Source organism: Actinoplanes sp. NPDC051494 (genome assembly GCF_044454705.1).
In the GTDB taxonomy this organism is placed as follows: Bacteria; Actinomycetota; Actinomycetes; order Mycobacteriales; family Micromonosporaceae; genus Actinoplanes.
This window is the reverse complement of record NZ_JBITDZ010000010.1, coordinates 57,672-170,419: the sequence shown is the minus strand read 5'-3', so window position 1 is coordinate 170,419 and position 112,748 is coordinate 57,672. Positions and strand designations below refer to the sequence as shown.

At 71.0% G+C, this 112,748-nt stretch carries 105 protein-coding genes and 1 tRNA gene (2 of these 106 cut by a window edge); 54 read left to right on the top strand and 52 right to left on the bottom strand.

Annotation, left to right across the window (positions count from 1 at the left end; genetic code table 11):
• Window positions 1-439 carry the 3' end of an LD-carboxypeptidase gene (locus tag ACIA6A_RS30220; protein WP_396101331.1) on the top strand. The gene continues 581 nt to the left of window position 1, outside the view, so the window shows 439 of its 1,020 coding nt (coding positions 582-1,020); the start codon falls outside the window, past its left edge; the stop codon is at window positions 437-439.
• 46 nt (window positions 440-485) lie between these two features.
• On the opposite strand, the gene ACIA6A_RS30215 is transcribed toward ACIA6A_RS30220, so the two are convergent.
• Entirely contained in the window at window positions 486-1,532 is a 1,047-nt protein-coding gene (locus tag ACIA6A_RS30215) for a glycosyltransferase (protein WP_396101330.1), read from the bottom strand.
• An 82-nt stretch (window positions 1,533-1,614) separates the two neighbouring features.
• On the opposite strand from ACIA6A_RS30215, the gene ACIA6A_RS30210 reads away from it, so the two are divergent.
• On the top strand, window positions 1,615-3,570 hold the full coding sequence (locus ACIA6A_RS30210; protein ID WP_396101329.1) for a ricin-type beta-trefoil lectin domain protein: 1,956 nt from the start codon (window positions 1,615-1,617) through the stop codon (window positions 3,568-3,570).
• On the opposite strand, the gene ACIA6A_RS30205 is transcribed toward ACIA6A_RS30210, so the two are convergent.
• Window positions 3,554-5,578, bottom strand: coding sequence for a prolyl oligopeptidase family serine peptidase (locus tag ACIA6A_RS30205; protein ID WP_396101328.1), 2,025 nt, complete (start codon window positions 5,576-5,578; stop codon window positions 3,554-3,556). The genes ACIA6A_RS30210 and ACIA6A_RS30205 overlap by 17 nt on opposite strands.
• A 19-nt stretch (window positions 5,579-5,597) precedes the next feature.
• Window positions 5,598-5,729: a hypothetical protein gene (locus ACIA6A_RS30200; protein WP_396101327.1), complete on the bottom strand. Its 132-nt coding sequence runs from the start codon at window positions 5,727-5,729 to the stop codon at window positions 5,598-5,600.
• A 104-nt stretch (window positions 5,730-5,833) separates the two neighbouring features.
• Here ACIA6A_RS30200 and ACIA6A_RS30195 point away from each other — a divergent pair, with 104 nt between their 5' ends.
• Window positions 5,834-6,844, top strand: coding sequence for an alpha/beta hydrolase (locus ACIA6A_RS30195; RefSeq protein WP_396101326.1), 1,011 nt, complete (start codon window positions 5,834-5,836; stop codon window positions 6,842-6,844).
• 37 nt (window positions 6,845-6,881) lie between these two features.
• Here ACIA6A_RS30195 and ACIA6A_RS30190 read toward each other — a convergent pair whose 3' ends face one another.
• Entirely contained in the window at window positions 6,882-7,472 is a 591-nt protein-coding gene (locus tag ACIA6A_RS30190; RefSeq protein WP_396101325.1) for a DUF308 domain-containing protein, read from the bottom strand.
• A 129-nt stretch (window positions 7,473-7,601) separates the two neighbouring features.
• On the opposite strand from ACIA6A_RS30190, the gene ACIA6A_RS30185 reads away from it, so the two are divergent.
• A complete protein-coding gene (locus ACIA6A_RS30185) occupies window positions 7,602-8,759 on the top strand; it encodes a sensor histidine kinase (protein WP_396101323.1) in 1,158 nt (385 codons plus the stop codon).
• Entirely contained in the window at window positions 8,756-9,415 is a 660-nt protein-coding gene (locus ACIA6A_RS30180) for a response regulator (protein WP_396101322.1), read from the top strand. Before ACIA6A_RS30185 ends, ACIA6A_RS30180 begins: the two co-directional genes overlap by 4 nt.
• A gap of 19 nt (window positions 9,416-9,434) precedes the next feature.
• Here the strand turns inward: ACIA6A_RS30180 and ACIA6A_RS30175 are convergent, their stop codons facing one another.
• Complete coding sequence (locus ACIA6A_RS30175) at window positions 9,435-9,779, bottom strand: EthD domain-containing protein (RefSeq protein WP_396101321.1); 345 nt, start codon at window positions 9,777-9,779, stop codon at window positions 9,435-9,437.
• Between the two features lie 187 nt (window positions 9,780-9,966).
• Between ACIA6A_RS30175 and ACIA6A_RS30170 the strand changes: the two genes are divergently transcribed.
• Window positions 9,967-10,860, top strand: a complete 894-nt coding sequence (locus ACIA6A_RS30170; protein ID WP_396101320.1) for a helix-turn-helix transcriptional regulator — start codon at window positions 9,967-9,969, stop codon at window positions 10,858-10,860.
• A gap of 152 nt (window positions 10,861-11,012) precedes the next feature.
• Here the strand turns inward: ACIA6A_RS30170 and ACIA6A_RS30165 are convergent.
• A tRNA-Val gene (locus ACIA6A_RS30165) sits at window positions 11,013-11,084 on the bottom strand.
• 60 nt (window positions 11,085-11,144) lie between these two features.
• Window positions 11,145-11,561, bottom strand: coding sequence for a TIGR02611 family protein (locus tag ACIA6A_RS30160; protein WP_396101319.1), 417 nt, complete (start codon window positions 11,559-11,561; stop codon window positions 11,145-11,147).
• Between the two features lie 318 nt (window positions 11,562-11,879).
• Here ACIA6A_RS30160 and ACIA6A_RS30155 point away from each other — a divergent pair, with 318 nt between their 5' ends.
• From ACIA6A_RS30155 to ACIA6A_RS30145, 3 genes are all read left to right on the top strand, one after another.
• Window positions 11,880-12,311, top strand: a complete 432-nt coding sequence (locus ACIA6A_RS30155; RefSeq protein ID WP_396101318.1) for an SsgA family sporulation/cell division regulator — start codon at window positions 11,880-11,882, stop codon at window positions 12,309-12,311.
• 186 nt (window positions 12,312-12,497) lie between these two features.
• Complete coding sequence (locus ACIA6A_RS30150; RefSeq protein WP_396101317.1) at window positions 12,498-13,445, top strand: helix-turn-helix domain-containing protein; 948 nt, start codon at window positions 12,498-12,500, stop codon at window positions 13,443-13,445.
• Window positions 13,446-13,547: 102 nt separating this feature from the next.
• On the top strand, window positions 13,548-14,003 hold the full coding sequence (locus ACIA6A_RS30145; protein ID WP_396101316.1) for an RrF2 family transcriptional regulator: 456 nt from the start codon (window positions 13,548-13,550) through the stop codon (window positions 14,001-14,003).
• A 48-nt stretch (window positions 14,004-14,051) separates the two neighbouring features.
• On the opposite strand, the gene ACIA6A_RS30140 is transcribed toward ACIA6A_RS30145, so the two are convergent.
• Window positions 14,052-14,708 (bottom strand): nucleotidyltransferase domain-containing protein, encoded by a 657-nt coding sequence (locus ACIA6A_RS30140; RefSeq protein ID WP_396101315.1) that lies wholly within the window; start codon window positions 14,706-14,708, stop codon window positions 14,052-14,054.
• An 86-nt stretch (window positions 14,709-14,794) separates the two neighbouring features.
• On the opposite strand from ACIA6A_RS30140, the gene ACIA6A_RS30135 reads away from it, so the two are divergent.
• A complete protein-coding gene (locus ACIA6A_RS30135) occupies window positions 14,795-14,974 on the top strand; it encodes a DUF4236 domain-containing protein (RefSeq protein ID WP_396101314.1) in 180 nt (59 codons plus the stop codon).
• Here ACIA6A_RS30135 and ACIA6A_RS30130 read toward each other — a convergent pair.
• A complete protein-coding gene (locus tag ACIA6A_RS30130; protein ID WP_396101313.1) occupies window positions 14,969-15,796 on the bottom strand; it encodes a hypothetical protein in 828 nt (275 codons plus the stop codon). The genes ACIA6A_RS30135 and ACIA6A_RS30130 overlap by 6 nt on opposite strands.
• A 111-nt stretch (window positions 15,797-15,907) precedes the next feature.
• On the opposite strand from ACIA6A_RS30130, the gene ACIA6A_RS30125 reads away from it, so the two are divergent.
• The 3 genes from ACIA6A_RS30125 to ACIA6A_RS30115 all read left to right on the top strand — a co-directional run bounded on the left by ACIA6A_RS30125 (window position 15,908) and on the right by ACIA6A_RS30115 (window position 21,017).
• Entirely contained in the window at window positions 15,908-18,454 is a 2,547-nt protein-coding gene (locus ACIA6A_RS30125) for a hypothetical protein (protein WP_396101312.1), read from the top strand.
• 96 nt (window positions 18,455-18,550) lie between these two features.
• Complete coding sequence (locus ACIA6A_RS30120; protein ID WP_396101311.1) at window positions 18,551-20,164, top strand: GGDEF domain-containing protein; 1,614 nt, start codon at window positions 18,551-18,553, stop codon at window positions 20,162-20,164.
• Between the two features lie 28 nt (window positions 20,165-20,192).
• Entirely contained in the window at window positions 20,193-21,017 is an 825-nt protein-coding gene (locus ACIA6A_RS30115) for an alpha/beta fold hydrolase (protein ID WP_396101310.1), read from the top strand.
• Here ACIA6A_RS30115 and ACIA6A_RS30110 read toward each other — a convergent pair.
• The 5 genes from ACIA6A_RS30110 to ACIA6A_RS30090 are packed head-to-tail and all read right to left on the bottom strand — an operon-like array spanning window position 20,961 to window position 26,230.
• Window positions 20,961-21,764 carry an SDR family oxidoreductase gene (locus tag ACIA6A_RS30110; RefSeq protein ID WP_396101309.1) on the bottom strand — a complete coding sequence of 268 codons (804 nt, stop codon included), beginning with the start codon at window positions 21,762-21,764 and terminating at the stop codon, window positions 20,961-20,963. The genes ACIA6A_RS30115 and ACIA6A_RS30110 overlap by 57 nt on opposite strands.
• A gap of 20 nt (window positions 21,765-21,784) precedes the next feature.
• Entirely contained in the window at window positions 21,785-22,576 is a 792-nt protein-coding gene (locus ACIA6A_RS30105) for an endonuclease/exonuclease/phosphatase family protein (RefSeq protein ID WP_396101308.1), read from the bottom strand.
• Window positions 22,573-24,090 (bottom strand): phosphatase PAP2 family protein, encoded by a 1,518-nt coding sequence (locus tag ACIA6A_RS30100; RefSeq protein ID WP_396101307.1) that lies wholly within the window; start codon window positions 24,088-24,090, stop codon window positions 22,573-22,575. The genes ACIA6A_RS30105 and ACIA6A_RS30100 overlap by 4 nt, the downstream gene beginning before the upstream one ends.
• Window positions 24,091-24,122: 32 nt before the next feature.
• Entirely contained in the window at window positions 24,123-25,262 is a 1,140-nt protein-coding gene (locus ACIA6A_RS30095) for a YihY/virulence factor BrkB family protein (RefSeq protein WP_396101306.1), read from the bottom strand.
• Complete coding sequence (locus tag ACIA6A_RS30090) at window positions 25,259-26,230, bottom strand: diacylglycerol/lipid kinase family protein (RefSeq protein ID WP_396101304.1); 972 nt, start codon at window positions 26,228-26,230, stop codon at window positions 25,259-25,261. The genes ACIA6A_RS30095 and ACIA6A_RS30090 overlap by 4 nt, the downstream gene beginning before the upstream one ends.
• 82 nt (window positions 26,231-26,312) lie before the next feature.
• Between ACIA6A_RS30090 and ACIA6A_RS30085 the strand changes: the two genes are divergently transcribed.
• Window positions 26,313-27,089, top strand: coding sequence for an MBL fold metallo-hydrolase (locus ACIA6A_RS30085; protein WP_396101303.1), 777 nt, complete (start codon window positions 26,313-26,315; stop codon window positions 27,087-27,089).
• Window positions 27,086-27,655, top strand: coding sequence for a DedA family protein (locus tag ACIA6A_RS30080; RefSeq protein WP_396101302.1), 570 nt, complete (start codon window positions 27,086-27,088; stop codon window positions 27,653-27,655). Before ACIA6A_RS30085 ends, ACIA6A_RS30080 begins: the two co-directional genes overlap by 4 nt.
• On the opposite strand, the gene ACIA6A_RS30075 is transcribed toward ACIA6A_RS30080, so the two are convergent.
• A complete protein-coding gene (locus ACIA6A_RS30075) occupies window positions 27,652-28,557 on the bottom strand; it encodes a serine hydrolase (protein WP_396101301.1) in 906 nt (301 codons plus the stop codon). The two genes, ACIA6A_RS30080 and ACIA6A_RS30075, sit on opposite strands and share 4 nt — an antisense overlap.
• Before the next feature lie 131 nt (window positions 28,558-28,688).
• Between ACIA6A_RS30075 and ACIA6A_RS30070 the strand changes: the two genes are divergently transcribed.
• From ACIA6A_RS30070 to bla, 3 genes are read left to right on the top strand one after another with little or no spacing between them, the layout of a single operon-like run.
• Window positions 28,689-29,654 (top strand): hypothetical protein, encoded by a 966-nt coding sequence (locus ACIA6A_RS30070; RefSeq protein ID WP_396101300.1) that lies wholly within the window; start codon window positions 28,689-28,691, stop codon window positions 29,652-29,654.
• A gap of 36 nt (window positions 29,655-29,690) precedes the next feature.
• Complete coding sequence (locus ACIA6A_RS30065) at window positions 29,691-31,097, top strand: hypothetical protein (RefSeq protein WP_396101299.1); 1,407 nt, start codon at window positions 29,691-29,693, stop codon at window positions 31,095-31,097.
• A gap of 51 nt (window positions 31,098-31,148) precedes the next feature.
• Window positions 31,149-32,027: a class A beta-lactamase gene (bla, locus tag ACIA6A_RS30060; protein ID WP_396101298.1), complete on the top strand. Its 879-nt coding sequence runs from the start codon at window positions 31,149-31,151 to the stop codon at window positions 32,025-32,027.
• Window positions 32,028-32,178: 151 nt separating this feature from the next.
• Here bla and ACIA6A_RS30055 read toward each other — a convergent pair whose 3' ends face one another.
• The 4 genes from ACIA6A_RS30055 to ACIA6A_RS30040 all read right to left on the bottom strand — a co-directional run bounded on the left by ACIA6A_RS30055 (window position 32,179) and on the right by ACIA6A_RS30040 (window position 37,475).
• Window positions 32,179-33,228: a S1 family peptidase gene (locus ACIA6A_RS30055; protein ID WP_396101297.1), complete on the bottom strand. Its 1,050-nt coding sequence runs from the start codon at window positions 33,226-33,228 to the stop codon at window positions 32,179-32,181.
• Between the two features lie 184 nt (window positions 33,229-33,412).
• Window positions 33,413-34,684 (bottom strand): FAD/NAD(P)-binding protein, encoded by a 1,272-nt coding sequence (locus ACIA6A_RS30050; RefSeq protein WP_396101296.1) that lies wholly within the window; start codon window positions 34,682-34,684, stop codon window positions 33,413-33,415.
• A gap of 340 nt (window positions 34,685-35,024) precedes the next feature.
• Window positions 35,025-36,584 (bottom strand): DHA2 family efflux MFS transporter permease subunit, encoded by a 1,560-nt coding sequence (locus ACIA6A_RS30045; RefSeq protein ID WP_396101295.1) that lies wholly within the window; start codon window positions 36,582-36,584, stop codon window positions 35,025-35,027.
• A 336-nt stretch (window positions 36,585-36,920) separates the two neighbouring features.
• Window positions 36,921-37,475, bottom strand: coding sequence for a winged helix-turn-helix domain-containing protein (locus tag ACIA6A_RS30040; RefSeq protein WP_396101294.1), 555 nt, complete (start codon window positions 37,473-37,475; stop codon window positions 36,921-36,923).
• 710 nt (window positions 37,476-38,185) lie between these two features.
• Here ACIA6A_RS30040 and ACIA6A_RS30035 point away from each other — a divergent pair.
• Window positions 38,186-38,686, top strand: coding sequence for a flavin reductase family protein (locus ACIA6A_RS30035; protein WP_396101293.1), 501 nt, complete (start codon window positions 38,186-38,188; stop codon window positions 38,684-38,686).
• Window positions 38,687-38,700: 14 nt separating this feature from the next.
• Window positions 38,701-39,156: an NADPH-dependent FMN reductase gene (locus ACIA6A_RS30030; protein ID WP_396101292.1), complete on the top strand. Its 456-nt coding sequence runs from the start codon at window positions 38,701-38,703 to the stop codon at window positions 39,154-39,156.
• A 228-nt stretch (window positions 39,157-39,384) separates the two neighbouring features.
• On the opposite strand, the gene ACIA6A_RS30025 is transcribed toward ACIA6A_RS30030, so the two are convergent.
• Entirely contained in the window at window positions 39,385-40,455 is a 1,071-nt protein-coding gene (locus tag ACIA6A_RS30025) for an HNH endonuclease (protein ID WP_396101291.1), read from the bottom strand.
• A 217-nt stretch (window positions 40,456-40,672) separates the two neighbouring features.
• On the opposite strand from ACIA6A_RS30025, the gene ACIA6A_RS30020 reads away from it, so the two are divergent.
• Entirely contained in the window at window positions 40,673-41,089 is a 417-nt protein-coding gene (locus tag ACIA6A_RS30020; RefSeq protein WP_396101290.1) for a hypothetical protein, read from the top strand.
• Here ACIA6A_RS30020 and ACIA6A_RS30015 read toward each other — a convergent pair whose 3' ends face one another.
• On the bottom strand, window positions 41,090-41,941 hold the full coding sequence (locus ACIA6A_RS30015) for an SDR family NAD(P)-dependent oxidoreductase (protein ID WP_396101289.1): 852 nt from the start codon (window positions 41,939-41,941) through the stop codon (window positions 41,090-41,092). It abuts the gene before it with no gap.
• Between the two features lie 63 nt (window positions 41,942-42,004).
• Between ACIA6A_RS30015 and ACIA6A_RS30010 the strand changes: the two genes are divergently transcribed.
• Window positions 42,005-42,127 (top strand): ribosomal protein bL36, encoded by a 123-nt coding sequence (locus ACIA6A_RS30010; RefSeq protein ID WP_015624451.1) that lies wholly within the window; start codon window positions 42,005-42,007, stop codon window positions 42,125-42,127.
• A gap of 82 nt (window positions 42,128-42,209) precedes the next feature.
• Window positions 42,210-43,046: an alpha/beta fold hydrolase gene (locus tag ACIA6A_RS30005; protein WP_396101288.1), complete on the top strand. Its 837-nt coding sequence runs from the start codon at window positions 42,210-42,212 to the stop codon at window positions 43,044-43,046.
• On the opposite strand, the gene ACIA6A_RS30000 is transcribed toward ACIA6A_RS30005, so the two are convergent.
• Both ACIA6A_RS30000 and lanKC read right to left on the bottom strand, forming a co-directional pair.
• The gene (locus tag ACIA6A_RS30000; RefSeq protein WP_396101287.1) at window positions 43,043-43,168 is read right to left on the bottom strand and encodes a SapB/AmfS family lanthipeptide; all 126 of its coding nucleotides are present in this window, start codon (window positions 43,166-43,168) and stop codon (window positions 43,043-43,045) included. The genes ACIA6A_RS30005 and ACIA6A_RS30000 overlap by 4 nt on opposite strands.
• On the bottom strand, window positions 43,135-45,570 hold the full coding sequence (lanKC, locus tag ACIA6A_RS29995) for a class III lanthionine synthetase LanKC (protein ID WP_396101286.1): 2,436 nt from the start codon (window positions 45,568-45,570) through the stop codon (window positions 43,135-43,137). Before lanKC ends, ACIA6A_RS30000 begins: the two co-directional genes overlap by 34 nt.
• A gap of 92 nt (window positions 45,571-45,662) precedes the next feature.
• Here lanKC and ACIA6A_RS29990 point away from each other — a divergent pair, with 92 nt between their 5' ends.
• Window positions 45,663-47,063: a hypothetical protein gene (locus tag ACIA6A_RS29990; protein ID WP_396101285.1), complete on the top strand. Its 1,401-nt coding sequence runs from the start codon at window positions 45,663-45,665 to the stop codon at window positions 47,061-47,063.
• 7 nt (window positions 47,064-47,070) lie between these two features.
• Here ACIA6A_RS29990 and ACIA6A_RS29985 read toward each other — a convergent pair whose 3' ends face one another.
• The gene (locus ACIA6A_RS29985; protein ID WP_396101284.1) at window positions 47,071-47,949 is read right to left on the bottom strand and encodes a pyridoxal-phosphate dependent enzyme; all 879 of its coding nucleotides are present in this window, start codon (window positions 47,947-47,949) and stop codon (window positions 47,071-47,073) included.
• Between the two features lie 24 nt (window positions 47,950-47,973).
• Between ACIA6A_RS29985 and ACIA6A_RS29980 the strand changes: the two genes are divergently transcribed.
• Window positions 47,974-48,648, top strand: coding sequence for an HAD family hydrolase (locus ACIA6A_RS29980; protein WP_396101282.1), 675 nt, complete (start codon window positions 47,974-47,976; stop codon window positions 48,646-48,648).
• Here ACIA6A_RS29980 and ACIA6A_RS29975 read toward each other — a convergent pair.
• The 4 genes from ACIA6A_RS29975 to ACIA6A_RS29960 form a co-directional block, all read right to left on the bottom strand.
• Complete coding sequence (locus ACIA6A_RS29975; protein WP_396101281.1) at window positions 48,629-49,708, bottom strand: serine hydrolase domain-containing protein; 1,080 nt, start codon at window positions 49,706-49,708, stop codon at window positions 48,629-48,631. The two genes, ACIA6A_RS29980 and ACIA6A_RS29975, sit on opposite strands and share 20 nt — an antisense overlap.
• On the bottom strand, window positions 49,705-50,628 hold the full coding sequence (locus ACIA6A_RS29970; protein WP_396101280.1) for a GlxA family transcriptional regulator: 924 nt from the start codon (window positions 50,626-50,628) through the stop codon (window positions 49,705-49,707). The genes ACIA6A_RS29975 and ACIA6A_RS29970 overlap by 4 nt, the downstream gene beginning before the upstream one ends.
• Window positions 50,625-51,209 carry a cysteine hydrolase family protein gene (locus ACIA6A_RS29965; RefSeq protein WP_396101279.1) on the bottom strand — a complete coding sequence of 195 codons (585 nt, stop codon included), beginning with the start codon at window positions 51,207-51,209 and terminating at the stop codon, window positions 50,625-50,627. The genes ACIA6A_RS29970 and ACIA6A_RS29965 overlap by 4 nt, the downstream gene beginning before the upstream one ends.
• 120 nt (window positions 51,210-51,329) lie before the next feature.
• A complete protein-coding gene (locus ACIA6A_RS29960) occupies window positions 51,330-53,093 on the bottom strand; it encodes an alpha/beta hydrolase (RefSeq protein ID WP_396101278.1) in 1,764 nt (587 codons plus the stop codon).
• A 318-nt stretch (window positions 53,094-53,411) separates the two neighbouring features.
• On the opposite strand from ACIA6A_RS29960, the gene ACIA6A_RS29955 reads away from it, so the two are divergent.
• On the top strand, window positions 53,412-54,152 hold the full coding sequence (locus tag ACIA6A_RS29955) for an SAM-dependent methyltransferase (RefSeq protein WP_396101277.1): 741 nt from the start codon (window positions 53,412-53,414) through the stop codon (window positions 54,150-54,152).
• A gap of 5 nt (window positions 54,153-54,157) precedes the next feature.
• On the opposite strand, the gene ACIA6A_RS29950 is transcribed toward ACIA6A_RS29955, so the two are convergent.
• The 3 genes from ACIA6A_RS29950 to ACIA6A_RS29940 are packed head-to-tail and all read right to left on the bottom strand — an operon-like array spanning window position 54,158 to window position 56,330.
• The gene (locus ACIA6A_RS29950; RefSeq protein ID WP_396101276.1) at window positions 54,158-55,090 is read right to left on the bottom strand and encodes a sugar kinase; all 933 of its coding nucleotides are present in this window, start codon (window positions 55,088-55,090) and stop codon (window positions 54,158-54,160) included.
• Window positions 55,087-55,707 (bottom strand): bifunctional 4-hydroxy-2-oxoglutarate aldolase/2-dehydro-3-deoxy-phosphogluconate aldolase, encoded by a 621-nt coding sequence (locus tag ACIA6A_RS29945; RefSeq protein WP_396101275.1) that lies wholly within the window; start codon window positions 55,705-55,707, stop codon window positions 55,087-55,089. The genes ACIA6A_RS29950 and ACIA6A_RS29945 overlap by 4 nt, the downstream gene beginning before the upstream one ends.
• Window positions 55,708-55,766: 59 nt before the next feature.
• Window positions 55,767-56,330, bottom strand: coding sequence for a hypothetical protein (locus ACIA6A_RS29940; protein WP_396101273.1), 564 nt, complete (start codon window positions 56,328-56,330; stop codon window positions 55,767-55,769).
• A gap of 39 nt (window positions 56,331-56,369) precedes the next feature.
• Between ACIA6A_RS29940 and ACIA6A_RS29935 the strand changes: the two genes are divergently transcribed.
• A complete protein-coding gene (locus ACIA6A_RS29935) occupies window positions 56,370-56,966 on the top strand; it encodes an NTP transferase domain-containing protein (protein ID WP_396101272.1) in 597 nt (198 codons plus the stop codon).
• A 33-nt stretch (window positions 56,967-56,999) separates the two neighbouring features.
• Entirely contained in the window at window positions 57,000-57,902 is a 903-nt protein-coding gene (locus ACIA6A_RS29930; RefSeq protein WP_396101271.1) for an NADP-dependent oxidoreductase, read from the top strand.
• Window positions 57,903-57,908: 6 nt separating this feature from the next.
• Here ACIA6A_RS29930 and ACIA6A_RS29925 read toward each other — a convergent pair whose 3' ends face one another.
• Complete coding sequence (locus tag ACIA6A_RS29925) at window positions 57,909-60,131, bottom strand: putative bifunctional diguanylate cyclase/phosphodiesterase (protein ID WP_396101270.1); 2,223 nt, start codon at window positions 60,129-60,131, stop codon at window positions 57,909-57,911.
• A 127-nt stretch (window positions 60,132-60,258) separates the two neighbouring features.
• Between ACIA6A_RS29925 and ACIA6A_RS29920 the strand changes: the two genes are divergently transcribed.
• Window positions 60,259-60,624 (top strand): VOC family protein, encoded by a 366-nt coding sequence (locus tag ACIA6A_RS29920; RefSeq protein ID WP_396101269.1) that lies wholly within the window; start codon window positions 60,259-60,261, stop codon window positions 60,622-60,624.
• A 110-nt stretch (window positions 60,625-60,734) separates the two neighbouring features.
• Complete coding sequence (locus ACIA6A_RS29915) at window positions 60,735-61,412, top strand: hypothetical protein (protein ID WP_396101268.1); 678 nt, start codon at window positions 60,735-60,737, stop codon at window positions 61,410-61,412.
• On the opposite strand, the gene ACIA6A_RS29910 is transcribed toward ACIA6A_RS29915, so the two are convergent.
• Window positions 61,409-61,690 (bottom strand): transcriptional regulator, encoded by a 282-nt coding sequence (locus tag ACIA6A_RS29910; RefSeq protein WP_396101267.1) that lies wholly within the window; start codon window positions 61,688-61,690, stop codon window positions 61,409-61,411. The genes ACIA6A_RS29915 and ACIA6A_RS29910 overlap by 4 nt on opposite strands.
• 308 nt (window positions 61,691-61,998) lie before the next feature.
• On the opposite strand from ACIA6A_RS29910, the gene ACIA6A_RS29905 reads away from it, so the two are divergent.
• Together ACIA6A_RS29905 and ACIA6A_RS29900 are read left to right on the top strand one after the other, a co-directional pair.
• Window positions 61,999-62,280, top strand: coding sequence for a hypothetical protein (locus ACIA6A_RS29905; RefSeq protein WP_396101265.1), 282 nt, complete (start codon window positions 61,999-62,001; stop codon window positions 62,278-62,280).
• Between the two features lie 7 nt (window positions 62,281-62,287).
• Window positions 62,288-62,737, top strand: coding sequence for a hypothetical protein (locus ACIA6A_RS29900; protein ID WP_396101264.1), 450 nt, complete (start codon window positions 62,288-62,290; stop codon window positions 62,735-62,737).
• On the opposite strand, the gene ACIA6A_RS29895 is transcribed toward ACIA6A_RS29900, so the two are convergent.
• Window positions 62,709-63,182 (bottom strand): TspO/MBR family protein, encoded by a 474-nt coding sequence (locus tag ACIA6A_RS29895; protein ID WP_396101263.1) that lies wholly within the window; start codon window positions 63,180-63,182, stop codon window positions 62,709-62,711. The genes ACIA6A_RS29900 and ACIA6A_RS29895 overlap by 29 nt on opposite strands.
• Window positions 63,183-63,294: 112 nt before the next feature.
• Here ACIA6A_RS29895 and ACIA6A_RS29890 point away from each other — a divergent pair, with 112 nt between their 5' ends.
• Window positions 63,295-63,441, top strand: coding sequence for a hypothetical protein (locus ACIA6A_RS29890; protein WP_396101261.1), 147 nt, complete (start codon window positions 63,295-63,297; stop codon window positions 63,439-63,441).
• Here the strand turns inward: ACIA6A_RS29890 and ACIA6A_RS29885 are convergent.
• Complete coding sequence (locus ACIA6A_RS29885; RefSeq protein WP_396101260.1) at window positions 63,431-65,131, bottom strand: alpha-glucosidase; 1,701 nt, start codon at window positions 65,129-65,131, stop codon at window positions 63,431-63,433. The genes ACIA6A_RS29890 and ACIA6A_RS29885 overlap by 11 nt on opposite strands.
• A 61-nt stretch (window positions 65,132-65,192) precedes the next feature.
• Between ACIA6A_RS29885 and ACIA6A_RS29880 the strand changes: the two genes are divergently transcribed.
• The 4 genes from ACIA6A_RS29880 (at window position 65,193) to ACIA6A_RS29865 (ending at window position 70,077) form a co-directional block, all read left to right on the top strand.
• Complete coding sequence (locus tag ACIA6A_RS29880; RefSeq protein WP_396101258.1) at window positions 65,193-66,194, top strand: glycosyltransferase family 4 protein; 1,002 nt, start codon at window positions 65,193-65,195, stop codon at window positions 66,192-66,194.
• A gap of 123 nt (window positions 66,195-66,317) precedes the next feature.
• Window positions 66,318-67,469, top strand: coding sequence for a glycosyltransferase (locus ACIA6A_RS29875; RefSeq protein WP_396101257.1), 1,152 nt, complete (start codon window positions 66,318-66,320; stop codon window positions 67,467-67,469).
• Window positions 67,466-68,575 carry a glycosyltransferase gene (locus tag ACIA6A_RS29870; protein WP_396101256.1) on the top strand — a complete coding sequence of 370 codons (1,110 nt, stop codon included), beginning with the start codon at window positions 67,466-67,468 and terminating at the stop codon, window positions 68,573-68,575. The genes ACIA6A_RS29875 and ACIA6A_RS29870 overlap by 4 nt, the downstream gene beginning before the upstream one ends.
• An 86-nt stretch (window positions 68,576-68,661) precedes the next feature.
• Window positions 68,662-70,077, top strand: a complete 1,416-nt coding sequence (locus ACIA6A_RS29865) for a glycoside hydrolase family 130 protein (protein WP_396101255.1) — start codon at window positions 68,662-68,664, stop codon at window positions 70,075-70,077.
• An 85-nt stretch (window positions 70,078-70,162) separates the two neighbouring features.
• Here ACIA6A_RS29865 and ACIA6A_RS29860 read toward each other — a convergent pair whose 3' ends face one another.
• Window positions 70,163-70,810 (bottom strand): response regulator, encoded by a 648-nt coding sequence (locus ACIA6A_RS29860; RefSeq protein ID WP_396101254.1) that lies wholly within the window; start codon window positions 70,808-70,810, stop codon window positions 70,163-70,165.
• A 30-nt stretch (window positions 70,811-70,840) separates the two neighbouring features.
• Between ACIA6A_RS29860 and ACIA6A_RS29855 the strand changes: the two genes are divergently transcribed.
• Window positions 70,841-71,959 (top strand): lactonase family protein, encoded by a 1,119-nt coding sequence (locus ACIA6A_RS29855; RefSeq protein WP_396101253.1) that lies wholly within the window; start codon window positions 70,841-70,843, stop codon window positions 71,957-71,959.
• A 35-nt stretch (window positions 71,960-71,994) separates the two neighbouring features.
• On the opposite strand, the gene ACIA6A_RS29850 is transcribed toward ACIA6A_RS29855, so the two are convergent.
• Entirely contained in the window at window positions 71,995-73,188 is a 1,194-nt protein-coding gene (locus tag ACIA6A_RS29850) for a sensor histidine kinase (protein WP_396101252.1), read from the bottom strand.
• 132 nt (window positions 73,189-73,320) lie between these two features.
• Here ACIA6A_RS29850 and ACIA6A_RS29845 point away from each other — a divergent pair, with 132 nt between their 5' ends.
• Window positions 73,321-73,992, top strand: coding sequence for a hypothetical protein (locus ACIA6A_RS29845; protein WP_396101251.1), 672 nt, complete (start codon window positions 73,321-73,323; stop codon window positions 73,990-73,992).
• Window positions 73,993-74,003: 11 nt separating this feature from the next.
• On the opposite strand, the gene ACIA6A_RS29840 is transcribed toward ACIA6A_RS29845, so the two are convergent.
• Window positions 74,004-74,825, bottom strand: coding sequence for a methyltransferase domain-containing protein (locus tag ACIA6A_RS29840; RefSeq protein ID WP_396101250.1), 822 nt, complete (start codon window positions 74,823-74,825; stop codon window positions 74,004-74,006).
• Between the two features lie 188 nt (window positions 74,826-75,013).
• Here ACIA6A_RS29840 and ACIA6A_RS29835 point away from each other — a divergent pair, with 188 nt between their 5' ends.
• Together ACIA6A_RS29835 and ACIA6A_RS29830 are read left to right on the top strand one after the other, a co-directional pair.
• Entirely contained in the window at window positions 75,014-77,236 is a 2,223-nt protein-coding gene (locus tag ACIA6A_RS29835; RefSeq protein WP_396101249.1) for a putative bifunctional diguanylate cyclase/phosphodiesterase, read from the top strand.
• A gap of 215 nt (window positions 77,237-77,451) precedes the next feature.
• Window positions 77,452-78,477: a Gfo/Idh/MocA family oxidoreductase gene (locus tag ACIA6A_RS29830; RefSeq protein WP_396101248.1), complete on the top strand. Its 1,026-nt coding sequence runs from the start codon at window positions 77,452-77,454 to the stop codon at window positions 78,475-78,477.
• Between the two features lie 137 nt (window positions 78,478-78,614).
• On the opposite strand, the gene ACIA6A_RS29825 is transcribed toward ACIA6A_RS29830, so the two are convergent.
• The 7 genes from ACIA6A_RS29825 to ACIA6A_RS29795 are packed head-to-tail and all read right to left on the bottom strand — an operon-like array spanning window position 78,615 to window position 83,804.
• Window positions 78,615-79,487 (bottom strand): serine hydrolase domain-containing protein, encoded by an 873-nt coding sequence (locus tag ACIA6A_RS29825; protein WP_396101247.1) that lies wholly within the window; start codon window positions 79,485-79,487, stop codon window positions 78,615-78,617.
• Complete coding sequence (locus ACIA6A_RS29820) at window positions 79,484-80,308, bottom strand: SDR family oxidoreductase (protein ID WP_396101246.1); 825 nt, start codon at window positions 80,306-80,308, stop codon at window positions 79,484-79,486. The genes ACIA6A_RS29825 and ACIA6A_RS29820 overlap by 4 nt, the downstream gene beginning before the upstream one ends.
• Window positions 80,305-81,363 carry an amidohydrolase family protein gene (locus ACIA6A_RS29815; protein ID WP_396101245.1) on the bottom strand — a complete coding sequence of 353 codons (1,059 nt, stop codon included), beginning with the start codon at window positions 81,361-81,363 and terminating at the stop codon, window positions 80,305-80,307. Before ACIA6A_RS29815 ends, ACIA6A_RS29820 begins: the two co-directional genes overlap by 4 nt.
• Window positions 81,360-82,583 carry a kynureninase gene (gene kynU, locus ACIA6A_RS29810; protein WP_396101244.1) on the bottom strand — a complete coding sequence of 408 codons (1,224 nt, stop codon included), beginning with the start codon at window positions 82,581-82,583 and terminating at the stop codon, window positions 81,360-81,362. The genes ACIA6A_RS29815 and kynU overlap by 4 nt, the downstream gene beginning before the upstream one ends.
• A gap of 4 nt (window positions 82,584-82,587) precedes the next feature.
• Window positions 82,588-82,998 (bottom strand): YchJ family protein, encoded by a 411-nt coding sequence (locus ACIA6A_RS29805; RefSeq protein ID WP_396101243.1) that lies wholly within the window; start codon window positions 82,996-82,998, stop codon window positions 82,588-82,590.
• 4 nt (window positions 82,999-83,002) lie between these two features.
• Complete coding sequence (locus ACIA6A_RS29800; RefSeq protein ID WP_396101242.1) at window positions 83,003-83,365, bottom strand: MerR family transcriptional regulator; 363 nt, start codon at window positions 83,363-83,365, stop codon at window positions 83,003-83,005.
• Between the two features lie 4 nt (window positions 83,366-83,369).
• Window positions 83,370-83,804, bottom strand: coding sequence for a methyl-accepting chemotaxis protein (locus tag ACIA6A_RS29795; protein WP_396101241.1), 435 nt, complete (start codon window positions 83,802-83,804; stop codon window positions 83,370-83,372).
• Between the two features lie 95 nt (window positions 83,805-83,899).
• Between ACIA6A_RS29795 and ACIA6A_RS29790 the strand changes: the two genes are divergently transcribed.
• The 7 genes from ACIA6A_RS29790 to ACIA6A_RS29760 all read left to right on the top strand — a co-directional run bounded on the left by ACIA6A_RS29790 (window position 83,900) and on the right by ACIA6A_RS29760 (window position 96,160).
• Window positions 83,900-84,907: a LacI family DNA-binding transcriptional regulator gene (locus ACIA6A_RS29790; RefSeq protein ID WP_396101239.1), complete on the top strand. Its 1,008-nt coding sequence runs from the start codon at window positions 83,900-83,902 to the stop codon at window positions 84,905-84,907.
• Between the two features lie 167 nt (window positions 84,908-85,074).
• Window positions 85,075-86,433 carry an ABC transporter substrate-binding protein gene (locus ACIA6A_RS29785; protein WP_396101238.1) on the top strand — a complete coding sequence of 453 codons (1,359 nt, stop codon included), beginning with the start codon at window positions 85,075-85,077 and terminating at the stop codon, window positions 86,431-86,433.
• Entirely contained in the window at window positions 86,430-87,350 is a 921-nt protein-coding gene (locus ACIA6A_RS29780) for a carbohydrate ABC transporter permease (RefSeq protein ID WP_396101237.1), read from the top strand. The genes ACIA6A_RS29785 and ACIA6A_RS29780 overlap by 4 nt, the downstream gene beginning before the upstream one ends.
• Window positions 87,351-87,360: 10 nt before the next feature.
• Window positions 87,361-88,323, top strand: coding sequence for a carbohydrate ABC transporter permease (locus ACIA6A_RS29775; protein ID WP_396101235.1), 963 nt, complete (start codon window positions 87,361-87,363; stop codon window positions 88,321-88,323).
• 16 nt (window positions 88,324-88,339) lie between these two features.
• Window positions 88,340-89,905: an alpha-amylase family glycosyl hydrolase gene (locus ACIA6A_RS29770; RefSeq protein ID WP_396101234.1), complete on the top strand. Its 1,566-nt coding sequence runs from the start codon at window positions 88,340-88,342 to the stop codon at window positions 89,903-89,905.
• Between the two features lie 11 nt (window positions 89,906-89,916).
• The gene (locus ACIA6A_RS29765) at window positions 89,917-92,244 is read left to right on the top strand and encodes a discoidin domain-containing protein (RefSeq protein ID WP_396101232.1); all 2,328 of its coding nucleotides are present in this window, start codon (window positions 89,917-89,919) and stop codon (window positions 92,242-92,244) included.
• Between the two features lie 118 nt (window positions 92,245-92,362).
• Window positions 92,363-96,160, top strand: a complete 3,798-nt coding sequence (locus tag ACIA6A_RS29760) for a discoidin domain-containing protein (protein WP_396101231.1) — start codon at window positions 92,363-92,365, stop codon at window positions 96,158-96,160.
• A gap of 32 nt (window positions 96,161-96,192) precedes the next feature.
• On the opposite strand, the gene ACIA6A_RS29755 is transcribed toward ACIA6A_RS29760, so the two are convergent.
• From ACIA6A_RS29755 to ACIA6A_RS29735, 5 genes are all read right to left on the bottom strand, one after another.
• Window positions 96,193-96,441 carry a hypothetical protein gene (locus ACIA6A_RS29755; protein WP_396101230.1) on the bottom strand — a complete coding sequence of 83 codons (249 nt, stop codon included), beginning with the start codon at window positions 96,439-96,441 and terminating at the stop codon, window positions 96,193-96,195.
• 3 nt (window positions 96,442-96,444) lie between these two features.
• Window positions 96,445-96,690, bottom strand: coding sequence for a hypothetical protein (locus ACIA6A_RS29750; RefSeq protein WP_396101229.1), 246 nt, complete (start codon window positions 96,688-96,690; stop codon window positions 96,445-96,447).
• 119 nt (window positions 96,691-96,809) lie between these two features.
• Window positions 96,810-98,978 carry a SulP family inorganic anion transporter gene (locus tag ACIA6A_RS29745; protein WP_396101228.1) on the bottom strand — a complete coding sequence of 723 codons (2,169 nt, stop codon included), beginning with the start codon at window positions 98,976-98,978 and terminating at the stop codon, window positions 96,810-96,812.
• A 170-nt stretch (window positions 98,979-99,148) separates the two neighbouring features.
• Entirely contained in the window at window positions 99,149-100,693 is a 1,545-nt protein-coding gene (locus ACIA6A_RS29740) for an amidohydrolase family protein (RefSeq protein ID WP_396101227.1), read from the bottom strand.
• Window positions 100,690-101,418 carry a DUF2993 domain-containing protein gene (locus ACIA6A_RS29735; RefSeq protein ID WP_396101226.1) on the bottom strand — a complete coding sequence of 243 codons (729 nt, stop codon included), beginning with the start codon at window positions 101,416-101,418 and terminating at the stop codon, window positions 100,690-100,692. Before ACIA6A_RS29735 ends, ACIA6A_RS29740 begins: the two co-directional genes overlap by 4 nt.
• A gap of 186 nt (window positions 101,419-101,604) precedes the next feature.
• Here ACIA6A_RS29735 and ACIA6A_RS29730 point away from each other — a divergent pair, with 186 nt between their 5' ends.
• From ACIA6A_RS29730 to ACIA6A_RS29720, 3 genes are read left to right on the top strand one after another with little or no spacing between them, the layout of a single operon-like run.
• The gene (locus tag ACIA6A_RS29730; protein ID WP_396101225.1) at window positions 101,605-104,190 is read left to right on the top strand and encodes a glutamate--cysteine ligase; all 2,586 of its coding nucleotides are present in this window, start codon (window positions 101,605-101,607) and stop codon (window positions 104,188-104,190) included.
• A gap of 55 nt (window positions 104,191-104,245) precedes the next feature.
• Entirely contained in the window at window positions 104,246-106,021 is a 1,776-nt protein-coding gene (locus ACIA6A_RS29725; protein ID WP_396101224.1) for an N-acetylglutaminylglutamine amidotransferase, read from the top strand.
• Between the two features lie 12 nt (window positions 106,022-106,033).
• Window positions 106,034-107,827, top strand: coding sequence for a S9 family peptidase (locus ACIA6A_RS29720; RefSeq protein ID WP_396101223.1), 1,794 nt, complete (start codon window positions 106,034-106,036; stop codon window positions 107,825-107,827).
• Here ACIA6A_RS29720 and ACIA6A_RS29715 read toward each other — a convergent pair.
• Entirely contained in the window at window positions 107,777-109,426 is a 1,650-nt protein-coding gene (locus ACIA6A_RS29715; protein ID WP_396101222.1) for a CocE/NonD family hydrolase, read from the bottom strand. The two genes, ACIA6A_RS29720 and ACIA6A_RS29715, sit on opposite strands and share 51 nt — an antisense overlap.
• 113 nt (window positions 109,427-109,539) lie before the next feature.
• Between ACIA6A_RS29715 and ACIA6A_RS29710 the strand changes: the two genes are divergently transcribed.
• From ACIA6A_RS29710 to ACIA6A_RS29700, 3 genes are read left to right on the top strand one after another with little or no spacing between them, the layout of a single operon-like run.
• A complete protein-coding gene (locus ACIA6A_RS29710; RefSeq protein WP_396101221.1) occupies window positions 109,540-110,862 on the top strand; it encodes a nitrate/nitrite transporter in 1,323 nt (440 codons plus the stop codon).
• A 51-nt stretch (window positions 110,863-110,913) separates the two neighbouring features.
• Complete coding sequence (locus ACIA6A_RS29705; protein ID WP_396101220.1) at window positions 110,914-111,777, top strand: hypothetical protein; 864 nt, start codon at window positions 110,914-110,916, stop codon at window positions 111,775-111,777.
• Between the two features lie 27 nt (window positions 111,778-111,804).
• Window positions 111,805-112,308, top strand: coding sequence for a DUF664 domain-containing protein (locus tag ACIA6A_RS29700; protein WP_396101219.1), 504 nt, complete (start codon window positions 111,805-111,807; stop codon window positions 112,306-112,308).
• Between the two features lie 68 nt (window positions 112,309-112,376).
• Here ACIA6A_RS29700 and ACIA6A_RS29695 read toward each other — a convergent pair whose 3' ends face one another.
• On the bottom strand, window positions 112,377-112,748 hold the 3' end of the coding sequence (locus ACIA6A_RS29695) for an epoxide hydrolase family protein (RefSeq protein WP_396101218.1). Its footprint extends 705 nt past the window's final position; 372 of the gene's 1,077 nt are visible here — the last part of the coding sequence; its start codon lies beyond the right edge, outside the window; the stop codon is at window positions 112,377-112,379.

Sequence of the window (112,748 nt, the reverse complement as noted above, 5' to 3'; positions counted from 1 at the left end):
CCCCGACCCGGCCGAGCCCAGCGCCACGGTCGTGGTGCCGGGCCGCGCGACCGGCACCCTGCTCGGCGGCAACCTCACCATGCTGCAGACCAGCATCGGCACCGCGGACCTGCCCGCCCTGCGCGGCGCGATCCTGCTGTTCGAGGACACCGACGAGTCGCCGTACAGCTACGACCGGATGCTGACCCAGCTGCGCCGCTCCGGCGCACTCGACCAGATCTCGGGCATCGCCATCGGCCAGTTCACCAACGCCCCGGTCAGCGCCGGCCAGTGGACCGCCGCCGAGGCGGTGCTGGACCGCGTCGGCGACCTCGGCGTCCCGGTCCTCGGCGGCCTGCGCGTCGGCCACGGCAACGGCCAGCTCACCGTCCCACTGGGGAGCATGGCCACCATCGACACCACCACCGCCACCCTGACCGTCGAGGCCGGGGTGAGCTAGGAGGCTGTCGGAGTCCGACCCTTACGCGGTCCGACCTGCGGCGGCATCACCGGCCGGAGGCGGGGGTGAGGACGCGCAGCCTGTCGATCAGGGTGCGGAGTTCGCGCAGCGCGGCCGGGTCCCGGCGGCGGCCGGTGGTGTCGATGATCTCGGTGACCCCGGACAGGAGGGCGGCGGCCTCGTGCGGGTCGCCGAGCTGGGCCAGGGCCTGGGCCGCCAGCCAGTCGCAGTATGCCCGGGGTGCTCCGGCGTCGCGGAGCTGGGCGACCAGGACCAGGCAGATCTTGTCGTAGCCGGACGCCAGCACGATGCGGGCCAGGGCGTCCGTGGCGTGCAGCCATTCCCGCGTACCCGGGAAAAGGTCTCGCAGCGTCTCGAAGGTGTCGACCGCCTGCTGGTGGCGGTCGGCCGCCGCGTAGTCCCGGCCGAGCGCGAGCAGCGTCCGGGCGATCTGCCTGCGGTCGGCGTCGCGGCCCTGGGCGGCCAGGTCGTCGACGGTGCGCTGGGCCAGCGCGAGGTTGCGCTCGGCCCGGCGAATCCGGTCCGGGTAGGTGGCGTGGCCGAGGTGACGCAGGCGCAGCGCGGTGACCGGGACCGGGGTGCGTTCCGGGGCCGAGCCGTCCGGGCGGATCAGGCGTTCGTGCACCCGGCCGGACCAGGACAGCCGGTCGGGGCGATAGAGGCGGGTCTCCAGCTGACGGTACGAACCCGAGTGGTGGGCGTCGTCGACCTCGACCGTCAGGGCGTCGGTGGTGGCCTCGGCCAGCACCCGGCGCAACGCTCGCGGGTCGGCGGTGACCCGGTGGTCGGCGTCGACGGCCAGCACCCAGGTCGCCGGCACCCAGGTCGCCGGCACCCAGGTCGCCGGGTGCTCGCGCTGGGCCTCGTTGCGGGCGGCCGCGAAATCGTCGGACCATCCGCCGCGGGTGACCCCCGCTCCGTACCGGGCGGCGATCTCCGGGGTGTCGTCGGTGGAGCCGGTGTCGTGGACGTGGATCTCGTCGACCACGAACGCGAGCGACTCCAGGCAGGCCGGGAGGAGCTCGGCCTCGTCACGGACGATGATCGAGGCGGCGAGCAGCGGACAGCTCATGTCTTCCCGATCGACCGGCCGGGGTGGGCCCTGAGCCGTAACACATTTGACATGATCTATGTGATCGCTAACACTCGTCTCCATGCTTGGTCGTCTGCTCCTCACCGCGGCGTTGATCATCGGCACCAGCACCAGCACCGGCACCGGCACCGGCACCGGGGAAACGCCGGAACCGATGGCGGTGGCTTCGCACCAGATCCCGGTCACGCCACCGCCGATGGGGTGGGCGTCGTGGAACACGTTCGCCGCGCGGATCGACCACACCGTGATCAAGCAGCAGGCGGACGCCCTGGTGTCGTCCGGGATGGCCGCCGCCGGGTACACCTACGTCAACATCGACGAGGGCTGGTGGCAGGGCACCCGGGACAGTTCCGGGAACATCACCGTGGACACCGCGGAGTGGCCCGGCGGGATGAAAGCGATCGCGGACTACCTGCACAGCCGGGGACTCAAGGCGGGCATCTACACCGACGCCGGGCGTGACGGCTGCGGCTACTACTTCCCGACCGGGCGGCCCGCCGCACCGGGTAGCGGCAGCGAGGGGCACTACGAGCAGGACTTCCTGGCGTTCGCCCGGTGGGGCTTCGACTTCGTCAAGGTCGACTGGTGCGGCGGGGACGCCGAAGGGCTGACCGCCGAGACGCAGTACCGCCAGATCAGCGCCGCGATCGACAGTGCGGCCGTGCAGACCGGGCGGCGGCTGGTGCTGTCCATCTGCGACTGGGGCAAGCAGGAGCCGTGGAACTGGGGTCCCGGCGTCGGTGCCATGTGGCGGACCAGCACCGACATCATCTTCTTCGGTGAGAAGGCCTCGATGGGCCGGGTGCTGACCGCACTGGACCGTAGCCAGAACCCGGTCGCGCAGCACACCGGTTACTACAACGACCCGGACATGATGACCGTCGGGATGCCCGACTTCACTGCCGCTCAGAACCGTACCCATATGGCACTGTGGGCGGTTTCCGGCGCTCCGATGCTGGCCGGCAACAACCTCGCCACGATGAGTGCCGGCACCGCGGCGATCCTGACGAACCGTGAGGTCATCGCGATCGACCAGGACGCCCGCGGGCTGCCCGGGACCAAGGTCGCCGAGGACACCGCCGGGCTGCAGGTGTACGGCAAGGTGCTCAGTGGCAGCGGGCGGCGGGCGGTCGCGCTGCTCAACCGGACCACGGCGAGCGCGACCATGACCGTACGGTGGAACGACCTCGGGCTGACCGGCAGCGCGACCGTCCGCAACGTCTGGGCGGCGGCCGATGCCGGCACCGTCGCCGGTTCCTACCGCGTGACCGTGCCGGCGAACGAGGCTGTCCTGCTCACCGTGACCGGCACCGAGGCGGCCGGCGTCACCTACCAGCCGGAGAGCGGCACCCGGTTCAGCGCAATCGCGTCGGAGGGCGGCGGGCTCTCGGTCGCCGAGATCGAATACACCAACGGCGGCAGCACCGCGCGGACCGCCACGCTGGCCGTGCCCGGATCCGCATCGACCGTGGTCGCCTTCCCGCCCACCGGGTCGGCGACCACGCCGGGGACCGTCTCGGTCGTCGTCTCCCTCGCCACCGGAAACACCAACACCCTGACCTTCGGCGCTGGGGCACCGGATCTCAGGGCCATCGAGGTACGCCCGTTCGGCGCGCCGTCCACCGCCGTACGGATCACCGGTGCGGCGTCGGGCCGGTGCCTCGACGTCAACGGCAACTCCCCGGCCAACGGCACCGCGGTCGTGCTGTGGGACTGCAACGGCCAGGCCAACCAGCAGTGGACCCCGACCGCCGCGCAGGAGCTGCGGGTCTTCGGGTCCCGGTGTCTCGACGCCTACAACAACGGCACGGTCAACGGCACCGTCGTGACCATCTGGGACTGCAACGGCCAGACCAACCAGCGATGGGTACGCAACGCGAACGGCACGATCACCGGCGTCCAGTCGGGACTCTGCCTGGACGCCTCCGGGGCGGGCACCGGCAACGGCACCCCGATCATCCTCTGGACGTGTGGCACCGCCGCGAACCAGCGGTGGACCGTCACCCCAGCAGCGTAGGGCGCTTCCACTCGCCGCCGTTGACGTGGTGGTCGAGGAACGCGAGCACCGTCTCGTACCAGATCTTGGCGTTGCCGGGTTTGAGGATCCAGTGGTTCTCGTCCGGGAAGTAGAGGAACTTGTGCGTGCTCGTCCCGTCCTGCGCCTTGGCGCGTGACAGCAGGTCCCACCAGAGGCGCAGGGCCTCGCCGATCGGCACCCGGTAGTCCTTGTCGCCGTGGATGACCAGCAGCGGGGTGGTGATGTCGTCGGCGAACCGGTGCGGGGAGTGCCGCCGCGTCATCTCCTCGGTCATCTCCCGGGTCCAGTAGTACGACGCGTCGGTGGTCGTGCTCATCTGGTCGAGCGCCCACAGCGAGGCGTGCGTGACGATCGCCGCGAACCGGTCGGTGTGCCCGGCGATCCAGTTGGCCATGTAACCGCCGAACGATCCGCCCATGGCGGCGACCCGGGCGGCGTCGATGTCCGGCCGCTGGAGCGCGGCGTCGGTGATGGCCATCAGATCGGTGTACGGGGCGTCGCCCCACGCGCCCCAGCCCCGCCGGATGAACTCGATGCCGTAGCCGGTGGACAGCGCCGGGTCGGGCAGCAGCACCGCGTAGCCGTGCGCGACCGCGATCCACGGGTTCCACCGCCAGGACCAGGCGTTCCAGGAGTGCAGCGGGCCGCCGTGGATCCACAGCAGCAGCGGGGCCGGGCCGCCCTGCTCGGGCAGCGCGAGCCAGGCGCGCAGCTCGGTGCCGTCCGCCGCGGTCGTGGTGACCTCCGCCAGCCGCCCCGGCACCGGTACGACCTCGGCGGGGCCGGGCAGCGCCAGCACCGTGCCGGACCCGTCGAGCGGCACCCGGACCGGTACGGGCGGGCTGTCGACGGCCGCGCGTAGGGCATAGGCCCAGCGCCCGTCCGGGGAGACCCGGAGGTCGGTGTACGCGCCGTCGTCGGGCGTGAGCCTCACCGGCTGCCCGGTCGCGGCGTCCACCCGCCAGAGCGGGGAGCGGCCACCGTCGTCGGCGACCACGATCAGCGCGGCACCGTCGGGCGTCCAGCGGGCGGAGTGCGGCCAGCGGTCCCACTGCCCGGTCAGCGCCTCGACCGGGCCACCGGCGAGCGGGAGCACGCCCAGCCAGGAGTCACCGGGTTCGAACGGCGAGGAGCGCCGGCGGACCACGACCGCCACGCGTGTGCCGTCGGGTGACAGCCGCGGTGACCCGTACAGATGATCGGGGTCGTCGGCCAGGACCCGGCGCCCGCCGGTCTCCACGTCGATGGCGACCAGGGTGTCGCGCTGCGAGGCGCCGGGCTCGGCCACCGTCCAGACCGCGACCACCGTACGGCCGTCGGGGCTGATGTCCCAGCTGCCCTCGACGTCGATCGCCGCACCGATGTGACCGGTGAGGTCGCGCAGCTCGAGCCGCTGGTCACCGGCCGGGACGACGCCGGTGAGCAGCCGGGCCCGGTCCGGCCCGAGATCGTGGTCCCAGTAGCGGACCGGGTATTCCTCGTGCAGGATCGCGGAGACGCCCGCCTTCTTGCGGCTCTCACGGAGCTCCTGGTCGGCGTCCGGCCCGGTGGACGACGGCATCATCGCACTGCCGGCCACCAGCGTGCCCGACCCGCTCACCACGACACCGCGCACCCCGCCCGGCGGGGCGGCCACCACCCGGGCGTCGCCACCGCCGGCGGGCTGGAGCCACAGCGCCGCCTTGGCGTCCTCGCCGGGCTCACCGCCCGGCTCCGGCCGCGCCGAGGTGAACAGCAGGTCCCCGGCAGGGGTGAAAGCCGCGGCGGACTCCCCCTGGTCGCTGCGGGTCAGCCGGCGGGCCGGGCGCTCACCGGCCGGGTCGACCTCCCACAGCGCCGAGGTGTACTTCGTCTTCTTCTGATCGAGCGTCGACACGCCCACCACGAGCCGGGCGCCGTCCGGCGACAGCCACAGCCCACCGACCCGGGGCAGGCCGGCAAAGACGTCTAGATCCGCGTAGGGACCCGAGCTCTGGTCATCGATCACTATGCCTTTCTACACCCGATCAGCCCCCGATGGGCTGTGCGCGATCGGTCACGGTGATGCCCCGGGCGAAGTCGGTGACCTGGTCGTCGTCGAGTCCCACCGACGCCGGGACGCTCACCAGGACTTTGTCGCCGCCGGCGGCCGGGAACATCCTCCGGGAGGTGCGACAGGCCCTGCAGGGACACCGAGATCTGGCCCGGATCCGTTGCATGCGTTGTTCATCGATCGGTAATGATCGATGGGGACACTGCCGGCATGCGTGTTCTCGCCTCGGTCCTGGCCGGTCTGCTCGCCGGCATCACCCTCGTGACACCGGCCTCGGCGTCACCCCACCAGCGATGCACCGACCACACCGTCGACGTACGGCTGAGCGACCCCGGCCCGGCCGTCCACCACCTGTGGGGACGATTGTGCTGGCGGGGCACCACACCCCCGGCGACGGTGCAGCTGCTCGTGCCCGGCGGCACGTACGACCACCACTACTGGGACCTGAGCCCGCGCTACTCCTACGTCGCGGCGGCCACCTCGGCCGGCTTCGCCACGTTCAGCGTCGACCGGGTGGGCTCCGGCACCAGCAGCCACCCGCCGTCCGGCATCATGAGCAACCACGCCGAGGCGGTGGCCCTGCACGACGTGGTCACCGCCCTGCGGTCCGGGACCCTCGGGCGCTTCCGGTCGGTGATCTGGGTCGGCCACTCGCTGGGCTCGATCATCGGGGCGTTCGAGATCAGCCGGTACCACGACGTGGACGCGTTCATCGCCACCGGCATGCTGCACGAGATCAACACCGACTACTTCGCCGAGACCGCCGGCTCGGTCCAGCCGGCCAACCAGGACCCCGCGTTCGCCGGCCTCGGTCTCGACGACGGCTACACCACGACCAGACCGGGGGTACGGAGCCAGTTCTACGCCCCGGGAACGGTGACCCCCGGCGTCCTCGCGGCCGAGGAGCGTACCAAGTCGTTCCAGCCGGCCCTGGACTTCGCCGAGGTGGCCGCACTGCTCACCCCGGCCGCACCGGAGCTGTCGGCGACCCGGGACATCGGGGTGCCGGTCCTCGTCGTGGGCGGGCAGGACGACCGGACCTACTGCGGCCCCGGCTTCGCCGACTGCACGAACTCGGCCACCGTGCTCGCCCACGAGGCGCCCTATTACCAGCACGTGCGGGTGGTGGTCGTGCCCCGTACGGGACACTCACTGGGCCTGTCGACAACCGCCGGGTACACGTACCGAAAAATGCTTGCCTGGTCCCGGGCCCCGCGGTGATCCGCTTGATCGTGGTGGGTCCACGCTGAGTTCTGACCTACGCGCGGGCCGCGCGGAACAACCGGTAGGCGGAGACCAGGTACAGGATCGCGCCGCCGACCGCGTAACCGTTCACGCCGCCGAGCGAGATCTCCGGCTCGGACGCCGCCGTCACGAAGGTGAGGCCGATGACCGCGGAGAGGCCGCCGCTGATGATCATCGCCCACTGCCCGCGCTGGCCCCGGCGCCGGCGGGCCACCGCCAGGCTGAGCTGGATCAGGCCGGTCAGCAGGGCCCAGGCCCCGAACACACGCAGGACCGAGGCGGGTCCGTCGAGAGCCGCGACGACCACGGCGAGGGTCGTGACGGTGCTGATGACGGCGTTGACCAGCTGGGTCCGGGCCACGCCGGGGATTCCCGAGGCCCGCTGGGTACGAGCGTCGACCAGTGACGCGACGACGTCGACGACCGGGTAGAGGATCAGCAGCACGACAGCGAACCCGGGCAGGCCGGAGTCGGGGCCGAGGGTGCCAGCCGAGGAGAGGGCGACGGCGAGCAGGCCCGCCCAGACCAGCGCGATGAGCGCACGGACGAGATACAGCCGGCCGGTGGCGGCGGCGATGGAGGTGGCGGTCGGTACGGTCGACATGGCCTGTCCTTACGAGTGCTTTCGAGTGCTTCTTGAGTGCGGAACGCTCCGAGTCTGGGAGTTCCGGGGACGGCGCGCGTACTTCGTTCGAAGTACGTTCCGGGATCATTTCTGGACGAGAGTCGAACCATGGTCACGGCACCTCTGTGGATACGCCGGCCGAAGGTGCTGCACCTGGCGGCCTACTCCTTCGCCGCACTGTCGTTCGCCGGCCAGGTCGTGGCCCTGCTCGTGCGGGGATCGGACCGGGCCACGGCGCTGTCCGTACTCCTGGCCGGCGCGGGTGTCGTCCTGTCCTGGTGGCGGCCCTGGGCGGGGCTGGTCGTCACCGGCGCGGCGTCCTTCGCCGTCACCGCCGTGGGCCAGGACCCGCTGTCGGTCTGGATGATGGCCGTCTTCGTGCTGTTCTCCCTCACCTTCCGGGGCGGGCACCCGGTGGCCGCGACCCTGGTCGTGGCCGCGTTCTTCCTCGGCACCTTCATGACGGTCGGCGGATTCCGGGGCGGCGCGACGGTCGGTACGGCGGCACTCTTCTTCGCCATCGGCGGCGGCGCGACCGGCTTCGCGCTGCGCGTCCACCGGGACCACTGGTCGATGCTCGAGGAACGGGCCGAGACCGCCGTCGCCATGCGCGAGATCGAGGCGACCCGGCGCGTGGCCGAGGAACGGCTCCGCATCGCCCGGGACCTGCACGACGTCATCGGTCACCAGGTCGCGCTGCTGAGCATGCACCTGGGCACGGCGGAGATCGGGCTTCCGGACACCGCCGCGGCGTCCCGCGACGCTCTGGTCGCGGCGAGAGCGAGCGCCCGTACCGTGATCGTGGAGTCGCAGCGCATCCTGGTGCTCCTGCGCCGCGGCAACGACCCGCCCGGGGCGGAGGCGCTGCGGCCGGTCCCGGCGCTGAGCGGCCTGGAGTCGCTGATCGCCTCGTTCGCCAGCATCGGGCTCGACGTACGGACCGACCTGGCCCTGCCCGCCGGCCCGGTGGAACCCAGCGTCGGCATGACGATCTACCGGGTGGTCCAGGAAGCTCTGACGAACGCCTACCGGCATGGTGAGGGGACGGCGACCGTGGACATCGGCGAGGCCGGCGGCCGGATCCACGTCACCGTGGAGAACGACATCGCCCCCGGACGCCGGGCCCCCGGGACGGGTGGCGGCCTCGGCCTGGTGGGGATGCGGGAGCGCGTCTCCTCGTCCAACGGCCGGATGACCGCCGGCGCCGAGGACGGCCGTTTCCGGGTCCGCGCCGAGTTCAGCCCCCGAGGAGAGGTCCTGCGATGACCACGATCCTGATCGTCGACGACCAGGCGGACATCCGGGCCGGCATCCGGGCGATGCTCCGGCTCGACCCGGACCTGGTCGTCGCCGGTGAACTCTCCGACGGGCTCCAGGTCCTGCCGTTCCTGCGGGAAAATCAGGTCGACGTGGTCCTGATGGACATCCGGATGCCCGGCATCGACGGGGTCGAGGCCACCCGCCGCATCCGTACCGAACACCCACCCGAGAAGCTGCGGGTGATCGTGCTCACGACGTTCGACCAGGACGAGATCGTCCTCGCCGCGCTGCGAAACGGCGCGAACGGCTTCCTGAGCAAGACCGTGAGCCCCGCCGAACTCGTCGCCGGCATCATCGAGGTGGTCGGCGGTGGCGGCACCCTCTCGGCCGCCGCGACGGCCGCGCTCATCGGCCACATGACCGACAGCCCACCCCCGGTGGTCGACAAGGAGCTGCTGAGCCGCTTCCGCGCCCTGACCCCCCGGGAGCGGGAGGTGGTCGTCCTGGTCGCGAGCGGCATGACCAACGAGGAGATCGCGGCCCGCATGTCGGTGTCCCCGTTCACCGTCAAGACCCACGCGGTCCGGGCCATGACCAAGGTGGGCGCCCGGGACCGGGCCCAACTGGTCTCGTTCACCTTCCGCGCCGGTCTCTACCCGTGAGGACGGTCCGATCCCGGCATCAGTTCCGATCGATCACGATGTCTTCCTCGCAGACCATCTGCTGGACCGAGGTGAGGTCGATGAAATTCTCGTGGTCCGGGTCGACGAGCTTCAGGAAGTTGTCGCTGGAGAAGAAGGCTTCGAGGGCTGCCATGTCGTCGAACCACGTCTCCACGATCGAGTCGAACTCCGAGCCGGGATCCCGGGGCGCCTGCACCGGATAGGACACGACGAACCGGCGGAGGTATTGCGCCGCCTCCGGGATCGACATCAGCAGCGGCCGGTGCTTGTTCCGCTGGTAGTCGACGAATTCGTCATGGGTCATGTGCTTGGCACGTCTGAGCGCGAGAATCATCTTGATCATGGTTCGGGTCCTTCGCGGGTTTCGGGATGGGCGCTTCTGGTGAGGCGTGCGGGCGCGGCAGGGTGAGATGTCGGGGACCGGCCAGATGCTTCGTGCGCGGTCAACGGTGCCGGGCTCCCCCGCAAGTGCCCAGAGTCCCTCGCTGCTGGTGGCCGGACCACCAGCCTCGACCTGGCCGGTCCGTGAGATGGTGATCGGCATGGCAAGCGTGCGATCGCGCGAACTCGGCGCCTACCTGCGCGCGCGGCGCGACCGCCTCTCGCCGGAGGACGTGGGCCGGCCCGGCGGTGGCGGCAGGCGACGGGTCAAAGGACTGCGCCGGGAGGAGGTGGCGGTCCTGGCGAACGTCGGTAGCACCTGGTACACGTGGCTGGAGCAGGGGCGCGACGTCCAGCCGAGCCTCGAGGTCCTCCTCGGTATCGCCGATGCCTTGCGGCTGTCGAGGGACGAGCGACGTCATCTGTTGTTGCTCGGCGGACATCCCGGCGCCGAACAGGTGCCTGCCTACGAGAAGGCCGACGGCCTGATGCAGGGGCTGCTGGACCAGCTCGCTCCGTATCCGGCGGTCGTGCTGACACCCTGGTTCGGGTCGGTGGCCTACAACGCGCCGTTCCGATTCATGATCGACGACCTTGAGTCGATACCCGAGACGGACCGCAACTGCGCGTACCTCAATTTCACCCATCCCGACTGGATCGCCGGGCATGCCGACCACGAGCAGGAGTGCGCCGCGATCGTGGCCGCCCTCCGTGCGGGCCAAGGCGAGTCGGTGACCGATCCCGCCTGGAAACCCCTGCTGGCTCGGCTGCGGGCCGATTCACCGCTGTTCGCGCGTCTCTGGGGTCAGGCGGACGTGGTCACCGACTCCCAGAAAGCCAAGCGCATCCTGTCCCGGCACGTCGGCAGGCTGGCTCTACGCCCGATCACGATGCTGCTCCAGGAGAATCCGCACACCCGGGTAGTCGTCTACCAGCCCGACGACCACATCACCCGGGAACGGCTGGAAGAACTCACCCGGCGGATCACCGCCGGCCACCTCGACGGGCCGGCAAAGGTGCAACGCCTGCGGTCGGTGTCCTGAATCCGCCTCTCGACCACTGCCAGGAGCTCTCCGGCCCCTGGACAGGCGCACGGCCGGCTCCGCGGCGAGGCTCCCCCGGTGCTCCCTGAACAAACGAATAGCCTGCCACCCTGATCAGGGTGGCAGGCTATTCGTGCAGAACAAACACTATGTGGGCGATACTGGGATCGAACCAGTGACCTCTCCGGTGTGAGCGGAGCGCTCTCCCGCTGAGCTAATCGCCCTCAACGGCAGAGCGAACTTTACCGGATGCCTGCCGCCCAGCGCGAATCAGGGTCGGCGCGTCAGGAACGGGTGATGAAATCCCAGATCACCACGGCCAGGTCGATGTCCATGGTGAGCTTCACCGAGAGCCAGACCACAGCGCTGATGAAGACGAAGCCGGCCAGGCCGATGAGGGCCCGCAGCGGCAGCGGCTGCTTCAGCACCCATTGGGTCCAGGCCTGGACGTTGCGGCGGGTGAAGTGGAGCAGCTGTTTGGCCCATGCGAACTCGACCGCCCAGATGGCCAGGCCGAGGATCACGATCGCCCAGCCGGGGCCGGGGAGCGGGATGAGCACGATGCCGACGGCCACGACGATGGCGCCGAGCAGGCCGACGCCGATCTTGAGGGCCATGCGGCCGGTCGGGTTGGCTCGGATGCGGTCGAGGACGCCCAGCGGTCGGGGGTCCGATTCGGTCACCGGGTCGGATTGGGGCATCTCGTTCACTTTCACGTGCAAAGTCTCGGGGCTCGCGCTCATTTCATCCCCCAGTGTTCCTCGCCCCCGTCACTACCCGGGAGGAATGGACGTTACCGGAGTGAGTCAACTGCTGAACCACCCGACACCGGGCGGGACCAAGGACCTGGGCAGAACAGGACAAGATACCGTTTATCGGCTCGTCCCGGGAGCTTATCGGAACCGTCTTCCCACTCATGGGTGAGATCAGCGTATGGCGGAGCGTAATGACAGGGATCACCTGAGTATGGGAAACGCGGGGTTCACCAGCCTCGCAGCGGTGCCGGGGGGAGTTCGTCCATGAGTACCATCCGTCCAACGACCGTCGAGGTCGAAACCTCGCTGCGGCTCGTAGCGCCTGATGCCACGGCTCTGCCCGTGCGTGCCAGCCTGCGCTACGACCCAGCCGACCCGTACGCAGTCCATGTGTTGTTCCACGCAGAATCAGCCGGTGGGGAAGCCGTGAGCTGGTCCTTCGCAAGGGAACTCCTCGTGACCGGGCTCGATGAGCCCGCGGGCATCGGAGATGTCCGGGCCTGGCCGTGGGACCCGGCCAGGGGCGACTTCATTGCCCTGGCGCTGTCGTCACCCGACGGCAACGCCTTGTTCGAAGTGCCGCGAAGCGTTCTGGTCCGGTTCCTGCGGCGCACCTATGTGGTGGTGCCGCGGGGCCGGGAGTCCGATCATCTGGACGTGGACGCCGCCGTCAACCGGCTACTGGCCGGGCGATAGCAAGAAACGGATTTATGGGGCGACCCGTGTGGATACTGCCGATCCACGCGGGTCGCCTTTTTCGTACGAAAGAGAAGTCGCTTTTGTCCGTTTAATACATTGGTTTCCGCTACGTCTTCGGGATATCCACTGACCTCGGCACTCCGCACGTGCATCCCTGGTCACGGCCCGATACGGTCGGCCTCGATGGTCACCTCCGTTCAGCGCCCCACCGGGTCCGCCCCCGCCCCGCAATGGGCCGGCGTGGGCACTTGCACGCTGTCCGACACGGATCTTGCCGCCGAGAGTCTCGGACCGCGCAGGCTCCCCTACCACCTGCTCGCGCTGACCACCGCCGGCCACGGCACGGTGGAGATCGACTTCGAGCCGCAGCAGTGCCGCCCCGGGACCCTGCTCTGGATCCGGCCGGGTCAGGCCGTCCGGTTCGGCGTCGAGCCCGGCCTCGACGCGACGCTGGTCACCTGGCATCGCGACGTGCTGGCACCGTTCGCCGAGGGCACCGGCGTCCCCGTCGACGACCTGCCCGGGCCCACCCGCTGGCAGCTGGCCGGCGAGGACGAGGACGCGGTCATCACCGAGGTCGCGCAGCTCGGCGTCGACTGCGGGCGGCACCGCTCCGGCGAGCTCGCCGCCGGCCTGCTGCGCCACCAGCTCGCGGTGCTGCTGCTCCGGATCGCCCTGCTGGCCCCGGCACCGCAGCCGGCGACCTCGAACTCGGAGATCCGCACCTTCCTGCGGTTCCGCCGCGACCTGGAGAACGGCCACGGCCGCAGCCGCCGGGTCGAGGACTACGCGGCGGCGATCGGCTGCTCGGTGCGGACCCTCACCCGGGCCAGCCTGGCGATCACCGGGCGGACGGCGAAACAGGTCGTCGACGACCGGGTCGCGCTCGAGGCCCGGCGCCTGCTCGCGTGCACGGACCTGTCGGTGGCCGAGATCGGCCGGCGCCTCGGGTTCGGCGAACCGACGAACTTCGGCCGGTTCTTCCACCGCGAGGCCGGCCAGAGCCCCGGGATGTTCCGGGCCGGCTCCGGAGCGGCGATGCCCGCGCAGGTGGCGGACGACGTCGCGGACATCGGCGCCCGCATCCCGGCCCAGCGCCTGTCCCCCGCCGAGCACCCCTCGGCACCCTGAAGAGGTACGCAGCGATGACTCGTTCACTCTCGGTGATGCCCGAATTCCCATAAATCCTGGGGTGCGCGAGGCAGGTGAGCATGGACGGGGCATGATGGAGGGGTGCAGATCTCCGCGCGCGGCGACTACGCGGTCAGGGCGGCGCTGAGCTTGGCGAACGCCTACCCGGCCCTGATGTCCGCCCAGGCCATCGCCCAGGACCAGAACATGCCCCGGAAGTTCCTCGAGGCGGTTCTGGCTGATCTGCGTCGCGCCGGGGTGGTTCGAGCCCAGCGCGGGGCGGAAGGCGGCTACACCCTGTCACAGCCCCCACGCGACGTGACGATCGGTCAGATCCTGCGCGCGGTCGACGGCCCGCTCGCCGGGGTCCGCGGCCTGCGCCCGGAGGAGACCCAGTATTCCGGCGCGGCGGAGAACCTCCCCAACCTGTGGGTGGCGGTCCGTTCGGCGGTGCGCGAGGTCGTCGACGAGGTCAGCCTGGCCGAGCTGATCAGCGGCCGGATGCCCGCCCACGTGCGCAAGCTGACCACCCGCCCGGACGCCTGGCAGCCCCGCTGAAGCACGGCCCCCGCTGAAGCACGGCCCGCACGCTCAGAGTGGCCTCTGCTACGCGCGGTATCCCTCGAAGAGCGGGCCACCTCCGCGGGTCAGGACGTCCGCGGCGAACGCGGCCGGGTCATCGCGGGCGGCGAGCCAGTCGGCGGCCAGCCGCGGGTCGAGTTCCCGTAGGTCGCGCAGCAGCCACTTGCCGTGGCTGACCCAGCCCCCGGCGAACGCCAGCGCCGCCCGGGCCGCGTCGGTCCACAAAGCCGCCGCGATCACCGCGCGCTCACCCGGGTCCGTGGCGTGGGCATGGTCGTCGAGTAGATCGGTCAGGCCGTAGCGGAGCCGGTCACGTTCGGCACCGGTCAGCGGGGGTGGCCCCTCAGCGAGCGCCCGCCGGCACCGTACAGCCAGCTCACCGGGGTCGCCGGCCAGCGGCACACCGGTCGCGATCATCCGGTGGGTGCTGGGCTTGCGGGCGGCCAGCTCGCGTTCGAGGAAGACCGCGAGCCGCTGCGGGGTGTGCACGAACAGCTCCACCGGCCAGCCCCGGAACCGCAGGCTCTCGCGGAATCCCGGACCGTCCTCGCGCATCACCACGATGTCCAGGTCGGACCCGGCGGTCCGGTGCGGGCCCAGCACGCTGCCGGTGAGGATCGCCCACGTGGCGTCCGGGAAACGCTCGGCGACGAGGTCGCGGGCATCGGTCAAGGGGTCCATGAGCACCTCTGAGCTGGCAACGTTTCAGGAGATCGGTGATCGGGAATCTGTGAGGCAACCACCGACTCCACGGAAGGACTGCCGCGATGGGCATCATGTACCGGCAACGGAAGAAGTTCGGGCCGCTGATCCTGAACTTCACGCAGCAGGGTCTGTCGTCCTGGACGATCAAGATCGGCCGGTGGTCCTGGAACTCCAAGGCCAAGGCGCACCGCGTCGACCTGCCCGGCCCCCTGTCCTGGAAGCAGGACAAGGGCCGCTCATAACGTGATGACGACGTCTCCCCCGAGACGACCGTCCTCTGGACGCCGGGTCACCGACCCGGCGTCCAGCAGCGTATGCAGCACCTGACTCGCGTCCGCCGCCCGGTAGACGGTCTCGGTGAGCGTGTAACCGCGTAGCTCGGCGACGGTTGCCGAACCCACCTCGGTCAGGTGCGCGAGCAGGTCACGGCGCAACGGTTCCGGGTCCGGGTCGAGGCCGAGGCCGGACGCCCACACCAGATCCTTGAACGCTTCCAGGCTCTTGCCGAGCGTCGTCGCGTACACTATGGTCTGCTCCGGGCCCGCGATCTCGACGGCCGTGACCAGCGGGAACCCGGCCTCGTGCAGCGAGGCCCGGAAATCCTCGACCGACGACCCGGCCGGCAGGACGACCAGCGCCTCAGCCGGCTTCCCGGCCGCCAGGGCCTTCATCGTGGCCAGGGCCGGCGGTCCACTCGCGGCACTCGCGTCCAGAAAACCCAGCAGCGGTACGCGCACAGCACCGGCCGCCTTCACCGCGACCCCCAGCCGCTCCTCGGTCCCACCACCGATCGCGTGCACGGTGAGCCCCGCCGCGGGCGGCAGTTTCCCGAGCCGCTCCCCCACGCTGTCGCCCAGCGCGATCATGGTGAGCTCGCGGCCGCGTACCAGATCGGGCTGTTCCGCGAAGACCCGCAGCGCGGCCTCGGCGAGCTCCGGGGCGTCGTCGGCGTAGCCGTGCAGATAGGCCGCCCGGCGTCCCCGGTGCAGTGCTGAGGGCGCCCACGTCCGCAGATGGCGCACAAGGATCTCGCGTTTGACGTCGGCAACAGTGTCGGCTGGCATACCCCGAGTTCTACAGTGTCGGCCGGGAACGCCCCGGTCAGGGGGTTGAGTCCGAAGAGGTACGCACGTCAGGGCTTGTACCCACGGTGTCCGAGCAGCCACTATGAGCATGTGTCTCCTCCGCTCGCCGACCTGACCGCGCAGGCGCAGACGCTCACCGCCGAGGGTGACCTCGCGGGCGCCCGCGACGTCCTCGCGCCCGCCCTCGACCCGGCGTCGGCCGACCCCCGCCAGGCCTCCCCGGACCTCGCCCTCGCCGCCGCCCTGCAGGCGCGCATCCTCATCGCGCTCGGCGACACCCACGCCGCCCGCCTCTGGGCCGGCTTCGCGCACGCGGCCGAGGACCGCCTCCACGGCCCGGGTGACGAACGGACCATCGCGGCGGCCGCCACCCACGCGGCGGTCCTGCACCGGGTCGGCAACCACGGCCGGGCGGCCCAGCTCTACCACGACCTGGTCGCCGAACTGACCACCCGCGACGGACCGCTCTCCCCCCGCGTCCTGGCCGCCGAGGCCGACCTGGCCACCGCCGAACACGCGGCCGGCCACTGCACCGCCGCCCGGACCCGCCTCGAGGCAGCCTGGACCCGACACCGCGAGGTCTACGGCGACGCGTCCGCGGCCGGCATCAAGATGCTGGCCCGCCTGGGCGCCATGGAACGCGAATGCGCCCGTACGGCCGAGGCCAGTGTCCACCTCGCACTCGCCCAGGAACTCTGCGCCCGCTACCTGCCGGCGGACCACTCCCTCGCCCAGCAGATCGCCCGCCTGGCCGGCACCCCGGCCTCGGGCAACCACGTCTGCGGCCGGGTCCAGCGCTCCGCCGGCCCGACCCCGGCCATCCCGAGCCGCCCAGCTCAGAGCCACCCATCTCAGAGCCGCCCATCTCCGAGCCGCCCAGAACAAGGTGGGCTGGAACAGGGCCGTCCCGAACAAGGCGGGCTGGGACAAGGCGGGCTGGGACAAGGCGGCCCAATCCAAGGCCGCTCAGAACAAGGCCGCATGGAACAAATCACGCCGAGGCCCTACCAAACGGTACAAAAAACTCAAGGCTACATCCAGCCGGAACAAATCCGCTTAGAACAGGGCCGCCCGGAACAGGGCCGCCCGGACCGGGACCGCCCAGAACGGGGCGGTTCGGAACAGGGACACCCGGACGGGGCTGCCGGGTATGGCGAGAGCGGCCAAGGCGGGCCGATTCCCTTCGTCCCGAGCCAGCACGGCGCCCCCGATCAGAGTGGGCCCGATCAAGGCTGGCCGGATCAGAGTGGGCCGGGAAAAAGCGGGCCGGATCAGGGTTGGCCCGATCAGAGTGGGCCCGATCAGGGTTGGCCCGATCAGAGTGGGCCCGATCAGAGTGGGCCCGATCAGGGTTGGCCCGATCAGAGTGGGCCGGATCAGGATGGACCGGATCGCGGGGCAGGCGTGCCGCGGCAGGCCGGGTTCGACCAGCGGGACCGGGGCGGGCCGGTGGGTGACGGGGTCAGTCATGGTGGGGTCCGGCCGGGGACGTTGACCGGCGGGGTCACCAGGATGCCGGCGGTGGTGCCCGGGGTGCATCCGGTGCGGCGGGCCGAGGCCGGGTGGCCCGACGACGTGGATGAGCCGGAGGACTCGCTGGTCTGGGAGGCCAGGCCGACCGCGCGGGAGACCGGCGGGTGGGAGGCCGAGCCGGTGGGGCCGGACGCCGTCGTCTGGGATGCCGGGCCGGTCTCGCTGGACGCGCCGGACCGGTACGACCCGGCGGAGGATGCCGTGCCCGGGGACCTGACCGGCAGGCACGCCCGGCCGGAGCCGCCGATCGTGCTGCCGCTGATGTCGCCCGCACCGGCGAACCCCGATCCCGGGGTGCCGATGCCGCCGAGCCCTCCGGTCACGTTCGCCCGCCCGCCCGCCGAGCACCCGGTCACCGACCGCCCGTTCGCCGAGCCGCCGTACAACGGGCAGACGGGCGAGGATGCTGGGGGGTGGCACGCTGCGGATCTGGCTGGAGAAGCTGAGCAGGTCACCGCGATCCCGGTGGACGGCCGGCCGGGGCCCTATCCGCCTGATTCTTTCCCCGCGCCGGCCTATCCGGTGGACAGCTATCCGCCCGGGCCCCGGATCCAGCGGGAGCCGGAGTATCCGGTTGCCCGGCAGCCCGCCGACCGGGCCACCGCTCGCGTTCCTGAGCGCGCTCAGGCCGTACCGGATGATGAGAGACCGAACCGGCAGCCTTTCATTCTGGCCGGGGTTCTGGTCGCGGGGATAGCGGCCGCGGCCGCGATCGTCGCCATCGCGCTGCCTCGCGGGGACGACAGCGAGTCTCCCCCGGCACAGACGACACCGCCGGCAGCGGCGCCGGAGGAAAAGCCGGAGGAGAAGCCCGCGGAGAAGCCCGCCGAGCCGGGTGTGGTCGCGCCCGCCGGTGTCAAGCTGCAGGACAACCGGGACAGCGTGGAGCTGAGCTGGAAGTATCCGGACGGGTCGGAGGGGCCGGTGCTGATCTCCGGCGGGCGTTCCGGGCAGGAGCGGCGGGCGTTCCAGCAGCTGGCCGCCGGGACCACCGAGTATGTGGTGTACGGCCTCAACGAGCGTAACGACTACTGTTTCACGGTCGCGGTGATCTACACGGTCGACAAGGTCGCCGCCTCGGAGCCGGTCTGCACGAAAAGGTGACGACGGCGGGAAACCCTCAACGAGCCCGGGCGGCGGCCGATCTGCGGGGCTTACCGAGCACCCGCACCGGGGCCCGGGAACAGAACGGGGACCCGGATGACGACGGAGGCCGCGCCGGCGCCGGGTTCCGCCGTGCCCCCTGGAGAAGCAGCGCCCCGGGGGGAAGCGGCAGAGCGGGACCGGCTCGCGGCGACGATGACCGAGCTGGAAGGGCGGCCGACGTCCAAGTTTCGCAGCGTGTTCGTCCCGGCCGCCGCGGTGGAGCGCCGGGCCGCCGCGCTGGGGTTCGACGACCTGTTCATGCGGGCGCGGTTGCTCCGGGCCAACGTCTTCGTCCGGGAGGGGCGCTCCGAGCGGGGTGGCCGGTGGGCGCACGAGGTGCTCGCCTGGGCCCAGGAGCACGATCACGCGTTCCTGCTGGCCCGTACCCACCGGGTGCTGTCGATCTTCTACCGGCAGATCGGTGACCTGTCCGAGGGGCTCACCCACGCGGTGCAGTCGTATTCGCACCTGGGCGACGACGAACCCCCGAACGTGCGGGCCCGGCACCTGATGACGCTGGCGGTGGCGCTGGACGAGGCCGGCTCGATCGACGAGGGCGCCCGGCGGTTCCGGGAGGCGCTGCACCTGGCGACCGCCGCCCGGGATCTGGAACTGGCGCTCAACATCCTGAACAACATGGCGTACACGGCGTTCGAGAAGGACGACGAGGTCGGCGCGCGGGCGCTGGTGGTCCGGATGTGGGAGGTCGTCAAGCGCAGCGGGCGCCATTTCAGCGCGCTGGAGCTGGACACGATCGCCCGGATCGAGATGATGAGCGGCCATTACGACGCGGTCGAGACGACGCTGCGGGTGCTGCTCGACGACAGCCAGTCGGCGGTGGAGGTGCACGAGGGTGACGCGCCGGCCGTGTGCCTGCTCACCCTGGCGGAGGCCCGCCGGCTGGATCAGCGGTACGACGCGGCCCAGGAGGCCCTGGACGCCGCGGTGCGGATCACCGAGGAACGCGGTCTGGACCGGGTACGCGCCCAGGCCCGCGAGGAGCAGGCCGCGCTGTACGCCGCGACGGGCCGGTTCGAGCTCGCCTATGCCGAGCACCGCGCGTTCCACAAGGCGGCCACGGCGTTGCACTCGGCGCAGCGGGAGGCCCGGGCCCGGGCGTTGCAGGCGGTCTTCGAGGCCACCGAGGCGCGCCGGGCGAGCGAGCATTTCCGGGAGATGGCCCACCGCGACGCGCTGACCGGGTTGTACAACCGGCGTTACGTCAACGAGCGGCTGCCGGCGCTGCTGGGTGAGTCGCTGGCGGCACGCGCCCCGATCTCGCTGGCGATCCTGGATCTGGACCACTTCAAGCGGGTCAACGACACGCTGTCGCACAGCACCGGCGACACGGTGCTGCAGCACGTCGCCCAGTTGCTGCTGGAGGCGGCGAGCGGCCCGATGATCGCGGCCCGGATGGGTGGCGAGGAATTCCTGCTGATCATGCCGGGCACCGGTGCGGACGAGGCGCTCGCCCGCTGTGAACGGCTCCGGCTGCGGATCCGCGCGCACGGCTGGGAGCCGGTCACCGGCGCGCTGCCGGTGACCACCAGCATCGGCGTGACCACGTCGGACGACGGCCGCGGCTCCCCGTCCGCGCTGCTGTCGCTGGCCGACCGCAATCTGTACGTGGCCAAGCGCGAGGGCCGCGACCGCGTCATCGGCGACTGATCCGCCCGGCCGGGGGTAGAACTGTGGCATGCTGCGACTCGCCCTCTCCGCCCCTTCCCCGTACGCAGGATGGGTGAGCCGCCGCACCACGGTCACCGGCCTGCGCATCCATGCCCGGGTCCGCGCGAACCCGGTCGCCGGGATGCCGGTGGTGCTGCTGCACGGCCTGGCCGTCTCGCACCGGTATCTGATGCCCACGGCGCACGCGCTGGCGGACCGGCACCCCGTGCTCGTGCCGGACCTGCCCGGTTTCGGGTTCAGCGACCGGCCCCGGCGCGCGTACGACGTCCGGCAGCACGCCGCCCTCGTCGCCGCCTGGCTGGACACGCACGGCCTGGCGGGGATCTGCCTGCTGGGCCATTCGTTCGGCGCGGAGATAGCGGCGGCGGTCGCCCGGGCCCGCCCCGAGCTGGTCGCCGCCCTGGTGCTGGCCTGCCCGACCGCGGATCCCGCGGCCCGTACCCGGCTGGGGCTGATCGGCCGGGGCGCGCGGGACCTGCCGGCCGAACCGTTCTGGCAGGTGCCGGTCATCGCCCGGGACGTGTGGCAGGCCCGGCCGTGGCGGGTCCTGGCGACCGTGGGGCACTCCGCGCACAACGGCATCGAGGACGATCTGGCCTGGGTGAGCGCGCCGACGCTGGTGCTGGGCGGCGAGCGGGACCCGGTGGCACCGCTGCGGTGGCGCAGCAGGCTGGCCCAGCTCAGCGGCGGCGTGTCGGTCACCGTGCCCGGGGCGCCGCACAACGTGCTGACCACGGCCGGACCGGCCGCCGCGGACGCGATCGCCGCCCACCTGTCAACGGTTGAGGTGGTGCCTGCGGTGGGTGAACGTCGAGATGACGGTGGTAGGTAGCAGCCGGCGCAGGAGGAAGACGTACGGTGCGCCGCTGCCGGCCGCGTACAACGGCCGGGGCCGGTCCGCCTCGATCGCCGTGACGATCGTCGCCGCGACCTGGTCGGCGGGGATGCCGGTGCTCTCGTTGTGGTCGAGCGCCGTGATCATCGTTTCGAAGTCGGCGCGGTACGGCGACTCCGCGCCGATGTACTTGGTGCGGCGCAGGCTGATGCCGGTGTTGATGGAGCCGGGTTCGACGGTGGTCAGCCAGACGCCGTACGGGGAGAGCTCGTGGCGGGCGGCGTCGGAGAAGCCCTTGAGGGCGGCCTTGGACGCGGTGTATCCGGAGCGGAACGCCAGCGGGAACGAGGCCAGCATCGAGCCGACCATCACCACCCGGCCGGTGCCGCGGGACCGCATGCCCGGCAGCGCGAGCTGGGTGAGCCGGACCGGCCCGAAGACGTTGATCTGGAACAGTCGCCGCAGGGCCTCGTCGGGAACCTCTTCCAGCGGGCCGGACTGGCTCTCCCCCGCGTTGTTGACCAGCACGTCCACGTCGGCCAGCCGGCCGGCCCAGGACTCGACGGACTCCGGCGACGCCAGATCAAGGGCGGAATACTCCACGCCGGGCAGGCGGTCAGCCGCCGGGATCCGCTCAGGGTCGCGGCTGGTGCCGATCACCCGGTAGCCCCGGGTGAGCAGCAGAGCCGCGGTGGCCTTGCCGATGCCGGACGACGCTCCTGTGACCACCGCTGTGCGACTCATCCCCGCACCCTGACACATGCTCAGGCAGCGGCGAGATCGAGGGTGACCGATAGCGGGTAGTGGTCGGACGCCGATTCCGCCTCGTCGCCGCGGATCACCCGCGCGCCGGTGGCCCGCGCCGCCAGCTCCGGGCGGGCCAGCAGGTAGTCCAGGCGCATGCCCGCGTTGGAGAACTCGTGGCCGCCGCCCTTGCTGGTGGGCACGGTGAGGCCGTCGCCCGACCCGGCCCGGCGCCAGAGGTCCTCGAAGCCCGCCGCGGCGAACGCGGCGACGGCCCGGGTGTCCGGCTGCCCGTCCTTGCCCAGGTGCCGGCGCCGGTACAGCTCCGGCAGGCGGGCGAGGCGCTCGGTGTGACCGGTGTCCGGGTCGAGCGAGTTGAGGTCGCCGGCGATCAGTGTCAGCGGTTCCCGGAAGCGGTGGGCCAGCCAGCGTGCCTCCCGCAGCCGCCGGTACGGCCGGAACGGGTTGAGGTGCGTGCTGACCACGGTGAGCGGGCCGGCACCGGTCGGCACGGTCGCGGCCGCGGCGGCGTGGTGCAACCGCCAGCGCACCGCCGACCGGCCGGTGACCGTCAGCGGCGGCCGGACCAGCACCGCGACCGGTTGTCCCCACGCCGAGGGGGCGAGGACCGCGGTCATGCCGAGCGCGCCGGCGACCTCGGCCATCCGCCGGCCGTCGTGCCGCTGGAAGTCGCGCAGCTCCTGCAGCGCCGCGATGTCGGGCCGCTCCCGGGCCAGCAGCGCGACCACCGCGTCGAGCCGGCCCCCGGATCCGCCGGTCTTGATGTTCCAGGTGAGCAGCTTGAGCGTCACCGCGACGACACCGGGGCGGTCCGGAGCAGATCGCCGTCCACGTCACCGGTGGTCAGCTCGCCCGGGTCGGCCTCGTTGCCCTCGGTCACGTCGGCGTTGGGCTTGAGGACCCACCACAGCAGCGTGATCCAGCAGGCGGTGAGCACGGCCGCGCCGAACACGTCGGTCGGGTGGTGCATCCCGCGGTACATCCGCGACAGTGCCACCCCGGTCGGCATGATCACCGCGAGAGCGACGAACAGCCACCGCCACCAGGCCCGGACCCGGGGCAGCATCAGGACCGCGATCGCCACGTACAGGCACATGGTCGCCGCGATGTGCCCGGAGGGGAACGACGACGTCGGCATCTGGCCGTCGAGCTGCTCGGCCTCGGGCCGGGGGCGCCCGACCGCGGCGGCGGCGCACAGGAACAGCGTGAGCTCGCCGAACATGGCCAGCACCACGAACAGCACCGGGCGCCAGCGCCGCCAGATCGCCAGCACGAGCGGGCAGAACACCAGCGAGACCAGCAGGATCATGTGGGTGTCGCCGGCCTTGCTCCACCCGTAGCTGAAGTCGTCGAGCGCGGGCGTGCGGAACGTCTGCAGCCACTGCACGAAGCCGTCGTCGGCGGAACCGAGCGGGTTGTGGTGGGTGAAGATCCAGCCCAGGCCGTACAGCAGGCCGAAGATGAGGGTCCAGCCGACCAGGATCTCGGCGGCGCCGGCCCACGGGTGCGGCAGCACGTGCTCCTCGTCGGGCGCGGGCTTCACGTCGTGCGCGGCCTCCGGTTCGAGACCGTCACTCAGCGGCGGCACGCTCTGGCCGGTCTCCCGGCGCCAGACCCGGAACGCGTACGCGGTGACACCCAGCCACGCCGCCCCGAGCAGCCACCCGGCCAGCACGTCGGACAGGAAGTGCACGCCCAGCGAGATCCGGGTGAAGCCGATCGCCACGATGATCAGGCCGACGAAGCCGATCGCGACCTTGCGCCACCGCGGCGGCACGGCCGGGAGGAAGACGAGCAGCAACGCACCGTACGCGACCATGGAGCCCAGGGCGTGCCCGCTCGGGAAGCTGTTGCCGGGTGCGGTCGCCACCGGCACGTCCACGACCGGCCGCAGGCGTCCGACCAGGGTCTTGAGCGAGGGATCGAGCAGCAGCGCGCCGACGCCGGTGACGATCAGATACACCGCGAGGCGGGTGCGGCGCCGGATCAGCAGGAGCACGACGGCGACGGTCACCAGCCAGATCATGATGGTACGGCCGCCGAGCTGCGCGATCGCCTTCAGCACCGTCACCACCGGCGGGTGCGGCGCGACCCAGTCGTTGATGCTCTGGGCCACCGCGTGGTCCAGTCGCTGCAGCGGGCTCCAGTGGAACCGCACGAGCAGCAGGAGCAGCCCGAACCCGAGCCCGACCGCCACGACGGCGGCCAGGCCGAGCACGCTGCGCTCGGTGAAGTGACGCAGGGGTCCCCAGCCGGCCCGCTTGTGCACCCGGCCGTCATCGGTTCCGGTCGGTGTATCGGTCATCATCGCTCCCGCTGCTTGGTGGCAGGCGGGTGTTACCCGGTCGGCTCGGCGCTCACACCGGGTTCACGCTGAGTGGGCACAGATCCGTCATCGCGGTCCTTCGCGGCGGCTTTCTCCGCGGCCTTCTCGGCTTTCTTCTCCTCCCGCTCCCGGGCGCGTTCCGAGCGGGCCTTCTCCGCGGCGGGCACGAAGTCGGTGGGCAGCGTGCCCGGATCGTCGTCCGGATCCCAGCGGTCCTCCTGGGCGGGCCGGATCACGCCGACCCGCTGCGCCTCGAGCTGCGCCGCGAACGCCAGCCCGATGAAGATCGCGATGCCGGTGAGGTTGGCCCAGAGCAGCAGCGCCATGATCGCGGTGAGCGGCCCGTACGTGGCGCCGAACCCGTCACTGGCCAGGATGTACCCGGCGAGCGCGAGGCTCGCGAGCCACCACAGGATCGTGGACAGCACCGCGCCGAACAGCAACCAGGTGAGCCCGGGCTGCCGCCGGCGTGGGGAGTGCCGGAAGATCAGCCCGACCGGGAACACGATCAGCGCCAGGCTCAGCGGCCAGCGCACCACGTCCCAGGTCAGCTGCCAGCCTTCACCCCACCCCGACGTACGGGCTATGGACTCACCCGTCACGTGCCCGGCGACCAGCAGCAGGAACCCGAACAGCGCGGGCAGCCCGGCGAAGACGGCGAGCACCGCGGCGCGGGCGTACTTGGGCAGCGCCTTACGGTCCCGCTCGACGCCGTAGATCCGGTTGGCCCCGCGCTCGATCTGCGCCATCGCCTGGGTCAGCGCGATCAGGCCGGTGATCAGACCGAGCGTCAGCGCCAGCTCCCCGGCGTCCTCGGTGCGGTCGTCGTCGTTGAGCAGGTCCCGCACCAGCGGCTCGCTCGCCCCCGGCGTCATCGCGATGACCGTGTCGGCCACCACCTGACCGCCCTCCTCGGCGCCCAGGTCGGTGGCCAGACCCGAGAGTGCGATGAGGAACGGCACGATCGCGAGACACAGCTGCAGTGCGAGCGCGCGGGCATGGCTGAATCCGTCGCCGTACCGGAACCGGATGAACGCGTCCCGCAGCAGCGGCAACCGTCCGTAATGCCGCAGGGCGAGGAAGGCGTCGTCCGCCGACAGCTCGTCGCCCGGCATCATCCGGGTCTCGGGTACGGGCTCGGTGCTGCTCACTCGGCCTCCTTTGCCGCCGCGCGCACCTCCTCCGCTGCACGGTCGGCGGCGGAGGCGTCGTAGGCCAGGTCGGGGTCGCTGTCCGGCTGCGGGACGCAGAGCAGCAGCGCGCGGTGGCGTACCCCGATCGACATGCTCTTGCCCGCCTCGATGAGGTCACCGTCGAGCTGGCGGGGCTGCGGGCGGGCACTGCGGATCTCGACCCGCTCGGCGGTGTAGGTCTCCATCCGGGGCACCCGGTCCTGCCGCCGGACCACGGCCCAGCCCAGCGCCGCCCAGTGCGCGAGGGTGCGCGGGCTCAGGATGGCGACGTCGAGCTTGCCGTCGGCCGGGTCGGCGTCACTGAGCAGGCGCACGCCACCCTGGAGCCGGCCCACGTTGCCGACGATCACCGAGCGGGGGCGGCGGTGCAGCGGGGGCTTGCCGTCCAGCGAGATGAGCACCCGCATCGGCTTGTCCCGGATGTACTTGAGCGCGCCACCCACGTACGCGATCCAGCCGATGTGCTTCTTGGCGGTCTCGGACGTGCCCTCGAGCATCTGCGCGTCGAAGCCCATGCCGGCCATCACCGCGAAGCACTGCTCCCCGACGACCCCGACGTCGATGCGGCGCCGGCCCCCGTCGAGGGCCACCTGCACGCCGGTCGCGGCATCGGTGGACAGGCCCAGGTTGGCGGCGAGCAGGTTGCCGGTGCCGGCGGGCAGCACGGCGAGCGCGACGTCGGTGCCCGCCAGCGCGGTGACCACCGCCATGACCGTGCCATCGCCGCCGCTGACGAAGACGAGCTCGGCGCCGTCCTTGACGGCCTGGGCCGCCTGACCTTGACCGGCGTCCTCCGGGGTGGTTTCCAGCCACATCGGCTCGGGCCAGCCCTGGGTGGCGAGGCCTTCCACGATGGTGCGGCGCAGTAGATCGAGGTCGGGAACCTTGACGGGATTGACGACGACGGCGGAACGGGGTCCAGTCACGGCGTCAGTGTGCCCGAACCGGTTGCTTTCCACACCCCAGGGGAAAGACGGTGAGCGTGATGACATCCCGTACGGTTGAGCGGTGAGCGAGATCAGTGTCACCTGGTGGGGGCACAGCACGACATGGCTGGCCGACTCGGGGACGACACTGCTCACCGACCCGCTGATGACCGACCGCCTGTTCCATCTGCGGCGCGCGCTCGGCGACCGGCCCACCCTGCCCACCGCCCCCGACGCGGTGCTGATCTCGCACCTGCACGCGGACCACTTCCACCTGCCGTCGCTCAAGGCCGTCCCCGGCGAGGCGCAGCTCATCGTGCCCCGCGGGGCGGCGGCCTTCGTGGCGAAAGGGCTCGGCCGGGGGTACGCGGACAGGTGTGTCGAACTCGTCCCCGGTGAGAAGACCACCGTCGGGGAGTTGACAGTGCACGCCGTCCCGGCCGCCCACGACGGTGGGCGTGGCGCCTGGTCCCGGATGCGCTCCGAGGCCATGGGCTTCATCGTCGAGGGCGCCGGCCGCACCTGGTTCGGCGGTGACACCGGCCTGTTCGACGCCATGTCCGGGTTCGGGCCGCTCGACCTGGCCCTGATCCCGGTCGGCGGCTGGGGGCCGACACTGGGCGCCGAGGGCCACCTCGACGCCGAGGACGGCGCCGAGGCGCTGCGCCGGGTGAAGGCGGCCTGGGCGGTCCCGGTCCACTACGGCACGTTCTGGCCGATGGGCATGGGCCGCATCCGGCCGTACATGTTCAGCGGTCCGGGCAAGGAATTCGCCCGCCACGCCGCGAAGCTCGCCCCCGGCGCCGAGGTCCGCGTCCTCGCCCACGGCGAGACCCTGACGATCGAGCCGGCCGCGTGACCGAGCTCGCGACCCTCGGCTGGCTCCTGCTCGTGGTGGCGTTCGGCGCGATCGTGCCGATCGTCCCGACCGGCGCCGCGGTCAGCGGAGCCGCGGCCCTGGCGTTCCACACCAACCCGCTGCTGATCGTGCTGACCATCGCGGCCGGCGCGGCCGGCGCCTACGCCGGTGACCTGGTCATGTACGCGATGTGCCGCGCGGGCGGCGAGAGCCTCGCCCGCCGGCTGCGCTGGCTGCGCGACGAGGAACACCTGGCCTCGGTCAAGGAACGCCTGCATCGCAGCCAGATCCCGGTGCTGCTGGTCTCCCGGCTGCTCCCGGGCGGCCGGGTGCCGGTCCTGCTGGCGGCCGCGTTCCTGGGCCTGAGCTGGCGCACGTTCGTGGTCGCCAACCTGCCGGCCTGCGTGCTGTGGTCGACCGTGTACGCGGGCATCGGCGTCGCCGGCGGCTCGATCTTCCCCGAGCCCTGGCAGGGCGTGGTCGCCGCGCTCATCCTGGTGCTGATCGTGAGCCAGATCGTGAGCCTGGTCAGCAAGCGCCGGGCCGCCCAGGAGGAGAAGGCTTAGTACTTCAGGTATTGCCGAGTCAGTTTGGCGACTTTCTCGACGAGCGTGATGCCACCCTCCATCGACTGGTTGTCGTGGGAGAGGACCGCCACCGAGACGTCGGTATCGCCGTCCGCGGAGATCACCCGGCCCACCGTGTTGACGACCCAGAGCCCGTTGTCGGCCGTACGGGTGTCCCAGCCGTTCTTGACCGTCGTGGTCTCCCCCGCCTTGCCGACCGACGGCACGCCCCAGTCCTGGGCGTCGTCGACGGTGTTCATCAGCGTGAACGCCGTCTTGCGGGACGACTTGTCGAGCTCACTGTCGTCGTCGACCAGATCGGAGAGCAGTTTCACCTGGTCGTTGACGGTCGTCTTGGTCAGGCCCCAGGAACTGCTGACGGTGGTCTCGGTCAGGCCGAGACGCTTGTTGCACTTGCTGATCGCGGTGCGCCCGCCGAGCCGGCTGAACAGCGATGTGGTGGCATTGTTGTCGCTGAGCCGGATCATGGGCCGGGCCAGCGCCATCTCGCCCGACGTCGGGTCGCGGTCGGCGTCCTGGGCCTTGAGCAGCATGCAGGCCAGCACCTGGACCTTCACGATGCTCGCCGTGTCGTACTCGGCCGAGCCACGATAGGCGTACGTCGCGCCGGTCTTCTTGTCGAGCACGGCGACCGAGAAGTCGGGAGCGGTCTTCGCCACCTTCTTCAGGGCGGCGTCGAGCTGCTTGACCTGCTTGGCGCGTGCCGCCGCGGCCAGCTCTTCGGGCGTGGGGCCGGTCGGGGTCGGCGATGCGGTGGGTGACCTGGTGGCACTACCCAGAGTCAGCGATCCGGGGAGCAGGCCTCCGCCGGCGCCGCCGGTGTCCTCCCGCATGCCGAGTGCGATCAGGCCCCCGCCGCCCAGAATCACCACTGCCGCCACAGCGAAAATTGCTAATCGGTAACGAGGCACCCCTGCATAGTGCCGTGCCCGGGGCCGGTTCTCAAAACAACCCACTCTGGGCTTAAGGGTGACCACAGTTAGTGATGGCGGAGCCGGGGCACAATAGGGCCATGGCCCTGCTCCCGTCACCCTCCGCCCTCGTCGAGATCACCCGGTACGCGGCCGGGCAGGTGGTCGAGACGGTGGCCGCCGTGGCGACCGTGCCGGTGCGGGTGCTGAGCCTGCTGGGCCAGACCGAACTCGTGGTGAGCCGGGTGGCCGTCCTGGCCGACCGCGCCGAGTCCCTCATCGACCGTGTCGAACGCACGATCACCGAAGCCGAACAGGCCGTGGGCGGCGCCAAGGTCGTCCTGGCCGACGCCGGAACGGCCGTCGCGACCGCGAACACCGTGCTGGGCGACGCGCGAACGGCCGTCACCGGCGCGAAGGGCGTCCTCGGCGACGCGGGAACGGCCGTGATCACCGCCAATGTCGTCCTGGGCCAGGCCGGCGAGGCGGTCACCGGCGCGAAGGGCGTCCTGGCCGAGGCGGGCGAGGCCGTGGACGGCGCGCGGGGCGTGCTGGCTGAGGCTGGAGAGGCCGTCAGCGGGGCCAAGGGGGTGCTGGCTGAGGCTGGGGAGGCTGTTGGCGGGGCCAAGGGCGTGCTGGCTGATGCCGGGGAGCTCACCAGCGGCGCCGGGGAGATCGTGCGGAAGGCGGGGGGCACGGCTGATGCGGCCGGGGCCCTGGTGGCCGAGGTCAAGGGCACGTCCGGCACCGCCCGGCGGCTGCTCGACGAGTACACGCCCGCGCTGCATCGGGCCGCTCCGTTGCTGACCCGGTTCGTCGAGGAGCTGACCCCGGAGGAAGTCACCGCCGCCATCAAGATGATCGACACCCTGCCGCGGCTGCGGGAGCACCTCACCGAGGACGTGCTGCCGCTGCTGAACAAGCTTGACCAGGTCGGACCGGATCTGCACTCGCTGCTGGAGGTCACCAACGACCTGCACCTGGCGATCGCCGGGCTGCCCGGGCTCAAGATGCTGCGCCGCCGGGGCGAGGAACGGGTCGCCGAGGAGGACGCCGAGCGGCGTTGAGCCGCGGAATCCGGCAAAAGCGACTAAATTCCAGGGGTGGCGAGAAAGAGCAACAGCGGGTGGTCGCGCCCCTGGTCGGCTTTCTTCGCGGTGATCATCGTGCTCGGCGGGGTGGCGATCTCGCTGGGGTTCGGTGTGCGCCTGCGGGCCGCCCTGGAGCGCAACGCCGACACGCGGATGACGACCGCCAGCACCTCGGTGCGGACCGCGGTCGCCAACGAGCTGGGCCGGTACGCCGATGCCGTACGGCTCAGCGCCGGCGCCCTGCACGCGCTGCCCGAACCGACCGCGAAGGCGTTCGAGAACATCTCCGCCGCGGTCGGTGAGCAGGACCTGTCCGCGATGCGCGCGATGAGCTTCGTCGCGCCCGCCAAGGACGGTATGACCGCACGCTGGCGCGGTCTGGGCGCCACCGACTTCACCCCCGAGACGGCGCCTGAACTGCAAGAACACTTCTACACCGTGTACGCCCGCGGCCTCGGTGACACCGCCGCCCCACCGATCGGCGCGGACCAGGCCGCGGCCCAGCCGTTCCTGGACGCGAGCCGGCTGGCCAAGGAGAACGAGCAGGGGGCCGGCGTCGCGGTGTCCGACGCGTACGTGCGCCTGGCCGACGCCGGGTTGCCGAAAGCGCAGCAGACGCTGTCGTTCGAGGTGGTGGCCCCGGTCGGCGACGACGGTTTTGTGGTGCTGACCATCGGCGCGGCCGAGTTCGTCAGCACGAACCTGACCCGGGCCACCGGTGATCTGCTCGACGCGCAGCTGCTCACCCGCTCCGGCACCGGGGCGCTCACCGAGGTGGCGAGCGTGACGAGCGGCCAGGTCATGGGTTTCCGCCGGGCCGAGAACTTCGTCGCCGGGGAGCGCCAGTGGGTGCTGCGGACCAGCGCGACCTATCAGTCCCTGTTGCCGAACGCCGGCCGTACCGATCTGGTCGTGGTCATCGCCGGGACGACGCTGGCCGTCATGTTCGGCACGCTGATGTATCTGCAGATGTCCTCGACCGCCCGCGCGGAGCGGGAGATCGCCGCCGAGGTGGCCGAGCGGCTGCGCAAGGGTGACCCGGCGACCGAGCAGGGCCGGTTGCTGGGCGCCCTGGCCGCGCAGGAAGCGCTGCTCGGCGGCCTGCTCGCGCCGCCCGGCGAGCCGCATCCCGAGGTGGACCTCCAGGCCGTCGTGGCCGAGGTGGTCGCCGGCCGTCCCGGTGTGACGGTGGCGGAGGACCTGCCCTCGGTACGCGCGGACGCCGCCCTCCTGCGTCACCTGCTGCAGACCATGGTCGTGGACGCCCTGAGCCGGACGCCCGAGGACGAGGAACCGCAGGTCGCGGTCGCGGCGGAGACCGCAGACGACGGCCAGGTCCGGCTGACGGTGCGCAGCGGGGGCACCGAACTCAGCTGCGCGCTGCCGGGCCTCGCCCACCTCGCCGATCAACCGTCCTGAGTCCGCGCGTCTTTACCCGCACTTGACACCCTCGGGGGCAGGGTGGGCGACATGCTTGATCACTTGAGCCGTCGCACCCTGCTCACCGGCGGCGCCACCGCCGCCGCCGTCCTGCTGCTCCCCGGCGCGGCCAACGCCGACTCCGGACTGCCGGGACTCGAGCGGGAGTACGACGCCAGGATCGGTGCCTACGCGCTCGACACCGGGAGCGGGCGCACCGTCGAGCACCGCTCACGGGAGCGGTTCCCGCTGCTCTCCACGTTCAAGGTGCTGGCGGCCGCGGCGGTGCTGCGCCTGGCGCGTACCTGTGATCCGGGTCTGCTCGGTCGCCGGGTGTTCTTCGGCGCCGACGACCTGGTGGCCAACTCCCCCATCACCGAGCAGCACGTCGCCGACGGCATGACCGTCGCGGAGCTGTGCGCGGCCGCGCTCGACCACAGCGACAACACGGCCGGCAACCTGCTGCTGCGCCGGCTCGGCGGCCCGGCCGGCATGACCCGGTACGCCCGCGGCATCGGCGACCCGGTCACCCGGCTCGACCGGTGGGAGACCGACCTCAACATCTGGAACCCGGCCGAGGTGCGCGACACCACCACCGCGGCGGCGATGGGCCGCAACCTGCAGGCCCTCACGCTGGGCACGGCCCTGCACCCGGACGACCGGGCCCGGCTCACCGGCTGGATGCGCGACAACACGACCGGCGGCACCCGGATCCGCGCCGGGCTCCCGTCGATGTGGACGGTCGGCGACAAGACCGGTTCGTCCGACCACTACGGCGCGGCCAACGACATCGCGGTGGTCCACCCACCGACCGGCGCCCCGCTGATCATCGCCGTCTACACCAACCGCAACGACCAGGACATCGCGTACGACAACAAGCTCGTCGCGGCCACGGCTACCGCGCTGGTCCGGGCCCTCGGCCGGCTCTGAGCAACGCCCCGGCGGGATACTCCACCGCGGCCGCGGCCGCGGCAGGGCAAGCCCCAGGTCGGCGACGATGCGTTCGGTCATCGCACCATGGTGGGTGGAACAGGGAATGACCCCGGCGGGGGCCGGGGTCATTCCTTGGTGGGAAGGTGGATCAGGGGAGCGTGACACCGTACGCGCTGATCGGCTCGGCGACCGGCTGGAAGTAGGTGACGCCGCCGGAGGTGCAGTTACCGCTGCCGCCCGAGGTCAGACCATAGGCGATGGTGCCGCGGTACAGCGAGCCGCCGCTGTCGCCCGGCTCGGCGCAGACGGTGGTGCGGATCAGGCCGGAGACCGATCCCTGGGAGTAGTTCACCGTGGCGTTGAGCTGGGTGACCGAACCCGAGCGGATGCCCGTGGTGCTGCCGCGACGGGTGACCGCCGTGCCGACCGCGGGGGTGCCGTACGAGGAGATGGTCTGGGATCCGACCGCGCTGGGGTGCGCGATCGAGGTGTTCGTGTAGCGGACGATGCCGTAGTCGTTGCCCGGGAAGCTGGTGCCCGAGCGGGTGCCCAGCGTCGCCGAACCGTTGGTCCAGGTCGCGCCGGCGTTGGTGCAGTGACCGGCGGTCAGGAAGTAGTACGTGGAGCCGCTGTGCACGTTGAAGCCCAGCGAGCAGCGCGAACCACCGGTGTAGATGGCGTCGCCACCGGAGATGGTGGTCTTGAGCGTGCCACTGGTCTGCTCGAAGCTGGCCTTGTCGCCCAGCTTCGCGACGATCGCCTTGACCGCGGCGAGCTTCGCACCGGTGACCGTCTCGTCGGCGGTGACCAGGATCTTGTTGCTGACCGGGTCGAGGCCGAACGAGGTGCCCGGGGTGGTGAGCGTCGACTTCAGCGTGGCGTCGGCGGCCGCGAGGGCCGCACCGCTGCGGGTCACGTAACGCGGGGTGGCACCGGAAGCGGTGACCGCCGCGGCCGTGGCCGCGTCGGTCACGTTCACGGTCAGCTTGCCGGCCGAGTCGACGTAGGTGCCGGCGGCCTTGGTACCGAACTGGCTGTCCAGCGAGGACGCGAGCTTGGAGGCGGTGACGGAAGCATCGGGTGCGGGGGCGGGGGCGGCCGGGGCGGCGTTCGCGGGTGACGCGAAGGCACTGCCCGCGAGCAGAACGGCGGCCAGGCCGACGATCGGTCGGCCGAGCTTGAAGCCGGGGTTACGCACTGATTTCCTCCCAGGGGGATGGGGGATGCACCGGGCCTCCGATGCATCACGTGCCATCCGTAGTATTGAGAGAATTCGATGCAACCTCAAGGGTCGTTAACCTTGGCCCGATACCCGTCGAATCAGTCTTGAGCTGGTAAAACAGCCATACATAACACCGGGGCTATCACCAAACCGGGATGCTTCAGGCCACCTCGGCGAGCACCGGACCGGGCCGGAGGTCCCCCGCGAGCCGGTGCGCCTGGGCCCGGATCTCGGGCACGGCGGTGGTCTCCCACTGCGTCCCACGACGCAGCGGCCCGATCAGCCACAGCCGCTCGCGCACCCGCCCGTCGGCGGCGATCACCCGGCCGGCCGGGTCGATGGCCAGCCCCAGGTCATGCGGACCGACCTGGGCCTGCCCGCTGTCGAGCAGCGACCGCACCAGCGGCCCCGCGGAGCCGGGAAGCTTGCCGGGCCCGGCACAGTTGACGACGGCGGCATAGTCGGCGAGCCCCGGCCACGCGGCCACCCCGCCCCGGCGGATCTCCAGCAGCCCGGACGACCGCAGCTCCACCACCCGGGCGGCGATCTCCGGGGCCATCCGGTGCCGGTGACACTCCCACGTGCGGGACAGGTGCCGCAGGAAGGCATCCTGCTCGTCGGCGGTGAAAGCCGTCCACAGCCGGTCCAGCGAGGGACGCATCCCGTCCACCACCGCCCGCCAGTCCCCCGACTCCCCCACCGCGGACCGCACCGCCCGCACCACGTCACGCAACGTGGCGCAGTCGTCCAGCGCCGGGGCATGCGGAGGAGCCGCCTCGGCGGTGTGGGTCAGGGGCAGCAGACCCCGCCGGCTGACCGCGACGACGGGAGCGGAGCGCCGCCCGTCCGCGGTCAGCGTCAACGCCGCGTCGACCGCGGTCAGCCCGGTGCCGACCAGCAGCACCGGCCGATCCTGGGGAAGCGCCTCGAGCACCCCCGCCCGCCACGGGTCGTCGATGACATTCGGGTGGTCGAGCCGCTGCCGGACCGGCGCGGGGCCCCCGGTGGCCAGCACGACATGGTCGGCCCGCACGGAACCGCCGCCCTCGAGGACGACCTCGCCGGCGGCCCCGATCCGCTCGGCCCGCCCCTGACGCAGCTGCAGCCGGCCCGGATGTGCGGTCACCGCCTCGTCCAGCACGGCACGCAGATAGCGGCCGTATTCCGCCCGCGGCCGGAACTCGGCCGGAGCGGCACCGGCCCACCGGGCGAAATGCCCCGGATCATCCGCCGCGGCACTCATCGCCCCGGCCCGCGAGTTGAGCACATGCCACGGCTTGGCGGACCCGTAGGCAACCCCGCCACCGGGCTCCCCGGGCTCGATCAGGACAACCCGGTCATCGCTACATCGAAGCAGCTCACGAGCCACCAGAACGCCGGAGCACCCACCCCCGACCACCGCCACAGTCTGCCGCACGGCACCCCTCCTCATCTCCTATCAACACGATAGGCATAACAGGCTTTCGTGACCAGCGACCACGCCGAGACCTACCCCACCCGCCACCCATGATCAACGTTCCACGAGCCGCGCGCCTCACCGGAACCCCCGGGCAAACCCCGCCGGGCCCCCACAAGTTACGCCGGTCCACCCGTTCCGCCATTCCCGCATTCACCATTCACAGCAAAGTAAAGAAAAGGTCAAGTTTGGTGGCCCACCGCCGATACACGCGGCCAAGAAGAAATACGGCGTGAAGAAGGCCGGATTCTGCGCGACCGCCCCGCGTCCATGCCTGGTGCGGCACGGTCGCGGGGCGGCCCGGAACGGCAGCGGGTCAGTGCATGATCACCGGGACGGCGGCCGGCTCGCCCTCGGCGGGGGCCGGGGTGGCCTGGCGCCGGCGGGGCAGGAAGTAGGCCGGGATCAGCGTCGCCAGGACGATCACGAAACCGACCCAGAACGTGGTGCCGAACGAGTCCGCGACGAATTGCAGACCGCGCTCGATGGTGCCCGGCTCGGCCGGGAACTGCTGGGCCACCGCCGGGTTCTGCTCGGCGGCGATCGCGAGCCCGGCCTCGGTGAGCGGGGTCCCCGGAACGAGCGGCGAATCGTTGAGCTCGCTGGTCAGGATGACCGACATGAGGGCCGACCCGACCGAGCCGGCGATCTGCTGCAGAATGTTCAGCAACGTCGACCCGCGGGCCACCTCGTGGTGGGTCAGCGTGCGCAGCGCCGAGGTCATGACCGGCATCATCGTGCCGCCCATCCCCAGACCCATGACAAACAGCGAACCACACAGCAGCAGGTACGACGTGTCGGTCCCGACCTGCGTGAACGTGAAGAATCCGGCCGCGATCAGCAGCAGCGCGAACGGCACCGTCCGGCCCACCGGGATCCGGTCCGCGAGCGTACCCGCGATCGGCATGGTGATCATCGCGCCGAGGCCCTGGGGTGCCATCAGCAGGCCCGCGTGCAGCGTCGACTCACCGCGCACCTGGAGAAAATAGCTGGGGAAGAGCAGGCCCGCGCCCATGAACGCGACCGTGAAGACGGCCAGCGTGACGGTGGCGACCGCCAGGTTACGGTCGCGCAGCAGGCGCAGATCGAGCAGCGGGTGCCGGGGCTTGAACGAGTAGAGGACGAAGCCCACGACCAGGGCGGCGCCGGTCAGCATCGGCAACCACACCTTGGTCTCGGTGAAACTGCCGGCTTCCGGGAGCGACGACACCCCGTACAGGAAAAGTGCCAGACCCGGGGAAAGCATGAGCATGCCGACGACGTCGAATGATTCGGAAGGCTCAGGCTTGTCCTTCGCGAGCGCCCACTGCGCGTAGGCGAGCGCGATGATGCCGATGGGCAGGTTGATCAGGAAGATCCATTGCCAGCCGGCGATGTCGATCAGCCAGCCACCCAGAATCGGACCGCCGATCGGCCCGAGCAGCATCGGAATTCCCAGCACGGCCATCAACCGGCCGATCCGCTGCGGTCCGGCGGCCCGGGTCATGATCGTCATGCCGAGCGGCATCAACATGCCACCACCAAGACCTTGCAACACGCGGTACGCGATGAGTTGCCCGATGGAATCGGCGGTGGCACACAGCACGGAGCCGAGCGTGAAAAGCAGCAGCGCGGCCATGTAAAGGCGCTTGGTGCCGAACCGGTCGGCGGCCCAGCCGGTCAGCGGAATGACCGTGGCCAGGGCCAGCGTGTACCCGGTCATCGTCCACGCGACCCGCGCGTACGAGGCTTCGAACACCGTCTGGAAAGTCGGAAGCGCGACGCTGACAACGGTGACGTCGAGAATCGACATGATCGCGCCGAGCACCACGACGCCGGCGATCTTCAGCACGGCGGCATCAAGCTTGTCCGGTGCCGCCGGGGTCTGAGTGGTCACAGAGATCTCCTGAGGAAGCCGCGGTTGACTCCGGTTCAGCCGCGCGGAAGCGGGTGACCGGGGCAGCCTAGCGAGATCCACCCACCCCCATCTGCCCTTTATCGGATCGGCGAGCGCAGCCCACCGACCCGGACGACCCCATAAGAGTCACCCCCGCACCCACACCCGTTGCCGTACGCGCTCCCACCCGAGCACCGCCGCCCTGCACACCCGCGATTCGCGTGCCCCGCCCCGGGCACCTCGTTCACCCGCCCTTGCTCCGCGCGAGCCGGCGGGCACACCGGCGATGGCAGGGCGGGTTTCGGGGAGGGACTCCCGGCCGAGGCCCGGCGGCCGTTACGGGACCGCGACGACGACCGGGGCGTCGTCGGAGAGGCGGTAGCCGACTCCGTAGACGGTGGCCACCATGTCGGGGTCACCGAGCTTGGTGCGCAGGCGGCTGACGTGGACGTCGACCGTCCGGACCGTGGTGTGGGTGTGGCCCCAGACGTGGCCGAGGAGCTGGTTGCGGGTGAAGACCTGGCGGGGGTGGCGGGCCAGGAAGAGCAGCAGGTCGTACTCGAGGCGGCTCAGGTCCAGCCGGGCACCGTCCAGTGTGGCCGTCCGGGAACGCGGGTCGATGTGCAGGCCGGTCAGGTCCGAGCGGGGGACCACGGCCAGCGGTGCGTCCAGGGCGATGTCCGCTCCCGGGCCGGCCGCCACCACCAGGTCGCGCAGGGCGGCGAGGACCCGTTCGCTCTCCTCGGAACCGGGCGTGCCGAGGGTGATCGTCACGGTGACCGACGAGGAGGTGGCCGGGCGCAGGCGGGTGGTCCGGGGGCGGCCGGCGGGGGCCCGGCGGCCGGGGAGGGATCGGGTGAGATTGAGGTCGGCGACGGCGAGGACGGACATGGTGGGCCTCCGGAGGGTTTCACCGCGGCCGGATCTCGGCGGGCGGTGGAAGGATACTTCTCCCATGTGCGGGATAGGTTTATAAGCGCAAATGACGCACCAGGCGATCATGCAAAAGAGGTCGTGCGGACGGGTCAGGACACCGTCAGGAGGCGCAACACAGGGCGCTCGCACACCGGAGAAGGTCGATGGCGAGGCGGGACGTCAGTCGTACATCGCGCAACTGCATGTCTCCGATCCTTCCCCTGAGAACCCTCGCGGTCGAAACAAAACCAAAGTACGGGAGAAACAAAGCGCCGCCACCCCAAAGGTGACGGCAGACACAAGAACCGGCACCGAGGGCGCGGGGGCAGTGGGCGACGGTGCTGGACCACGGCGGGCGGGGTGCCGCCCGGCGCCGCGGGCAGGACGGCCGCGGCGGTGGTCAGCGAGTGGGGGCATGCCGGAAACTCTGGCGCCTCACGCCATCCCATGTCAATCAATCCCCATAGGTTTACTAGAATATGAGAAGGCGCTTGACCGCAGCCCAGAACTGAAGCAGCGTGGATCCCGTGCCGCTGATCTCCCAGATGCTGGACGGAGGTCGGAGCGCTGAGATCCCGCGGGCCTGACCGGGCCCGCGGACACCGCCCGATCGACGACGCCGTCGGCCCCGGGCGGCACCTCGTCCCGCTCGTGCGGCGGGAGCTCGCCAACCTTGTGGGGGCACGATGACCGACACCACCCTCGTCGACGCCGACCTGTTCCGTTCACTGCTGCGCCGGCACGCCGCCGCCGTTGTCGTGATCACCGCCCCGGGGTCGCCGCCGGCCGGCTTCACGGCCACGTCGTTCACCTCGGTGTCGCTCGACCCGCCGCTGGTCTCGTTCGCCCTCGCGCGGACCGCCTCGGCCTGGCCCGCCGTCCGCGCCGCCGAGACCATCGCGGTGCACGTGCTGACCCGCGAGCAGGAACACGTGGCCCGGACGTTCTCGACCCGGGGCATCGACCGGTTCGCCGCGCACGGGTCGTGGCGGGCCGGGCCGGAGGGGGTTCCCCTGCTCGACGGCGTCCTCGCCACCCTCGTCTGCCGGGTGACGCAGCAGGTGGAGGCCGGTGACCACACCATCGTGCTGGCGACGCCCTCGTTCGGCGAGCACCACTCGGACGCCACCGTGACCCCGCTGGTCTACCACGACGGCAGCTACGCACACCTCAAGCGCACCGCCTGATCAGGAGCATCGTCATGAGTGGAATCGTCGTCGTGTCAGGCAATCCGCGCGCCGGGCCGCGCACCTCCACCCTGGCGGTGGCCGTGGGCACCGCGCTGGGCGGGGCGTCGGAGGTGGTGGAGGTCGGTGCCCTCGGCGCCGGGCTGCTGACCCCGGGCGATCCGGCCACCGCCGACACGGTAGCCGCGATCCAGGACGCCGACGTGCTGGTGGTCGCCACACCCACGTACAAGGGCAGCTACACCGGCATCCTGAAGGTGCTGCTCGACCGGCTCCCGGCCAACGCCCTGGCCGGCAAACGGGCGGTCCCGGTGGCGGTCGCCGGGGTGATCCCCCAGGCCGAGGCGGCAGTGGCCCTGCTGGCCCAGCTCCTCACCGAACTGGGCGCGACCGTGCTGCCGTCCCTGCCGGTGGTCGAGGCCCAGCTCGCGGACGCGGACACGATCGCCGCCAAGTACGCCGCGGGCTGACTGGCACCTCCCTGGCAGGATGATCTGGGGTCGTCGACCCGGTTGCACCCTGAGCAGCGGATCGCCGCCGCCCGGCGCGCCGCGATCAAGACCAAGCTCGACGCGATCATCAGCCACCTCGGCGTCGTGGTCCCCCAGCCATGCTTCCCCGGCGTCGAGCGAGCAGACCGGCTCCGACCTCATGACCGCCGAACTGGCGGCCGACGCCATCGCCGGACCGGCGGCCCGCTAGATCCGGGCACCCTTGTTCAGGTTGCAGCGACGGCAGAGAAGCTGGAGATTGCCCTCGGACGTCGCACCGCCCTTGCTGAGCGGGATGACGTGGTCGAACTCGAGGTAGGCCTCGGCGGCGCATTCGACACACCGGCCGCGGTCCCGGTTCCAGACGGCGCTCTTGATGTGCTGCGGAATCGCCCGGGTGTCTCTCTGGCCCGGGGCCGACAAAATCTGCCGACGGCTGATCCGAGCCGCGGTCTCGATCAGCGCGGCGGTGTATTCGGCATCGCCCACGAGATACTCACCGGTGCCCTTGATCTGGGTCATCTGAAGATGCACGGTATCCGCCGACCGCGCCGTGGCCTGCATGATCTTGGACCAGTTGGTCTCCCAGCCCCCGCGACCGCTGAGAAAGCGAAGCTTCTTGTCGGTGGCGACCAACCGCCCAGGATCCTTCACTGGTCCCGCTTTCAACCATCGGACCGATTGCACCATCGTGTCGAAGTGGCAGGTCTCGTCGATATCCAGGTAGAGGTCGGCGGGTCGCAGCCGGGGAAGCACACCCGACCGGACGGTCCCCAGCACACGCTGCCGATCGAGCCATTGCCGCCGGGAAGCTGCTGCCTGCGGAGGGATCATTAAACTGTGGACAAACCGATCGAACTGCTGGATCTCCTGGTTCGATACGACACCGTCCGCAGCGGCGAACGTCACCAAACGATCGAGGAAACGGACCGACGCGTCCGTGATGGACAGCAGAGCCTCGGCCGGTGGCACACCACACGACGCGGCCTTGCCGAGAATTCCGTCCCAGTGCGGCCCCTCCGGCATTCCCTGATGCAGAACGTACGTCGCATCGTGCCGAAATTCCTTGAGTGCCTCGGTCACCCGGCGCCGGCAGTCCCCACAGCGCCGGTTGCCGGCGAGCCGCCGCATTCCCAGAGGTTGACCGCACAACTCACATCCGCCCGGCGCGGTGCCATTCGGATCCGAGGCCTTCTCATGCCATCGCAGGCCGTCCCACCACAGAATGACGCCCGGCCGTCCGGGAACCTCGTACCAGCCGGGAGGCATCGTTGCCATGCAGTACTCCTCGGAGTCCGTTGTCGTGCCGGTAATGCTCGCAGCGCGAGGACTGACACACGATCGGTCAACGAGTCAGGTCCGGCCTGGACGTCCGGCTTTCCGTCAGCTGTGGGTTCCTATGAAGGTGCTGTCAAAGGCGCACGACGGTGGGGCCCGGGACGATTCCTCATCCCGTACGGGCCGACGACCGGTCCGGCCGAGGAGGGAATCAGCAATGACTTCGATCAACGGGCTGAGCTCGGTGTCGGGTACGTACCGGATGCCGTCGAGCACGATGCGCCAGGATCCGATGGCCGCGGTCGCCGACAAGCTGGGGTTGAGCAGCAAGGATCTCAGGAGTCAGCTGCGGGACGGCAAGAGCCTCGACGATGTCGCCACCGCTCAGGGAGTTTCGCACGATGACCTGATCAGCGCGATCAAGGCCGGCATGCCTGCCGACGCGACCGGTGGGGTCGACGCCACCGAGATGGCGGAGAAGATCGCCGGCACCAAGGGGATGCCGCCGCCCCCGCCCGGTGGCGGCCCGCGGGGTGAGAACACCGGCATCCAGGATTCGAAGAACAAGGGTGTCGGCCTCACCCAGCTCCGCGATGTCCTGAACAGCGGCGACCTGCTCGACGTCGCCGCCTGATCAGGGCCAGGTGAAGGCCGGGTCGCGGCGGTAGTCGTCGCGGCGGGCCTCGAGGGCCATCCGGACCATGTCGTGCGCCCCGGTGCCGATGATCTTGCGTAGTGGCGGGTCGGGCTCGTCCAAGAGGTCGAGCAGCGCCTGAGCCGCCACCGCGGGCGACTCTTCGGCGGGCGGCTCATCGCCGGGCGGCTCATCAGCGGAATGGGTGGGGGTGACCGGCTCCGGGTATCCGGGGGTGCCGAAAATGGCCTCCCGGGTGGCCGCGTACGCGTCACGGGCCTCGGCGTACCGCATGCTCGAACCGGCCCAGTCGGTGGCGAAACCGCCCAGCTGCAGCAGGTGGACCCGGATCCCGTGCGGCGCCACCTCGTCGGCGAGGGCCGCGCTCATGCCCTCGAGCGCCCACTTCGTCGCGTTGTACACGCCGAACAGGGGCAGGTGACCGACCGCGCCGACCGACGACACCTGCACGATCCGGCCCGAGCCGCGCTCGCGCATGCCGGGCAGCACCGCCTGGGTGACCCACATCGCGCCGAACAGGTTGACCGCGAACTGCTCGGTGGCCTGTTCCTCGCTGATCTCCTCGAGCGCGCCGACCAGTCCGTACCCGGCGTTGTTGATCACGATGTCGGGCGTGGCGATGTCGCCCAGCAGGGTGACGACGGCGGCCCGGTCCTTGACGTCGAGCTGCCGGCGCTGGAACCGGCCGGGGAATTCCGCCGCGAGATCCGCCGCCGAGCCCGGTTGCCGGACCGTGCCGATGACGTCATCGCCGCGCTCCAGGGCGGCCCGGGCGAAGGCGTGGCCGAGGCCCCGGCCCGCTCCGGTGATGAACCACGATCGTTGTGCCATCGCTCCACCCCATCATGGAATGCACGCGCGGTCTTCCCGGTTACACCCCGCGGGAGGTACACCATGAAGGTTCGTAACTCGCTCCGGTCGCTGAAGAGCAAGCCGGGCTCCGTCGTGACGCGCCGCCGGGGGCGGATGGTCGTCATCAACCGCAAGAATCCGCGCTGGAACGGCCGTCAGGGCTGAGTCCGCGATAACGTGACACGCAATGCCGGGGACCCGCCGCCACGGGTCCCCGGCTTCTTTTCCGAAAAGGCACAATGATCCGATGGAGCCGACAACCCATCCGGTGCGGTCGTCCGACGGGGTGAGCCTCACCGTCGAGGAATACGGCGGCCCGGGCGGTGCCGCGACGGTCGTCTTCCTGCCCGCGCTCGGCGTGCCGCTCGCCTATTACGGCAAACTTCTCGCGGCCTGGGCCGGCCGGGGCCGGCACGTCGTCGGGGTCGAGCTGCGCGGCATGCCCCGCAGCCCGGTTCCGGACCTGCGAAAAGGCACGTTCGGTTACGCCCAGCTGATCCGCGAGGACCTGCCGGCGGTCTTCGCCGATGCCTCGGTACGCGACGCCGGGCGCATTGTTCTCGCCGGGCACAGCCTCGGTGGTCAGCTGGCGCTGCTGTCCGGGGCCTGCGGCAGTGTGCGCCCGGACGCCGTGGTCACCATCGGCACCGGCACGAGTTCACAGCACGCCCACCGGGGTGCGATCGCCCGGGCCCGCCGCGTCGCCGGGGTGCGGTTCGTCGGCGCGGTCACCGGCTCGCTGGGCTACTGGCCGGGTCACCGCTTCGGTTTCGCGGGCCGGCAGCCCCGCACGCTCATGAACGACTGGGCGTACGAGGCCCGCCACGGCCGCTACCGTCTGCACGGCGACCGCACCGACTACGAGTCCGCGCTGGCCGAGCTGAGTGTCCCCACCCTGCTGCTCGGCATCGAGGGCGACCGGATGATCCCGGCGGCGGCGGTGGACCACCTGGCCCACCGCCTGCCCGCCCAGGCCGAACGTGCCCAGATCGAGGCGTACCCGGACCATTTCCTCTGGGCCCGCCGCACCCCGGAGAAGACCATCGACGCCGTGGAGACCTGGCTGACCGCCCGCGGTCTCTAGTCGCAGACGACGCTCAAACTGCTGTCGCAGAGAAGCAGGCTGACGGTGCTTCCCGCGGCTTCGCCGTCGAAAGCGGCTTCGTCCTCGGCTACGAGGTCCTGGAGTTCGAGAATGCTGTCCATGACGGTGTTCCTTTCCTGTTCAGCCCGGCCGGGCGGCCGGGAGCCGGTGGCGGTGCGAAGAACGGCAGACCGCTCCCGGTCAGCGCCAGGAGCACGCCCGCGGTGCCGGTGTGCACATCCATGCTCAGCCGCGTCAGACCCGTGCCGGGGAACGCGACGCCGTCTCCACAGCCGACGGCGTGCAGGTCCAGCACGCCCGGTGACAGCTCCGGCGTCAGCAACAGCAAGCCGGCGCGGCCCTGCATGAGTCCGGGATAGACGGTGAAATTCGGGCGGCAGGAACGGAGCAGTTCCGGCAGAGCCCGCGCCGGGGCCGACTCGGGCAGATGCCGGGCCAGCTCCGTCGCGACGACGGCGACACCGGCGCTTCCGGTCCCGAGGTACGGCAGGAGTCGCACACCGTCCCGGTACTGCCGCATGCCGTCGGCGTCGGGCGGGCACCGGGCCAGGTCGCGGTCGAGCAGCCGCTCCGCCGCGCCGAGCCAGCGCTGCTCGCCGGTGTGCTCGTACAGGCGCAGGCAGAGCAGGGCCGGGCCGCTCCAGCCGGTGAGCAGCCCCGCGGGCAGCTCGGCGGGCAGCTCGGCGGCGGGCCCGGTCAGGATCCGCTCGGCGAGCGCGGCGGCCCGGTCGACGAACTCGACGGTGCGGCGGCGGGTCGCGATGTCGAGCAGGGTGAGGCCGATGCCGGCCAGGCCCGCCTCGAGGTCCGGTCGTTCCGGGGGCCGGTGCCGGTCGAGCAGGCCGTCGGCGCGGTCGTGGTGGCCGAGCCGGTCCAGGACGTACGCGACGCCGTGCGCACCGGTCCAGAAACCGGGCGCCGCGGGCAGGTCCGCGGCCAGGAGCCACCGCTCGTACGCGGGGTCGAGCGGCTCCCCGGCCTCGGTCAGCGCGTACAGCACACCGGCCGCGCCGTGACCGAAACCGGTGCCGCCGCTGCGGAACTGCTCGACGTCGCCGGGGAAGAGCCGGTCCGGCCGCTCCGGGGTGGCCGACGCGTGCAGGGCCCGCACCAGCGCCGCGACCGGGTCGGTGCCGGGCCATCCCGGTTCCGGCCGACGGGGCTGCCAGCCCGCGCACAGCCGCCGGGCCGCCGTCGCCGGGAAGTCGTCGCCGGCGTATCGCAGATGGGTGCCGAGCTTCTCCGGGGCCAGCTCCAACAGCGGGGTCAGCGGCACGAGCAGCGACAACCGGATCGCGGCGAGCGCGTGGAGGTCGAGGTCCACGCCGTACGTTCCCGGTGGGGCCCGGAAGCCGGGGGCGCCCAGCGTGGCCGGGATGGTGGAGCCGATCGGTGCCGCGCACTCGAAGTCGATGAGGTGCAGGGTGTCGTCGGCGTCGACGAGCACGTTGTGCGGGTGCAGGTCGCCGACCACCCAGCCCCGGTCGTGGACCGCGGCGATCAGCGTGTCGAGCCGGTCCGCCAGCGCCATCGCCCGGTGGCGGTATCCGGCCATGTCACCGCCGTGCAGCGGGATGTTGCGGGCGGTCCAGCGGCCGAGCGGGACGCCGGGGACGTGCTGCATCGCGAGGAACGTGTGTTCCCAGGCCGGGAGCAGGTCGTACACCTCGGGGATGCCGGGGATGCCGGCCAGCGCGCTCAGCGCCTCGTGCTCGCATCGCAGCCGGTGGACGGCGTCGTGCCCGGCGGAGTCGAGCCCGGCGTGCGGCCGGGCTTCCTTGAGCACCACCGTGCGCCCGTCGCGCTCGGCCCGGTAGACGCCGCCGCCGTTGGAGAAGTGCAGCGCGGCGGTGACCCGGTACGGCAGCCCGGTGTCCGGCGGCGGGTTGCCCAGCACGGCCGGCAGCGTGACCCACTCGGGTGGCCGGAAGACGGGCGGGCGCGGGTCGGGCACGAGGACCCCGTCGGGGCGGCGGATCGCCGGCACCTCCCGGCCGGCGGCGAGCGTGGTCAGCCGCCGGAACCCGCCGTACCGGGCGTGCACCGGACCGGCACCGATCCGCCGGTCGCTGAGGATGTACGGCCCGGGCCGCCCCCGCAGCAGCCGCGCCAGTTCCTCGGCGGCGAGCGCGAACTCGTCGTCGTCGCGCGGATAGACGGTGACGAACTTGCCGCTGCCGCCCCGGCCCGCGTACTTGCTGTTGCGCAGCAGCACGGCCCGCGGCGAGGGCAGGTGCTTGAACGGGATCTCCCGGCCGGCGCAGAAGGCCGCGACGATCTCCAGGGTGCCGGCCGCGGCGTCCGGCGTCGCCGACACGTGCAGCTTCCAGCCCTGCTCGGGCAGGTCGGCGTCGGCCGGCCAGGCCATCCGCCAGCCGTTCGCGTCCCGCACGGTCCAGCGGCCGGGCGGCAGCGGCAGCGGCGCGAACCCGGCGGAGGCACCGGACGGTCTGTCGAAGAAGACCCCGCCCGGCTGGCAGTACTCGTCGGAGGAGCGGGTCACCCTGCCACGTTAGTCAGTATTGACCCGATATGTGCGCCAACCAGCCACCGACCGCGCGTCGCGGTTTGACCCGGATCGCCATACTGTCCGGCGTGAACCAGGTCGTGTTTCCCCGCGGGGCGGATGGTCGGCGGAGCAGTTCCGCGTTCGGCAGGGCGGTGGTCGCCGACGCGTTGCGTGCCGCCGACCCCGCGGCTGCCGACGCCGCGGACCACGAGAAGGATTGGCGTACGGGCTACCTGCCCCATTTCCGCGCCCTCGCCGAAACCGGTGACTACGCGGTGGCCGCCGCCGGCCTGAACTCCGTGCACCAGCGGATCCGGGTCGACCGGGACGGCACCGACATCGCCCTCGACGCCTCGTTCGCGACCACGGCACCACCCCCGCCCACGTTCACCGTGCACGGCGAGGAGAAACCCGAACGCGAGCTCGTCATCCCGTACGGGAAGGAGCTCCTCAGCGGCGACTCCCTCAGCCGCCGGCTCGACGCGTGGGTGACCGGTGGGGTGATCGAGGCGTCCGGCGCCGAGATGGTGCGTGAGGTGGCCGCCAACCCCGGCTGGCTCGACCTGTCCGACCTGCGGCTCGTCGTGCTCGGTGCGGGTGCGGAGCTGGGCCCGCTGCCCGCCGTGCTGGCCTGGGGCGGCACCGTGGTCGGCATCGACCTGCCCCGCCGCGAGCTGTGGGAGCGGGTCACCGCGACGGCCCGCCGCGGTGCCGGCACCCTGATCGCCCCGGGCACCTCCCCCGCCGACGCGGGTCTCGACCTGCTCACCGACCTCCCGGCGGCGGCCCAGCTGCTGCTCGGCGTCGAGGGCCGGCTCATCCTCGGCAACTACACGTACGCTCCGGGAGCCGCGTACCCGCTGCTGTCGGCGGCGGTGGACGCGCTCGGCGTGCACGTGGCCGGCGAGCGCCCCGGCACCGCCCTGGCGTTCCTGGCCACCCCCACCGACACGTTCGCCGTGCCCGCCGACGTGGTCGCGGCGGCGAGCGCGCAGTATCGTGACCGCTCCGCCGCCGCCCGGATCACCCAGCTGCTCTCCGGCGGCCGGCTGCTGCAGCCGCACTACCCGGACGACGGCACCCCCGGCATCGCGGACAGCCTGGTGCCGCAGCAGGGCCCGAACTACGCGCTGGCCAAGCGCATCCAGCGCTGGCGGGCCTCGCTCGCCCGGCAGGCCGGCACCACGGTGAGCTTCTCGGTCGCCCCGGCGACCCGGACCCGGTCGGTGACCAGCAACCGCCTGCTCGCCGCGGCCTACGCGGGCGCCCACATGTTCGGCGTCGAGGTCTTCGAGCCGGCCACCAGCAACCGTCTCATGGCGGCCCTGCTGGTCCACCAGCTCCGCAACCCGCGCCCGGCCGCCGCCCAGGCCTGGACCGACGAGGCCGTCGGGGCGGCGCACGGCGGCTTCTGGCGGCTCGGCTACCTGCCCCGGACCGCCCTGGGCATCGCCGCGGCCCGGGGACTGCCCGCGGCGCTGCGCTGAGCCGGGGTCAGTCCTGCAGCTCCGGGTGACCGAACAGGCCGGGCAGGCCACCGGTGTGCAGGAAGACGGTGGTGCCCTGGGGCCGGGCGGCGACCAGCGCGGCCATGGCCCGGCCGGTGTACGTCGGGTCGAGGAAGACCCCTTCGGTGCGTGCGGCGAGACTCAGGGCGGCCCGGACCTCGCCGGTCAGCGTGGCGTATCCCGGGCCGACCTGGGAGCCGTCGATGCGCAGGGCGGCCGGGTCGGCCGGGCTGCCCATGGCGCGCAGCAGACCGGCGACGGTGGCCCGCGGGTCGGGGACCGCGCCGACGTCCACTCCGTACACCCGATGGGGTCCGAGGTGGGCGACCAGTCCGGCCGTCGTGCCGCCGGAACCGAGCGCGACCACCACCGTGTCCAGGTCCGGGAGCTGGTGCAGCAGCTCCCGGGCGCAGTCGACGTATCCCCGCGCGGACGCCGGTGACGTGCCGCCGAACGGGATGACAAAACCGTCCTGCTCGGCGGCCACCTCGGCCGGGGGCCGCGCACCGGCCCAGACGACGGTGGCGCCGGCCAGCTCGTCGAGGAGCAGGTTGCCGCGCCGGGACGACGGGGGCGGGCCGCTGAGCACGAGCGTGCAGTCCAGGCCCAGGCGGGCGGCGGCCGTGGCGGTGAGGCGGGCGTGGTTGGACTGGGGAGCCCCGGTCGTCACCACCCGGGTCGCACCCGCGGCGACCGCTTCCGCGAGCGTGTACTGCAGCTTGCGGACCTTGTTGCCACCGCCGCCGAGGCCGGTCAGGTCGTCACGTTTGATCCAGAGCTGGTCCAGGCCGAGGTGGGCGGCCAGGCGCGGCGCGGGCTCGAGTGGGGTCGGCCACGTGGCGAGGGAGACCGGCTGGAGCGTCATGGTGCCGAGCATAGGATCCGGTCCGTGACGCTACGGGGAGTCCTGCTCGATCTCGACGGCACGCTGGTCGATCACCAGCGGGCCGCGGACGCCGGGCTGCGGGCGTGGCTGCCGACCGTCGGCCGGGAGCCGGCCGACGAGGACGTCGCGCGGTGGACCACGCTGCAGGAACCCCATCTCGCGGCCTGGCGGGCGGGCACGATCAGTTTCGCGGAACAGCGCCGTCGCCGGATGCGCGACTTCCTGGGTACGAACAGCGCGGACGACGAGCTGGATGCCCTGTTCGCCGGCTATCTCGTACACTACGAACGGGCGTGGCGGGCCTACGACGACGTCACCGGGGCGCTGGCGGCGATCGCGGCGGCCGGGCTGGTCACCGCGGTGCTGACCAACGGCGCCCGGGTGCAGCAGAACAGGAAGCTGAGCCGCACCGGGCTCGCCGGACGGGTCGGACCGGTGTTCACCGTCGAGGACCTCGGTGCCGCCAAGCCGGATCCGGCCGCGTTCCTGCGCTCCTGCGAGCGGTGGGGCCTGGCACCGGCCGAGGTCCTCAGCGTCGGCGACAACCACGCGCTCGACGTGGTCGCGGCCCGGGCCGCCGGGCTGAGCGCCGTCCACCTGGACCGCGACGCCACCGGGCCGGCCGGCGAGCCGCGGCGGATGACCAGCCTGCTCGAGATCAGCGCCTTTCTGCCCTGACGGCGGCCAGGACCGCGGTCAGCAGGCGGGTGTTCTCCACGTGCGGGCGCGGGCTGGTGCCGAACCGGCGGCGGACATACGCGTAGGCCAGGCCGTGCGCCGGGTCGGCCAGCGCCTGGGTGCCGGTGGCGCCGCCGTGACCGAACGCGCCGGCGGCGAGCATCGGGAACCGGACGTGCTCGTTCTCGAAGCCGACCGCGAAACTGTCGAGCTCCCCCGTGACCAGGTCGGTGCCCGTGGTCTGGGGCGCGCCGAACGCCGCGACGGTCGCCGGGCGCAGCAGCGATCCCATCGCCGCCGAGTACATACCGGCCAGGCCCCGGGCGTTGCCCACACCGGCGGCCGACGCCTGACCCTTCGCCCGTACGTCGCGGGTGTTGGCGAAAGCGGCCAGGTCCGCGCCGAGGTTGAAGGAGATCTCGGCGAGGCTTCCCGGGGCCGCGGGCGGACCCGGGACCAGCGCCGGCTGGACCGGCCGGTAGCGCGGCTCGAGCTCCGCGGGCAGTCCCATGTAGAGCTCGAGGGCGTGCGGGGCGCGGATCAGCTTCTCGAACGCTTCCTGCATCGGCACGCCGGTCGCCCGCAGGACGACCTCGCCGGTCAGGGCCGCGATGGTCAGCGCGTGGTACCCGTAGGCCGTGCCCGGCGCCCAGAACGGGGTCTGCGCGGCGAGGCGGGCGGCGATCACCCGGTCGTCGGCCAGCTCACCGAGGGTGAAACCACCGTCGACGCCGATCAGGCCGGACCGGTGGGTGAGCAGCCCGCGCAGCGTGAGCTCGCCCAGCGTCGCGGCGACCTGCGGCCAGTACGCCGCGACGGCCCGGTCCAGGTCGAGCGTGCCGTCCTGGACCAGCAGCGCGACCACGAGATGCGCGGCGCCCTTGGTGGCCGAGTAGACGCCGGTGAGGGAGTCACCGTCCAGCTCCCCGGTCCAGAGATCGACCACCGGCAGACCACGCAGGTGTACGGCCAGCTGGACGTCACCGTCCGGGGCGACCGCGGCCAGTGCCGAGCGGACCGGCTCGAAACCCGGCGCCACGGTGCCGTGGATGTTCGTCATGATCCATGGATATCACCACGGCGGTGGCGCAGGCGCCGCAGCATGCGGGCGTCACCGAAGCCGACCGCCCGCGAGGCCGCGTCCACCGTCGCGCCGTGGCCGATCAGGTACTCGGCGCGTTCCACGCGCAGCAGCTGCTGGTAGCGCAGCGGCGTGCTGCCCGTCGCCGCCTCGAACCGGCGGGTCAGGGTGCGCTCGCTGACACCGGCCGCCCGGGCCAGGTCACCCAGCGGGAGCGGGGCGGCGAACTCGGCGTCGATCCGGTCCTGGACCCGGTGCACGACGTCGTTGAGGTGCCCCCGGTGCCGCAGCATCGCGCTCTCCTGCGGCTCGTCGCCGTTGCGCCGGGCGTAGACGACCATCTGGCGGGCCACCCGGGCCGCCTCGGCCGGGCCGTGCCGCACCGCGACCAGGTGCAGGGCCAGGTCGACGCCGCTGGCGATGCCGGCCGACGTCACCACCCGGTCGTCCGCGACGAACAGCACGTCCCGGACCACGTCGGCCAGCGGGTACCGGCGGGCCAGCTCGTCCTGGACGTCGTGGTGGGTGGTGCAGCGACGGCCGTCGAGCAGACCGGCCCGGCCCAGCGCGTCGGCGCCCGCGCAGACGCTCGCCACCGTGCCGCCGGCCGCGTGGTGGGCCGCGATCCGCCGCAGGGTCGCCGGCTCCAGGTGGCCGCTGCCGGTCAGGTGCGGGGCCCGCCAGCCCGGGACCACGACGAGGTCGTCGCGGCCCAGCTCCGGCCATCGCGTCCCGGCGCGCAGCGCGATGCCCTGGTGGGTCGGGACGTCCGGCTGCTCCGCGACGTAGGTGAGGCGGTAGTCGTGCCCGTGGTCGGCCGCGGTCGAGAACACCTGGGCGGCCCCGGCGAGGTCGAGCAGGTGCAGGCCGGGGACCAGCACGAAAACCACCTGGGTCACGATCCGGTCAGCTCCGCCACGGTCCTGATGGTAGCGAACCGGCCGGCCAGGGCGTACTCGGTGCGCGACACCACCGCGTCGACGGGCAGCGTGCGCGGGTCGGCCACGAGCTGCTCCGGCGTCAGGTCGGCCGGGGCGTCGCGGTGCGCGATCGGGAACGTGGTCGTGGCGTCGGTGACGAACGTGACGTCGTACCCGAGATCGCCGCCGACCCGCGCGGTGGTCTCCACGCACTGCTCGGTCTGGATGCCGCACAGCGTCAGCTCACGCACCCTGTGCGTGGTCAGCACCTGCTGCAGGTTCGTCGTGGTGAACGCGTTGCGCGAGGTCTTGGTCACCAGCGGCTCGTCCGGCCGGCGGTCGAGCCCGTCGAAGAGCCGGACGTGACCCGAGGCGGGATCGAACGGGTTGCCGGAACCCGGCTCGGCGTGCAGCACCCAGACGACGAGATCCCCGGCGGCCCGGGCGGCGTCCACCAGCCGCTGGACGGCCTTGCCGATCTCCGGGTCGCCGACGACCCGCCAGGACGGGCGGACACGGAAGGACTCTTGGACGTCGATCACGACGAGGGCTCGGTTCACCGGATGATCCTGCGCCGCTGAGGGCGTACCCGGAAAGGGCCGGACCCGACCACCACCGGAACGATCCGGTCAAGCCGACGGCGTTCCGGGCGCGGTGCCCGGAACGCCGTCGGTGGTCGGTCAGCGGTTGCCGTTCAGGATCGACAACGGCAGCGGATCCGCGACCGGCGGCAGGCCCGCCTCCCTCGGCGACTCCGCGCCGGACGAGCTGCCGCCGACCGGCAGCGGCGCCGTGAACGGCTCGTAGTCGCCCTTGCAGAGCGTGCCGCGGGCCGGCAATGCGCCGCTCAGCAGATAGGTGTCGATCGCCCCGGTCGCGCAGGCCGAGGTCCCGTACGACGTGTGGCCCCAGTTCGTGCTCGACAGCAGGAAGCTGTTCGGCAGCCGCCCGGCGGCCGAGACCGCGTCCTCGTAACTGGTCGCCGGATCCCACCTGGTGCCGACCAGCAGGACCGGCGCGGCGGTCCGGGTCGTCCAGGGACCGGTGTACGCGTCCTCGTCGCGCGCCGTCCACGTGGAACGCGAGCACTGGACGGTGGCCCAGCCCCAGGCCCGGCCGAAGTACGGTGCCTTCTTGTCGGCGGCGGCCGTCAGGGCCGGGAACAGGTCCGCGTCCCGCGGGTGCTGCGCGTCGGCGCAGGCCACGGCGGAAGCGGACTCGAGACTGTTGTCGTACGGGAAATCGCGCCCCGGCCGGGTCCGGGCTTGCTTGATCCGCCTGATCAGCGCCGCCTTCGCCGTGCCGGCCGCCGCGGCCGACGGCGGGAACAGCAGCGTCCACACCTCCTGGGCGAGATACGTGGTGAAGTCACCGGCGTCCACGCCGTACAGCGCGCCGAGCATGCCGCCGACGAAATCCGCGTACGAGATCGTGTACGTACCGAACTCGTCGGTGATCTCGATCGGCTCCGCCCGCAGCTTGCGCGCGATCACCTCGAACCTCTTTTTCGGGTCACCGGCGGCGAAGACGCAGTACTTCGGGCCGGCCTCGTCGCAGCGCCCGAGGATCTCCATCAGCGCCCGGTGGGCGCCGGCCGCCGAGCGCACCCGCTGGTCCTGCCCCTGGCCGGCGGTCGAACCGGTGCCGGCCCAGTGCTCCGGGTCGAGCACCCCGTCGACCGCCACGGTCCGGAACCGGTCCGGGAACATGTTGGCGTAGTACTGCCCGATCGCGGTGCCGTAGCTGAAGCCGAGGTAGCTCAGCTTGTCGTCCCCCACGGCCCGGCGCAGCACGTCCATGTCCCGAGCCGCCTCCGCGGTCGACGCGGACCCGGTCAGCGGCTCGCCCGTGGAGGAACACGCCCGGCCCAGTTCCTCGGCCGCCCGGATGTATTTCTTCTCCTCGGCCCGCCCCCACGGGAATGCGATGTTCAGATCGCGCAGGACGGCGTTCTGGGCCCGGACCGACGGAAAGCATCTGACGTTCTCACTGGCCCCGATGCCCCGCGGGTCGAAACCGACGATGTCGAAGCGCTGCAGCACGGCCGGGCTCAGGAAATATTGGGCGGAGTAGGCAAAACTCGTCCCGGAGCCACCCGGTCCGCCCGGATTCACGAAAAGGCTGCCGATCCTGTTCTTCTGGTCCTTCGCCTTGATCCGCAGCAGCGCGATCTCGGTCGTCGCACCCCGCGGCTCGTCGTAGTCCAGCGGGAGCTCGGTGGTGGCGCACTCGGCATTCCCGTAGCACTCGTACCAGCCGATCCTCGGCGTCCTCACCGCGTCGACGCGCTGCCGCTCCACGGCGCCGGTCCTGGCGCCGGCCGTGGCGCCACTCGGGCCGCCACTCGGGGCCCCGACCGCCGCCGACGCACAGATCGCGACGGGTGCCACGGCGAGAACGCCCGCGATCCCCGCCGTGAGGAGGCGTTTTCCCAGATCTTTCATGGCCGCCCTTCCATTGCTGCCCGCGACCGGGTGCCGCACGGCATGAATGATAGGTATCGCATGCCGTGAAATGCATTTCGAGCGACCCTGCCGCCATACCGGAATGATCTGCCCGTCCACTACCACCTGGGACTGATCATCAACGGTATGACCACCGCATCGATGAGCGACATCGTATTCTCCCCGGCGGCGGAAACGAATGGAAATATTTCACCTGTTGGGGTAGGTGCCTATTGCCGGTACGGGGCGGTCAGCTCGGTGAACACCCCGGGATATCCGGTGGTCAACGGGGGCCGTCATGGTGCCCAATGTTCCACCATGGACAAGCAGACGTTACGGGCGCTCGCGCACGCGGACCATCCGATCACCGCGCCCGTCAGCGAGGACAAGGTGCGTGAGCTGCTCGGCCGGGCGGTGCGGGGGCCGGGCGCCCGGTTGCTCGACCTCGGCTGCGGGGACGGGAGCTGGCTGTTGCGCACTCTTCAACAGCAGCCCGGCGTCACCGCGGTCGGTGTCGACCTGTCGGAGCACGGCTTCGACCGGACCCGGGCGGCCGCGGCCGAGCTGGGTGTCGCGGAGCGGCTGGAGCTGCGCCGCGAGGACGTCACCGGCTACCGGTCGGCGGGGCCGGCCGACGTGGTGCTCAGCGTCGGGGCGTCGTACGCGTACGGAGGTCTGGTGCCGACGCTGAAGGCCGTGCGTGAGCACCTCGCCGAGGACGGCACGCTGCTGCTCGGTGACTGCTTCTGGGAGCGCGAGCCCGGGCCGGAGCTGCGCGCCATGATCGAGGGCGACCAGCCGGGGTACACCGACCTGGCGGGCACGGTGGACCGGCTGGCCGCCGACGGCTGGACCCCGGTGTACGCCCACGTCAGCACGCTCGCCGAATGGGACGACTACGAGTGGAACTGGACCGGTTCGCTGGCCCGGTGGGCACTGGACCACCCCGGGCACCCGGACCGGCGGCAGGTCCTCGACACGGCCGCCGAGCACCGGACCGCCTGGCTGCACGGATACCGCGGGGTGCTCGGTTTCGTGACGTTGCTGCTGCGCCGCTAACGTTGCTAGCGGACCACGTCGTCGGTGGCCGTGACCAGCAACGTCAGTTCCGCCCGGGTCGGCAGCCCTTCGCAGTCGCCCGGGACGGTGACCGCGAACGCCCCGGCCGCGATCGCCGTGGCCAGCCGGTCCTGCGGCTCGGCCCCCGCCAGGCGGTCCGCCAGGTAGCCGGCCACGAACGCGTCCCCGGCCCCGACCGAGTCCACCACCGGCACCGGCAGCGCCTCCCGCCGGTGCCGTTTGCCGTCGATCAGGGCCTCGCAGCCGCGCGGCCCGTCCTTGACCACCACCTCGGCCGGGCCCAGCGCGGCCAGGGCCTCGGCCGGTGGCCCGTCGGCGATCAGCGCGGCCTCGTCGGGGCCGGCGAAGACGATGTCGGCGCGGGTGACCAGGTCGCGCAGCACCGGGGCGGCGTCGAACCGGGACCAGAGCTTGGCCCGGTAGTTGACGTCGACGGACACCGCGACACCCGCCGCCCGGGCGGTCTCCACGGCCTGGAACACCGCCGCGCGGGCCGTGTCGCCCAGCGCCGGGGTGATGCCGGTGACGTGCAGGATGCCGGCCGCGCGAACGGTCTCCCCGGGGATGTCGGACGGGACGAGCCGGGAGCCGGCGCTGCCCGCGCGGTGGTAGTCGACGTGCAGCAGCCCGGCCGTGCGGCGGTGCTTGACCATCAGGCCGGTGAACGACGCGTCGCGGATCACCACGGCGCGTACCCCCTCCGCGTGCAGCCGGTGGGCGATCAGGTCACCGGTGGCGTCCGGCCCGAGGCGGCCGATCCAGGTGGCCTCACCGCCGAGCCGGGCCACCCCGATGGCCACATTGCTCTCCGCACCGCCGATGCCGAGCGTGAAACCGCGGGCGTGTTCCAGGCGCCCGATGCTGTCGGCCGCGACCAGCCCCATGGTCTCCCCGAACGTGAGCAGCCCGCCGGTCATGAGCGGGCGTACCCGACCGCGTCGGCGGCCCGGCGGGCCCGGTCGGCCAGCGACCGCAGGCTGCCGCCGGTGGCCGCGTCCCCGATCAGCGGGCCACCGAGGCCGACCGCCGACGCGCCCGCGCCGAGCCAGGTCGCCACGTCGGCGATCGCGATGCCGCCGGTGGGCATGATCCGCAGATCGGGCAGCGGGCCGTGGAGATCCTGCACGTAACGCGGGCCGACCGCCGACGCCGGGAACAGCTTGACCAGCGGCGCCCCCTGGCGGCTGGCCGCGTACAGCTCGGTGGGGCTGAACGCGCCCGGGTACACCGGGACCCCGAAACCATCCAGACCGGACACGAGCACCGGCGAGACCAGGAACGTCGCGCCGGCGTCCACGCTGGCCTTGGCGTCGTCGGCGGTGAGCACGGTGCCCGCGCCGAGCGCGACGTGCGGGGGCAGCTGCCGGCGTAGACCGGCGATCGCCTCCAGGGCGCCCGAGCAGGTCAGGGTCACCTCGAGCGCGGTGATGCCGGCCTCCACGAGCACCTCGCTCACGGCGGCGAAATAGTCTGCCGTGGGCGCCCGCAGCACCGCGACCACGCCGCTGCGGACGACCGTTTCGGTAACTGACAAGTCCGTCAAAGGATGCCTCCCCATCGATGGGTTCCCAGCATCCCCCGGCGGAGGTGGCCTCAGCCAGTGACTCCCGGCTTCTTCTTCGGTACGGCCTGCTTCCTCGGCGCGGACTGTTTCCTCGGCGCGGGCAGGGCGTCCGGCCGGGTGACCTCGATCTCGAGCTCCTCGCGGATCGCCGCCTCGAGCTGCTGCATGACCAGCGGGACGTGGCCGAGCATCTCGCGGGCCGCTTTGGTGGTGTCGACACCGGGCGGCGGGGTCTGCGCGGGCGTGTAGAGCTTCTCCAGCAGCAGGTGCACGGCCAGCGCCGCGCTGCGGACCTGACCGGTGGCCAGGAGCCGGACCTGCATCACGGCGGGGCCGGCGTCGTCGAGATAGGTGAAGTGCGACGGCAGCGGCTGGCCCGCGTCCAGCGCCGCCCGCAACCGGTACGTCGCCCGTTCGAACTCGGTCAGCAGGGCGACATAAGCGTCACGGCGCTCGGAATACCACCTCTTGGTGCGCTTGGCACGACTGCGGGCATAGTTGTCGCGCGCCGACACGAGCAGGGCCACACCGGCGCCCAGCAGGGCAAACACTATGGCGACGAGGGGAAGCCCCCACCACGGGATCTCAGACACGCGCTTACCGTAGCGATCCTCGCCCGCGCGGTCGCGGCCGTGCCCCGGATCGTGACGTTGCGGCGTACCGTCGATCCGGTGAACATCGCCGGGCTCGTCCTCGCCGCGGGAGCGGGCCGTCGTTACGGGATGCCGAAGGCGCTCGTGATCCACGACGGCGTCCCCCTGGTCCGGCGGGCGGCGACGGCCCTGCGCACGGCCGGGCTCGAGCAGATCCTGGTCGTGGTGGGCGCGCAGTCCGGCCGGGTGCGGGCGATCGCCACCGAGCTCGAATTCGTCGAGAACCCCGCCTGGGAGACCGGCATGGCGTCGTCGTTGCGCACCGGCCTGGACGCGCTGACCGCCACGGCGGCCGACGCGGCGGTGGTCCTGCTGGTCGACATGCCCGGCGTCACCCCCGCAGCGGTACGCCGGATCGCCGCGTTCGCCACCCCGGAAGCGCTCGTGACGGGCGGGTATGCCGGACGCCGGTCGCACCCCGTCCTGCTCGGCCGCGACCACTGGGCCGGGGTGTCCGCCACGGCGACCGGTGACCGGGGCGCCCGCGACTACCTGCGCGCCCACGCCGCCCAGGTCCGGGTCGTGCCGGTGGACGATGTGGCCGATGACACCGATATGGACGTTCCCGGGGCTTGACCTGAACCTTGGGACAGGTTGGAGGCTCTGCCCATGAGAGCTGTCGTGTTCGACCGGTTCGGGGGCCCCGAGGTCCTGCGGACGACCGAGCTGCCCGACCCCGCTCCCGGGCCCGGCCAGGTGCGGGTGGGTGTCCACGCCGCCGGGGTCCAGCCCTTCGACGTGAGCTACCGCCAAGGCGCCATGACCTGGGCGCCGGTCACCTTCCCCCAGCAGCTCGGCCAGGAGTATTCGGGGGTGGTCGACCTGCTGGGGGAAGGCGTCACGGAGCCGGCGGTGGGCACTGCGGTGCTCGGCTCGGCGATGTTCCGCGGGCACGCCACCAGCCTGGTGGTAGACGCCGCGACCGTCGTGGTCAAACCTCCCGGGCTGGATCTGTCCACCGCGGCCGGGCTGGTCGCGGCGTCCCAGACCGCGTCCGGGGCGCTGCTGGAGCTCGGGGTCGGCCCGGCGGATGTCCTGCTGGTGCACGCCGCGGCGGGGTCGGTCGGCACGGTGGCCACCCAGCTGGCCCGGCGGGCCGGGGCCATGGTCATCGGCACCGCGAGCCCGGCCAACCACGACTACCTGCGGGAGCTCGGCGCGATCCCGGTCGCGTACGGCGATGGCCTGGTGGCAGCGATCCGGGCGCTCGGGCACCGGGTGAGCGTCGCGCTGGACGCGGCGGGCGGGGAGGCGATCGCCCAGTCCGTCGCGCTCGGGGTGGCGCCGGAGCGGGTCGGGACGATCGTCGACGACCGGGCCGCCGAGCGGCACGGCGCCCGGGTGGTCCGGGCGGGCCGCTCCCCCGAGCGGCTGGCCGAGGTGGTGGCTCTGGCCGGCCGGGGCGAGGTCGTCATGCCCGTCCGCGTGTTCCCGTTCGACCGGGTGGCCGAGGCGCACGCCGCCGTCGAGTCCCGCCACGGCCGCGGCAAGGTGGTGCTGACGATGCGGTGACCGGGCTCAGGCCGCGATGCCGGCGTGGATGAGGCCGGCGTGCTCCGCCGCCGTCCGGGGCTTGCCGAACAGCCAGCCCTGGCCGAGGTCGCAGCCCTGTTCGCGGAGCCAGTCGCGCTGCAGGCCGGTCTCGACGCCCTCGGCGACCACCCGCAGGTTGAGGGCACCGGTCATGGCGAGCACCGCGCGCACGATCGACTCGTTCGCGCCGTGCCGGCCGACGTCGGAGACGAACGAGCGGTCGAGCTTGACGATGCCGACCGGCAGCCGGTTGAGGTAACTCAGCGACGAATAGCCCGTACCGAAATCGTCGATGGCCATGGTGACACCGAGCTCGCGCAACGCGCCCAGGGTGGCCAGCGCGGCCTCGAGGTCCTCCATGACGCCCGACTCGGTGATCTCGAGCCAGAGCGCCTCGGGCGGCAGACCGGTGTCGGCCAGCACGTCGCGGACGATCGTGACCAGGGCGAGGTCGCGCAGCTGGCGGACGGAGACGTTCACCGAGACGTGCAGCGGGCGGGCGTCCGGGCCCCGCTCGGCCCGCCACGCGGCGAGCTGGTGGGCCGCTTCGCGCAGCAGCCAGGTGCCGGCGTCGACGATGAGGCCGGTCTCCTCGGCGACCGGGATGAACTGCATCGGCGACACCGCGCCGAGCACCGGGTGCTGCCAGCGCATGAGGACCTCGAAGCCGTCCAGCTCGCCGGTGCGCAGGTCGATGATCGGCTGGTAGTTCGCGTACAGCTCGCCGCGTTCCAGGGCACCCCGCAGGGCCTGCTCCAGATCGACCCGGTCGCGGACCACGTCGCGCATCGACGGGTCGAACAGCGCGACCGCGTTGCGGCCGGAGTCCTTCGCCTTGTACATCGCGGTGTCCGCGTCCCGGATCAGGGCGAGCGCCTCCGCCCCGCCGGTCGATTTCGCCACCCCGATGGACGCCGAGATGACGACGTCGCCGACCGACAGGGTGAACGGGCGCTCGAACGCGGCGAGCATCCGGGCGGCCAGCGACTCGGCGATCGCCGAGTGCGACGGGGAGGCCAGGGCGACCACGAACTCGTCACCGCCGATCCGGCAGACCAGGTCCTCGCCGCGGACCATGGTGCCGAGCCGGCCGGCGACCACGCAGAGCAGTTCGTCGCCGACCTGGTGACCCCAGTGGTCGTTGACCATCTTGAACCGGTCGAGGTCGATGAAGAGCAGGCTGATCTCCTGCTGCTCGGTGGTGGCCCGGGCACCCCAGGCGGCGATGGTCTCCGACAGCAGTTCCCGGTTGGGCAGATCGGTGAGGGCGTCGTGGGTGGCCCGGCGCCGGGTGACGCGTTCGGCGCGGGCCCGGGAGTTGTTGGAGTGCACCACACGCAGGAACACCGCGAGGATCAGGAACGCGCAGAGCACCGCGCGGACGCTGCCGTCCACGACGCCGTTGATCGGCTCGATCGTGGTGATCACCACCGGGACCACCACCATCAGCGCGATCAGGGTGGTCCGCACCTTGCTGAGGTCTTTGACGATGATCGGCTGCGGTTCGGTGAGGGTGCGCATCGACGGGTGCAGCATCGCGGCCCCGAGCAGCAGGAACGTCATGGTGAACAGGACGTCGACCACGTGCCCGGAGATGTCGGCGACGGCACCGTCACGCAGCATGAAGACGAAGTCCCCGGCGAACATTGCCGACGCCGAGCCGATCAGCAACCACAGCGACGGGGCACGGGCACCCGAGAGCGCGAGCTGGGCGATCAGCACCAGCAGCACCACGTCGATGACCGGGAAGAACGAGTTGGCGATCCGCAACGGCGTCAGCCCGGCCTGCTCGATCGAGGGCGCCATCAGGTACGTCCAGCTCATGAACGCCGCGGCCAGGCCGACGAGCACGGCGTCCACCCGCGCCGGATCGTCCTCCACCGCCCGCCGGCGCTGCAGCATGGCGCCGAACCCGCAGCCGATCAGCACGTAGCCGGGCAGCACGAACGCGTCGGGGATCAGCGCCATGGCGGTCGGCGGGGACGCCCCGGCGCCCGGCACCACGGCCCGGATGACGATCCCGGCGAAGAAGAGCCAGGCCGCGATGAGCAGCCACCGCCAGGGAGCGCGCTGGTCCGGCTGGACGATCCGGACCTGGCTGTACGTCATGGCGGCCAGACCGCCCAGCACACACAGCGCCATCGCGGGCACCCTGAGCGGCTCGGGGCCGACGGCGAGCAGCGCGGCGGCGGCGGCACCCAGGCTCATGTACGCCCAGGCGGGAACCGCGGAAGGCGACGCAACTGTCACGTACCCCTATCGGCAGTCACCCGTGGGCACTGAGCGCCGATGTACCTGACAGCAGATGTCAGGTAAGACAGGAAGGATCGGTGCCATGACAGGTTTCGCCACACTCGCCATGCTCAACCTCGACGCCGGGGATCCCGCGGCGCTCGCCACGTTCTACTCCCAGGTGCTGGGCTGGGAGGTCCTGCACAGCGACGCCGACTACGCGATGATCGGCGACGGCTCCACCAGCCTCGGCTTCGGCAAGGTCGCCGGTTACGCCGGGCCGGGCTGGCCCGGGGAGGCCGCCCCGAAGCGCTACCACCTCGACTTCTACGTCGATGATCTCGACAAGGCGGAGGAGCAGGCGCTCGCGCTCGGCGCGACCAAGCCGGACGGGCAGCCGCAGCCGGACCGGTGGCGGGTGCTGCTCGACCCGGCCGGGCAACCGTTCGACATCTGCATTCGCCCGTGACCCATTCGGATTAAGCAGAACGGGCATTGTCCCACCCCTGGGGTACCTTGGCTGCGTCCAGGCCTCGGGAGCAGAAATTGTCGGTCCTCGCAGCAATATCATCAACGTTCATGGCGGCGGCCGTCGCGAGCGCGCTTTATCTCGTCCAGCGGCAACGGCCTCGCCACCGGCCTTTCGGGCACGGGGGATGGCGATTCACCGCGCTGGCGATCGGCGCCATCGCGACGGTCACCACCGGGGTCTCCCTGCTTGTCGCGGCCCTCAGTGGCAGCGCGGTCCCACCCCAGGTGCTGGCCTTCGCCGGCCCCCTGGGCGTGGGTGGCGTGAAGGCGATGACCCAGCGCGGCTCGCAGGGTGAGCCGGGGCCGTTCCAGCAGTGGCTGACGCTCGGCCTGCCCCTGATGCACGAGTGGCTCAACGACCACCTGGCCGACGTGAAGCACGACCAGGTGGTGAGGTGGCAGGCCCGGCTGACCGAGGCGTTCGCGGTGGAGCGGCTGATCGGGGAGCTCCGCGAGCGGCTCGAGGACCGGCGCCTGCCCGGCACCGCGCGCCTGCAGAAGCGTCTTGAGCTGCACGAACGCGCCTATGAGGGCGCCGTTCGCAGGTGGGCGGAGGCCCGTGGCCGCGAACGCCGCCGGGCTGAGATCGGCCGCGACATCGCCGTGCGGGACCTGCTCGGCCTGGTCTACGAGGCCCGTGCCGACCGGTTGATCCCCGTCGGCACGGCGATGAACGACGAGCCCACCACCGACGGCCGGGGCTTCGTCATGACCGGCCGGCGTTAGGCCCGGCCGGGCTGGAATTCCCGCGCGCGATCGGCCGCGACGACGGTCGTCAGCATCAGTTCCGCCCGGGTGCCCAGACAGGACGCCAGCGTGGAGATCGTTCTCAGGGTCAGATTCTCGTCACCCGACAGCATCTGCGATATCCGCCCGGGCGTGACATTCATCGCCTTGGCAAGATCCTTTCTGCTCATCCCCATTTCCTGCATCCGCCAGGTTACGGCGGCGCGGATCTCCTGGGAGAGCCGGAGGAATTCGAATTCGTCACCGGAATCGCGCACCGGGCACCATCTCCACTCGTGAGCCGACACCCGCGAGTGTAGCTATACCTAAAGTCGATGGCCAGCGACCCGGGTCCTCCGGTCAGGTGAACGCCAGACCCCAAGCACGTGCCTGGCCGGCCGGGAAGGCCGGATCACCGCCGCCGAGGCCATGGAATCCGTCGAGTTCCTCGACCGCTACGTGGCCGAGCAGGCACTCGACCAGCTCAGCGACTGGCAGCTGCGCCGCGCCGACGAGGACCCGCGCTGGTCGGACCTGGCCGCTGCTGGCGGTCCACGCGGCGGACCGGGCCTGGCTGGTCTACGCGGTGCCGGCGGTCCAGAGCTGCCTGGCGCCGTTCTTCGCGTCCGCCGAGGCGGCCCTCGTGCCCACCCTGGCGCCCGCCGACCGGCTGGTCACGGTGAACTCCCTCAACGGCCAGATCTCCGACGTGGCCCGGCTGATCGGTGCGGCGCTCGGCGGGACGGTGGCCGCGCTGGGCGGGATCCCCTGCTGGGCGCGGCCGACGCGATCACGTTCCTGCTCGCCGCCGGGCTGCTCTTCTTCCTCCGCGCTCCCCGCGCGGTACCCGCACCACGGCGCCGGATGAGCAGCGAGTGGTCCGAGGGGCTGCGCGTCGCCCTCGCCAGCCCGGCCCTGCGCGTGTCATCGCGTTCAGCCTGATCACCGGCATCGGCGAGGCGGCGATCGGCACCCTGGCCGCGCCGTTCGTCCGCGACGTGCTCGGCGGCGACGGGAGGGCGTACGGCCTGGCCATGGCCAGTCAGTCGATCGGCGGCCTGGCCGGCGGGCTGATCGTGACCCTGATCGGGCACCGCTTCGACCCGCGCGCGATGACCGTCTTCCAGCAGGCCACCGACGACAGCCACCGGGGCCGGTTCTGGGGCACCATCATGGGCATCGACGCGGTGGCCATGCTGGTGGGCACGCTGGCGTCGGGAGCCCTGGCCGAACACCTCGGCATCCTGCCGGTCATCACCGTCCCGGCGCGCTTCGAACCGCACCTGGGCCGCTATCTCAGTTCGCGTGCCAGATGTACGCGTTGAGAGCCGTCGCGAACGTCACCCACGCCCAGTAGGGCAGCAGCAGGCCCGCGGCGAGGCGGGAGACCGGCCGGAACAACCACACCGTCGCGCCGATCAGCAGCCACATCAGCACGATGTCCACCAGGGCGAGGCCGTACTGACCGAAGCCGAAGAAGATCGGCGTCCAGATCGCGTTGAGGACGAGCTGGATCGCGTACACGGTGAGCGCCGGGCTCCAGCCGTCCCTGCGCCACACCAGCCAGCCCGCGACCGCGATCATCACGTACAGGATGGTCCAGACCGGGCCGAACAACCAGGACGGCGGCGCCCAGGAGGGCTGGTCGAGGCCCTGGTACTCGGCGGTCGTGCCGGCGACACCGAGCACGCCGAGCAGGGCCGCGGCGGCGACCGCGAGGCCGAACGGGGCGAGGCTGACGTAGCGGCGGACAGGCGCGTGACTGCTCATGACCGGGGACTACCCGGCCCGGCATGTGATCATGCCGGGCCGGATGTTTGGGAGCGATTCCATGCGGGGTACCTGGGGCCGCGCCAGACCCCCACAGAATTGAGGCTCTCCTATGTCGATCCAGGGACTTTTCTACATCATCGCCGTCATCCTCATCGTGCTCGCCGCGCTGCCGATCGGCACCCGCGGCATCTCGCTGGCCCTGCTCGGTGCCGCGTTCGCGCTGCTCGCGTTCTCCTGGGACACCATCACCGCGTGACCCCGCGCCGGTAGATGACTACCTGCCAGGGTTCCAGCACCAGATCGGCCGACGCCGGGGCGTTGGTCAGCAGCAGTTCCGCTGCCGACCACGCCCCGGCCTCGTCGATATCGGCCCGCACCGGCTCACCGGTGAAGTTGCCGATCACCAGAAGTTCCACCCCTTCGAACCGCCGGGTGTACGCGTACAGCCGCTCGTCCTGCGGCAACAGCATCGTGAAGTCGCCGTAGACCACGGCCGGTTCCTCGTGCCGAAGCGCGATGAGCCGCCGGTAGAAGTGGTACACCGACTCCTGATCCGCGACCGCGGCGACGGCATTGATGTCCTTGTAGTTGGGATTCACGGCCAGCCACGGCGTACCCGTGGTGAAGCCCGCCTGGGGTGAGTCGTCCCACTGCATCGGGGTCCGCGCGTTGTCGCGGCTGCGGGCCCGCAGCACCGTGAGCACGTCCGCGGGTTGCCGGCCCTCATGATCGACCGCCTGGGCGTAATGCCCGAGCGCCTCGATGTCCCGGAAATCGGCGATGGACCCGAACGGATAGTTGGTCATCCCGAGCTCTTCGCCCTGGTAGACGTAGGGCGTGCCACGGTGCAGGTGGAGCACCGCGCCGAGCATCTTCGCCGACCGCTCCCGCCACTGCGGCGAGTCGTCACCGTACCGCGAGACCACCCGCGGCTGGTCGTGGTTGTTCCAGTACAGGCTGTTCCAGCCGGTCTCAGCCAGCCCCGCCTGCCAACGGGCGAAGATCGCCTTGAGCCGGGTGAGCCGCAACGGGTACAGCAGCCACGGGTCGGCACCCCGGTCGGCCCACACGTGGTCGAAGTTGAACACCATGTCGACCTCTTTGCGGGCCGGATCGGTGTACAGCACAGCCTCGTCCACGGTCACGCCGGGCATCTCGCCGACGGTCAGCAGCGCGTCGCGCCCGGCGAAGACCCGCCGGTGCATCTCCTGCAGGAACTCGTGGTTGCGGGGGCCGTTCAGATAATGCGGACCACCTTCACCGTACGGAGCCCCGGGCCGCACCACACCGTCGGGCAGCGTGGTGTCCTTGGAGATGTGGTCGATGACGTCCATCCGGAAGCCGTCCACACCCCGGTCCAGCCACCAGTTCATCATCGCGTAGACCGCGTCCCGGACCTCAGGGTTCTCCCAGTTGAGGTCCGGCTGCTTCCGGCTGAAGATGTGCAGGAAATACTCGCCCGACGCCGGGTCGTACTCCCACGCCGAGCCACCGAAGACCGAGCCCCAGTTGGTCGGCTCCGCCCCCGGGGTGCCCGGTTCCATGCCCTCGCGAGCGGGCCGCCACCAATACCAGTCGCGTTTCGGGCTGTCCTTCGAGGATCGGCTCTCGACGAACCATTGATGCTCGTCCGAGGAATGGTTGACAACCAGATCCATGACCAGCCGCATGCCCCGCTCGTGCACACCGGCGAGCAATTCGTCGAAGTCCGCGAGCGTCCCGAAAACCGGCTCGATGTCCTGATAGTCACTGATGTCATAGCCGTTGTCGTCCTGCGGGGACGGGTACACCGGCGACAGCCAGACCACGTCGGCACCGAGGCCGGCGATGTGGTCGAGGTGATCGATGATGCCGCGCAGGTCGCCCATGCCGTCCCCGTCGGCGTCGGCGAAGCTCCTCGGGTAGATCTGGTAAACGACGGCACTGTGCCACCAGGGGTTGTCCATGGTCCCTCTTTAACACGAGAACCCCACCCGAAACATGGGATCCGCTCCCATACTGACAATCATGAAGGTCGCCCTGCTCGGACCGATCGCGTGGCGCACGCCACCCGTCCACTACGGCCCGTGGGAGCTGGTCACCAGCCTGCTCGCCGAGGGACTGACCGCCCGCGGCGTCGACGTGACCCTGTTCGCGACGCTCGACTCGATCACCAAGGCCACCCTCGACGGGGTCGCGGTGCACGGGTACGAGGAGGACCCCGACCTCGACGGGCGGGTCTGGGAGGCCCTGCACGTCGGGTACGCCCTGCAGCGCTCCGGCGACTTCGACCTCGTGCACAACCATCTCGACTGGTTGCCGCTCGCCTTCTCGGCGCACTGCCGGGCGCCGATGCTCACCACGATCCACGGTTTCTCCGGCCGCAACATCCTGCCCGCCTACAAGCGGGGCAAGTCGGCGTTCGTGTCCATCTCCGACGCCGACCGCAGCCACGACCTCGACTACGTGGGCACCGTGTACCACGGCGTCGACCTCGACGAGCTGCCGTTCGGCGAGACCCCCGGCGACGGCCTCGTGTGCTTCGGCCGGATCCACCCGGACAAGGGCACCGACACCGCCATCGAGATCGCCCGCCGCTCCGGCCGCCGGCTGACCCTGTGCGGGATCGTCCAGGACCAGCGGTACTTCGAGGAGATGGTCGAGCCGCACATCGACGGGGACCGGGTGACCTACCTCGGCTCGGTGGGACCAGGCGACCGGGCCAGGATCCTCGGCGGCAGCGCCGCGCTGCTGCACCCGATCCGGTTCGCCGAGCCGTTCGGCCTCTCCGTCGTGGAGTCGATGATCTGCGGGACGCCCGTCATCGCGTACCGGAAGGGTTCCATGCCCGAGGTCGTCGACGAGGGTCTCACCGGCCGCCTCGTCGACGACACGGACCAGGCGGTGGCCGCGGTGGACCGGATCGCCGCCGTCGACCGGGCGGCCTGCCGGGCCCACGCCCGCGCCCGCTTCGGCGCCGATCGCATGGTCGACGACTACCTGGCGATCTACCGCAAATTGCTCAGCTGAACGGGCCATTCTTGTTAATGTGCACCTACACAATTGCGGCAATTCTCCGGAAAGGTCACGCACACACTTCCGCGCGCCATTCGCGCTGCGGGGAGGCAGCCGCCTGAACAGAAAGGGCCTGTCATGCCCGCCACCTACGGCTTTCTCAGCACCTATCCCCCGACACAATGCGGTTTGGCGACCTTCAATGCGGCGCTGGCCTCCCACCTCACCGGGGGCGCCCCGGGCAGCGGGGTCGTCCGGCTGCTCTCCGAGGACGCGGCCGGGGGCGGGCTCGAGGTGGACCGTACGGCGCCCCGGGTGGCCCACACCTGGCACACCGGCACCGAGGGCGGCTGGCAGGCGGCGGCCAACGTGCTCAACCGCTACGACGTGGTGATCGTCCAGCACGAGTACGGCATCTACCCGGGCGAGGACGGCGACGAGGTGCTGCCGCTGCTCCGGGCGCTGAAGGTGCCGACCATCGTGGTGCTGCACACCGTCCTCAGCAACCCGACCCCGATGCAACGCTCGGTCCTCGAACGCATCCTGGCCCGCGTCGCCGCGGTGGTGACCATGACGGACACCGCCCGCCAGCGCCTGACCGCGGGCTACCGGGTCGACCCGCGCAAGGTCACGGTGATCCCGCACGGAGCCGGCAGCCACTCCAGCGCACCCCGCGAGGAACACGACGTGCCGCACCTGCTGACCTGGGGACTGCTCGGCCCGGGCAAGGGCATCGAATGGGCCCTGCGAGCGCTCGCCGGCCTGCGCGACCTCGACCCGCTGCCCCGGTACACGGTGGCCGGCCGTACCCACCCCAAGGTCCTCGACCACTTCGGCGACGTCTACCGGGATTCGCTCAAGGCCCTGGCGGACGACCTCGGGGTGGCGGACCAGGTCGACTGGCAGGACGTGTACCTCGACGAGGCGGCCCTGAGCCGGCTGATCCGCTCGGCGGACGTCGTGGTCCTGCCCTACGACTCGACCGAACAGGTCACCTCGGGGGTCCTCATCGAAGCGGTGGGCGCGGGAGTGCCGGTCATCGCCACGGAATTCCCGCACGCGGTGGAGCTCCTCGCGGACGGCCCGGGCCTGCTGGTACCCCATCAGGACCCGGAGGCGATGGCCGCCGGCATCCGGCACCTCCTGCAGGCCCCGGACGTGGCGAACCACCTGACCGGGATCGCCGGAGGCCCCACCCTGCGCTGGCCGGCGGTGGCGGCGCGATACCAGAGCCTGGCCGCTCATCTGCTCGCCGACCGCGCGCCCGTAGCCACTTCTGTCCCCGCGTGAGCGTCACGTTGCGGCTGGTCCCGCCACCCCTGCGCCTCATCGACGCCCCGGAACCCAGCTGGGCGCACATCGCCCGCCTTTCCGACGACACCGGCCTGCTCGAACACGCCCGCCACGCGACGGTCCGCCGCGAGCACGGCTACTGCGTCGACGACGTGGCCCGGGGGCTGCTCGTCGCCAGCCGCGAACCCCAGCCGACGGCCCTGGTGACCGGACTGGCCGAGCGCTATCTCGCCTTCGTCACCCACGCCATGACCCCGGACGGCCGGGTCCGCAACCGTCTCTCGTACGACCGCCGCTGGCTGGACGAGCCCGGCACCGGCGACTGGTGGGGCCGAGCCCTGTGGGGTCTCGGCACGGCGGCGGGCCGCAGCGCCGTGCCCTGGATCCGTCGCGAGGCCCGCGAAGCCTTCATGATCGGCGCCCGCCAGCGGTCTCCCTGGTCGAGAGCCATGGCCCTCGCGGGACTCGGAGCAGCCGAGATCCTCCGGGCCCCGCAGGCCGACCGGGCCGTCCGGGACGTGGCCACCCAGCTGCTCGGCGACGCGGCCACCGTCATCGGCCTGCCGGGAAGCGACCCCACCTGGGTGTGGCCGGAACGCGAACTCACGTACGCCAATCCGGCCCTGGCCGAGGCCATGATCCACGCCGGCGACCTGCTGGGCGACGAGCCCCTGCTGACCGACGGCCTGCGCATGCTGGCCTGGCTCTGCGACCTGCAAGAACATCAGGGTCACCTCTCCCCCGTACCCGTCGGCGGCTGGCACCCACCCGGCCCCGCCGCTCCGGCCGACCGATGCCGTTTCGACCAGCAGCCGATCGAGGCCGCCGCGACCGCGGACGCCTGCGCGACTGCCGCCGCGGTCACCGGCGACGACGCCTGGGACGCGCCGTTGTTCCAGGCGATCGCCTGGTTCCTGGGCGACAACGACACCGGATCGGTCATGTACGACCCCCTGACCGGCGGATGTTATGACGGATTGACACCTGAAGGCCCTAATCTGAACGAAGGTGCCGAATCCACTCTCGCGCTCGTCTCCACGTTGCAGCACGCCCGCGCGTGGGCGGGGCGCAGCGCGACCCGACCGTCAGGCGGCCTAGCGTGACCGCAACTATGGATCCCCAAGAACGAGCCCAGACCACGTCCCTTGCTCTGCGCCACGCCCTCACGATGCAGCCCGATGGGCGACGCGTGGTGATCAAGCTGTTCGTCCCCGGCGAGGACGCACAGCTGGTGCAGAACCGGGCATCCAGCCTCATCGAGCGCATCCTCCGGCTCGACGACGACGAGACAGCTCGACTGCTCGACGACGTCCTGACCCGCTTCTCGGGACGTCACCACGATCTGCTCACCACGTTCGGCCATCATTTCGACCTGGTGCACCACCGCGTGCCCCCGGATGTCGAACTCTCGCCGAACGCCCGGACCCTGATCGGCGCGTACTTCAGCCACGAGTACGCGGTCGAGGCCGCGGCGCTGTGCAACCCGTCCATGGTCCCGCACCCGGACCAGAGCGGTATGGAACCGGGCCAGCTCCGGGTCGCGATCAGCCTCCGGCAGATCGGCGAGGGCCACATCTCGTCGATCGGCTTCTGCTCGGCGGTGCTCGGCCCGGACGACCACATCAGGCTCGAGGATCGCAACGGCCCGCTGCTCGTCGGCGAACGCACCGGTGCCCGTCATCAACGGGACCTGCTCGCGGCGGGCCTCGCCGAGGTCGACCTGGACAACGAGATCTCGGCGACGGTCCTGGGATCGCTGCCGGAGAGCTACAGCGAGGAGGAGTTCGAGGATGTTCTCGGCCACCTCCCCGGTGAACTTCTCTGCCGCCCGACCGCGGGCGAGACTCTCGCGATCCTGCGTGAGATCGTCGCGACCGACTACGCGGTGACGTTCCCGGCCACGGTGCCGCTGCACCAGCGGGTGCTCTGGCCGGCCGCCCCGGCGGAGAGCAACGGCATGGAGGACGCCAGGTTCGTGCAGGTCGTGGAACCGGACGGACGGGTCTCCTACTCGGCGACCTACACCGCGTACGACGGGCGCCAGATCGGCGGCCGGATGTTGCAGACCCGCGACCTGCGCCATTTCGAGGTCACGGCCCTGCGTGGCCCCGCCGCCCGGAACAAGGGAATGGCCCTGTTCCCCCGGCCGGTGCACGGCCGTCACCTGGCGCTGTGCCGCTCGGACGGCGAGACACTCGGTCTCAGCGAACGCGACGAATCGAACCGCTGGCAGGCAGCGGTGCCGTTGCTCATGCCGCACCGCGGATGGGACCTCATCCAGGTGGGCAACTGCGGTTCGCCGGTGGAGACCAGCGAGGGCTGGCTGGTCCTCACCCATGGCGTCGGCCCGATGCGCCGCTACGCGATCGGCGCCATGCTGCTCGACCTCGACAATCCGGAGCGGGTGGTCGCGGACCTGCCCCACGGCCTGCTGGAACCGGACGAGATCGAACGCGAGGGGTACGTCCCGAACGTCGTGTACTCCTGCGGCGGGCTCGTGCACGACGGCCGGTTCTGGCTCCCGTACGGCGCGAGCGACGTCCGCGTCGGCTTCGCGAGCATCGGCGTGGACCGGCTGCTGGACGCCATGGCACCGGTCAGCTGACCGGCACGAGGGCTGTCATCACGAGGGCTGGGCGTCACGGCGCCCAGCCCTTCGCCGCGGGCCCGGCCCCGGTCGTCATGGCCGCTCAGTTCGCATCGTGCACCAGCAGGGCGAGTTGGACACGGTTCGACATGTCCAGCTTCGTCAGGGTGCGCGACACATACGCCTTGACGGTCGCGGTGCTCATCCGCAGCGAGATCCCGATCTCCTGGTTGGTGCGCCCCTGGGCAACGAGCAACGCGACATCGCGCTCTCCCGGGCTCAGGCGTTCGAGGGAGGTCCGCGCTACGGTCCGCCGGGGATCCTGGCCCGAGGCCGCGGCGAACATCATCACTCTGCGCAGGACATCGGGCGAGAGCATGGGCTCACCGGCCGCCACCTTGCGCACCGCTTCGGCGATCTGGGCCGGTGGCGTGTGCTTGAGCAGAAAGCCGCTCGCTCCCACCCGCAGCGACTGCAGCACATGGTCGTCGGTGTCGAAGGTGGTCAGCATGATCACCTGGGGCGGCTCCGGCCGGGTCCGCAGCTTCTCGGCAGCGGTCAGTCCGTCCATCCCGGGCATCCTGATGTCCATCAGGACCACATCCGGCTTGCACGTGGTGACCGCTTCCACCACCTCGGCACCGTCGGCCACCTGACCGACGACCTCGATACCGTCGAAGGCCGACAGCATCATGGTCAGCCCGGCCCGGACCAACGCGTCGTCGTCAACCAGCAGCACCCGTACGGTCAACGCCGGAGCCTCTCCGATAAATTTGTCCCCATGGATGGATTCAGCACCACCCGCCGCAGATTTCTCCAGCTGGGCGGTGCCGCCGCGATCACCACCGCGACCGGAGCCGGTGTGGTCACGGCTCTTCCCGCCGTCGCGGGCGACGAGGTTGCGCCGTCCAGTTTCCACCTCGGCACCTACACCTCGGCCGGCGGGCCCGGCATCGTCCGCGGCCTGCTCGACCCGGCCACCGGCGCCCTGACGGTGCAGGACGCCACCGCTGCCGTGAGCGAGGCGTCGTGGCTGACCCGCAGCCCGGCGGGCAGCATTCTGTACGCGATCAGCGAGCGGGACGAAGGAACCGTCAGCGCCCTCACTCCCGATCTTGCCCTGCTCGGCACGGCTCCCACCGGTAATGGTCCGGCACACGTCGCGGTCCATCCCGACGGCACGTTCCTGTTCGTGTCGCTCTACGGCGAAGGCGCCGTCGTCACCCACCCGATCAACGCCGACGGCACCCCCGCGCCCGCGACCGACCGGCGCCGGCAGGGCACCGACGGCCGTCCCTCGCACGCGCACCAGGTGGTCGTCGACCCGTTCGATGCCTACGTCCTCGCCGTCGATCTCGGCCGGGATGCCGTTTTCACCTATCGGCTGGACGCCCAGGCCGGATCGCTGGCCGAGGTCGCCCGTGCGGACTTCCCCGCCGGCACCGGCCCCCGCCACATCGTTTTCCATCCGTCCGGCTCGGTCGCCTACGTGGCCGGCGAACTGAACTCGACCGTCACGGTTTGCGCCTACGCGGACGGCGTGCTGGAGCCCGGCCAGGTCATTGCCGCGGCTCCCGCCGGGGAGGTCACCGATTACCCCGGTGAGATCGCCATCGCTGCCGACGGCCGCCACGTCTATGTCAGCAACCGTGGCTCGAACACCGTGGGCGTCTTCAGCACCGGTGCGGACGGCACGGTCCTGGAACGGCTGGCGGCACCGACCTGCGGCGGTGACTGGCCCCGTCACCTCGCGATCGATCCCTCGGGCCGATGGCTCCACGTGGCGAACCAGCGGTCGGGAACGGTCACCTGGCTGCCGATCACCGACGGCATCCCTGGTGCCGTGGCGGGTTCCCGCTCTGTCCCAGGGGTCGCGCAGATACTGCCGCAGCCCGCGTGACGGGCCCGTCGGCGTTCCCCGGCGCGGCGATGGGGTCACGGGCTCCATGGCAACCAGGCCTTCAACTGGAACTCACCGGTTTCCGTGGGGCCGTGCTCCAGCCGGCCGCCGGCAAGATGGACCCGCTCGCCGAGCCCCACCAGCCCGACACCGGCCCCGGGCACGACGCTGCTCGGTTCCGTCCTCCGTATCGCCGCGTCTTCCGCTTCTGGGTCCGGTACCCCGTGGACCGGGTTTCCGACCTCCACCATCAAGCCGGATCCGTTCATGGTGACCACATCCACGCGCACCGGCGCACCCGGGGCGTGCTTACGGGCGTTCGTCAGCGCCTCCTGCACGATGCGATACGCATGCAAGCCGATCATGGAAGGAACCGGATATGCGACGTCCATGACAAACACCAGATCGACCTCGGCCCCGCTCACGCGTGACTCCTCCACCAACGCCGGCACATCGGACAAGGACGGCTGGGGATGGTCCTCGGCGGGAGTTCGGAGCATCCTGATGACCCCGCGCAGATCCTCCAGCGCTTCATAGGCCGCATTCCTGATCACACCGGCGGCCTGGCGTTCGGATTCCGGGGCATCCCGGCGGACCTCAAGGGCTCCCGCGTGCACAGCGAGCAGCGAGATCCGATGAGCGAGCACGTCGTGCATCTCCCGGGCGATCAGCTCCCGCTCACCGAGCCTGGCCTGTTCGACACGCAGCTTCTCGCCCTCCTCGGCCTGCCGGGCGCGGTCCGCCCAGGAACGCACCAGCAGGCGATGCGAACGGATCACCATCGCCACCGCGACGGTGCTGACGTGCAGGAGCACAAAGAACACGGTCGCCTCGACGAAGATCCGAGTCGGGCCGAGGACCAGGTAGTAGACCCCGGTGACCGTGACCGAATACAGGACGGTCAGCGCGGCGGCCACCGGCACCCGGCGGTGCAGCCCGACCGCGAAGAGGGCCACCGGTGTCGCGCCCATCGGCAGTCCGAAGAAGATGCCCGCCGGGATCAGGACCAGTGTCAGAGCCACCGGGCGGCTGCGCCGGAACGCGATCAAACCGGCGGCGGACAGCGCGCCCGCGAGCAACTCGACCGGGAGCGGCGCGCCGTCGCCCTCGGAGATGGTCGTCCACAGGAAGAAGGCGCCCAGGGCGGTGGCGAGCGCCCCGAGCCCGACCTCGAGCGCCCAGGAGCGCTTTCGCATCGGGGATCGATTCAGCTGCCAGGACGTCTTCATGCCCACGACGCTACTTTTCCGAGGGCCGGCCGGGCAGTGGCCACCGGTCAACGAAAGCATCGACTTTGGTATACGGCGACATCGACCATAGGCCGTTTCGGCCGCCCACCGGGTCGGGGCAGGGTCGTGGGCATGACAGACGAGCGAGTCGTGGCGACCCCGGTGTGGGCCCGGGCCATGGTGTGGTCGCTGATCCCTGGGGCCGGCGCCGCGCTGGGCTGGGTGGTGCACGAGCTGCCCGCCTGGGTGCTCCGCATCCCGTTCGCGCCGATGAAGGGCCCGTTCCGCCTGGCCGCGCGACTGCCCGAGCCCGAGGCGACGCTGGGTGCGATGGCGGCCGGGGCGGTGCTCGGGCTGGTCCTCGCTCATCTCGTCGACAAGGAATCGTTGACGGTGAAGGTGACCTCGACGGAGGTGGTGCTCGTCCGGCCCGGTGTGAGACATGTTCTTCCCCGGCATACGGTGGCAGCCGCCTACTCAGAGCGTGACCACGTCGTTCTGCTCGCGAGCACGGGAAAAGAACTGGCGCGGGAGCCGTCGCACCTCGGGCGGCAACGGCTCGCCGCGCTCTTCGGACCGATCTGGAGCGAGGCCGACCCGTATGCGAACTCCTATCTGCGCTGGGTGCCCGGGTCACCGGATCTCCCGGCCGGAGTGCAGGCGTTGTTCGCGGCACGGCAGCGCGCACTCGACAAGGGGGACACCGACGACGCCCGGCAGCTCCGCGGCGACCTGGGCCGGCTCGGCTTCGTGGTCCGCGACGAGAAGAAGCGACAGCACTTCCGGCGTACGGACGCGGGGTAGCAGCCGCCGGATCACACCTCGGCGGTGACCACCCAGATGGTCAGCACAGCGAGAAAGTCACCACGATCGTCGGCAGCGTCGATCTGCTCGAACCAGGCATCTCGGAGTCCCTCCGGCGCGTTCCAGGACTCCCCGGGGATCTCCGGATTGACCATGGGAAGCACCACGGCGGCCGAGGCCGGATCGGGAAACAGGCAGGTGACCGGCGTCGCGGTGACATCGGAGAGGCCGAGTGCCACCAGACGCCGACGCAACGTCCGCCCGATGGCCGGCCGCGACGGCGTGAGCCGGCCGTACGAGTGCTCGATCACCGCGGCGGTCAGATCGGCGGCCATGCCGTCGAATGCCAGCGAGGTCCAGTCGGTGTCGATCAGGCAGAGGCGCCCGCCCTCTCGCGTGACCCGGGCGAGTTCGGAGATCGCCAGGTCGATGTCCTCGACATGCTGGAGCACGCGCTCGCACCAGACCCCGTCGAAGGTCTCGTCGGGGAAGTCGAGGGCACAGACGTCACCGGCCACATACCGGACCCCGCCGCCGTCGGCCCGCGACCGCGCGACGGCCAGAGTGCCTTCCGAGCGGTCGAGCGCGACGACCTGCCCGTCCGGCGCGATCGCGGCCGCGAGCTCACGGGCCACCTCACCCGCCCCACATCCGGCGTCGAGCAGCCGCTGACCCTGAGCGGGGCGCAGCGCTTCCCAGGCAGCGTGCCGGACCCGGCGGATCTCAGGGTGACGCGACATGGCCTCGAGCATCGACACCAGCATCGCGAGAGTGTCGGGTGGCATCCGGTCGAGATCCGCGAACGGGGGACGTTCCAGCTGTGCGCGCTCCATGGCGCCCATAGTGGCCCTGCGCAGGGCAAATCGCGGGCGGGGGTCAACCTTCCGACACGTAACCCTCACTTAGAGTGCCGGCCGACCGATCAAACGGACGTGCCGCGCCCAGCCTTCGGGAGCCACCTCGCCGGTTCAGGACGGGCCCGGAACACCCAGCACGGCGCGGTCCTCAGATGGAGGCGGATGTGACCGAACAGGCGGGCGTGTGGCACTGGCGGGACGCGATCCCGGCCAGCACCCTGGACCGGGTACGCCTCGGCGCAGTGGTGCTGGCCTGCATCAGCATGATCGGCCAGCTGGGACAGCTCGAGCCGACCGGATCAGCGACGTGGGACGTCGCGGCCCGGGTGGCGCTGGCGGGACTCGGCATCGGGTTCGTCACCACCTACGTCCGGGGCCGGCCGTGGTTCCTCGATCCGATCGTGCTGCCGGGTGCTGTCGCCCTCGCCGGCTCCGCGCTCGAGGACCCGATCGCCACGATCGGCCTGACCATGGTCCTGCTCATGGTGCAGTCGCTCTACGGCTCGTTCCGGTCGTGGGCGGTGCGGTCGCTCTTCGGCATGCTGGCACTGCCCGCGGCGCTCATCGCGGCGCCCACCCCCATCGGCGCGATGATGGATCTGGGCCGGTCGGTCCAACTCATCCCACAGATCGTGCTGGTCAGCGTCCTGACGAGGGCGATCTGCACCGCATTGCGCCGTCAGGAGGTGGCCGCGGCGCGCGACGCCCTGGTCGCGCGGGCCGGCAACGAGGTCCTGGCCGCGGCCGACGTCACCGTCGTACATCGCATCGCGAGGGAGACCGCGCGCCATCTCACCGATCTGACACCGGACACCGCCATGGTCGTCCTGCAGCGCACGGACGAGGGTCTGCTGGTCGTCAACTCAGTCGGCGAGATCGCCGATCTGGCCGGCCGGGTCCTGCCCGACACCGCGCTGACCGACCCGGCCGGTGTGCTGGCCACAGCGGCACCGCGCATGCGCCACTGGTACGTCGAGGAGCTGATCGACGCATCGGAACGCTACCGGGTGCTCGGCGGTGTACGGCGGGTGCCCGAACCGGTGATCGACGCGTTCCGGACCCTCGGCACCCAGGTGCGGCTCGGCGAGGCCAGCCTGCGCTCACACGCCGAACTCGACCATCAGGCCAACCATGACAGCCTCACCCACCTGCCCACCCGGGCCAAATTCTTCCGCGAGCTGATTGCCGCTGTCGACGGGGACGCGCCGGGCACGGTCGCCCTGCTCACCATCGACCTGGACGACTTCAAACAGGTCAACGACGTGTACGGGCATGCCGCCGGCGACGAGCTGCTCCTCCAGGTCGCCGAGCGGATCAGCGCGGCCGGCCACAGCACCGGGGTCGCGGGGAGGTTCGGCGGCGACGAGTTCGTACTGATGCTCACCGGCCTCACCGATGCCGCCGAGGCGGAACGGACCGCCGAACTGCTCTGCACCCATCTGGTCCAGCCGATGCGCCTGACCGCGGCCACGGTCCGCGTCGGAGCCAGCATCGGTGTCGCCCTCACCGAGCCGGGTGTCACCGCTTCCGAGCTGACCCGGCGCGCCGACATCGCCATGTACTCCGCCAAGGCACGTGGCAAGAACCGGGTCGAGATCTTCTCGCCCGGGGAGCACGGCGAGGTCGCGCGCCACCGGACCCTGGAGGACCAGCTCCCGTACGCGATCGAACGGGGCGAGATCGGCAGCTTCTACCAGCCCTACCTCAACCTCGGCACCGGCGAGTGGTCCGGCGTCGAGGCCCTCGTGCGGTGGGCGCATCCGACGATGGGTGACGTGAACTGCCGCGAGCTGCTGGCCCTCGCCGAACGGACCGGGGACCTCTCGAGCATCACCGCGTACTTCCTGCGTACGGTCGCGACGGAGACCGCCGGGCTGCCGGGTGGTGCCAGGCTGCAGATCGGCATGAACCTGAGCGCCCACCAGCTCTTCGATCCCGCCTTCGCCGAGACCGTGCTGGACACGCTCGCCGAGTGCGGGCTGGAGCCGTCCCGCCTCGCCCTGGAGATCGTCGAGTCCGAACACATCGACGACTCGCGCGCACGACATCAGCTCGACCGGCTCGCCGCCGGTGGGGTGCGCATCGCGCTCGACGACTTCGGCACCGGATACGTGTCGCTGGCCTCGCTGCGCGCGTTCCCGATCCACCAGCTCAAGGTCGACGCCACGTTCATCGCCGGCGATCCGGCGTCGCTGGACCTGGTGCTGTCGGTCGGCAACCTGCTCGGCACGGAGACCGTCGTGCAGGGGGTGACCACCCCGGAGCAGCTCGACCGGCTGCACCGGACCACCGCGACCGCGGCCCAGGGCCCGCTGCTCGCACCGATCATGACGGCCGCCGCCCTCAAGGACCTCCTCACCGGCGCCACCATCCCGGCCGCCGGATGACCGGGCCGGCCGGGACAGATCGGGCCGGAGGAGACACGGCGGGTCGGTGGGCCTCCATGGTCCCGAGAAATGGAACGGCCGGGGCTTTCCGGTGGGGTTGGTGGGACCGATGATCCGGCGGATGACCTGGAACGGGAGGGGTGATCAGGGAGAGAGATCACATGGCGTGCTCTGAGGCATGGCTCTCGGTGGTGATGGTTTGTAAGATCCGAAACATGACGGCAACAAGGATCGGCCTGGTGGGGTTCGGATCGGGTGGGCGCATCTTCCATGCCCCGCTCATCGCGGCCGCCGAGAACGTTGAGTTCGCCGGTGTGGTCACCCGGTCATCCGAGCGGCGCGACGAGCTGGCGAAGGCACATGCGGGGGTGCCCGCGTACAACTCGATCACCGAGCTGGCCGCGGCCGGGGTGGATGCCGTCGTGATCTCGACGCCGGCCGAGACCCACGGTTCGCTGGCGAAGGAGGCCATCGCGCTGGGGCTGGCCGTCGTGGTCGACAAGCCGTTCGCCCTCGACGCGGCAGCGGCCCGCGACGTCGTCACGCTGGCCGAGGACGCCGAGGTGCTGCTCACCGTCTACCAGAACCGGCGGTACGACTCCGACCTGCTGACCGTGCGGCGGCTCATCGGGGAAGGCGCGCTCGGCGAGGTACGCCGGTTCGAGTCGCGGTTCGAGCGCTGGTCGCCCGACCGGCAGCCGCCCGCCGCCGGCGGTGGGACGCTGCTCGACTTCGGTGCGCACCTCGTCGACCAGGCGCACCTCCTCTTCGGACCGACCACCCGGGTGTACGCGGAACTGCGCGGCGACAGCCCCGATGACCTCGACAGCGACGTCTTCGTGGCCCTGCACCACGAGAGCGGCGTCGAATCGCACCTCTGGGGCAGCTGGCGGCAGGCGGCGCCCGGACCACGGTTCCGGGTCAGCGGCACGACCGGCACCTACATCGTCGACGGCCTCGACGGCCAGGAGGCGGCGCTCAAGGCCGGACGCTCCCCCGCCGGCCTCGGCGACCGTTGGGGCGTCGAACCGGAACACGCCTGGGGCCGGCTCTACCGCGGAGCGACCGGGGCCCCGGTGCGCAGTGACCGCGGCCGGTGGGACGTGTTCTACCCGGCGTTCGCGGCTGCGGTGCGCGGCGAGAGCCCGCTCGCGGTCGACCCCTGGGACGCGGTGCGAAACATGGAGGTCCTGGACGCGGCCCGGCTCAGCGCCCGGACCGGTCAGACCGTCACCATCTGAGATCACGAACGCCGGCCGGAAGCCGTCACCGATCCGAGGAGCGAACGGTGACGGCCGCGAGCCGAACCCGCCACCGGACGAGCCCGGCCGCAAGCCGGAGGCGACCGGTCGCGAGCTGGGCGGGGCCGACGGCCGGGTCAGAGGAGTTCGTCGAGGAGGGCCAGGATCGCGGCGCCGTCCAGGGCTTCGTCGTCGGTGAGGATGACAAGGCGGCGGTCCGAGTCGGGGAGGAAGCCGGCGAATGCCTTGAAGCCCGCGTTGTGTCCGGTGTGGCTGATGATCGGCTCACCCTTCCAGGTTCCGATGTAGAGACCGTAGCCGTAGTCCTGGAAGATCGGGCGCTGGTCGCCCGTCGCCGCGCGGGCCGTCACCATCAGGGTGCGCCACGGCTCGGTGAGGATCGTGCCCGAGGCCAGGCGGTCCATCCAGGTGATCATGTCGGTGGCGGTGGACCAGACGTCGCCGGCGCCCATGCCGGTCACTTCCATGTCCCAGGATGGCAGCGTTGCTCCGGCGGCGTCGTGGCCGGTGGTCAGGTTGCCGGTGCCCGCCGCCGGTGACCCCGCGAATGTCTGCGACATGCCGCACGGTGTGAAGATCCGGTCGGCGAGGAAGTCCTGGTACGGGGTGTCCGCCACCAAGGAGACCACGTGCGCCGCGAGGACGTACCCGGGGCTGCTGTAACGCCATTGGGTTCGCGGCTCGAAGAAGGGTGGCACCGTGCGGAACGTTTCGATCAGCTCGTCCAGTGGCACGCGCTTCTCGAGGTCGATCGTCGGGTAGTCCTCCCAATGACCGATGCCGGAGGTGTGCGCGAGCAGGTCGTGCAGGGTGACGCCGGGCCAGCCCGGGACCCAGCGGTCCAGCGGGTCCGCCGGCGCCAGTTTGCCGTCCTGGGCGAGCAGCAGCACCGCCGCCGCCGCGAACTGCTTGCTCACCGAGGCAATCTGGTAGCGCAGCGGTGACGGTTCGCCGGCGAGGACCTCGTTTCCCTGCTGCAGAAGGATCATCCTCGGAGCGTATCCGCCAGGGTCTTCGCCGGCCTGCCGGTGAGCCGGGGCACCGCGGGGTCGACCGTGGACAATTCGCCCGCCGCTACCGCCGTGTATGTGCTGACCCACGCGTCGACCTGCCAGTCCGGGGCTCCGAACGCGGCTCTGGACGCGTACGCCTCCTCGGGGGTCTCGTTGTGGAAACGGACCTGGCGGCCGGTTGCGGCCGCGACCACCGCGGCCATCTCGGTGAAGGTGAGGGCATCGGGGCCGGTCAGATCATAGGTACGGCCGGAGTGCGCGCCCGGCTCGCGCAGCACAGCGACCGCCGCGTCGGCCACGTCGTCCTGGGCCACGACAGCGGCCCGCCCGTCGCCAGCCGGGCCGCGGATGATCCCGTCGTCGCCGACGAGCATCGGCAGGAAGTCGGCGTACAGGTTGTCGCGCAGGAACGTGTAGGCGAGGCCGCTCTCCTTGATGTACTCCTCGGTCGCCCAGTGGTCGCGGGCCAGGGTGAACGTCGCGTCCGCGCGGGCTCCCGCGAACGACGTGTAGACGAGGTGCCCGACGCCGGCGTCCACCGCGGCGTCGATGAAGCTGCGGTGCTGGTCGACGCGGTCCGGTGTCTCGGCGGCGGAGACCATCAGCACGGCCGTGGCACCGTCGAGACCGGCTCGGACAGCCGCGCGGTCCGCGTAGTCGGCCACCGCGACCTGGGCTCCCGGCACGTCGGGGGCACGGGCGGCGTCACGGACGAGGAGTCGTTGCGGGCGGTCGAGGCGGGCCGTGACCCGCCTGCCCAGGCGGCCGGTGGCGCCGCTCACCACGGTGAGAGTCATGATCCGACAATATGCCGGGGCCGCATCTCGGGGCCGAGAACCCGGGCGGTGGCCAGCGAATCCGCGAACGTGGCCACCACGAGGTCCAGCCCGGCCGGCAACCAGGTCAACGCGGGGCCGGCGACGGCAGAAGAGGGCGGGGCGAAGGTGGTCATGGACGTCAGGATGTCGGCCGGGGTCATGCCCGCGGATTGCAGGGCTCGCAGTTCGCGGGGATTGACGGCCAAGGGGAGGGGGCCGTTGCCGAGATCGGTGCCGTAGCGGACGGTGCCGCCGTGGTCGAGGAAGCGCCGCAGATTGCCGATCGCCGTGTGCCGGGCCGGGGTGTCGCGGCCCCAGCCGTGGATGTCGAGGGTACTGATCCAGGTCATCCGGGTGGCGCAGGCACGGATGAGGCCTTCGTCGAGGTTGTCGGTCCACGGGGTGTGGGCCAGGAGGTCGGCTCCCGCGTCGTGAGCGGCGGCCACCATGCCGGGGCCCTCGGCGTGCACGACCACCGGCAGTCCGGCGTCATGGGCGGCGGTGACCAGGGCGGTCAGGGTCGCGGGTGGGAGCGTCGGGCCGTCGGCATTGGCGGTCACCTTGATCAGGGTGGCGCCGGCGGCCTGGGCCTCGGCCACGGCGCAGGCCGCGTCGCCGGGGGATCGGATCTCGCGGCAGCTGCCGGGGGGCACCCAGGAACGGTCGCTGGGGTAGCCGCCGGGGGCGATCAGAAACGGTCCGGCGTAGCGCAAGGTGACCGTGTTGCGGGCCGCCTGGGCGGCGATCTCCGTGGGTGGGCCGCCGAGGTCCCAAGCGCCCGCGATCCCACCGGCCCGCAGGGTCGGCAGGTCCACCAGAGCGGCGTGCACGTGCGCGTCGACCAGCCCGGGAAGGACCGACCCGGGCAACCGCAGCCGTTGCGCACCGGCCGGGATGTCGGCAATCGGAACAGCTGAGGGAACTGTCGACCCAGGAGCGGAAGACGGTAAGGGGGAAGACGGGGCGGGGAGGGCCAGGCCGGCGGTCAGGTGGCCGTTCCACCAGAGGGAGTCGGGTAGCAGCCAGGTGGTCATGGCTGCTGGGTGAGCAGGTCTCGCAGGACGCTCAGGCCCCGGTGGACCTCGGTGAAGCTGGTGCTCAGCGGCGCCGGGCCGATGCGGAGGCCGTCCGGGCGGCGGTAGTCGGGGATCACGCCCCGGGTCCAGAGCGGGTCGAGGAGGTCGGCGAAACCGGGTTTGCTCAGGGTGACGTGACCTCCGCGCCGGGCCGGGTCGCGGGGGCCCGCCACCGTCACTCCCAGGGGGGCGAGCCAGGCGTCGGCGAGGTCGAGGACGTAGTCGGTGAGCTGCAGCGACTTGTGGCGCACCGCGGTGATGCCGGCCGTGGACAGCAGGTCGAGGTTGGCGTGCAGCGGGACCATGGCCAGGATCGGCGGGGTGCCGCTGAGCAGGGCCCGGATGCCGGGTGCCGGGTCGTAACCGGGGCCCATGTCGAAGCGGGCGCGGTGGCCCATCCAGCCCTGGATCGGTTGCCGGAGGGACGGCTGGAGGCTGCTTCTCGCGTACGCGAAGGCTGGTGCTCCGGGTCCGCCGTTGAGGTATTTGTAGGTGCAGCCGACGGCCAGGTCGGCGTCCCAGGCGTCGAGCTCGACCTCGACCGAGCCGGCCGAGTGGGAGAGGTCCCAGAGGGTGAGGGCGCCGGCGGCGTGGGCGATGCGGTTGATCTCGGCCGCGTCGGCGAGCCAGCCGGAGCGGTAGGCGACGTGGCTGAGCAGGACCAGAGCGGTGTCGGCGTCGACCGCGTCGGCAATCTGGGCGGGGGTGATGCCGGCGGCCGGGTCGGTCTCGATCCAGTGCAGGGTCAGGCCGCGTTCGGCGGCGATGCCTTCGAGGATGTAGCGATCGGTCGGGAAGTTGTCGGTGTCCAGCACGATGGTGCCGCGGCCGGGGCGGGCGGTGATCGCGGCGCGGGCGAGTTTGTAGAGCAGGACCGTGGTGGAGTCGGCGATCACGACCTGGCCGGGGGCGGCGCCGAGGGCGGCCGCGGCGAGCCGGTCGCCGAGTTGTTCGGGCCAGTCGAGCCAGCCGTCGGTCCAGCCGCGGATGAGCCGGCCGGCCCACTGGTCGCGGACGAAGGTGTCGAGGAGCTCCGCGGTGGCGCGCAGCGGCCGGCCGAGGGAGTTGCCGTCGAGGTAGGAGATGACGTCGGAGTCGTCCGGGGCGAGGAACCGGTCGCGCAGCGGCGCGAGCGGGTCGGCGGCATCGAGCTCGTGGGCTCGTACGAGAAGGTCCATGGTCTCAGATGTTCGCGAGCGTGCCGTTGGTGAGGATCGGGCCCCAGTAGACCCAGCGGCCGTCGTGGCGCACGAAACGGCTGCGTTCGCGCATGTCGCCGGGCTTGCCGCCGTCACGGAAGTGGGCCTTGAACTCGACCACTCCTTCCGCGTCGAACAGGCCGCCGCCGGTGGCCTCGACGACGTCCAGGCCGACCCAGCGCAGGTGCGGGTCCGGTTCGACGCCGGCGGGGCGGGTGTCGGGGTGCCACGACGCGAGGACGTAGTCGGCGTTGTCGAGGGCGAACGCCGCGTAGCGCGAACGCATCAGGGCCTCGGCGGAGGCCGGGGCGTGCCCTTGGTGGGCGGGGCCGCAGCATTCCTCGTAGGGAAGACCGAGGCCGCACGGGCAGGAGGAGTTCGCGCGTCGGGCCATCCGGCTATTGTTCCCCAACCGTCACGTCCACCGAACGGTAGTAGCGGATCTTCTCGCGGATGTGGGTGCGTTGCCGGATCAGCTCGTCGAGCCGGCGGCCGATCTCGGTGTCGTGGTCCTCGAGGAGCTCCCGGCGCTCGGTCACCGACGTGGACGAGGCGTACCGGCGCATCTGGGCGATGGGCATGCCGGTGTCGCGCAGGCAGCGCAGGATCATCAGCCAGGCGACGTCGTCGTCGGTGAAGACGCGCTGCCCGCCGGCCGTGCGTTCGATGGCGCCGAGCAGGCCGATCCGTTCGTAGTAGCGAAGCGTGTCGAGGGTGTAGCCGGTCTTCGTGGCGATCTCGCCCGGGGAGTATGGCGGCATGCCGCTATTCTGCCCGCTGCGTCACCACGATCTCACTGATCACTTGCTGACAGCGGTCAAGTTCTTCGATGAGTCCGCGCATCTCCGCGATCGCGCTGACCGCGGCGCGGGTGCCGTCGCGGATGCCGCCGACCTGGTCGCCGATCTCGCTGGTGGCGGTCGCGGTCTCGTTGGCCAGGTCCTTGACCTCGCTGGCGACGACCGCGAAGCCGCGTCCGGCCGCACCGGCCCGGGCCGCCTCGATCGTCGCGTTGAGCGCGAGCAGGTTGGTCTGTTTGGCGATGGTCGCGATCAGCTCGACCACTTTGCCGATCTCGGCGCTACTGGCCTCGAGTTTCTCGATCACCGCCACCGCGGTCCCGGCGGCGCGCACCGCCGCGCGGGTGGCCGTGGCCATGTCGCCGCTGACGTCGGCGAGCCGGTGCGCGGAGGTGGTCATGCAGGACTGATCGGTCAGGGCGGCGACTTCCGAAGCGGTAAGCGCGCGGCAAGTCTCGGTTCAATTCTTGCAAAAACCTGACGTACGCTTCCGGCATGACCAAACGGTTGGCCGAGGTGGCCAAGAAAGCCGGCGTCAGCGAGGCGACCGTGAGCCGGGTGCTCAACGGCCGCTCCGGCGTCAGCGAGGCGACCCGCGCGTCGGTGCTCACCGCGCTCGACGTGCTGGGTTACGAGCGGCCCACCAAGCTGCGCGGTGAGCGCGGGCGGCTGGTCGGGCTCGTGCTGCCCGAGCTGCAGAACCCGATCTTCCCGGCGCTGGCCGAGGTGGTGACCGCGTCGCTGGCCCAGCGCGGGTTCACCCCGGCGCTGTGCGCGCGCACGATCGGCGGGGTGCCCGAGCGCGACTACATCGAGATGCTGCTCGACCACCAGGTGTCCGGTGTGGTCTTCGCCGGCGGCTCCTACGCGCTGGCCGAGGCCGAGCACGGGCACTACAAGCAGCTGCTGGACCGCCGGATGCCGGTGGTGATGGTCAACGGCGGCGTCGGCGACCTGGGCTTCCCGCACATCTCCACCGACGACGCGGTCGCCGTCGAGCAGGCGTACGGCCACCTGCGCTCGCTGGGCCACCACGAGATCGGCCTGGTGCTCGGCCCCGAGGACCACGTGCCGTCGCGCCGCAAGCTGGCCGCCGTCGCGGACGTCGCGGGCTGGACCGGGTCCCCGGACGGGTGGCCGGTCGAGCGGACCAGCTTCTCGATGGAGAGCGCCCGGCTCGCCGCGAGCCGGCTGATCCACCGGGGCGTGACCGGCATGATCTGCGCCAGTGACATCCTGGCGCTGGGCTCGATCCGGGCCGCCCGGCGCCTCGGTCTCGACGTGCCGCGGGACGTGTCGGTGGTGGGCTTCGACGACAGCGCGCTGATGACGTGCACCGATCCGCCGCTCACCACGGTGCGGCAGCCGATCGAGCTGATGGGCCAGGCCGCGGTGGATGTGCTGGTGAACCAGATCGAGGGCGCGGCGGCGACGACCGACGAGTTGCTCTTCGAGCCGGAGCTCGTGGTCCGGGGCAGCACCGGTCCGGCGCCGCAGAAGTAGGGGCTGAACAGCAAAAAGGGGCGGAGACGCCCCTTTTTTGTGCCCGGAGTCAGCACAGTCGAGTTTTTTCGGATCATGGTCGAGTTCTTGCGCGACGAAGTTTGACTTTGTATCGTCACCGGCACGAAACAAAGCACGAGACTCACGTCACATAGAAGGGCGTTCCCATGTCCAGTACCAGGCTGCGCAGTGCTCTTGGGCTGCTGCTCGTCGCCGGGGTCGCCTTGTCGGCCGCGGCATGCGGCGGGGACGACGACTCGACCGCGAGCAAGGGCGGCAAGGTCACGCTCGTGATCAACGGCCTCCCGCCCGGCACCGAGCAGGCCACCCACGACCGGTTCCTCGCCAACGTCGCGGAGTTCGAGAAGGCCCACCCGGACATCGACATCGACGCCCGCGAGGGCAAGATGGACCCGCAGACGTTCCCCGCGAAGCTCGCCGGTGGCCAGCTCGAGGACGTCTTCTACGTCTACTTCACCGACCCGGCCAGCCTCATCGCCAAGCGGCAGGTGTCGGACATCAGCAAATACCTCAAGGACTTCCCGATCGCCTCGCAGCTCAAGCCCGAGGTGCTGCGCGTCTTCCAGGACGACAAGGGCGCGACGTACGGGCTTCCGTACAAGAACTATTCGATGGGTCTGCTCTACAACCGCGAGCTGTTCACGAAGGCCGGGCTCGACCCGGACAACCCGCCGAAGACCTGGGCGGACGTGCGGGTGGCGGCGCAGAAGATCGCCGCGCTCGGCGACGACACCATCGGCTACGGCGACTACAGCAAGAACAACACCGGTGGCTGGCACTTCACCACCGAGCTGTACTCGGTCGGCGGCGACGTCGCGGTCAACGAGGGCGGCACCTGGAAGGCCGCGTTCAACAGCCCGCAGGGCAAGCAGGTGCTGCAGCAGCTCAAGGACATGCGCTGGACCGACAACTCGATGGGCCAGAAGCAGCTGCTCGAGTGGGCGGACCTGCTCAACCAGATGGGCTCCGGCAAGCTCGGCATGTACCTCGCCACCGCCGACAACATCCCGACCATCGTCAACCAGTACAAGGGCAAGTACGAGACGTACGGCCTGGGCCCGATCCCGGACGGCAAGGGCACGCTGGGCGGCGGTGAGGGTTACCTGTTCAAGGCCGGCCTGAGCGCCGACAAGATCAAGGCCGGGCTCACCTGGCTGACGTTCTGGTTCACGTCGGCCGACCGCTACGAGGCCGAGAACAAGTGGTCGAGCGAGACGAAGCAGCCGGTGGGCCTGCCCGAGCCGGCGATCTTCACCGGCCCGGCCGCCGAGACCCAGGCCACGGCCGACAAGAAGTACGCCAACGTCCCGCAGGCCAACTACGCGCCGTTCGTAGCGAGCATGAGCAGCATCCCGGTGAAGCTCGAACCGCCGAACGCGCAGCAGATCTACGCCACCCTCGACGTGGCGATGCAGAAGGTCCTCACGGACAAGAACGCCAACGTGGACCAGCTGCTCGCGGACGCCGAGACCCAGGTCAACCAGATCCTGACCAGCGTCAAGTGAGCACCGTCTCGACCCCGGTCCGCGCGCGCCCGTCGCGCGCGGGCCGGGCCCGGCGCACGATCAACGACAACCTGCTGGCGTACGGATTCATGGCCGCCGGCCTCGCGTGTTTCGCCCTCTTCTCCTGGTATCCCCTGGTCAAGGGCGTGATCCTGAGCTTCCAGCAGGACAACTTCGTGGTGCCGCCCTACTGGGTCGGCCTCGACAACTACCGGGCCCTGTTCGACGACCCGCTGTTCTACACCGCGTGGAAGAACACGGCGATGTTCAGCGGCATCGCCCTCGTGTTCGGTTTCGTCCTGCCGTTCTTCATCGCGGTGCTGCTCAACGAGTTCCGCCACTTCAGCGGGTACTTCCGGGTGCTGGTCTACCTGCCGGTGATGCTGCCGCCGATCGTGTCGGTGCTGCTGTGGCGCTACTTCTACGACCCGGGCAGCGGCTTGTTCAACTCGATCCTGCGCGGCGTGGGCCTGCCCGAGTCGCAGTGGACCCAGTCGTCGAGCACCGCGCTGATCTCCCTGGTCCTCGTCTCCACCTGGGCGAACCTCGGTGGCGCGACGCTCATCTACCTGGCCGCGCTGCAGGGCATCCCGGGTGAGTTGTACGAGGCGGCGGAGCTGGACGGCGCGAGCATCTGGCAACGGCTGCGACACGTCACGTTCCCGCAGATGCGCTTCATCATGCTGGTCCTGCTACTGCTCCAGATCATCGCGACGATGCAGGTGTTCATCGAGCCGTACGCGCTGACCGGCACCTCCAACCCGGACACCATCACGGTGCTGGTGCTGGTCTACCGCTACGCGTTCACCGTCAACAACGACTTCGGGCTGGCCGCCGCCATGAGTGTGCTGCTCTTCGTGGTGCTGGGCGCGTTCTCCGCCATCTATCTGCGCCTGACGCGCACCTCGGAAGACTGAGGAGGAGCTGATGACCCTGACCGCCCCACCTCGGACACCCGCGGGAACGGCACCGGTGCCCGTACCGAAAAAGCGAAGCCGGAAAGCCGGCGGCGAACCGGCGAGCCGGACCCTCATCTCGGTCGTCGACCTGCGGCGGCACCGCACGCTCTATTTCGTCGTGCTCGGGCTGACGCTCATGGTGTTCACGCTGGTCTTCCTGTTCCCGCTGTACTGGATGATCACCGGCGCGCTGAAGTCGCCGGCCGAGTTCGCGCGCAGCACCCCCACGCTGATCCCGGAGTCCTGGCACCCGGACACGTACGCGACCGCGTGGACGAACATGAAGATCGCCAAGTACTTCACCAACACGGTCTTCTACGCGCTCGGCGGCTGGATCATCGCGCTGGTCGTGGACATCGGTGTCGCGTACGCGCTCAGCAAGCTCAAGCCGGTCTTCGGCAAGATCGTGCTCGGCGGGATGCTGGCCAGCCTGATGCTGCCGCCCGCCGCGCTGCTCGTGCCCGCCTACCTCGCGGTCGTCGACGTGCCGATCGTGCACGTCAACCTGCTCAACACGCCGTGGGCGCTGTGGCTGCCGGCCGCCGCCAACGCGTTCAACGTGTACGTGCTCAAGCGTTTCTTCGACCAGATCCCGAACGACCTGCTGGACGCCGCGTCCATCGACGGCGCCGGAAAGCTGCGCCAGCTGTGGTCGATCATCCTGCCGCTGTCGCGCCCGGTGCTCGGGGTGGTGTCCATCTTCATCATCGTCGCGCTGTGGAAGGACTTCCTCTGGCCGCTGCTGGTGCTGCAGGACCCCGACTCGCAGACGTTGAGCGTGGCGCTGAGCCGGCTGGCCAACACGAGCCAGGTCCCGCCGACCGAGTTCATGGCCGGGCTGGCCATCGCCAGCCTCCCGATGATCGTCGTCTTCCTGATCTTCCAGCGCAGCATCATCGGCGGCCTGTCGGCCGGCTCGGTGAAGGGCTAAACAGAAAGAGGTCGCAGTGGCCGAGAACGCATGGTGGCGTGATGCCGTCATCTACCAGGTCTACCCGCGCAGCTTCGCCGACTCCGACGGCGACGGCATAGGCGACCTGGACGGGATCCGTAATCACCTGGGCCACCTGGCCGGGCTCGGCGTCGACGCGATCTGGATGAGCCCGTGGTACCCGTCGCCGATGGCCGACGCCGGGTACGACGTGGCGGACTTCCGCGACATCGACCCGGTGTTCGGCACACTCGCCACGGCGGAGTTGCTGATCGCCGAGGCGCACGCGGCGGGGCTGCGGATGATCGTGGACATCGTGCCCAACCACGTGTCCAGCGCGCATGTCTGGTTCCAGCGGGCGCTGGCCGACCCGTCAGCGCCGGAACGGGAGCTTTTCTGGTTCTCTGCTGTTCAAGATCACATGCCGACGGACTGGGTCGGGGAATTCGGCGGCAGCACCTGGACGCGTACGCCCGACGGGGCCTGGTATCTGCACCTGTTCACCCCCGAGCAGCCGGACCTCAACTGGGACCACCCGGCCGTGCGCGCCGAGTTCGAGGACATCCTGCGGTTCTGGTTCGACCGCGGCGTGGACGGCATCCGGATCGACTCGGCCGCGCTGCTGTTCAAGGACCGCACCCTGCCCCCGGTCGTCGAGGGCCGGCCGCACCCGTTCCACGACCTCGACGAGGTGCACGACGTCTACCGCGCGTGGCGCCGGGTCGCCGACTCGTACCCCGGGGACCGGGCGCTGATCGGCGAGGTGTGGATGCCGGAGGTGGAGCGCTTCGCCAACTACCTGCGCCCCGACGAGCTGCACGCGGCGTTCAACTTCGACTTCCTCGGCTGCGCCTGGGACCCGGACCTGATGCGGGCCTGCGTCGACCGCACCCTCGATGCCCACCGTACGGTCGGCGCGCCCGCCACCTGGGTGCTGTCCAACCACGACGTGACCAGGCACGTCACCCGGTACGGCCGCGGCACCACCACGTTCAGCTTCGACAACAACCTCGACGGCACCCCGGTCGACCTGGAACTCGGCACCCGCCGGGCCCGTGCCGCCGCCCTGCTCACCCTCTCGCTGCCCGGTGGCACCTACGTCTACCAGGGCGAGGAGCTGGGCCTCTGGGAGAACGAGAACATCCCGGCCGAGCAGATGCAGGATCCCATGTACGGCCGCCGGGGCCACAGCCGCGACGGCTGCCGGGTGCCACTGCCGTGGTCCGGGGACGAAGCGCCGTTCGGTTTCTCTACCGGTGATCCCTGGCTGCCCCAGCCCGCGGAGTGGAAGGACCGCACGGTCCAGGCGCAGACCGGCGACCCGAGTTCGATGCTCGAGCTGTACCGCACGGCGATCACGCTGCGCCGCGGTGCCACCGCGTTGCACACCGAGGACCTGACCTGGCTGCCTTCCGGGCCGGGCGTCCTCGCGTACACCCGAGGTCCGGACTTCGCACTGGTCCTCAACATGTCCCCGGCAGCCGTCGTGCTGCCGGCGCACCGATCCGTCCTGCTCGCCAGCAGTCCCCTCGACGGCGATCGTCTCCCCCAAGACACCGCGGTGTGGCTGCGCCTGACCTGAAAAGGATCCCCATGGCAGCACGAACACTGGCCGTCCTCGCGGCCGTAGCGACGGTGGTGGCGTCCGCCACCGCGGTCGTGACCTGGTCCTCCGCCCCGGCGCAGGCGGCCGGGCTCTCCCCGTTCGACGTGCCCGGCCGCGGCGCCACCGTGCCGTTCGTCGAGCACGAGGCGGAGAACGCGGCGACCAATGGTACGAAGACCGGCACGAGTCGCTACTACGGACAGTTGTCGTCGGAGGCGTCCGGTCGCGAGGCCGTCACCCTCGACGCGACCGGCGAATACGTGGAGTTCACGCTCACCAAGCCGGCGAACGCGGTGACGTTCCGCTACAGCATCCCGGACGGTCGCGAGGCCACCCTCGATGTGCGGGCGAACGGCACGCTCGTCAAGGCGGTGCCGGTGACCTCCAGGTACGGCTGGTTCTATGGCGGCTATCCGTTCAACAACAACCCCAACGACTCCAACCCGCACCACTTCTACGACGAGGCGCGGACGCTGTTCGGGACGACGTACCCGGCCGGCACCAGGCTGCGGCTCCAGGTGTCGTCGACCGCGCAGTCCCCCAGCTTCACCATCGACCTCGCCGACTTCGAGAACGTGCCGGCGCCGCTGGTGAAACCCGCTGGTGCGATCGATGTCGTGGCGGATTACGGCGCCGACACCAGCGGCGCGACCGATTCGACCGCCCGGTTCCAGGCCGCGGTCAACGCCGGGGCGTCATCCGGTCGCGTGGTGTTCGTCCCGCCGGGCACCTACACGCTGTACAGCCACGTGATCGTGGACCGGGTGACGCTGGCCGGGGCCGGCCCCTGGTACACCGTGCTCGGCGGGCGGCACCCCACCCAGCGCAACCTCGCCGTCGGCATCTACGGCAACAACAGCCAGAACGTCACCGTGCGGGACCTGGCGATCATCGGCGACATCCGGGAACGCGTCGACGACGACCAGGTCAACGCGTTCGGCGGGGCGATGAGCAACTCGGTCGTCGACAACGTGTGGATGCAGCACACCAAGGTCGGCGCGTGGATGGACGGGCCGATGGACCGGTTCACCATCAGGAACAGCCGGATCCTCGACCAGACCGCCGACGGGGTGAACTTCCACATCGGCGTCACCAACTCCACGGTCACCAACACGTTCGTCCGCAACACCGGCGACGACGGGCTGGCCATGTGGGCCGAGAACGTGCCGAACGTGGCCAACTCGTTCACCCACAACACGGTGGTCGCGCCGATCCTGGCCAACAACATCGTCAGCTACGGCGGCCGGGACATCGTGATGACCGACAACGTGGTGACGGACACGGTCACCAACGGCGGCGGCATCCACATCGCCAACCGGTACCCGGGCGTGAACGGCGCCACCGGGGTGCGGGGGACGTGGACGGTCGCGCGGAACACGCTGATCCGGGCCGGGAACTCCGACTACAACTGGCAGTTCGGGGTCGGGGCGATCTGGTTCTCCGCGCTGAACGAGGCGTTCCAGAACCCCACGATCAACATCACCGACACGGACATCATCGACAGCTCCTACGCGGCGCTGATGTGGATCGAGGGCCAGACCAACGGCATCAACCTCACCAACATCAAGATCCAGGGCGCCGGCACGTACGCGTTGCAGGTGCAGGCCAACAGCCAGGTCAGCTTCACCAACGTGACGGCTACGGGTATCGCCCAGCCGAACCCGATCCACAACTGCGTGGGCGCCGGCTTCCAGATCACCCGCAGCGGCACGAACACGGGCTGGTACGCCGACCCGCCGTTCTGCGGCCCCTGGCCGGTTCCGCGGTGGACTACTCAACCACCGAACCAGCCCACCACTCCACCGGTGACCCAGCCGACCACCCCACCGACCACTCCACCGACCACCCCACCGACCACCCCGCCCACGACACCTCCCACCACCCCGCCGCCGGCTTCCGGGAACCTCGCGCTCAACCGGCCGGTCACCGCGAGTGGGCAGGCGGACGTCTACGGCCCGGGCAACGCGGTCGACGGTAACGCCGGCACCTACTGGGAGAGCAGCAACAACGCGTTCCCCCAGACGCTGACGGTGGACCTCGGCCAGAGCCGCGCGGTGTCACGCGTCGTGCTCAAGCTGCCGCCGGCCGCGGCCTGGGCGACCCGCACCCAGACCCTGTCGGTCCAGGGGTCCACGGACGGCTCGTCGTACACAACTGTCAAGGCCTCCGGTGGATACACGTTCAATCCATCCACAGGCAACACGGCGACGGTGTCGTTCCCGTCCACAAGTCAGCGCTACCTGCGCCTGACCATCACCGGCAACACCGGCTGGCCCGCGGGCCAGGTCTCCGAGTTCGAGGTCTACACCTCGTAGCAGGACCGGGGCAGGACGGCGTCCCACCGATACGCCGCCCTGCCCCACCCAGCAGCACCTCACCGTCGCCCTCACGGAAGAAGGCGCTCCCCTCATGTCCAGATTAAGACGAATTATCATGACGGCGGTCCTCCTCACCGCCGGCCTCCAGGTCCTCTCCCCCGCCGCACCGGCCGCCGCCGCCGGTCCCAACCTCGCCGCCGGGAAGACGTTCTCGGCCAGCAGCGTCGCCGACGTCTACGGCGCCGGCAACGCGGGTGACGGCAATCCCGGCACCTACTGGGAGAGCGCCAACAACGCCTTCCCCCAGTGGCTGCAGGTCGACCTCGGCCAGTCGGTCAGCGTCAACCAGGTCATCCTCAGACTTCCCCCGGCCACCGCGTGGTCGACCCGCACCGAGACGCTCGCCGTGCAGGGCGGCACCACCGGCTCGGCCTTCACCGACCTGAAGGCCGGCGCCGGTTATACGTTCAACCCGGCCACCGGCAACACCGTCACCATCGACTTCGGCGCCGCGACCGCCCGCTACGTCCGGCTGAGCATCACCGGGAACACCGGATGGCCGGCCGGGCAGATCGCTGAGCTGGAGGTCTACGGCCCGGCCACCGGCGACACCCAGGCACCGTCCGCGCCCGGCACCCTCGCGTACTCCCAGCCGGCGAGCGGGCAGATCCGCCTGACCTGGAACGCCGCCACCGACAACGTGGGCGTGACCGGCTACTTGATCTACGCGAACGGCTCGCTGCTGTCGACGGTCACCGCGCTGACCTACCTCGACAACCAGCCGGACAGCGCCACCGTGCAGTACTACGTGCGGGCCAGGGACGCGGCCGGCAACTCCTCGGCGAACAGCAACACGGTCACGCGTACGGGCCAGAGCGGTGACACCGTCGCACCCACCACGCCCGGCACGCTGTCCTATACCCAACCCACGACCGGCCAGATCCGTCTTGCCTGGGGTGCGTCGTCGGACAACGTCGGCGTCACCGGTTATGAGATCTGGTTCAACGGCGCGTTGAAGGCAACGGTGAATGCGCTGACCTACACCGACAACCAAGCAGCGTCCGTTACCGCTTCCTATTACGTGAAAGCGCGCGACGCGGCCGGCAACGTCTCCGCCGCGAGCAACACGGTGACGCGCACGGGCACCGTCACCGACGGCACCAACCTGGCCGTGGGCAAGCCGATCACCGCGTCGTCGAGCATCTTCACGTTCGTCGCGGCCAACGCGAACGACAACGACACGGCGACCTACTGGGAGGGCGGCGCGTATCCGGCGACGTTGACGGTGGCGCTGGGCGCGAACGCCACCACCAACTCGGTCGTGGTCAAGCTCAACCCGGGGACCGACTGGGGTACGCGGACCCAGACGTTCGCGATCCTCGGCCGGGACCAGAACGCCACCTCGTTCACCACGCTCGTGGACGCCGCGACGTACACGTTCAACCCGGCGAGCGGCAACACGGTGACCGTCCCGGTCAGTGCCACGGCGGCCGACGTCCGGCTGAGCTTCACCGCGAACAGCGGCGCGCCCAGCGGCCAGGTGGCGGAGTTCCAGGTCATCGGCGTGCCCGCGCCCAACCCGGACCTGACCGTCACCGCGCTGTCGGCGGCCCCGTCGGCGCCGGTCGAGACGGATGCGATCACGCTCTCCGCCACCGTCCGCAACGCCGGTTCGGCCGCCTCCCCCGCCAGCACCGTCGCCTTCTACCTGGGCAGCACCAAGGTGGGCACCGCGAACGTCGCCGCGCTCGCCGCCGGGGCCACCGCCACGGTCAGCACCACCGTTGCCGCGCAGAACGCCGGCACCTACGTGCTCCGTGCCGTGGTCGACGAGGCGAACACTGTTGTCGAGCAGAACGACGCGAACAACGCGTACACGAGTCCGTCGAACCTGGTTGTCTCTCCGGTCGCCAGCTCCGACCTGGTGGCTTCCGTGGTGAGCTGGTCGCCGTCCAACCCGTCGGCCGGCCAACAGGTTGCTTTCAACGTCACGTTGAAGAACCAGGGCACCACCGCAACGGCGGGTGGCGCGCACACCGTCACAGTCACACTGCTCAGCGACGCCGGTGTCACGGTCCGGACGTTCACCGGCTCCTGGAGCGGCACGCTCGCGCCGGATGCCAGTTCACCGGCGATCAGCCTCGGTAGCTGGCCGGCGGTGAACGGCAAGTACACGGTCCGTACGGTGGTCGCCGCCGACGCCAACGAACTGGCCGTCAAGCAGGCCAACAACACCAGCGAGAAGCCGTTCTTCGTGGGCCGGGGCGCGAACATGCCCTACGACATGTACGAGGCCGAGGACGGCACGACCGGCGGCGGCGCGCAGGTCGTCGGCCCGAACCGCACGATCGGTGATCTCGCCGGTGAGGCCTCCGGGCGCAAAGCGGTCACCCTGAACACGGCCGGTGCCTCCGTGCAATGGACCACCCGGGCGGCCACCAACACCGTCGTCGCGCGCTTCTCCATACCTGATAACACGACCAGCAGCATCAACGTCTACGTCAACGGCGCGTTGAACAGGACGCTGCCACTCACGTCCCGTTTCGCCTGGCTCTATGGTGCTGAGGCTTCACCGCAGAACTCCGGTACCGGGCCGCGTCACATCTACGACGAAGCGAACATCATGCTCACCGGGTCGTTCCCGGCCGGCAGTGTCATCAAGCTGCAGAAGGACAGCGGCAACACCGGGAACATCGCGGTCGACTTCATCAACACCGAGCAGGTCGCGCCGGTCGCCAATCCCAACCCGGCCACCTACGTCGTGCCCACCGGCTTCGATCAGCAGTCGGTGCAGGCGGCGCTCGACGCGGCGCGGATGGACAGCAGCAAGACCGGTGTCTACCTGCCGGCCGGCGATTACCAGACCAGCAACAAATTCCAGGTGTACGGCAAGCCGGTCCAGATCGTCGGCGCCGGCCCGTGGTACACGAGGTTCTTCACGCCGCAGAGCCAGTCCGAGACGGACGCCGGTTTCCGGGCCGAGGCCACCGCGAACGGGTCGTCGTTCCGGAACTTCGCCTTCTTCGGCAACTACACGATCCGCCAGGACGGGCCGGGAAAGGTGTTCGACTTCGCCAACGTCGCGAACATCACGATCGACAACATCTGGGCCGAGCACACGGTGTGCCTGTACTGGGGCGCCAACACCGACCGCATGGTCATCAAGAACTCACGGATCCGCAACACGTTCGCGGACGGCGTGAACATGACGAACGGCAGCACCGACAACCTGGTCGACAACAATGACGCCCGGGCCACCGGCGACGACAGTTTCGCGCTGTTCTCGGCGATCGACGCGGGTGGCAGCGACGAGATCAACAACGTGTTCTCCAACCTGTCGTCGACGCTGACCTGGCGGGCCGCCGGCATCGCGGTCTACGGCGGCTACGCCAACACGTTCCGCAACATCTACATCGCGGACACCCTGGTCTATTCGGGCATCACCATCAGCTCGCTCGACTTCGGGTATCCGATGAACGGTTTCGGCGCGAGCCCGCCGACCGTTTTCGACAACATCTCGATCGTCCGCGCCGGCGGCCATTTCTGGAACGGCCAGACGTTCCCGGCGATCTGGGTGTTCTCCGCGTCGAAGGTCTTCCAGGGCATCCGGGTGAGCAACGTCGACATCGTCGACCCCACCTACTCGGGCATCATGTTCCAGACCAATTACGTGGGCAACCAGCCACAGAACCCGGTCACCGACACGGTCTTCACCAATGTGTCGATCACCGGGGCGCAGAAGAGCGGTGACGCCTACGACGCGAAATCGGGATTCGGTATCTGGGTCAATCCGCTGCCGGAACAGAACCAGGGCCCGGCGGTCGGCTCGGCCACCTTCACCAACCTGCGCCTGAGCAACAATTTCCGGGACATCGAGAACACCACCTCGACGTTCACCATCATCCGCAACTAGAACGGTGAACGGGGGCCCGCCCGGGCCCCCGTTCACGCTTTCTCAGACACACCCACGGGACGCAGACCGGCTTCGCGTACGAAGATCCGGCGCCGTTGCCGGGCTTGGCCCCGCCGGTCGAGCTGATAGCCGTCCAGCCACACCCAGCCGTCATAGGTCGGCCGGGAGTCGACGGCGATGATGCGGAACGCGAAGCCGGACCGGCCGGTGAACTGCACACTGGCCGTCCGCCCGACGAGCACCACGTCACCCGGTGTCAGCATGGATTCATGGTCGGCCATGACTCATGCTTGCCTGGGGCGCGGCCGGCGTAAACCGGCCTCTCGGACGAAAATCTTGCGCCGTTGCACCGGGCGGCCCTGCCGGTCGAGCTGGAACCCGTCGAGCCAGACCCAGCCGTCATACGTCGGCCGGCCGTCCACATCGACCACCCGGTACGCGAACGCGGAGGCGCCGGCGAACTGCACGCTCGCCGAGCGCCCCACCATGACGACGTCTCCCACCCGCACGGTCCACTCCACAGTCGCCACTGAGCCACCCTCCACCCGGGCAACAGCCGCCTGTGCCGGATCACCGGTATGGCTTCACCTTGGGGTGTCCGGGCGCTCAGCTCAATGGCAGGTGGAGAATTGGCACGGCGGAGGCAGATTCACGACACTTTGACGGGGGTACGGACCCCGTCCGTGACCGAGTACATGCGGGCTTCCGCAAGGTCGAAGTAGAGACCGGTCAAGGTCATCCGGCCGTCGGCGACCGCCGCGCGCACACTCGGGTACGAATGCAGGTTCTCGAGTTGCTGCGCCACGTTGGCCGTGATGCAGTCCTCCTCCGAGACGCCACCGGTCTCCGTGGACGACAACTCCACCCCGGACTCGGCGAGCCAGGAACCCAGCGCCGACGGTGATCCGGCCGCGCCACCCATCAACGCGCGCACCGCCCCGCACCCCGAGTGGCCGCAGACGGTGATGGTGGTGACGCCGAGGACGTCCACGGCGTACTCGATGCCGGCACCGACCGAGGCGTCCCCGGATCCGTACGCCGGCACGATGTTGCCCACGTTGCGGATCGTGAACAGGTCACCGGGACCACTCGTGGTGATCAGGTTCGGGACCACCCGGGAGTCCGCGCACGTGATGAACAACTGCTCGGGCTTCTGACCCTCCCGGGCGAGGTCCGCCAGGTGCGGCCGGACCAGGGGCGCCACGCTGCGTTCGAACTCGTCGATCCCGGCCTGCATGGCGTCGTCGCGTTGCTCGGTCAACGTCACCCACTGCGACCACGAGCCGAGGAACCGCGGTGGGCGCCCGTGCTGGGACCGGTTGCCGCCCAGCCGTCCCGAGGTGGCACGGTGGAACCAGCTGTCGTGCACCTCGTCGACGGTGACGTGGCCGCCGCCACGTTCGTACGCTTCCCGCCAGTCCTGGATCGCTTCGAACGCGCCCTGGTCCAGGTAGTCGAGGTGCAACTCCAGATCGACCGCGGCGCCCGGTGGCACGGCGGACAGCTCGCGCGCGACCCGGCCGGCCCCGACGAAGGCCAGCGTGCCGGTGATGACGACGCTCCAGCGCCCCTCGGACGGCGAGGTCCGGGTGATCTCGCAGCGTGCCAGCCGCAGGATCATGAGGAGCACGGCGGTCGCCATGCCCAGCGCGACGCCGGTGAGCAGGTCGGTGAAGATCACCGCGAAGGCCGTGACGAGGTACGTGGGCAGTTCGCGATGCCGTGCGTACCGTTTGATCTGCGCCAGGCTGACCAGCCGCAGCCCGACCACGACCAGCACCGCCGCCAGGGCGGAGAGCGGGATCAGTTCGAGCAGCGCGGTGAAGGCCAGCACGAAGACGGCGATCCAGAGCCCGTGCAGGACCGCCGACGCCCGGGTCTTCGCCCCGGCGGCCACATTGGTGGAGCTCCGCACGATGACGCCGGTGACGGGCAGGCCGCCGAGCGCACCTGAGACGGTGTTGGCGGCGCCCTGGGCGAGCAGTTCCCGGTTGAGGTCGGCGCGCTTGCCGTCGTGCAGCTTGTCGACGGCGACCGCGGACAGCAACGACTCGACGCTGGCGACCAGCGCGATGGTCATGACGGCCAGGGCGATCGCCGCCGGGCTGCCGTCGGGCCAGCGCGGGAACGTCAGCTCACCGAGCGGGTTCGACGGCAGGTCGACCCGGGCGACATCCATCCCGCCCAGGCTCGCCGTCAGGGTCGCCACGGTCACCGCGACCAGGGCTCCCGGCAGCAGCGAGATCTTCACGAACCGCGGCCACAGCACCAGGATCGCCATGGTGAGCACGCCGATGAGAACGGCTCCGCTGTGGTTGCCGACGATCTGCCGGGGCAGATCGCGCAGGTTCTCCCAGGCGGAGCTCTGCGGGGCCCCGCCGAGCACGACGTGCACCTGACTCAGCGCGATGACGATGCCGATGCCGGCGAGCATCCCGTGCACGACCGCCGGCGAGAGTGCGAGCGCGGCCCGGCCGAGCCGCAGTGCGCCCAGGCCGAGCTGCACCACACCGGCCATGGCGACGATCGCGGTGGTGGCGGCCCACCCGAAATCGGCGACCGTCCCGGCGACGATCACGGTCAGCCCGGCAGCGGGCCCGCTGACCTGCAGCGGGGCGCCACTGAGCAGGCCGGCGACGACACCGCCGACCACCCCGGCGACGAGGCCGGACAGCAGCGGCGCGCCCGAGGCCGCGGCGATGCCGAGCGACAACGGAATGGCGATGAGGAACACGACGATCGACGCGGGAAGGTCGTGGCGGAACAAGGTCTGCCAGCGGTGGGGCGCAGCTACGTCGGTTTTGTCCGGCGTGAGCATGATGGTCCCTTCGGAGACGTTACGGCCTTGATGGACATACCCCACAAGTGGAATATTTCGGTCACCATAACGAAGCTGAGTGAACGCGCTGTTACAGACAGCAATACCCGCGGATACTCTCAGCGCTTTCTCAGCCGGCCGCCCCGGCCCGGACGCGGGACACCGCTGCCTCAGCAGCAGGCGGGGACGGCGGGCCCTTCGATGTCGTCCCCGTCGGTGTCCCGCTCGGCGACGGACCGGATCCGATCGCGGGTGAGGTGGTGGCCCGCACGGATCACGGCGGAGACCGCGGACAGGTTCGCGACCTCGGCGAGCGGGTCGGCGTCCAGCAGCAGGAAATCGGCGTCCGCACCGACCGCGATCCGGCCCGTCCGACCGGACCGGCCGAGGTAGGCCGCGGGTCCCGTGGTGGCCGCACGCAGGATGTCCAGCGGCTCGATCCCGGCGGCGGCCCACTGTGCGAACTCGAGACGCATCGTCTGACCCGGGGTGTCGCCCTGCCCGTCGGTGCCGGTCATCATGGGCGCACCGGCAGCATGACAGATCCCGACCATGCGCACGCACGTCTCGTACGCCTTGCGGTAGGTCTCGCGTGTCGTGGCCGGCAGCTTCTCGAAGGTGTCGAGCACCTCGCGACGGTCGGCCCGCTCCTCGCAGGACATCAGGGAGAGACCGGGATCCCGCCGGTATTCCGGGGCGTCCGCGAGGTACTGGGTGCGCAGCCGTACGAGGGTGGGCGTCTGCCAGGTGCGGTTCGCCGCCAGGGTGCGGGCCAGCTCGCGCGCCCTGGCCTCGTCGAAGGTGTCGAGCGCCTGGCGCAGCAGGGCCACGGCGGGCTCCGCGGCGAAGGCGGCCGGGTTGATCAGCATCTTGTTCGTCCGGCCGGCCGACACCTTCTCGACGAAGGGCAGATCGAGCACCCACGAGGGTACGGGCAGAGCCGGCTTCTCCCGGCCCCACAACGTGTCGCGCTCGGTGGAGCAGGAGATCCAGATGTTGCTGCCGGTGCCCAGGTGCTCGACACAGGAGTATCCGAGCCGGGACGCCTCGGCCACACTCACCTCCGGTGGCAGGTGACCGGCCGTCGGGAGACCTTCGCGATGCGCCTGGTCCACGGCGGCGAGGAAGGACTCGCGGTCGTACACCACGATCTTGATGAAGTCGGCGCCCTGCTCCTTCTGTCGCGTGACCTGCGCGCGGGCGTCATCGGCGGATCCCGCGGTGAACGGTGACAGGAGTGCTCCGGGCATGGCGAGCAGGGCGGGCGCGTACTCGGTCAGGGGCAGCCGGCCCTCGGCGCGGTAACGCAGCAGATCCTTGGAGGCGGCCATCTGGCGGATTCCGGTGACGCCCTCGGCGAGCATCGTCGCGAGGTGGGCCCGGGTACGGGTGCCCTGCATCGTGTGGACGTGCATGTTGTTGTAGCCCGGAACAGCGAAACGGCCGGCGCCGTCGACGACATGGGCCACGTCCGTGTGGACATCAGGCCCGGTCACCGCGGTGATGCGGCCCTCGCGCACCACGATCGACCGGTGCGGGTGCCGGGAACCGTCGGCAGGGTCGACCACCGTGACGTCGTCGACCCGCAGGGGCGGTGCCGCGGGGAACGGCACCCGGGCGGGATCGCCGCCGCGCAGCGCCCGCGTCGCCGGGAATCCGACCGCCGCGGCCACCAGGGCCCCGCCACCCAGGACGAGGAAGCGACGGCGCGTCACCGGCAGTTCCCGGTGGAGGCACCCGCGGCCGGGCGGACGTCCGTCCCGGTGATCGTCAGGCGCAGCCCGGCCGCGGTCGCCGTGACTGTCCGGCAGACCAGGCCGGCGGGCAGTGCCGGCAGGTCGACGGTCCGCGCCCGCGCCTTGTCGCCGAGGCGGCTCGCCGGCACCCGCAGACCCAGGACCGGGAGCTCCACGAACTCGGGCTCGATGCGCAGCGCGCCGTCGACGATCGTGGGGACCGCGTACACCGTCACCTCCTGCGGGCGCCCGAGCAGCTGAACCCGCGTCTGGATCGTGAGCCGGCCGGCATCGTCCGAACCGTACGTGGCCGGCTGCGCCCCGTCCGGGGAGCCCTCGCCGGCAGCCGCGGCCCCCAGGTCCGCGTACGGCAGGGTGACCTCGGCGACCACCGACGCGGCGCTCATCGGCGTGGTGCCGGGCAACCGCACGTCGTGCGCGGTCGCATCGACCGCGGCGGTGAAGCGGCCCACCGTCACCCGCGGCACCCGGGCCCGTACCGTGCCGAACGTACCGCGGGCCAACTGGGTCAGGAACGGCAGTTCCTCGAAATCCACCGCGGGTGTCTCGCTCAGGCCCGCGGCGCATCGCAGCCGGTCGGCGACCCGGTCGGACGCGCGGGCGGCGGCGATCCGGTCGGTGGTGACGGCGAGCCCCAGCAGCAGGACGACAGCGGTCCCGGTGATGATCCATGTTCTGCGCACGTCGACCACCGAACCAGCGGTTGCTGACCGGTGACCGCCCCTGGACCTGATGTTTGCCTGAGCATCCGGCGGGTGGTTCGAGAAGGTCATGCTTGACGACAGCACGAAATGGGCACGTCACAGCTCTGGCACATGAGCTGGCAAGGCTCCGGGATCAAACGGACGACGACATAGGCGGTCTTACACATGACGGAGTCACTCAAGGTCAGTGAGGGTGACGAGCGGGGAACGGTCAGCACCGATCTCACGCTCGGCGTCGAGGAGGAACTCCACGTGGTCGATCTCAGGACCCGGGAGCTGGTGCCCCGCGCGCCCGAGGTGCTGGAACAGCTCGACCAGGCCAACTTCTCCGCCGAGCTGCACCGCTCGGTGGTCGAGACGAACACCCCGGTCGCGCAGGGGCTCGACGAGCTGCGCGACGGGATCGTGGCCCTGCGCCGCAAGGCCATCGGCGTCGCCGAGTCACTGGGCCTCGGCCTGGTCGCGGCCGGCACGATGCCGATCGTCGACCTCGACTCGCTGCCGGTCACCCCGACCTCGCGCTACCAGCGGATGGTCGACGAGTATCAGATGCTCGCCCGGGAGCAGCTCATCTGCGGCGCCCAGGTGCACGTCGGCATCGCGGACCGCGACGAGGCGGTCTCCATCGCCCAGCGGGTCGCCCCGGCCCTGCCGGTGCTGCTGGCCCTGTCCGCCTCCTCCCCGTACTGGATGGGTGAGGACAGCGGTTATGCCAGCGTGCGCTCCCTGGTCTGGTTGCGCTGGCCGACGGCCGGCGACAGCGGCCTGGTCACCGACGCCGCCGACCATGACGCGCTGGTCGCGGACCTGATCGCGTCCGGCACGATCAGCGATCCCAAGATGGTCTACTTCGATGTCCGCCCGTCCGCGCACGTGCCCACCGTCGAGCTGCGGGTCACCGACTCGAGCCCGGACGTGGACACCGTGGTGCTGCTCGCCGGGCTGTTCCGCGGTCTTGTGCTGCGCGCCCGGCAGGACTACCGGGCCGGGCGCCCGCTGGTGCCGACCCGGCCGCCGATCCACCGCGCGGCGATGTGGCGCGCGGCCCGCTCCGGGCTGGAGGGCGACCTGCTCGACCTGCCCCGCTCCCCCGTGCCGGTCCCCGCCGCGGTGGCGGTGGAACGCCTGGTCGGCGACCTGCGCCCGCAGCTGGAGGAGCTCGGCGACTGGGAGCAGGTGTTCGATCTGTCGGTGCAGGCGCTCAGCCGGGGCAGCTCGGCCGCCCGGCAGCGCCGCGCCATGGCCCGTCGCGGGCGGCTCTCCGACGTGGTCGACCTGGTCGTCGCGGACACCCGGGGCGGCGCGACCGGGATCGGCCCCGAGGGGCGTACGGTCCCGGCCGGTCTCACGCCCTATGCGGCCGCCGGCGACGAGGCCTTCCCGAACGGTGACGTGCTGCCCGCGTACGACGGGATCGTCAATGTCCTGAGCGCTCTCGGCCCGGCCGGCCTGCGCCGCCGCGAGGACGCCAAGGACGACGAGCAGCGCGCCCGCGGGATCACGTTCAGCGTGGCCGGAGAGGCCGCGACCCGGCTGTTCCCGTTCGACCTGGTGCCGCGGATCGTCCCGGCGAGCGACTGGGAGCAGCTGCGCGGCGGTCTGGTGCAGCGGGTCCGGGCGCTCGACGCGTTCGTCAACGACGTGTACGCCGATCGCGAGGCGGTCAAGGACGGCGTCATCCCGGAGTGGGTCATCGACGGCTCGCCCGAGCTGCGCCCCAGCGGTGCCCTGGTCAGCCGGCCGGGGGTGCGGGCCCAGGTGGCCGGCGTCGACCTGGTCCGCGACGGCGAGGGCAACTGGAAGGTGCTCGAGGACAACCTGCGGGTGCCGTCCGGCATCGCGTACTCGATGCAGAACCGGCGGCTCGCCGAGTCGGTGCTGCCGGAGCTGCCCCGCCCGGACGGCCTGATCAGCCCGGAGGAGACGCCGGGGCTGCTCAAGCGCGCGCTGCTCGACGCGGCCGGCCCCTCGGCCGGCGACGACCCGCAGCTGGTGGTGCTGAGCCAGGGCCCGGACGACTCGGCGTGGTTCGAGCACCGGATGCTGGCCGAGGAGATGGGTGTCCCGCTGGTCCGCAGCACCGAGCTGCTGGTCGACGAGGGGCGGGTGCACCGGGTCAAGAGCGGCCGCAAGCACCCGGTCGACGTCATCTACCTGCGGATGGGCGAGGACAGCCTGGTCCACTCCCCGGGCGCGGACGGGATGCCGCTGGGCCCGAGCCTGGTCACCGCCCTGCACGCCGACACGGTCGTGCTCGCGAACGCGCTGGGCAACGGCATCGGCGACGACAAGGCGGTCTACGCGTACGTCCCCAAGCTCATCGAGTACTACCTCGGCGAGAAGCCGTTGCTCGCGGACGTCACGACGTACCTGTGCGGTATCCCCGAGCAGCGCACGGAGGTCCTGGCCCGCCTGGAGGAGCTGGTCCTGAAGCCGGTCGACGGTTACGGCGGCGACCGGATCGTGATCGGCCCGCACGCCTCCCCGGACGACCTGGCGGCGGTGCGCCGGCAGATCCGCGCCGCCCCGCACCGCTGGGTGGCGCAGGAGGTGGTGCAGCTGTCGACGGCCCCGGTCTTCGACGGTCACCAGCTCGCCCCGCGCCATGTCGACCTGCGCGCGTTCGTCTTCACCGGCCGGGAATCGGTGGTCGCCCCCGCGGCCCTGACCCGCGTGGCCCCGGCCGGCAGCATGATCGTCAACTCGTCCCGCGGCGGTGGCTCGAAAGACACGTGGCTGCTCGGCGGCTAACTCTTTCACGCCCCGGACACACCCCCGAAACGGAACCCGTGGAGGTTAGTCAACTATGTGCGGAATCGGCGGCGAACTGAGGTTCGACGACCGGGCGGCCGACCCCGAGGCCGTCCGCCGCATGCTGCCCTGCCTGGAGCATCGTGGCCCGGACGGCGAAGGGCTGTGGCAGCACGGCCCGGTCGCGCTCGGCCATCGGCGGCTGAAGATCATCGACCTCTCCGAGGCCGGTGCCCAGCCGATGGTCGACGAGCAGCTCGGCATGACCCTGGTCTTCAACGGCTGCATCTACAACTACCAGCAGCTGCGCGACGAGCTGCGCGCTGCGGGTTACACGTTCTTCTCCACCTCCGACACCGAGGTGATCATCAAGGCGTACCACCACTGGGGCGCCGACTGCGTGAAGCATTTCCTCGGCATGTTCGCGTTCGCGATCCTCGAGCACGCCACCGGCACGGTCATGCTGGCCCGCGACCGGCTCGGCATCAAACCGATGTACCTCGCCGAGACGCCGGGGCGGCTGCGCTTCGCGTCCAACCTGCCGTCGCTGCTCGCCGCCGGGGACGTCGACACGTCGATCGACAAGGTCGCGCTGCAGCACTACATGTCGTTCCACTCGGTCGTCCCGGCGCCGCGGACCATCGTGGCGGGCATCCGGAAACTGCCGCCCGCCACCGTACGCGTCATCCAGCGCGACGGGACCTCCACCGAGACCGTCTACTGGGAGGCCTCGCACACCCGGGTCGACACGCCGTCGAGCCGCCAGGAGTGGGCCGAGGCGATCCACTCCTCGCTGCGCACCGCGGTCGAGCGGCGGATGGTCGCCGACGTGCCGGTCGGGGTGCTGCTCTCCGGCGGGCTCGACTCGTCGTACATCGTGGCGCTGCTCGCCGAGCAGGGTCAGCGCGGGCTCACCACGTTCTCCATCGGCTTCGAGTCCGCGGCCGGGGAGAGCGGCGACGAGTTCGCGTACTCGGATCTGATCGCCAAGCAGTTCGACACCCGGCACCACCAGATCCGGATCGGCCGGGACCGTTTCCTGCCCGCCGTGGGGCGCACCGTGGCGGCGATGAGCGAGCCCATGGTCAGCCACGACGCCATCGCGTTCAACCTGCTCAGCGAAGACGTCGCCCGGCAGGTCAAGGTCGTGCAGTCGGGGCAGGGCGCGGACGAGATCCTGGCCGGCTACAGCTGGTACCCGCCGCTCAAGGACGTGCCCCGGGATCAGGCCGTGGACGCGTACGCGAAGGAGTTCTTCGACCGTCCGCACAGTGAGCTGGCCCGCCAGCTGAACCCGCAGTGGTTGCTCGATCGCGATGTCAGCCGCGAGTTCGTCGCGGCGAACTTCGCCCGGCCCGGCGCCGAGACCTCGGTCGACGCGGCATTGCGGCTGGACACCCAGGTCATGCTCGTCGACGATCCGGTCAAACGGGTCGACAACATGACGATGGACTGGGGGCTGGAGGCACGCGTACCGTTCCTGGACCACGAGCTGGTCGAACTCGCGGCGGCCTGCCCGCCCGAGCTCAAGCTCGCGCAGGGCGGCAAGGGCGTGCTGAAGGACGCCGCCCGCGGGGTCGTGCCCGACGAGGTGATCGACCGGAGCAAGGGATACTTCCCGGTTCCCGGGATCCGGCACCTGGAAGGCACGATGCTGGAGATGGTTCGTGAGGCGCTGCACGCCCCAGCGGCCCGTGAACGCGCATTGTTCCGCCCGGAGTATGTTGACGCGCTCCTGGCCGACCCGAACACTCCTCGTACGACGCTCGGGGCGAACCAGCTGTGGCAGGTGGCCCTCCTCGAGATGTGGCTGCAGAACAAGGGGATATAAGGAGGACACCGGATGACCGGTCAGCTCAGCCGTGTCGACGTCACCGTGCTGCCCGAGGGCTGGCTGACGAAGGGAACCTATCCTTCGGAAGTCTCCGGCAGCTGGTCGCCGGCGCTCTCGCCGGACGGCCGGCACGCGGCGTACGTCTCCGACCGCAGCGGTTCGCCCAAGGTGTGGGTGCAGCCGGTCGGCAGCGAGCTGACGTTCCTCGTCGACACCGGCGAGGAACCGGTCGAATCGGTGCACTGGTCCACCGGCGGCGGCTGGCTGGCCTGCGTGCTCGCGCCCGGTGGCGCCCCGCGCACGGAGGTCTGGCTGGTCCGCCCGGACGGCTCTGCGCTGCACCAGGTCGCCGGTTTCGGCACCGACAGCGCCGAGAACGTGCGCTGGCTGCCCGGCCGGCCGCTGCTGGCGGTCACCGAGAACCTCACCACCACGCTGCTGATCGACGCCGAGCACGGCACCCGCGCCGAGATCTGCGCGGGCGAGCTCGTCTCGCTGTTCGACGTCTCCGCCGACCGGTCCCGCGCGCTGCTGCGGCAGGGTCCGCGCGGGGCCCGCTACGTCGCGGTCCGCGACCTGGCGACCGGCATCGACGAGTACGTGACCAGCGGCGAGCAGGCGTGTTTCGGCCCCGACGGCACGGTGTGGGCCCGCGGTGACGCCGGTGAGCGCCCGGTCCTGCTGCACGGCACCGAGGTGGTCGCGTCGTCGCCGGACGCCGAGGTCGAGGCGTTCGCCCTGACCGCCGACGGCACCCGGGTCGCGGTGCTGTGGAACGTCGGCGGCGGCCGCTCCGAACTGACCGTCGGCGACGTATCAGTGGAACTGCCCGGCTGCGTTTCCGGGGAACTGCCCGGCTGGGTATCCGTGGAGCTGCCCGGCTGGGTGGCCGCGCAGCCGGTCTGGTGCGCCGACGGCAGCACCCTGGCGTTCACCGCGGAGGGCCCCGGCCAGCCGCACGGCGTGTACACGTGGTCGCTCGAGCACGGCGTGACCCCGGTCTCGGTCGACGAGGTCGAGGACCACCCGGTGCTGCCCACGCTGCGGCGCTTCGCGTCGCACGACGGCCTCGAGATCAGCGGCTGGCTGTTCGAGCCGGCCACGCCCGGCCCGCACCCGACACTGCTGTGGTTCCACGGCGGGCCCGAGGCGCAGGAGCGGCCCGGGCACGGCCCCATGTTCCAGTCGCTGGTCGAACGCGGCATCGCGGTGTTCGCCGCCAACGTGCGGGGCTCGTCCGGTTTCGGGCGCTCGTTCGTCAACGCCGACAACGGGGCGCTGCGGTATGCGGCCATCGCCGACGTCGCCGCGTGTGTCGAGCACCTGGTCACGACCGGGGTGGCGGATCCGGCCCGGGTGGGCTGCATGGGCCGGTCCTATGGCGGATACCTGACGCTGGCGGCGCTCACGACGTACCCGGAAATGTTCGCTGTCGGTATCGATGTCTGTGGCATGTCGAACTTCGCGACGTTCTACGAGCACACCGAGCCGTGGATCGCGGCCGCGGCGGTCTCCAAGTACGGCGATCCGGTCGCCGACGCCGAGCTGCTGCGCGACCTGTCCCCGATCACCCACATCGACCGGCTCCGCACGCCGCTGCTGGTGGTGCACGGTGAGAACGACAGCAACGTGCCGGTCATCGAGGCGGAGCAGGTCGTCAAGGCGCTCGCCGAACGTGGCGTCGAGCACCGATACCTGCTCTTCCCCGGCGAGGGCCACGAGCTGCTGCACCGCTCCTCGCGGGCGGAATACCTACGCGAGACGGTCGGCTGGCTCACCCGGCACCTGGGGCAGCACCGATAGCAGCACGTGCGAGGGGTGCTCGCTGTCGTGGAAGACCTCGAAACGACACGGGCGCCCCTTCGTCGCCGTCCCGAACGGCTCCGCGGTGCCCATATTGCGCGCGTACCGAGGAAAAGCGCCACCACTGACCTGGACGCGGATCCGGTGCCCGGCCCTGACCCGGTAAGCGGTCGGGAACAGCTCGACATCCACGGCCAGCACGCCGTCCTCACCCACCGTGACGTCGGCGGCCGGCACGGTGCGTGGGTCGAGGCGCCGGATCCCGTCGACGACGTTGCGGGAGACGCCCTTCGGATCGACATCACAGACCCGGACGAAGACATCGGCGTACGGGAGCTCGGTGCGCAGATACACCCGCGCGGTGACCTGGCCGACGAGGTCGAGGTCGGCGTCGAGCGCCGGTCCGGTGAACGTGAGGACGTCGGGGCGCTTCTCAACCGTACCGTTGTCGGCCTGCTTGCCCGGCGGTTGCAGCAGCGGACCGCCCACCGTCGGGGTCGGGTCGGCGGGGTCGTACGTGAACGTGCTGCTGGGGGTGTCGCGGTGCTCCCCCAGCTCGAAACGCTCGGCCCGGGTGGCGGCCGGCGGCCACTCGCCGAACTCCAGCCACGTGTCCGCCCGCTGGAGGAATACCCGGACCGGGGCGCCGGCCGGAGCGGGACCGCCGCGCAGGTGGTGGTCGAGCCAGGCCAGATCGGTCCGCGCGATCGTGCGCAGCTCCCCCGGCTCCCCGTGGATCCACGGCCCGACGACGATCCGTGCGGGGTTGCCGGCGGCCCGTAGCGCGGTGTAATCGGCCATCGTGCCGGCCAGGAAGAGGTCCCACCAACCGGTGACCATGCTGACCGGGGGCATCCGGGTCAGGTCCGCCTGATCGTGGTTCGCCTGCGACCAGAAGTCGTCACCCGGCTCGGAGTGCGCGACGAAGTCCCGCCAGAACGGCACCGGCGCACCGGCCACCTCGACGTCGGCGGCCTGCAGCGGCAGCCGGCGCAGCGCTCTGCCGACCTTGCGGCCGGACCGTGGATCCGGCAGCGCGCTGCGTTCCTGACGGCCGATCGACGCCGACCAGCTCAGCGCGGTGTGCATCTGCGGCGCGCCATGGTTGTAGAACAGCGTGCTGATCACCTCCGACGAGGTGATGTGCGGCGAGACACAGATCAACGGCTCGACCGTGTACGGAGCCACGGCCCACTGGGTGTGCCCGAAGTAACTGCCGCCGACCATGGCGATCCGCCCGTCGCACCACGGCTGCGCCCGGAGCCAGGCCAGGGTCGCGAGGCCGTCCTCGCGCTCGGTGGTCCACGGCCGGAACTGCCCGCCCGAACCGAACGTCCCCCGGGTGGCCTGCATGAACACCTGGAAACCACGCCGGGCCAGCGGGGCGGCGAACATCTGGGCATAGAGACCGGCCCGCCCGTACGGCAGCCGGACCAGCACCACCGACTTGCCGGCGTTCTCGGGCACGTAGTGGTTGGCCAGCAGCGTGACGCCGTCCGGCATGGGGACCGCCACGTCCCGCCGGATCCGGTAGGGCACCGCGTCCGTCGGCAGCCCGATCAGCCGATCGGCCACTTTCCCGCCCAGTCTGCTCACCATGGTCGCAACCTTAGGGCGTGATTGGGCACACGCCCGGTTTGTGACGTGTTTCGTTGCCGGGTGCCCGGCCGGAGGAGAAAGGTTGTCAGCACGACGAGTGGACGGAGTTTCTGATGCGTGGCGGTGCCCGTGCCTGGGCGGTGTGGGCCGTCGGCCTCTCCGCGTACATCGTCGCCGTGCTGCATCGCACGTCGCTCGGCGTGGCCGGGCTCGACGCCCAGGACCGGTTCGGGATCGGTGCCGGCGCGCTCGCCTCGTTCGCCGTGCTCCAGCTGCTCGTGTACGCCGGGCTCCAGGTGCCGGTCGGCCTGCTGCTCGACCGGTTCGGCTCGATGCGCCTGGTGGTCGCCGGGGCGCTGGTGATGGCGAGCGGCCAGGCGCTGATGGCGTTCACCGACGGGCTGGGCGGCGCGGTGACCGCGCGGATCCTGGTCGGCGCCGGTGACGCGATGACGTTCATCAGCGTGCTGCGGCTGGTGCCGCAGTGGTTCCCGGCCCGGCGGGTGCCGGTCGTCACCCAGTTCACCGGCATCATCGGCCAGCTGGGCCAGGTGCTCAGCGCCGTGCCGCTGGCCGCGCTGCTCGCCGGCCCGGGCTGGACCACCGCGTTCATCAGCGCCTCGGCCGCCGGGTTCTTCGTCGCGATCCTCGCGCTGGTGGCGCTGCACGACCACCCGGAGCGGCGGATCAACGCGGGCGAGGCGATCTCGGCCCGGCGGCTCGGCACCGACCTGACCACCGCGTGGAAGCATCCGGGCACCCGGCTGGGCCTGTGGACCCACTTCAGCACCCAGTTCCCCGGCACGGTGTTCGCGCTGATCTGGGGATACCCGTTCCTGGTGGCCGGCGAGGGCGTGTCCCGGGGCACGGCGAGCACCCTGCTCACCCTTTTTGTCCTGGTCGGCATGGTTGGCGCGCCATTGATCGGGGTAATGGTGCAACGCCACCCGCTGCGCCGTTCCTGGGTGGTGCTGGCCGTCGTCGCGACCAACGCCCTCGGCTGGGGCCTGGTGCTGGTCTGGCCGGGCCGCGCACCGATGACGGTGCTCGTGGTGCTGGTCGTCGCGCTGGCGCTCGGTGGCCCGGGTTCGATGATCGGCTTCGAGTTCGCCCGTACGTTCAACCCGCCCCACCGGCTCGGCACCGCGACCGGCATCGTCAACGTCGGCGGTTTCGTGGCCTCGCTGATCACGATCCTGCTGGTCGGGCTCATCCTGGACGCCCGCACCGGCGGGCGGACGGACTACGACATATCAGACTTCAAGGTGGCCATGTCGGTGCAGTACGCACTGATGGCCATCGGTGTCGTGGGTATCCTTCGAACCCGCCGGCTCGTCCGGCGACGGATGGCGGCCGAGGGCGTGCACGTGCGCCCCCTGCGTGAGGCACTGGCCGCCCGAGGGTGGTTTAGCGCCGAGCGCATCGGTAAAAGCTGAGGGCTTCGCGTCCGAATGCGACAAACATCGACAGCACGAGGCGAGGAGGACATGACCGAGCAAGCACCGGACCGCCTGTGGTCCGGCATCCAAGTCAGCAAGGTCGTCGCGGGTACGCTCGCGGCGGTGACCGCCGCTGTGCTGGGCTCCTTCCTGGGAGTCGCCGGCACCCTGGCCGGAGCGGCCATGGCCAGCGTGATCGGCTCCGTGGGGACGGAGCTCTTCAACAACTCCCTCAAACGCGGCACCAAGCACCTGGCGACGGTCGCGCCCACGTTCGTGCGGGCCCCGGCCGCGATCGGCACCCCGACGGTGGCCGCCGCGACCGAGGAGGAGAACCCCGCGCACACGGTTCCCGAGGACGACCAGGGCACCTCGTCCTCAGCCGCGGCCGCCCGGTCGATCCGGTGGAAGCCGGTCCTGGTCGGTGCGGCGGCGGTCTTCATCGTCGCCATGGGCGCCATCTTCGCGGTCGAAGCGGTCGCGGGTCAGCCGCTGTCCCAGTTCACGACGGGGCACAGCACCGGCAGCGGCTCGACGATCGGCAGCCTGAGCAGCGACAACAAGGACGACGACAAGGACTCCGGGCCGGCCGTCACCACGTCGACCTCACCGTCCGGGGCACCCGCGCCGGACGAGAGCGGTGACCCGGCCACCGACCCGTCGGCAGCGGCCAGCACGGCACCCAGCGACGGGGCCAGCTCCTCGCCGGCGCCGGACGCGACGACCGGGCCGACCGCCGACCCGACCACCGGCGCCCCCTCGGACACCCAGCCGACCGGCGGCACGGGTGACCAGACCGACAGCGGCACGGGCACCGGTGACCAGAGCGACAGCGGCACCCAGCAGGACAGCAGCACGCAGCAGGACAGCAGCAAGTCCGGCGGGCAGCCGGCCCCCGCAGCGACGGAGTAACCCGGACCGACCGATGGGAGTGGCGAGATGAACGCGAACGACCTGCTGACCGAGGCCTACGGCCGCCTCCCCGACCTGGTGGAGACAGCCGTCCACGGCCTGACCGCGGAGCAGCTCGCCACCCCACCGGCACCCGGCGCCAACACGGTCGGGTGGCTGGTCTGGCACCTCACCCGGGTCCAGGACAGCCACATCGCCGAACTGCTAGGCGAGGAACAGCTCTACGCGTCCGGCGACTGGGCGGCCTCGTTCGGCCTGACCCCTGACCCGGACGACAGCGGATACGGGCACACGGCGGAGCAGGTCGCCGGGGTCCGCCCACGCAGCGCCGAGGCCCTGCTGGACTACTACCGGGCGGTCCACGACCGGACCATCGCCTACATGGCCGGCATCACGGCGGAAGACCTCGACCGGGTGGTCGACAAGGCCTGGGATCCCCCGGTCACGCTCGCCGTCCGCCTGATCAGCATCCTCGACGACGACGTCCAGCACGCGGGTCAGGCCGCCTACGTCAGGGGCCTGATCTCCTGAGGCGGTCGATCGCGGCCAGGATGTCGTCACCCGGAACCCCGACCACCCGGGCATGACCGGCACACCGGTCACAGCGAGCTGAAGAACGCCCGGACGTCCGCGGCGAACAGGTCCGGCACCTCCATCGCGGCGAAGTGGCCGCCGCGGTCGAACTCCGACCAGTGCCGGATGTCGTACGACCGCTCGGCCAGCGGTCGTACCGACTGGGTGATGTCGTGCGCGAACACCGCCACGCCCACCGGCACCGGGCACGGCTCGACCCGGCGCGGGGCCTCGCGGGACAGCCGCGCCGAGGACGCCGCGGTGGCGGTCAGCCAGTACAGCGAGACGTCGGTGAGCATCCGGTCGTCGCTGATCGGCGTGCCGGGCCCGGTCCACCGCGCGAACCGCTCGGCGATCCAGGCCAGTTGACCGACCGGGGAGTCGGTCAGCGCGTACCC

What these genes read in the sequence shown, in the direction of transcription:
- ACIA6A_RS30215 (WP_396101330.1), bottom strand. Translation starts at nt 1,532, where the DNA reads ATGAGCTGTCCGCTGCTCGCCGCCTCGATCATCGTCCGTGACGAGGCC.
- ACIA6A_RS30210 (WP_396101329.1), top strand. Translation starts at nt 1,615, where the DNA reads ATGCTTGGTCGTCTGCTCCTCACCGCGGCGTTGATCATCGGCACCAGC.
- ACIA6A_RS30200 (WP_396101327.1), bottom strand. Translation starts at nt 5,729, where the DNA reads ATGTTCCCGGCCGCCGGCGGCGACAAAGTCCTGGTGAGCGTCCCGGCG.
- ACIA6A_RS30195 (WP_396101326.1), top strand. Translation starts at nt 5,834, where the DNA reads ATGCGTGTTCTCGCCTCGGTCCTGGCCGGTCTGCTCGCCGGCATCACC.
- ACIA6A_RS30190 (WP_396101325.1), bottom strand. Translation starts at nt 7,472, where the DNA reads ATGTCGACCGTACCGACCGCCACCTCCATCGCCGCCGCCACCGGCCGG.
- ACIA6A_RS30185 (WP_396101323.1), top strand. Translation starts at nt 7,602, where the DNA reads ATGGTCACGGCACCTCTGTGGATACGCCGGCCGAAGGTGCTGCACCTG.
- ACIA6A_RS30180 (WP_396101322.1), top strand. Translation starts at nt 8,756, where the DNA reads ATGACCACGATCCTGATCGTCGACGACCAGGCGGACATCCGGGCCGGC.
- ACIA6A_RS30175 (WP_396101321.1), bottom strand. Translation starts at nt 9,779, where the DNA reads ATGATCAAGATGATTCTCGCGCTCAGACGTGCCAAGCACATGACCCAT.
- ACIA6A_RS30170 (WP_396101320.1), top strand. Translation starts at nt 9,967, where the DNA reads ATGGTGATCGGCATGGCAAGCGTGCGATCGCGCGAACTCGGCGCCTAC.
- ACIA6A_RS30160 (WP_396101319.1), bottom strand. Translation starts at nt 11,561, where the DNA reads ATGCCCCAATCCGACCCGGTGACCGAATCGGACCCCCGACCGCTGGGC.
- ACIA6A_RS30155 (WP_396101318.1), top strand. Translation starts at nt 11,880, where the DNA reads ATGAGTACCATCCGTCCAACGACCGTCGAGGTCGAAACCTCGCTGCGG.
- ACIA6A_RS30150 (WP_396101317.1), top strand. Translation starts at nt 12,498, where the DNA reads ATGGTCACCTCCGTTCAGCGCCCCACCGGGTCCGCCCCCGCCCCGCAA.
- ACIA6A_RS30140 (WP_396101315.1), bottom strand. Translation starts at nt 14,708, where the DNA reads ATGGACCCCTTGACCGATGCCCGCGACCTCGTCGCCGAGCGTTTCCCG.
- ACIA6A_RS30135 (WP_396101314.1), top strand. Translation starts at nt 14,795, where the DNA reads ATGGGCATCATGTACCGGCAACGGAAGAAGTTCGGGCCGCTGATCCTG.
- ACIA6A_RS30130 (WP_396101313.1), bottom strand. Translation starts at nt 15,796, where the DNA reads ATGCCAGCCGACACTGTTGCCGACGTCAAACGCGAGATCCTTGTGCGC.
- ACIA6A_RS30120 (WP_396101311.1), top strand. Translation starts at nt 18,551, where the DNA reads ATGACGACGGAGGCCGCGCCGGCGCCGGGTTCCGCCGTGCCCCCTGGA.
- ACIA6A_RS30115 (WP_396101310.1), top strand. Translation starts at nt 20,193, where the DNA reads ATGCTGCGACTCGCCCTCTCCGCCCCTTCCCCGTACGCAGGATGGGTG.
- ACIA6A_RS30110 (WP_396101309.1), bottom strand. Translation starts at nt 21,764, where the DNA reads ATGAGTCGCACAGCGGTGGTCACAGGAGCGTCGTCCGGCATCGGCAAG.
- ACIA6A_RS30100 (WP_396101307.1), bottom strand. Translation starts at nt 24,090, where the DNA reads ATGACCGATACACCGACCGGAACCGATGACGGCCGGGTGCACAAGCGG.
- ACIA6A_RS30070 (WP_396101300.1), top strand. Translation starts at nt 28,689, where the DNA reads ATGGCCCTGCTCCCGTCACCCTCCGCCCTCGTCGAGATCACCCGGTAC.
- bla (WP_396101298.1), top strand. Translation starts at nt 31,149, where the DNA reads ATGCTTGATCACTTGAGCCGTCGCACCCTGCTCACCGGCGGCGCCACC.
- ACIA6A_RS30050 (WP_396101296.1), bottom strand. Translation starts at nt 34,684, where the DNA reads ATGAGGAGGGGTGCCGTGCGGCAGACTGTGGCGGTGGTCGGGGGTGGG.
- ACIA6A_RS30040 (WP_396101294.1), bottom strand. Translation starts at nt 37,475, where the DNA reads ATGTCCGTCCTCGCCGTCGCCGACCTCAATCTCACCCGATCCCTCCCC.
- ACIA6A_RS30035 (WP_396101293.1), top strand. Translation starts at nt 38,186, where the DNA reads ATGACCGACACCACCCTCGTCGACGCCGACCTGTTCCGTTCACTGCTG.
- ACIA6A_RS30030 (WP_396101292.1), top strand. Translation starts at nt 38,701, where the DNA reads ATGAGTGGAATCGTCGTCGTGTCAGGCAATCCGCGCGCCGGGCCGCGC.
- ACIA6A_RS30025 (WP_396101291.1), bottom strand. Translation starts at nt 40,455, where the DNA reads ATGGCAACGATGCCTCCCGGCTGGTACGAGGTTCCCGGACGGCCGGGC.
- ACIA6A_RS30020 (WP_396101290.1), top strand. Translation starts at nt 40,673, where the DNA reads ATGACTTCGATCAACGGGCTGAGCTCGGTGTCGGGTACGTACCGGATG.
- ACIA6A_RS30015 (WP_396101289.1), bottom strand. Translation starts at nt 41,941, where the DNA reads ATGGCACAACGATCGTGGTTCATCACCGGAGCGGGCCGGGGCCTCGGC.
- ACIA6A_RS30010 (WP_015624451.1), top strand. Translation starts at nt 42,005, where the DNA reads ATGAAGGTTCGTAACTCGCTCCGGTCGCTGAAGAGCAAGCCGGGCTCC.
- ACIA6A_RS30005 (WP_396101288.1), top strand. Translation starts at nt 42,210, where the DNA reads ATGGAGCCGACAACCCATCCGGTGCGGTCGTCCGACGGGGTGAGCCTC.
- ACIA6A_RS30000 (WP_396101287.1), bottom strand. Translation starts at nt 43,168, where the DNA reads ATGGACAGCATTCTCGAACTCCAGGACCTCGTAGCCGAGGACGAAGCC.
- ACIA6A_RS29985 (WP_396101284.1), bottom strand. Translation starts at nt 47,949, where the DNA reads ATGACGCTCCAGCCGGTCTCCCTCGCCACGTGGCCGACCCCACTCGAG.
- ACIA6A_RS29975 (WP_396101281.1), bottom strand. Translation starts at nt 49,708, where the DNA reads ATGACGAACATCCACGGCACCGTGGCGCCGGGTTTCGAGCCGGTCCGC.
- ACIA6A_RS29960 (WP_396101278.1), bottom strand. Translation starts at nt 53,093, where the DNA reads ATGAAAGATCTGGGAAAACGCCTCCTCACGGCGGGGATCGCGGGCGTT.
- ACIA6A_RS29955 (WP_396101277.1), top strand. Translation starts at nt 53,412, where the DNA reads ATGGACAAGCAGACGTTACGGGCGCTCGCGCACGCGGACCATCCGATC.
- ACIA6A_RS29950 (WP_396101276.1), bottom strand. Translation starts at nt 55,090, where the DNA reads ATGACCGGCGGGCTGCTCACGTTCGGGGAGACCATGGGGCTGGTCGCG.
- ACIA6A_RS29930 (WP_396101271.1), top strand. Translation starts at nt 57,000, where the DNA reads ATGAGAGCTGTCGTGTTCGACCGGTTCGGGGGCCCCGAGGTCCTGCGG.
- ACIA6A_RS29925 (WP_396101270.1), bottom strand. Translation starts at nt 60,131, where the DNA reads ATGAGCCTGGGTGCCGCCGCCGCCGCGCTGCTCGCCGTCGGCCCCGAG.
- ACIA6A_RS29920 (WP_396101269.1), top strand. Translation starts at nt 60,259, where the DNA reads ATGACAGGTTTCGCCACACTCGCCATGCTCAACCTCGACGCCGGGGAT.
- ACIA6A_RS29915 (WP_396101268.1), top strand. Translation starts at nt 60,735, where the DNA reads ATGGCGGCGGCCGTCGCGAGCGCGCTTTATCTCGTCCAGCGGCAACGG.
- ACIA6A_RS29895 (WP_396101263.1), bottom strand. Translation starts at nt 63,182, where the DNA reads ATGAGCAGTCACGCGCCTGTCCGCCGCTACGTCAGCCTCGCCCCGTTC.
- ACIA6A_RS29890 (WP_396101261.1), top strand. Translation starts at nt 63,295, where the DNA reads ATGTCGATCCAGGGACTTTTCTACATCATCGCCGTCATCCTCATCGTG.
- ACIA6A_RS29885 (WP_396101260.1), bottom strand. Translation starts at nt 65,131, where the DNA reads ATGGACAACCCCTGGTGGCACAGTGCCGTCGTTTACCAGATCTACCCG.
- ACIA6A_RS29880 (WP_396101258.1), top strand. Translation starts at nt 65,193, where the DNA reads ATGAAGGTCGCCCTGCTCGGACCGATCGCGTGGCGCACGCCACCCGTC.
- ACIA6A_RS29875 (WP_396101257.1), top strand. Translation starts at nt 66,318, where the DNA reads ATGCCCGCCACCTACGGCTTTCTCAGCACCTATCCCCCGACACAATGC.
- ACIA6A_RS29855 (WP_396101253.1), top strand. Translation starts at nt 70,841, where the DNA reads ATGGATGGATTCAGCACCACCCGCCGCAGATTTCTCCAGCTGGGCGGT.
- ACIA6A_RS29850 (WP_396101252.1), bottom strand. Translation starts at nt 73,188, where the DNA reads ATGAAGACGTCCTGGCAGCTGAATCGATCCCCGATGCGAAAGCGCTCC.
- ACIA6A_RS29845 (WP_396101251.1), top strand. Translation starts at nt 73,321, where the DNA reads ATGACAGACGAGCGAGTCGTGGCGACCCCGGTGTGGGCCCGGGCCATG.
- ACIA6A_RS29840 (WP_396101250.1), bottom strand. Translation starts at nt 74,825, where the DNA reads ATGGAGCGCGCACAGCTGGAACGTCCCCCGTTCGCGGATCTCGACCGG.
- ACIA6A_RS29830 (WP_396101248.1), top strand. Translation starts at nt 77,452, where the DNA reads ATGACGGCAACAAGGATCGGCCTGGTGGGGTTCGGATCGGGTGGGCGC.
- ACIA6A_RS29825 (WP_396101247.1), bottom strand. Translation starts at nt 79,487, where the DNA reads ATGATCCTTCTGCAGCAGGGAAACGAGGTCCTCGCCGGCGAACCGTCA.
- ACIA6A_RS29820 (WP_396101246.1), bottom strand. Translation starts at nt 80,308, where the DNA reads ATGACTCTCACCGTGGTGAGCGGCGCCACCGGCCGCCTGGGCAGGCGG.
- ACIA6A_RS29815 (WP_396101245.1), bottom strand. Translation starts at nt 81,363, where the DNA reads ATGACCACCTGGCTGCTACCCGACTCCCTCTGGTGGAACGGCCACCTG.
- kynU (WP_396101244.1), bottom strand. Translation starts at nt 82,583, where the DNA reads ATGGACCTTCTCGTACGAGCCCACGAGCTCGATGCCGCCGACCCGCTC.
- ACIA6A_RS29805 (WP_396101243.1), bottom strand. Translation starts at nt 82,998, where the DNA reads ATGGCCCGACGCGCGAACTCCTCCTGCCCGTGCGGCCTCGGTCTTCCC.
- ACIA6A_RS29800 (WP_396101242.1), bottom strand. Translation starts at nt 83,365, where the DNA reads ATGCCGCCATACTCCCCGGGCGAGATCGCCACGAAGACCGGCTACACC.
- ACIA6A_RS29795 (WP_396101241.1), bottom strand. Translation starts at nt 83,804, where the DNA reads ATGACCACCTCCGCGCACCGGCTCGCCGACGTCAGCGGCGACATGGCC.
- ACIA6A_RS29790 (WP_396101239.1), top strand. Translation starts at nt 83,900, where the DNA reads ATGACCAAACGGTTGGCCGAGGTGGCCAAGAAAGCCGGCGTCAGCGAG.
- ACIA6A_RS29785 (WP_396101238.1), top strand. Translation starts at nt 85,075, where the DNA reads ATGTCCAGTACCAGGCTGCGCAGTGCTCTTGGGCTGCTGCTCGTCGCC.
- ACIA6A_RS29775 (WP_396101235.1), top strand. Translation starts at nt 87,361, where the DNA reads ATGACCCTGACCGCCCCACCTCGGACACCCGCGGGAACGGCACCGGTG.
- ACIA6A_RS29765 (WP_396101232.1), top strand. Translation starts at nt 89,917, where the DNA reads ATGGCAGCACGAACACTGGCCGTCCTCGCGGCCGTAGCGACGGTGGTG.
- ACIA6A_RS29760 (WP_396101231.1), top strand. Translation starts at nt 92,363, where the DNA reads ATGACGGCGGTCCTCCTCACCGCCGGCCTCCAGGTCCTCTCCCCCGCC.
- ACIA6A_RS29755 (WP_396101230.1), bottom strand. Translation starts at nt 96,441, where the DNA reads ATGGCCGACCATGAATCCATGCTGACACCGGGTGACGTGGTGCTCGTC.
- ACIA6A_RS29745 (WP_396101228.1), bottom strand. Translation starts at nt 98,978, where the DNA reads ATGCTCACGCCGGACAAAACCGACGTAGCTGCGCCCCACCGCTGGCAG.
- ACIA6A_RS29730 (WP_396101225.1), top strand. Translation starts at nt 101,605, where the DNA reads ATGACGGAGTCACTCAAGGTCAGTGAGGGTGACGAGCGGGGAACGGTC.
- ACIA6A_RS29725 (WP_396101224.1), top strand. Translation starts at nt 104,246, where the DNA reads ATGTGCGGAATCGGCGGCGAACTGAGGTTCGACGACCGGGCGGCCGAC.
- ACIA6A_RS29720 (WP_396101223.1), top strand. Translation starts at nt 106,034, where the DNA reads ATGACCGGTCAGCTCAGCCGTGTCGACGTCACCGTGCTGCCCGAGGGC.
- ACIA6A_RS29715 (WP_396101222.1), bottom strand. Translation starts at nt 109,426, where the DNA reads ATGGTGAGCAGACTGGGCGGGAAAGTGGCCGATCGGCTGATCGGGCTG.
- ACIA6A_RS29710 (WP_396101221.1), top strand. Translation starts at nt 109,540, where the DNA reads ATGCGTGGCGGTGCCCGTGCCTGGGCGGTGTGGGCCGTCGGCCTCTCC.
- ACIA6A_RS29705 (WP_396101220.1), top strand. Translation starts at nt 110,914, where the DNA reads ATGACCGAGCAAGCACCGGACCGCCTGTGGTCCGGCATCCAAGTCAGC.
- ACIA6A_RS29700 (WP_396101219.1), top strand. Translation starts at nt 111,805, where the DNA reads ATGAACGCGAACGACCTGCTGACCGAGGCCTACGGCCGCCTCCCCGAC.